Annotated in this window: 111 protein-coding genes, 1 tRNA gene and 1 riboswitch (2 of these 113 cut by a window edge); of the genes, 59 read left to right on the top strand and 53 right to left on the bottom strand. The window is 65.9% G+C overall.

Translation table 11 applies throughout. The features are described from left to right. Positions 1–355: the end of an AraC family transcriptional regulator gene (locus tag I6N89_RS16185; protein WP_207019453.1), read on the top strand. It extends 491 nt beyond the left edge of the window; the window shows 355 of its 846 coding nt (coding positions 492–846); its start codon lies beyond the left edge, outside the window; the stop codon is at positions 353–355. A gap of 64 nt (positions 356–419) precedes the next feature. On the opposite strand, the gene I6N89_RS16180 is transcribed toward I6N89_RS16185, so the two are convergent. Further along, positions 420–1028 carry a LysE family translocator gene (locus I6N89_RS16180; RefSeq protein WP_207019452.1) on the bottom strand — a complete coding sequence of 203 codons (609 nt, stop codon included), beginning with the start codon at positions 1026–1028 and terminating at the stop codon, positions 420–422. Positions 1029–1100: 72 nt separating this feature from the next. Here I6N89_RS16180 and I6N89_RS16175 point away from each other — a divergent pair, with 72 nt between their 5' ends. Next, positions 1101–1553 carry an Lrp/AsnC family transcriptional regulator gene (locus I6N89_RS16175; protein WP_207019451.1) on the top strand — a complete coding sequence of 151 codons (453 nt, stop codon included), beginning with the start codon at positions 1101–1103 and terminating at the stop codon, positions 1551–1553. 132 nt (positions 1554–1685) lie between these two features. On the opposite strand, the gene ilvD is transcribed toward I6N89_RS16175, so the two are convergent. The 3 genes from ilvD to I6N89_RS16160 form a co-directional block, all read right to left on the bottom strand. Beyond that, positions 1686–3515 (bottom strand): dihydroxy-acid dehydratase, encoded by a 1830-nt coding sequence (ilvD, locus tag I6N89_RS16170; protein ID WP_207019450.1) that lies wholly within the window; start codon positions 3513–3515, stop codon positions 1686–1688. Positions 3516–3705: 190 nt separating this feature from the next. Further along, positions 3706–5097, bottom strand: a complete 1392-nt coding sequence (gene rimK / locus I6N89_RS16165) for a 30S ribosomal protein S6--L-glutamate ligase (protein ID WP_207019449.1) — start codon at positions 5095–5097, stop codon at positions 3706–3708. A gap of 115 nt (positions 5098–5212) precedes the next feature. Next, positions 5213–5629, bottom strand: coding sequence for a DUF6636 domain-containing protein (locus I6N89_RS16160; protein ID WP_207019448.1), 417 nt, complete (start codon positions 5627–5629; stop codon positions 5213–5215). A gap of 158 nt (positions 5630–5787) precedes the next feature. On the opposite strand from I6N89_RS16160, the gene I6N89_RS16155 reads away from it, so the two are divergent. Continuing rightward, the gene (locus I6N89_RS16155; RefSeq protein WP_207019447.1) at positions 5788–6276 is read left to right on the top strand and encodes a LysM peptidoglycan-binding domain-containing protein; all 489 of its coding nucleotides are present in this window, start codon (positions 5788–5790) and stop codon (positions 6274–6276) included. 69 nt (positions 6277–6345) lie between these two features. Here the strand turns inward: I6N89_RS16155 and I6N89_RS16150 are convergent, their stop codons facing one another. Next, positions 6346–7305: an L-malyl-CoA/beta-methylmalyl-CoA lyase gene (locus I6N89_RS16150; RefSeq protein WP_207019446.1), complete on the bottom strand. Its 960-nt coding sequence runs from the start codon at positions 7303–7305 to the stop codon at positions 6346–6348. Between the two features lie 259 nt (positions 7306–7564). Here I6N89_RS16150 and dgcN point away from each other — a divergent pair, with 259 nt between their 5' ends. Continuing rightward, complete coding sequence (gene dgcN / locus I6N89_RS16145; RefSeq protein WP_207019445.1) at positions 7565–8566, top strand: N-acetyltransferase DgcN; 1002 nt, start codon at positions 7565–7567, stop codon at positions 8564–8566. 91 nt (positions 8567–8657) lie between these two features. Then, positions 8658–9623 carry an N-acetyl-D-Glu racemase DgcA gene (gene dgcA, locus I6N89_RS16140; protein ID WP_207019444.1) on the top strand — a complete coding sequence of 322 codons (966 nt, stop codon included), beginning with the start codon at positions 8658–8660 and terminating at the stop codon, positions 9621–9623. Positions 9624–9633: 10 nt separating this feature from the next. Here the strand turns inward: dgcA and I6N89_RS16135 are convergent, their stop codons facing one another. Continuing rightward, entirely contained in the window at positions 9634–10641 is a 1008-nt protein-coding gene (locus I6N89_RS16135; RefSeq protein WP_207019443.1) for a DUF5671 domain-containing protein, read from the bottom strand. 218 nt (positions 10642–10859) lie between these two features. Between I6N89_RS16135 and I6N89_RS16130 the strand changes: the two genes are divergently transcribed. Next, positions 10860–11723: a D-amino-acid transaminase gene (locus I6N89_RS16130; RefSeq protein WP_207019442.1), complete on the top strand. Its 864-nt coding sequence runs from the start codon at positions 10860–10862 to the stop codon at positions 11721–11723. A gap of 46 nt (positions 11724–11769) precedes the next feature. Here the strand turns inward: I6N89_RS16130 and I6N89_RS16125 are convergent, their stop codons facing one another. Next, on the bottom strand, positions 11770–12966 hold the full coding sequence (locus I6N89_RS16125) for a TIGR03862 family flavoprotein (protein ID WP_207019441.1): 1197 nt from the start codon (positions 12964–12966) through the stop codon (positions 11770–11772). 76 nt (positions 12967–13042) lie between these two features. Between I6N89_RS16125 and I6N89_RS16120 the strand changes: the two genes are divergently transcribed. Both I6N89_RS16120 and arsB read left to right on the top strand, forming a co-directional pair. Next, on the top strand, positions 13043–13336 hold the full coding sequence (locus tag I6N89_RS16120) for an HNH endonuclease (protein ID WP_076699989.1): 294 nt from the start codon (positions 13043–13045) through the stop codon (positions 13334–13336). A gap of 122 nt (positions 13337–13458) precedes the next feature. Then, on the top strand, positions 13459–14469 hold the full coding sequence (gene arsB / locus I6N89_RS16115) for an ACR3 family arsenite efflux transporter (RefSeq protein WP_207019440.1): 1011 nt from the start codon (positions 13459–13461) through the stop codon (positions 14467–14469). A gap of 9 nt (positions 14470–14478) precedes the next feature. Here arsB and I6N89_RS16110 read toward each other — a convergent pair whose 3' ends face one another. The 3 genes from I6N89_RS16110 to I6N89_RS16100 form a co-directional block, all read right to left on the bottom strand. Beyond that, entirely contained in the window at positions 14479–15738 is a 1260-nt protein-coding gene (locus tag I6N89_RS16110) for a glycosyltransferase family 4 protein (RefSeq protein ID WP_207019439.1), read from the bottom strand. A 272-nt stretch (positions 15739–16010) separates the two neighbouring features. Further along, on the bottom strand, positions 16011–16427 hold the full coding sequence (locus I6N89_RS16105) for a VOC family protein (RefSeq protein WP_207019438.1): 417 nt from the start codon (positions 16425–16427) through the stop codon (positions 16011–16013). Next, complete coding sequence (locus tag I6N89_RS16100) at positions 16424–16963, bottom strand: DNA topology modulation protein FlaR (protein ID WP_207019437.1); 540 nt, start codon at positions 16961–16963, stop codon at positions 16424–16426. The genes I6N89_RS16105 and I6N89_RS16100 overlap by 4 nt, the downstream gene beginning before the upstream one ends. 425 nt (positions 16964–17388) lie before the next feature. Between I6N89_RS16100 and leuS the strand changes: the two genes are divergently transcribed. The 3 genes from leuS to holA are packed head-to-tail and all read left to right on the top strand — an operon-like array spanning position 17389 to position 21558. Then, positions 17389–20061, top strand: a complete 2673-nt coding sequence (gene leuS, locus I6N89_RS16095) for a leucine--tRNA ligase (RefSeq protein ID WP_207019436.1) — start codon at positions 17389–17391, stop codon at positions 20059–20061. Further along, a complete protein-coding gene (gene lptE, locus I6N89_RS16090; protein ID WP_207019435.1) occupies positions 20048–20533 on the top strand; it encodes an LPS assembly lipoprotein LptE in 486 nt (161 codons plus the stop codon). Before leuS ends, lptE begins: the two co-directional genes overlap by 14 nt. Then, positions 20530–21558 (top strand): DNA polymerase III subunit delta, encoded by a 1029-nt coding sequence (gene holA / locus I6N89_RS16085; protein WP_207019434.1) that lies wholly within the window; start codon positions 20530–20532, stop codon positions 21556–21558. The genes lptE and holA overlap by 4 nt, the downstream gene beginning before the upstream one ends. 246 nt (positions 21559–21804) lie before the next feature. Here the strand turns inward: holA and I6N89_RS16080 are convergent, their stop codons facing one another. Then, positions 21805–22995, bottom strand: coding sequence for a hypothetical protein (locus tag I6N89_RS16080; protein ID WP_207019433.1), 1191 nt, complete (start codon positions 22993–22995; stop codon positions 21805–21807). Between the two features lie 112 nt (positions 22996–23107). Between I6N89_RS16080 and ybgC the strand changes: the two genes are divergently transcribed. From ybgC to I6N89_RS16025, 11 genes are all read left to right on the top strand, one after another. Beyond that, positions 23108–23497 carry a tol-pal system-associated acyl-CoA thioesterase gene (ybgC, locus tag I6N89_RS16075; protein WP_207019432.1) on the top strand — a complete coding sequence of 130 codons (390 nt, stop codon included), beginning with the start codon at positions 23108–23110 and terminating at the stop codon, positions 23495–23497. A 150-nt stretch (positions 23498–23647) separates the two neighbouring features. Next, a complete protein-coding gene (gene tolQ / locus I6N89_RS16070; protein ID WP_207019431.1) occupies positions 23648–24343 on the top strand; it encodes a protein TolQ in 696 nt (231 codons plus the stop codon). 3 nt (positions 24344–24346) lie between these two features. After that, the gene (gene tolR, locus I6N89_RS16065) at positions 24347–24829 is read left to right on the top strand and encodes a protein TolR (protein WP_207019430.1); all 483 of its coding nucleotides are present in this window, start codon (positions 24347–24349) and stop codon (positions 24827–24829) included. 10 nt (positions 24830–24839) lie between these two features. Beyond that, positions 24840–26042 carry a cell envelope biogenesis protein TolA gene (locus I6N89_RS16060; RefSeq protein ID WP_207019429.1) on the top strand — a complete coding sequence of 401 codons (1203 nt, stop codon included), beginning with the start codon at positions 24840–24842 and terminating at the stop codon, positions 26040–26042. Positions 26043–26167: 125 nt separating this feature from the next. Further along, the gene (tolB, locus tag I6N89_RS16055; protein ID WP_207019428.1) at positions 26168–27490 is read left to right on the top strand and encodes a Tol-Pal system beta propeller repeat protein TolB; all 1323 of its coding nucleotides are present in this window, start codon (positions 26168–26170) and stop codon (positions 27488–27490) included. 156 nt (positions 27491–27646) lie between these two features. Further along, positions 27647–28168, top strand: a complete 522-nt coding sequence (gene pal, locus I6N89_RS16050) for a peptidoglycan-associated lipoprotein Pal (protein ID WP_207019427.1) — start codon at positions 27647–27649, stop codon at positions 28166–28168. A 5-nt stretch (positions 28169–28173) separates the two neighbouring features. Further along, positions 28174–29004, top strand: a complete 831-nt coding sequence (gene ybgF / locus I6N89_RS16045) for a tol-pal system protein YbgF (RefSeq protein WP_207019426.1) — start codon at positions 28174–28176, stop codon at positions 29002–29004. Further along, positions 29001–30344: a tRNA lysidine(34) synthetase TilS gene (tilS, locus tag I6N89_RS16040; RefSeq protein WP_328805894.1), complete on the top strand. Its 1344-nt coding sequence runs from the start codon at positions 29001–29003 to the stop codon at positions 30342–30344. Before ybgF ends, tilS begins: the two co-directional genes overlap by 4 nt. A gap of 75 nt (positions 30345–30419) precedes the next feature. Continuing rightward, complete coding sequence (gene ftsH / locus I6N89_RS16035; RefSeq protein WP_207019425.1) at positions 30420–32336, top strand: ATP-dependent zinc metalloprotease FtsH; 1917 nt, start codon at positions 30420–30422, stop codon at positions 32334–32336. Next, complete coding sequence (locus tag I6N89_RS16030; protein WP_207019424.1) at positions 32333–33109, top strand: methyltransferase domain-containing protein; 777 nt, start codon at positions 32333–32335, stop codon at positions 33107–33109. The genes ftsH and I6N89_RS16030 overlap by 4 nt, the downstream gene beginning before the upstream one ends. Before the next feature lie 118 nt (positions 33110–33227). Beyond that, a complete protein-coding gene (locus I6N89_RS16025; RefSeq protein WP_207019423.1) occupies positions 33228–33824 on the top strand; it encodes an MOSC domain-containing protein in 597 nt (198 codons plus the stop codon). Here the strand turns inward: I6N89_RS16025 and I6N89_RS16020 are convergent. Genes I6N89_RS16020 through lepB form a run of 5 tightly spaced genes read right to left on the bottom strand, consistent with a single transcriptional unit; the run spans position 33821 to position 37510 of the window. Further along, positions 33821–34150: a DUF1491 family protein gene (locus I6N89_RS16020; protein WP_207019422.1), complete on the bottom strand. Its 330-nt coding sequence runs from the start codon at positions 34148–34150 to the stop codon at positions 33821–33823. The genes I6N89_RS16025 and I6N89_RS16020 overlap by 4 nt on opposite strands. Positions 34151–34154: 4 nt before the next feature. Beyond that, positions 34155–35060, bottom strand: coding sequence for a GTPase Era (era, locus tag I6N89_RS16015; RefSeq protein ID WP_207019421.1), 906 nt, complete (start codon positions 35058–35060; stop codon positions 34155–34157). Continuing rightward, the gene (locus tag I6N89_RS16010; RefSeq protein WP_207019465.1) at positions 35057–35950 is read right to left on the bottom strand and encodes a DMT family transporter; all 894 of its coding nucleotides are present in this window, start codon (positions 35948–35950) and stop codon (positions 35057–35059) included. The genes era and I6N89_RS16010 overlap by 4 nt, the downstream gene beginning before the upstream one ends. A gap of 43 nt (positions 35951–35993) precedes the next feature. Then, positions 35994–36680: a ribonuclease III gene (gene rnc, locus I6N89_RS16005; protein WP_207019420.1), complete on the bottom strand. Its 687-nt coding sequence runs from the start codon at positions 36678–36680 to the stop codon at positions 35994–35996. Next, entirely contained in the window at positions 36677–37510 is an 834-nt protein-coding gene (gene lepB / locus I6N89_RS16000; RefSeq protein ID WP_207019419.1) for a signal peptidase I, read from the bottom strand. Before lepB ends, rnc begins: the two co-directional genes overlap by 4 nt. Positions 37511–37709: 199 nt before the next feature. Here lepB and glpD point away from each other — a divergent pair, with 199 nt between their 5' ends. Both glpD and glpK read left to right on the top strand, forming a co-directional pair. After that, positions 37710–39314 (top strand): glycerol-3-phosphate dehydrogenase, encoded by a 1605-nt coding sequence (gene glpD / locus I6N89_RS15995; RefSeq protein ID WP_328805892.1) that lies wholly within the window; start codon positions 37710–37712, stop codon positions 39312–39314. A 94-nt stretch (positions 39315–39408) separates the two neighbouring features. Beyond that, entirely contained in the window at positions 39409–40893 is a 1485-nt protein-coding gene (gene glpK, locus I6N89_RS15990; protein ID WP_207019417.1) for a glycerol kinase GlpK, read from the top strand. 59 nt (positions 40894–40952) lie between these two features. Here the strand turns inward: glpK and I6N89_RS15985 are convergent, their stop codons facing one another. The 6 genes from I6N89_RS15985 to I6N89_RS15960 form a co-directional block, all read right to left on the bottom strand. Beyond that, positions 40953–41243, bottom strand: coding sequence for a 4a-hydroxytetrahydrobiopterin dehydratase (locus tag I6N89_RS15985; protein ID WP_207019416.1), 291 nt, complete (start codon positions 41241–41243; stop codon positions 40953–40955). Further along, positions 41240–42439, bottom strand: a complete 1200-nt coding sequence (locus tag I6N89_RS15980; protein WP_207019415.1) for a GNAT family N-acetyltransferase — start codon at positions 42437–42439, stop codon at positions 41240–41242. Before I6N89_RS15980 ends, I6N89_RS15985 begins: the two co-directional genes overlap by 4 nt. 49 nt (positions 42440–42488) lie before the next feature. Next, on the bottom strand, positions 42489–43244 hold the full coding sequence (locus tag I6N89_RS15975; protein WP_207019414.1) for a glycerophosphodiester phosphodiesterase family protein: 756 nt from the start codon (positions 43242–43244) through the stop codon (positions 42489–42491). Between the two features lie 3 nt (positions 43245–43247). Next, positions 43248–43709, bottom strand: a complete 462-nt coding sequence (locus I6N89_RS15970) for a RidA family protein (protein ID WP_207019413.1) — start codon at positions 43707–43709, stop codon at positions 43248–43250. A 77-nt stretch (positions 43710–43786) separates the two neighbouring features. Then, positions 43787–45094 carry an HlyD family type I secretion periplasmic adaptor subunit gene (locus I6N89_RS15965; protein ID WP_207019412.1) on the bottom strand — a complete coding sequence of 436 codons (1308 nt, stop codon included), beginning with the start codon at positions 45092–45094 and terminating at the stop codon, positions 43787–43789. Beyond that, positions 45091–46821 carry a type I secretion system permease/ATPase gene (locus tag I6N89_RS15960; protein WP_207019411.1) on the bottom strand — a complete coding sequence of 577 codons (1731 nt, stop codon included), beginning with the start codon at positions 46819–46821 and terminating at the stop codon, positions 45091–45093. Before I6N89_RS15960 ends, I6N89_RS15965 begins: the two co-directional genes overlap by 4 nt. Positions 46822–46992: 171 nt before the next feature. On the opposite strand from I6N89_RS15960, the gene I6N89_RS15955 reads away from it, so the two are divergent. Next, on the top strand, positions 46993–47772 hold the full coding sequence (locus I6N89_RS15955; RefSeq protein ID WP_207019410.1) for a VacJ family lipoprotein: 780 nt from the start codon (positions 46993–46995) through the stop codon (positions 47770–47772). Continuing rightward, positions 47772–48374, top strand: coding sequence for an MlaC/ttg2D family ABC transporter substrate-binding protein (locus I6N89_RS15950; protein ID WP_207019409.1), 603 nt, complete (start codon positions 47772–47774; stop codon positions 48372–48374). The genes I6N89_RS15955 and I6N89_RS15950 overlap by 1 nt, the downstream gene beginning before the upstream one ends. A 52-nt stretch (positions 48375–48426) precedes the next feature. On the opposite strand, the gene I6N89_RS15945 is transcribed toward I6N89_RS15950, so the two are convergent. Next, complete coding sequence (locus tag I6N89_RS15945) at positions 48427–48915, bottom strand: peroxiredoxin (RefSeq protein ID WP_207019408.1); 489 nt, start codon at positions 48913–48915, stop codon at positions 48427–48429. Between the two features lie 88 nt (positions 48916–49003). Here I6N89_RS15945 and I6N89_RS15940 point away from each other — a divergent pair, with 88 nt between their 5' ends. The 3 genes from I6N89_RS15940 (at position 49004) to I6N89_RS15930 (ending at position 51826) form a co-directional block, all read left to right on the top strand. Further along, positions 49004–50212 (top strand): NAD(P)/FAD-dependent oxidoreductase, encoded by a 1209-nt coding sequence (locus I6N89_RS15940; protein ID WP_207019407.1) that lies wholly within the window; start codon positions 49004–49006, stop codon positions 50210–50212. Then, complete coding sequence (gene rsmD, locus I6N89_RS15935; RefSeq protein ID WP_207019406.1) at positions 50209–50766, top strand: 16S rRNA (guanine(966)-N(2))-methyltransferase RsmD; 558 nt, start codon at positions 50209–50211, stop codon at positions 50764–50766. Before I6N89_RS15940 ends, rsmD begins: the two co-directional genes overlap by 4 nt. A 91-nt stretch (positions 50767–50857) precedes the next feature. Beyond that, positions 50858–51826, top strand: coding sequence for an MBL fold metallo-hydrolase (locus tag I6N89_RS15930; RefSeq protein WP_207019405.1), 969 nt, complete (start codon positions 50858–50860; stop codon positions 51824–51826). Between the two features lie 61 nt (positions 51827–51887). Here the strand turns inward: I6N89_RS15930 and map are convergent, their stop codons facing one another. Further along, on the bottom strand, positions 51888–52745 hold the full coding sequence (gene map / locus I6N89_RS15925) for a type I methionyl aminopeptidase (RefSeq protein ID WP_207019404.1): 858 nt from the start codon (positions 52743–52745) through the stop codon (positions 51888–51890). Positions 52746–52899: 154 nt separating this feature from the next. Here map and I6N89_RS15920 point away from each other — a divergent pair, with 154 nt between their 5' ends. Beyond that, positions 52900–53772, top strand: a complete 873-nt coding sequence (locus tag I6N89_RS15920; RefSeq protein WP_207019403.1) for a mechanosensitive ion channel family protein — start codon at positions 52900–52902, stop codon at positions 53770–53772. Positions 53773–53834: 62 nt separating this feature from the next. Here I6N89_RS15920 and sfsA read toward each other — a convergent pair whose 3' ends face one another. Then, a complete protein-coding gene (sfsA, locus tag I6N89_RS15915) occupies positions 53835–54542 on the bottom strand; it encodes a DNA/RNA nuclease SfsA (protein WP_207019402.1) in 708 nt (235 codons plus the stop codon). Positions 54543–54591: 49 nt separating this feature from the next. Here sfsA and I6N89_RS15910 point away from each other — a divergent pair, with 49 nt between their 5' ends. Genes I6N89_RS15910 through I6N89_RS15895 form a run of 4 tightly spaced genes read left to right on the top strand, consistent with a single transcriptional unit; the run spans position 54592 to position 57500 of the window. After that, a complete protein-coding gene (locus tag I6N89_RS15910) occupies positions 54592–55314 on the top strand; it encodes a competence/damage-inducible protein A (protein ID WP_207019401.1) in 723 nt (240 codons plus the stop codon). Continuing rightward, entirely contained in the window at positions 55311–56042 is a 732-nt protein-coding gene (locus I6N89_RS15905; RefSeq protein WP_207019400.1) for a GNAT family N-acetyltransferase, read from the top strand. The genes I6N89_RS15910 and I6N89_RS15905 overlap by 4 nt, the downstream gene beginning before the upstream one ends. Beyond that, the gene (locus I6N89_RS15900; RefSeq protein ID WP_207019399.1) at positions 56039–56608 is read left to right on the top strand and encodes a peroxidase-related enzyme; all 570 of its coding nucleotides are present in this window, start codon (positions 56039–56041) and stop codon (positions 56606–56608) included. Before I6N89_RS15905 ends, I6N89_RS15900 begins: the two co-directional genes overlap by 4 nt. Then, positions 56580–57500 carry an OmpA family protein gene (locus I6N89_RS15895; RefSeq protein ID WP_207019398.1) on the top strand — a complete coding sequence of 307 codons (921 nt, stop codon included), beginning with the start codon at positions 56580–56582 and terminating at the stop codon, positions 57498–57500. Before I6N89_RS15900 ends, I6N89_RS15895 begins: the two co-directional genes overlap by 29 nt. A gap of 36 nt (positions 57501–57536) precedes the next feature. Here I6N89_RS15895 and I6N89_RS15890 read toward each other — a convergent pair whose 3' ends face one another. Continuing rightward, a complete protein-coding gene (locus tag I6N89_RS15890) occupies positions 57537–60035 on the bottom strand; it encodes a cation:proton antiporter (protein WP_207019397.1) in 2499 nt (832 codons plus the stop codon). A gap of 113 nt (positions 60036–60148) precedes the next feature. Next, on the bottom strand, positions 60149–61369 hold the full coding sequence (locus I6N89_RS15885; RefSeq protein ID WP_207019396.1) for a GTP-binding protein: 1221 nt from the start codon (positions 61367–61369) through the stop codon (positions 60149–60151). Positions 61370–61558: 189 nt separating this feature from the next. Here I6N89_RS15885 and I6N89_RS15880 point away from each other — a divergent pair, with 189 nt between their 5' ends. Together I6N89_RS15880 and I6N89_RS15875 are read left to right on the top strand one after the other, a co-directional pair. After that, positions 61559–63286: a tetratricopeptide repeat protein gene (locus I6N89_RS15880; RefSeq protein WP_207019395.1), complete on the top strand. Its 1728-nt coding sequence runs from the start codon at positions 61559–61561 to the stop codon at positions 63284–63286. Then, entirely contained in the window at positions 63273–64148 is an 876-nt protein-coding gene (locus I6N89_RS15875; protein WP_207019394.1) for a 4-(cytidine 5'-diphospho)-2-C-methyl-D-erythritol kinase, read from the top strand. The genes I6N89_RS15880 and I6N89_RS15875 overlap by 14 nt, the downstream gene beginning before the upstream one ends. On the opposite strand, the gene I6N89_RS15870 is transcribed toward I6N89_RS15875, so the two are convergent. Beyond that, a complete protein-coding gene (locus I6N89_RS15870; protein ID WP_207019393.1) occupies positions 64142–65143 on the bottom strand; it encodes a polyprenyl synthetase family protein in 1002 nt (333 codons plus the stop codon). The genes I6N89_RS15875 and I6N89_RS15870 overlap by 7 nt on opposite strands. A 55-nt stretch (positions 65144–65198) precedes the next feature. On the opposite strand from I6N89_RS15870, the gene I6N89_RS15865 reads away from it, so the two are divergent. The 3 genes from I6N89_RS15865 to I6N89_RS15855 all read left to right on the top strand — a co-directional run bounded on the left by I6N89_RS15865 (position 65199) and on the right by I6N89_RS15855 (position 66464). Next, entirely contained in the window at positions 65199–65414 is a 216-nt protein-coding gene (locus I6N89_RS15865; RefSeq protein WP_207019392.1) for a DUF2007 domain-containing protein, read from the top strand. Further along, a complete protein-coding gene (locus I6N89_RS15860) occupies positions 65404–66177 on the top strand; it encodes a tRNA1(Val) (adenine(37)-N6)-methyltransferase (RefSeq protein WP_207019391.1) in 774 nt (257 codons plus the stop codon). The genes I6N89_RS15865 and I6N89_RS15860 overlap by 11 nt, the downstream gene beginning before the upstream one ends. Before the next feature lie 113 nt (positions 66178–66290). Beyond that, a complete protein-coding gene (locus I6N89_RS15855) occupies positions 66291–66464 on the top strand; it encodes a YdcH family protein (RefSeq protein WP_076700226.1) in 174 nt (57 codons plus the stop codon). Between the two features lie 72 nt (positions 66465–66536). On the opposite strand, the gene gcvA is transcribed toward I6N89_RS15855, so the two are convergent. The 4 genes from gcvA to I6N89_RS15835 all read right to left on the bottom strand — a co-directional run bounded on the left by gcvA (position 66537) and on the right by I6N89_RS15835 (position 70878). Continuing rightward, on the bottom strand, positions 66537–67478 hold the full coding sequence (gene gcvA / locus I6N89_RS15850) for a transcriptional regulator GcvA (RefSeq protein ID WP_207019390.1): 942 nt from the start codon (positions 67476–67478) through the stop codon (positions 66537–66539). Positions 67479–67826: 348 nt separating this feature from the next. After that, positions 67827–68549, bottom strand: coding sequence for an acetoacetyl-CoA reductase (phbB, locus tag I6N89_RS15845; RefSeq protein WP_076700232.1), 723 nt, complete (start codon positions 68547–68549; stop codon positions 67827–67829). Positions 68550–68703: 154 nt separating this feature from the next. Next, positions 68704–69879 (bottom strand): acetyl-CoA C-acetyltransferase, encoded by a 1176-nt coding sequence (locus I6N89_RS15840; protein ID WP_207019389.1) that lies wholly within the window; start codon positions 69877–69879, stop codon positions 68704–68706. Positions 69880–70074: 195 nt separating this feature from the next. Continuing rightward, positions 70075–70878: an EAL domain-containing protein gene (locus I6N89_RS15835; RefSeq protein WP_207019388.1), complete on the bottom strand. Its 804-nt coding sequence runs from the start codon at positions 70876–70878 to the stop codon at positions 70075–70077. Positions 70879–71199: 321 nt separating this feature from the next. Here I6N89_RS15835 and rpsD point away from each other — a divergent pair, with 321 nt between their 5' ends. The 3 genes from rpsD to preA all read left to right on the top strand — a co-directional run bounded on the left by rpsD (position 71200) and on the right by preA (position 74725). After that, entirely contained in the window at positions 71200–71820 is a 621-nt protein-coding gene (rpsD, locus tag I6N89_RS15830) for a 30S ribosomal protein S4 (RefSeq protein ID WP_076700244.1), read from the top strand. Positions 71821–71993: 173 nt separating this feature from the next. Further along, complete coding sequence (locus I6N89_RS15825; RefSeq protein ID WP_207019387.1) at positions 71994–73316, top strand: NAD(P)-dependent oxidoreductase; 1323 nt, start codon at positions 71994–71996, stop codon at positions 73314–73316. A 104-nt stretch (positions 73317–73420) separates the two neighbouring features. Continuing rightward, positions 73421–74725: an NAD-dependent dihydropyrimidine dehydrogenase subunit PreA gene (preA, locus tag I6N89_RS15820; protein ID WP_207019386.1), complete on the top strand. Its 1305-nt coding sequence runs from the start codon at positions 73421–73423 to the stop codon at positions 74723–74725. Between the two features lie 54 nt (positions 74726–74779). On the opposite strand, the gene I6N89_RS15815 is transcribed toward preA, so the two are convergent. Both I6N89_RS15815 and I6N89_RS15810 read right to left on the bottom strand, forming a co-directional pair. Beyond that, complete coding sequence (locus tag I6N89_RS15815) at positions 74780–75022, bottom strand: hypothetical protein (protein WP_207019385.1); 243 nt, start codon at positions 75020–75022, stop codon at positions 74780–74782. Between the two features lie 24 nt (positions 75023–75046). Then, positions 75047–75679, bottom strand: a complete 633-nt coding sequence (locus tag I6N89_RS15810) for a TetR family transcriptional regulator C-terminal domain-containing protein (protein ID WP_207019384.1) — start codon at positions 75677–75679, stop codon at positions 75047–75049. 186 nt (positions 75680–75865) lie between these two features. Between I6N89_RS15810 and I6N89_RS15805 the strand changes: the two genes are divergently transcribed. From I6N89_RS15805 to I6N89_RS15770, 8 genes are all read left to right on the top strand, one after another. Next, on the top strand, positions 75866–77116 hold the full coding sequence (locus I6N89_RS15805; RefSeq protein ID WP_207019383.1) for a Zn-dependent hydrolase: 1251 nt from the start codon (positions 75866–75868) through the stop codon (positions 77114–77116). A gap of 123 nt (positions 77117–77239) precedes the next feature. Further along, on the top strand, positions 77240–77521 hold the full coding sequence (locus I6N89_RS15800; RefSeq protein WP_207019382.1) for a GIY-YIG nuclease family protein: 282 nt from the start codon (positions 77240–77242) through the stop codon (positions 77519–77521). A gap of 58 nt (positions 77522–77579) precedes the next feature. Further along, complete coding sequence (gene hydA / locus I6N89_RS15795) at positions 77580–79034, top strand: dihydropyrimidinase (protein ID WP_207019381.1); 1455 nt, start codon at positions 77580–77582, stop codon at positions 79032–79034. A 69-nt stretch (positions 79035–79103) separates the two neighbouring features. Beyond that, on the top strand, positions 79104–79886 hold the full coding sequence (locus I6N89_RS15790) for an ABC transporter ATP-binding protein (protein ID WP_207019380.1): 783 nt from the start codon (positions 79104–79106) through the stop codon (positions 79884–79886). A 249-nt stretch (positions 79887–80135) separates the two neighbouring features. Continuing rightward, entirely contained in the window at positions 80136–80576 is a 441-nt protein-coding gene (locus I6N89_RS15785) for a GNAT family N-acetyltransferase (protein ID WP_207019379.1), read from the top strand. Beyond that, positions 80573–81433 (top strand): ABC transporter permease, encoded by an 861-nt coding sequence (locus I6N89_RS15780; protein ID WP_076700282.1) that lies wholly within the window; start codon positions 80573–80575, stop codon positions 81431–81433. Before I6N89_RS15785 ends, I6N89_RS15780 begins: the two co-directional genes overlap by 4 nt. Beyond that, positions 81433–82275 carry an ABC transporter permease gene (locus I6N89_RS15775; protein ID WP_419247625.1) on the top strand — a complete coding sequence of 281 codons (843 nt, stop codon included), beginning with the start codon at positions 81433–81435 and terminating at the stop codon, positions 82273–82275. Before I6N89_RS15780 ends, I6N89_RS15775 begins: the two co-directional genes overlap by 1 nt. A gap of 51 nt (positions 82276–82326) precedes the next feature. After that, on the top strand, positions 82327–83319 hold the full coding sequence (locus I6N89_RS15770) for an ABC transporter substrate-binding protein (protein ID WP_207019378.1): 993 nt from the start codon (positions 82327–82329) through the stop codon (positions 83317–83319). Positions 83320–83574: 255 nt separating this feature from the next. Here the strand turns inward: I6N89_RS15770 and I6N89_RS15765 are convergent, their stop codons facing one another. Next, positions 83575–83883, bottom strand: coding sequence for a hypothetical protein (locus I6N89_RS15765; RefSeq protein ID WP_207019377.1), 309 nt, complete (start codon positions 83881–83883; stop codon positions 83575–83577). Positions 83884–84038: 155 nt separating this feature from the next. Between I6N89_RS15765 and I6N89_RS15760 the strand changes: the two genes are divergently transcribed. Further along, on the top strand, positions 84039–84770 hold the full coding sequence (locus I6N89_RS15760; protein ID WP_207019376.1) for a Crp/Fnr family transcriptional regulator: 732 nt from the start codon (positions 84039–84041) through the stop codon (positions 84768–84770). A gap of 4 nt (positions 84771–84774) precedes the next feature. On the opposite strand, the gene I6N89_RS15755 is transcribed toward I6N89_RS15760, so the two are convergent. Further along, entirely contained in the window at positions 84775–85797 is a 1023-nt protein-coding gene (locus I6N89_RS15755) for a LacI family DNA-binding transcriptional regulator (protein ID WP_207019375.1), read from the bottom strand. A gap of 136 nt (positions 85798–85933) precedes the next feature. Here I6N89_RS15755 and I6N89_RS15750 point away from each other — a divergent pair. From I6N89_RS15750 to I6N89_RS15725, 6 genes are all read left to right on the top strand, one after another. Further along, positions 85934–86010, top strand: a tRNA-Arg gene (locus tag I6N89_RS15750). A 224-nt stretch (positions 86011–86234) separates the two neighbouring features. Continuing rightward, positions 86235–86642: a hypothetical protein gene (locus tag I6N89_RS25505; RefSeq protein WP_236016670.1), complete on the top strand. Its 408-nt coding sequence runs from the start codon at positions 86235–86237 to the stop codon at positions 86640–86642. A 156-nt stretch (positions 86643–86798) separates the two neighbouring features. Beyond that, positions 86799–87791 carry a TRAP transporter substrate-binding protein DctP gene (dctP, locus tag I6N89_RS15740; protein ID WP_207019374.1) on the top strand — a complete coding sequence of 331 codons (993 nt, stop codon included), beginning with the start codon at positions 86799–86801 and terminating at the stop codon, positions 87789–87791. Between the two features lie 66 nt (positions 87792–87857). Beyond that, a complete protein-coding gene (locus tag I6N89_RS15735) occupies positions 87858–88379 on the top strand; it encodes a TRAP transporter small permease (protein ID WP_207019373.1) in 522 nt (173 codons plus the stop codon). Further along, a complete protein-coding gene (locus I6N89_RS15730) occupies positions 88379–89674 on the top strand; it encodes a TRAP transporter large permease (protein ID WP_207019372.1) in 1296 nt (431 codons plus the stop codon). The genes I6N89_RS15735 and I6N89_RS15730 overlap by 1 nt, the downstream gene beginning before the upstream one ends. 15 nt (positions 89675–89689) lie before the next feature. Further along, complete coding sequence (locus I6N89_RS15725) at positions 89690–90130, top strand: type II 3-dehydroquinate dehydratase (protein WP_207019371.1); 441 nt, start codon at positions 89690–89692, stop codon at positions 90128–90130. 3 nt (positions 90131–90133) lie between these two features. On the opposite strand, the gene I6N89_RS15720 is transcribed toward I6N89_RS15725, so the two are convergent. The 7 genes from I6N89_RS15720 to I6N89_RS15690 form a co-directional block, all read right to left on the bottom strand. Beyond that, positions 90134–90820 (bottom strand): GntR family transcriptional regulator, encoded by a 687-nt coding sequence (locus I6N89_RS15720; protein WP_207019370.1) that lies wholly within the window; start codon positions 90818–90820, stop codon positions 90134–90136. Between the two features lie 639 nt (positions 90821–91459). Beyond that, positions 91460–91816: a hypothetical protein gene (locus I6N89_RS15715; RefSeq protein ID WP_236016669.1), complete on the bottom strand. Its 357-nt coding sequence runs from the start codon at positions 91814–91816 to the stop codon at positions 91460–91462. Positions 91817–91963: 147 nt separating this feature from the next. Further along, entirely contained in the window at positions 91964–93241 is a 1278-nt protein-coding gene (locus I6N89_RS15710) for an agmatinase family protein (protein ID WP_207019368.1), read from the bottom strand. 96 nt (positions 93242–93337) lie between these two features. After that, entirely contained in the window at positions 93338–94147 is an 810-nt protein-coding gene (locus I6N89_RS15705; protein WP_207019367.1) for an ABC transporter ATP-binding protein, read from the bottom strand. Continuing rightward, positions 94144–94956: an ABC transporter permease gene (locus I6N89_RS15700; RefSeq protein ID WP_207019366.1), complete on the bottom strand. Its 813-nt coding sequence runs from the start codon at positions 94954–94956 to the stop codon at positions 94144–94146. Before I6N89_RS15700 ends, I6N89_RS15705 begins: the two co-directional genes overlap by 4 nt. A 61-nt stretch (positions 94957–95017) precedes the next feature. Then, positions 95018–96079: a putative urea ABC transporter substrate-binding protein gene (locus I6N89_RS15695; protein WP_207019365.1), complete on the bottom strand. Its 1062-nt coding sequence runs from the start codon at positions 96077–96079 to the stop codon at positions 95018–95020. Positions 96080–96172: 93 nt separating this feature from the next. Further along, positions 96173–96283, bottom strand: a riboswitch (guanidine-I (ykkC/yxkD leader). Positions 96284–96394: 111 nt separating this feature from the next. Further along, positions 96395–96808 (bottom strand): hypothetical protein, encoded by a 414-nt coding sequence (locus I6N89_RS15690; RefSeq protein ID WP_207019364.1) that lies wholly within the window; start codon positions 96806–96808, stop codon positions 96395–96397. A gap of 216 nt (positions 96809–97024) precedes the next feature. Between I6N89_RS15690 and I6N89_RS15685 the strand changes: the two genes are divergently transcribed. Next, positions 97025–98272, top strand: coding sequence for a lytic murein transglycosylase (locus I6N89_RS15685; protein ID WP_207019363.1), 1248 nt, complete (start codon positions 97025–97027; stop codon positions 98270–98272). A 9-nt stretch (positions 98273–98281) separates the two neighbouring features. On the opposite strand, the gene I6N89_RS15680 is transcribed toward I6N89_RS15685, so the two are convergent. The 6 genes from I6N89_RS15680 to def (I6N89_RS15655) form a co-directional block, all read right to left on the bottom strand. Then, positions 98282–101233, bottom strand: coding sequence for a calcium-binding protein (locus I6N89_RS15680; RefSeq protein ID WP_207019362.1), 2952 nt, complete (start codon positions 101231–101233; stop codon positions 98282–98284). Between the two features lie 158 nt (positions 101234–101391). Continuing rightward, positions 101392–104610, bottom strand: a complete 3219-nt coding sequence (locus tag I6N89_RS15675) for an efflux RND transporter permease subunit (protein ID WP_207019361.1) — start codon at positions 104608–104610, stop codon at positions 101392–101394. After that, complete coding sequence (locus I6N89_RS15670) at positions 104603–105571, bottom strand: efflux RND transporter periplasmic adaptor subunit (RefSeq protein ID WP_207019360.1); 969 nt, start codon at positions 105569–105571, stop codon at positions 104603–104605. Before I6N89_RS15670 ends, I6N89_RS15675 begins: the two co-directional genes overlap by 8 nt. Before the next feature lie 355 nt (positions 105572–105926). Next, on the bottom strand, positions 105927–106421 hold the full coding sequence (gene def / locus I6N89_RS15665) for a peptide deformylase (RefSeq protein WP_207019359.1): 495 nt from the start codon (positions 106419–106421) through the stop codon (positions 105927–105929). Continuing rightward, the gene (gene def, locus I6N89_RS15660) at positions 106418–106915 is read right to left on the bottom strand and encodes a peptide deformylase (RefSeq protein ID WP_207019358.1); all 498 of its coding nucleotides are present in this window, start codon (positions 106913–106915) and stop codon (positions 106418–106420) included. Before def (I6N89_RS15660) ends, def (I6N89_RS15665) begins: the two co-directional genes overlap by 4 nt. 13 nt (positions 106916–106928) lie before the next feature. Then, the gene (gene def / locus I6N89_RS15655; protein ID WP_207019357.1) at positions 106929–107450 is read right to left on the bottom strand and encodes a peptide deformylase; all 522 of its coding nucleotides are present in this window, start codon (positions 107448–107450) and stop codon (positions 106929–106931) included. 106 nt (positions 107451–107556) lie between these two features. Here def (I6N89_RS15655) and I6N89_RS15650 point away from each other — a divergent pair, with 106 nt between their 5' ends. Continuing rightward, on the top strand, positions 107557–108735 hold the full coding sequence (locus tag I6N89_RS15650; protein ID WP_207019356.1) for a MalY/PatB family protein: 1179 nt from the start codon (positions 107557–107559) through the stop codon (positions 108733–108735). 75 nt (positions 108736–108810) lie between these two features. Here I6N89_RS15650 and I6N89_RS15645 read toward each other — a convergent pair whose 3' ends face one another. The 4 genes in view from I6N89_RS15645 to I6N89_RS15630 are tightly spaced (at most 13 nt apart) and all read right to left on the bottom strand, a layout consistent with a single transcriptional unit that may run on beyond the window. After that, positions 108811–109431 (bottom strand): trimeric intracellular cation channel family protein, encoded by a 621-nt coding sequence (locus I6N89_RS15645; protein ID WP_207019355.1) that lies wholly within the window; start codon positions 109429–109431, stop codon positions 108811–108813. A 13-nt stretch (positions 109432–109444) separates the two neighbouring features. Further along, complete coding sequence (gene rnhA / locus I6N89_RS15640) at positions 109445–109909, bottom strand: ribonuclease HI (protein ID WP_076700599.1); 465 nt, start codon at positions 109907–109909, stop codon at positions 109445–109447. Further along, a complete protein-coding gene (locus I6N89_RS15635; protein ID WP_207019354.1) occupies positions 109902–110489 on the bottom strand; it encodes a class I SAM-dependent methyltransferase in 588 nt (195 codons plus the stop codon). The genes rnhA and I6N89_RS15635 overlap by 8 nt, the downstream gene beginning before the upstream one ends. Next, positions 110486–110667, bottom strand: the final stretch of a protein-coding gene (locus tag I6N89_RS15630) for a DUF3429 domain-containing protein (RefSeq protein ID WP_207019353.1). It continues 274 nt past the right edge of the window; only the last 182 of its 456 coding nucleotides appear in the window; its start codon lies beyond the right edge, outside the window; its stop codon occupies positions 110486–110488. The genes I6N89_RS15635 and I6N89_RS15630 overlap by 4 nt, the downstream gene beginning before the upstream one ends.

The following is a 110667-nucleotide window of genomic DNA, read 5'->3' as shown; positions in this document are numbered from 1 at the left end:
GGGGCTGTGGCCGCAGGCGCAGGGCATGGTGGGCGTCTATTACGACGATCCCGGCGCCGTCGCGGAGGCCGAGCTGCGAAGCGCCGCCGGCATCGCCGTGGGCGACGCCTTTGCCATGCCGGAGGATCTGAAAGAGCTGCGGCTGCCGGGCGGACGGCATGCGGTCCTCACTTTCAGGGGCCCGTATTCCGAGCTGCATAGCGCCTATGATTACCTCTACGGCGAGTGGCTGCCGCAATCGGGGCAGGAGGTCGCCGATGCACCGCCGTTCGAACGATATCTGAATTCCCCGGCCGAGGTGGTGCCGTCCGAGCTGATCACCGAGATTTGCGCGCCGCTCGCGCCCGCAGAGTAAGCGCGCGGTGCAGGGTGGGCGATTCCGCCCACCGGCTATCTACTCGCCACTCAAGAGCGCCCGCCTATGGCTGCCCCTGCAAAAGCACCGGCAGCAGCGAAGCGACGAGCAGCGCCGCCATCGTCCAGTTGAAGGCCCGCAGCCGCGCGGGACGGTTCAGCAGCCGCCGCATTTCGCGCCCGAGCACCGTCCATGACGTGGTCGAGATCGCCGACATGGCCACATAAGCGCCCGCGACCCAGAGCACAGCCCCCGGCTCGCGCCCGGCGGCGTAGAGCGTGATCGCCCCCAGCGCCATCGACCAGGCCTTGGGGTTCACCCACTGGAACGCCGCCGCCTGAAGGAAATTCAGCGGTCTTCCCGCAGGCTCGCTTCCCGCTTCGGGCGGCGGTGCGGCATGGGCGATCTTCCAGGCGAGCCAGAGCATGTAGAGCACCGAAATCACCAGCAGCACAATATGCGCCTGTGGCCAGATCTCGAAGATCTGACCGACGCCCAGTCCCATCAGCAGCACCATGGCGGGAAAGCCCAGCCCGATCCCCAGCATATGCGGAATCGTCCGGCGAAAGCCGAAATTGGCGCCCGAGGCGAGCAGCATCAGATTGTTCGGCCCCGGCGTGATCACGGTGACGAGCGCAAAGGCGGAAAGGGCGAGAAGCAGATCGGGTGTCATGACGCAAGGATTGCCCGAAATTGGCGGAGAATGATTGCGAACTGGCGTCCGTTGTCGATAAGCTTGCAATTAATGAGCGACCTGGATGATATTGACCGCAGGATGTTGCGTGTTCTGGCCGGTGACGGGCGGATCAGCAACCTTGCGCTGGCGGAGCGGGTGGGGCTGTCGCCCTCCGCTTGCCTGCGCCGGGTGGCGGCGCTGGAGAAATCCGGGGTGATCGCCGGCTATCGCGCGGTGCTGAGCCCGGAAAAGACCGGGGTGGGCTTCATCGCCTATGTGCTTGTGGGGCTGAACCTGCACACCAAGGGCGCGCAGGAGGCGTTTGAGCGGGCGATCGCGCGGGCGCCTGAGGTGCGCGAGTGCCACAATATCACCGGCAATGTGGAATATCTGCTGCGCGTCGAGGTGGCCGATATCGCCGCCTACAAGCATTTTCACAACGAGGTGCTGGGCACGCTGCCGCAGCTCAACGCCATCACCTCCTATGTGGTGATGGGCTCGCCCAAGGACGAGCGCGCCTGATCGTGGCGCCCGCGCCCCGGATCTGATCCGGGGCCTCATGGGTTTCCGCATCGCCCCAAATTCGCATCGCCCCAAACAAGAGGCCCCGGCGCGGGGGCCGGGGCGGGTCTTGATCGTGTCGGAGGCGGCGGCTCAGATCTGCCGCACGGCGCCCTTGGCGGCGGAGGTGGTCAGCGCCGCATAGGCCTTGAGCGCCTTCGACACCTTGCGCTTGCGCTTCTCGTCCGGCTGCCAGCCCTTGGCATCGCGGGCGGTGCGGCGCTCGGCCAGCACCGCGTCGTCGACGGCGAGGTTGATCTTGCGCGCCGGGATGTCGATCTCGATCAGATCGCCTTCCTCCACCAGACCGATGGCGCCGCCCTCGGCCGCCTCGGGCGAGACGTGGCCGATGGAGAGCCCCGAAGAGCCGCCGGAGAAGCGCCCGTCGGTGACCAGCGCGCAATCCTTGCCGAGCCCTTTCGACTTCAGATAGCTTGTCGGATACAGCATCTCCTGCATGCCAGGCCCGCCGCGCGGCCCCTCATAGCGGATCAGCACCACGTCGCCGGCATGGATCTTGCCGGTCAGAATGGCGCTTACCGCGCTGTCCTGCGATTCAAAGATCCGCGCCGGGCCGGAGAAGACCAGGATCGACTCGTCGACCCCGGCGGTCTTCACGATGCAGCCGTCCTCGGCGATGTTGCCGTAGAGCACCGCCAGACCGCCATCCTTGGAAAACGCATGCTCCGCCTCGCGGATCACACCTTTCTGCCGGTCGAGATCGAGGCTCTCATAGCGGCGGTCCTGGGAAAACGCGGTGGTGGAGCGCACGCCGCCCGGGGCGGCGCGGAAGAAATCATGCACCGATTCGGAGTTGGTGCGCGACACGTCCCAGCGGTCGAGCGCATGCGACATGGTCTCTGCATGCACGGTATGAACGGTGTTGTCGATGAGCCCCGCGCGGTCGAGCTGGCCGAGGATCGCCATGATGCCGCCGGCGCGGTGCACGTCCTCCATATGCACGTCGTCCTTGGCGGGCGCGACCTTGCAGAGCACCGGCACCTGGCGCGACAGCTTGTCGATCTCTTCCATGTCGAAATCGACCTCGCCCTCATTGGCGGCGGCCAGCAGGTGCAGAACCGTGTTGGTCGAACCGCCCATGGCGATGTCGAGCGTCATGGCGTTCTTGAAGGCCTCGAAGGTGGCGATGTTGCGCGGCAGAACGGTCGCGTCGTCCTGCTCGTAGTAGCGCTTGGCCAGATCGACGATCAGATGCCCCGCCTCGACAAAGAGGCGCTGACGGTCGGCATGGGTGGCCAGCGTCGAGCCGTTGCCGGGCAACGACAGGCCCAGCGCCTCGGTCAGGCAGTTCATCGAGTTGGCGGTGAACATGCCCGAGCACGACCCGCAGGTCGGGCAGGCGGCCTCTTCGATGGCCTGCACCTGGGCGTCGGTATACTTGTCGTCGGCGGCGGCGACCATGGCATCGACCAGATCAAGCGCCTTGGTCTCGTCGTCCCATTCGACCTTGCCGGCCTCCATCGGGCCGCCCGAGACAAAGACCACGGGGATGTTGAGCCGCATCGCGGCCATCAGCATGCCGGGGGTGATCTTGTCGCAGTTCGAGATGCAGACCATGGCGTCGGCGCAATGGGCGTTGACCATGTATTCCACCGAGTCGGCGATGATCTCGCGCGAGGGCAGCGAATAGAGCATGCCGTCATGGCCCATGGCGATGCCGTCATCCACCGCGATGGTGTTGAATTCCTTGGCTACGCCGCCGGCCTTCTCGACCTCGCGCGCCACCATCTGACCCAGATCCTTCAGGTGCACATGGCCGGGCACGAACTGGGTAAAGCTGTTCACGATCGCGATGATCGGCTTGTTCCAGTCGCCTTCGGTCATGCCGGTGGCACGCCAGAGGCCACGGGCGCCGGCCATGTTGCGGCCGTGGGTGGTGGTGCGGGAGCGGTAGGCGGGCATGGGATTCCCCCTCGTTTGCGGTATCGGCGTTGTTTAACGCCGCAATGCCGCTGCGGCAAGGGCGCGCGGACCGCAGCGGCGCGCCAGGCCGCAAGGGTACAAGGGCGTATTTTCAAAGAGAAGACGAGTCGGGCGCGGCGCCCCGTCCGTCTTCTCTGTGCAAATACCGCCCGCCGGAGGCCTCCCCGTGTCAGGCGGTGATGCGCTTCGGGCGGGTTCTCGGCGGCTTCGGCGCAACCTTGGCTTCGATATGCTGGATCACCATCGCGGCGATATCCTTGCCGGAGGTCTTTTCGATCCCCTCCAGCCCGGGCGAGGAGTTCACCTCCAGCACCTTCGGCCCGTCCTCGCCGCGCAGCAGGTCGACGCCTGCCACATCGAGCTTCATCGCCCGCGCGGCCCGCACCGCGACCTCGCGCTCGGCCTTCGAGATACGCACCGGTTCCGCCGTGCCGCCCTGATGCAGGTTGGAGCGGAAATCGTCGGGCTTGCCCTTGCGGCGCATGGCGGCGACCACCTTGCCGCCGACCACGAAGCAGCGGATATCCTCGCCCGCCGCCTCCTTGACGAAGCTCTGCACGAGGAAATCCGCCTTCAGCCCCTGAAAGGCCGAGATCACCGACTCGGCGGCCTTCTTGGTCTCCGCCAGCACCACGCCCTTGCCCTGGGTGCTCTCCAGCAGCTTCAGCACCAGCGGCGCGCCGCCCACCAGGCTGATCACATTGCCGGAATCCTTGGGGCTGCGGGCAAAGGCGGTGGTCGGCATGCCGATCCGGTGCCGTGCCAGCACCTGATGCGCGTGCAGCTTGTCGCGCGAGACGGTGATACCCTCCGAGCCCGACAGGCAATAGGTGCCGAGGCTTTCGAACTGCCGCACCACCGCCGTGCCGTAGGAGGTCACCGAGGCGCCGATGCGCGGGATCACCGCGTCGTAATGCGGCAGGCGGCGGCCATCGTAATGCACCTCGCCACCCACCGCGCGGATGTTCATGTAGCAGCGTGAGGTGTCGATCACCTCCATCGTGTGGCCGCGCGCCTCCGCCGCCTCGATCAGCCGGCGGGTCGAGTAATTGCCGGGCTCGCGGCTCAGGATCGCCAGCCGCAGGGCGCGGCGGTGCTGCTTGAGGCGCGGTGCCGCGCGGTAGGCATCGAAGGAAAGCTGCGGCTGCTGGTATTTCAGGCTGGGCGCGACGATCATCTCCTCGTCAAGCGCGGTGCGCCCGAGCAGCATGCGATAGGCCATGCCGCCGCGATCGGTGAGCGTGACCTCGATGGGCCAGCTGCGCTCGCCCATGCTCAGCGTCGTCTCGATGACGAAGCGCAGCTCGGTCTCGCCGTTGGAGGAAGTGACCTCGCGCCGGTCCTTCAGCGGGGCGGAACAGATGATCTCGAGCCCCGGATCCTGCGGATCGGGATGGATGGCAAAGCGCACCATGGGCTTTTCCGCCGGGCCGAAGGGCTCGATGGCAAACGCATGCAGGGCCGAGGTCTTGGCGCCGGTATCGACCTTGGCGCGGATCGCCGGCAGGCCGAGATCGGGGAGGGCCAGCCATTCTTCCCATCCGAGGGTAAACTGGGTCATAGCGTCTCCTTTCGCTGCGCCGGCGCCACTGGCCGGAGCGCCGCTCTAGCGGGTGGATATGACAGGCGCAATACGCGCGCGTGACGCGGTTGCGGTGGGCAGGGCGGTGGCGATGTTACCAAACCTTCAGCACACGCCGGGACAGCAGAAACCCGTGCCCGTCGACGTTCTGGCAGCGCAGCCCGCTGCGTTCCGAGAGGCAGGAGATTCCGCCCCAGTCCGACGAGACCCCATAGGGCGCCACATCGACGCCGGGCGGCGAGGCACCTTTCACCGGCGCGCCGCACTCGAGCCGTACGTCGCCATGTGACAGCAGCTCGTATTTGTGCCCCCAGGGCCCGCTGCACGAGGCCGGGCGCGCCACATTCGGTGCGCCGTTGATCTCGACGATCTCGCAGGAGAGATCCGGCGGTCCCTCGCCGGTGCCGATCCAGCAGCGGACATTGTCCGAAGGCGTCCGGAAGGGCGAGACATCCGCCGCGACGGGCGCGGCGAGGCCCGCAAGGACCAGAAAGGCAATCGGTCTCAACATACCGGGCTCCTGAATGGCCACGTCGTTTCACCGCGTCAGGGTCGGGCAGTGGAACGCGGCGAGTCAAGTGCGGCTTTCCGGACATCCGGCTGGGCGGCGTCTGTGCTACTCTGGTGTGTGAGGGGCGGTGCCGCCCCGTCCTGCCAGGGAGGTGGCCCATGACCGTGACGCTCGACATCCAGCAACCGCAGCCCTTCGATATCGTCGGGCCGACGATCCTCATCTCCGGCAATGCCGCCGCCTTCGAGGGCACGCTGTCGATCACCGTGTCGGAGGGGCATGACGAGGTCACCTCCTTTGCCCAGGTGGGTGCGCTGGGGCTGCGGCAGTTTCAGGCGCAGGTCGAGATCCCGCCGGGCACCGCATTCACGCTCAACCGGCTGTTCCTGACGCTGGCCGACGATACCGGCAACGAGAACGGGCCGAGCGTGACGGTTCCGGTGCTTTACGGGCCGCTGATCCTGCCGGGCTATGCCGGCTGGCAGCCCTATACGGTGCAGCCGGGCGATACGCTGATTTCCATCGCGCAGGCGCAGTATGGCAACGGGGATTTCCAGCCGATCTTTCAGGCCAACCAGAACATCCTCGCCAATCCAAACCTGATCTTTCCCGGGCAGGTGCTGCGCATCCCGCGCGACGACCTCTGAGCGCGAGCATGAAAAAGGCGCGGGCCCGGGGGCGCCGCGCCTGAAACCGTCGGGCGGACGGGATGGGTCTCAATGCCCGGCGATCATCTCGGATTGTTTCACGATCACCTCGGCCTGCTTGATCGAGGCGATATCGACCAGCCGGCCCTTGTAGACCGTGGCGCCCTCACCCTTGGCCTTGGCCTCTTCCATGGCGGCGAGGATCTCGCGCGCCTCGGCCACGGCCGCCTCGGACGGGGTGAAGACCTCGTTGGCGAGCGCCACCTGCTTGGGGTGGATCGCCCATTTGCCGACCATCCCCAGCGTCGCCGAGCGCAGCGCCTGCGCGCGGAAGCCGTCGTCATCGGAGAAATCGCCGAACGGCCCGTCGACCGGCAGCACGCCATGGGTCCGGCAGGCGGCGACGATGGCGGCCTGCGCCCAGTGCCACGGATCGGACCAGTGCTTGGCACCCTCGTGCAGCATGTAGTAATTCTCCTGGGTGCCGCCGATGCCGGTGGTGGCCATGCCCATGGAGGCGGCGAAATCGGCCGCGCCGAGGCTCATGGCCTCAAGGCGCGGGGAGCCGGCGGCAATCTCCTCTACATGCGCAATGCCGGCTGCTGACTCGATGATGACTTCGAATTTGATCGGTTTGGTACGGCCCTTGGCGCGCTCGACGGCGGTGACCAGCGCGTCCACCGCGTAGAGATCGGCGGCGCAGCCGACCTTGGGGATCATGATCTGGTCGAGCCGGTCGCCCGATTTCTCCAGCAGATCCACCACATCCTTGTACCAGTAGGGCGTGTCGAGCCCGTTGATGCGCACCGACAGGGTCTTCTTGCCCCAGTCGATATCGCCGATGGCCTGGATGATGTTCTCGCGTGCGCTATCCTTGTCGGACGGCGCCACGGAGTCTTCGAGATCGAGATTGATCACATCCGCGTCGGAGCCGGCCATCTTCTCGAAGATCGCTGGGCGCGAGCCCGGGCCGAACAGCTGACACCGGTTGGGGCGGGCCGGGGCGGCGGGCTGGATGCGAAAGCTCATGACTCACCTCGTCGAGTAAGGAAATTACATTTTTCTCGCCACACGAGTTATTAAATTGCGGCATGCTGCGCAAGCAGAAACATCCGGCTGCGATGCGGCGCTGCGGCGAAATCTTGAGACGGGTTTGCACGATTCTTCGGCGACACGGCGCGAACGCATGGAAATTCGGCGATATCGCCGGTGAAACGGTGGTTTTCGCGACGTATTTGCGTGTCATGCGAGACAGAATACCGCGACTCCAAACGACAGGGACCCTAGAATGATCGAGACCCCGTATCTGCTCTTCCTCGGAGACGCTCCGGACCCGCTGGCTGCAAAGGTGGCGCAGGGCATCAAGGACTGGCGCCCTGAGAATTGCGTGGGCCAGCTGCGGCTCGAAGGCTGCAAGGCCGATATGAAACTGCCCGACATGACGCTGGCCGAGGCCAAAGCCGCCGGTGCCAAGACGCTGGTGATCGGCGTGGCGAATCGCGGCGGTTTGATCTCGCAGACCTGGAAAAAGGTGCTGGTGGAAGCGCTCGAAGAAGGCTTCGACCTGGCCTCCGGCCTGCATAATCTGCTGCGCGACGAAGAGGATCTGGCCGCGGTCGCCAAGGCGACCGGCCGCACCCTGCACGATGTGCGGATCCCGTCGGTGAAATACCCGATCGCTAATGGCGAGCCCCGCAAGGGCAAGCGCCTGCTGGCGGTGGGCACCGACTGCTCGGTCGGCAAGATGTATACCGCGCTGGCGCTGGATGCGGCGATGCGCGAGAAGGGCATGAAGTCGAGTTTCCGCGCCACCGGCCAGACCGGCATCCTGATCACCGGCGACGGCGTGCCGCTGGATGCGGTGATCGCCGATTTCATGGCGGGTTCCATCGAGTACCTGACGCCCGACAACGATGACGACCACTGGGACATCATCGAGGGTCAGGGCTCGCTCTTCCATGTGAGCTATTCCGGTGTGACCATGGCGCTGGTGCATGGCGGCCAGCCGGACGCGCTGGTGATCTGCCACGAGCCGACCCGCAGCCATATGCGTGGCCTGCCGGGCTATCAGCTTCCGACGATCGAGGCGGTGCGCGATGTCGCGCTGACGCTGGCGCAGGTGGCCAACCCGGCCTGCAAGGTGATCGGTGTCTCGATCAACACCCAGCATATGGGCGACGACGAGGCGGCGGCCTATTGTGCCGAGGTCGAGGCAAAGCTGGGCCTGCCGACGGTCGATCCATTCCGCCATGGCGCCGAGCGTCTGGCCGAGGCGGTTGCCGCTTACTGAGCCCGCTGGCAGGGTTGCGACGATCACGGGCGGCGGCGCTTGCTGTGCCGCCGCTGGTGAGTATTTGCAGAAAGATGAAAGGGCAGGGGCTTTGAGCATCGAAGTGACGCGCGACACGTTCCGGCTGGCGCAGGTTTTTACCATTTCGCGGGGTAGCCGGACCGAGGCGAAGGTGCTGACGGTGAAGGTCACCCGCGACGGGGTGACCGGCTGGGGCGAATGCGTGCCCTATGCGCGCTATGACGAGACGCTGGAGAGTGTCGAGGCGGAGATCGCGGGGTTGCCCGCGGATGTGAGCCGCGCGGCGCTTCAGGAGCTGCTGCCCGCCGGGGCCGCCCGCAACGCGGTGGATTGCGCGCTTTGGGATCTGGAGGCCAAAAAGGCCGGGAAACGCGTCTGGGAACTGGCGGGGCTGCCGCAGCCCGGGCCGGAGATCACCGCCTATACCCTGTCGCTGGACACGCCGGAAAAGATGCGCGCGCAGGCGGAGAAGAACGCCTTTCGCCCGCTGCTGAAGGTCAAGCTGGGCACGCCCGACGACATGCCGCGGCTTGAGGCGGTGCGCGCCGGCGCGCCGGATGCGACCATCATCGTCGATGCCAATGAGGGCTGGACGGCGGAGGTCTATGCCGATCTCGCGCCGCATCTGCTGCGGCTCGGCGTGGCGATGGTGGAGCAGCCGCTGCCCGCCGGCGATGACGATGCGCTGATCGGGATGGAACGCCCGGTGCCGGTCTGTGCCGACGAGAGCTGCCACGACCGCGCCAGCCTGCCGGCGCTCAAGGGCAAGTACGACATCGTCAATATCAAGCTCGACAAGACCGGCGGGCTGACCGAGGCGCTGCTGCTGCTGGAGGCGGCGAAGGCCGAGGGCTACGGCATCTTCGTCGGCTGCATGGTGGGCTCGTCGCTGGCCATGGCGCCGGCGGTGCTGCTGGCGCAGGGCGCCGCCTTCACCGATCTCGACGGGCCGCTGCTGCTGGCCGAGGACCGGCCAGCGCCGCTGCTTTATGATGCGGCGGGCGTGCATCCGTCCGAACCCGCGCTCTGGGGGTGAGCCGCCCGGCTCACTCCGTCTGTTGCCGCATGCAGGCCGTGCTCTCTGTCAGCGTCAGCCCGTATGGCTGGATCGCCGCCGGGAACTCGACCTCGGTGCAGAGTTCGAATGCGGTGTCGCTGATGCGGTGGTACGCGATCCCGGCGGCGAAGCCGGTCAGGCGCTGCGGATTGCGCGCGCAGCTCATCGGATCCAGCGTTTCCGGGAGCGTCTCGTGATCAATCTCCAGACAGAGCAGCACATCCTGCGTCAGCGTGCGCAGATCGGCGATGCGCGAGCGGTCGCGCTGCTCCATCTGGCCGCGCCCCGGCCCGCCCATGATCGGGAAGGCGAGCGCGGCGGAGAGCACCGCGACGGCGACCGGCGCCGCGCCCATGAGCGTGGGCAGCGCGGTTGCGCGCCCGGCCCTGTCCTGGCGGAAATAGGCCAGCACCATCAGGAAGATCAGCGCCACCGTGGCGGATTTCGCCAGGAAGCGCGCGGTGATCTGACCATCGAGGAAGGTGTAGATCAGGTAGAGCGCGTCGCCCATCAGCGTGACCACGGCGATCAGCATTGCCAGCGACGAGAGCCAGCGGCGGATGGCGCCGTGGCCGCGGGCGGAATCGGTCCGCGCCGCCCGCGCGTCGGCGCGGTCGAGCAGCCAGAAGGCCGGGGTGAAGACTATCAGCGCCGCCAGCGACCAGCGCAGGGTGCCGACGGCATAGACCGGCACGCTGTTCCGGTCGGGCAACTGGACATTGATCCAGCCGAAGAGCAGCGTCAGCGCGTTGCCCGCCACCATGCCGAACGCCACGAAGAGCAGCGCGTAGAAGAACGCGTCTTTCGCGGCGGAGGAGCGCAGCGGACGGGGCACCGGGCCGGCCTCGGTCAGTGTGTCTGTCCATCCCGCAAGCGCCTGTGCCGCCTCGGTCTCGGTCCAGCCGGCGGCGAGCAGGCTGTCATGGATGGCCTCGCGGGACTGGCCGCGTGTCAGCGCCTCATGAACGAAGCGGGCAAGATCGGGCGGGACGGACATCGGGGTGACTCCATGTTTGAACGATGTTCATTTGGTATATTGAACGACGTTCATGGTCAATCCGTCTTGCGATATTTTTCCGTCTGTCCTGGCGCGGGCTGCGGAAATGGCTTGAACACCGCCCCGCCGCCCCGCAAACCCTCGGGCAAACATATTCCAGAGCCCGCGCGCGCCGAGCGTGCCCGGGCGTGCTTATATCGAAACGCAAGGAGCCTATCATGACCCGTACCGTCTACGTGAACGGAGAGTATCTGCCCGAGACCGAAGCCAAGGTCTCGATCTTCGACCGCGCCTTCCTGATGGCGGACGGGGTCTATGAGGTGACGAGCGTGCTGGGCGGCAAGCTGATCGATTTCGACGGCCACCTGGCGCGGCTGGAGCGCTCGCTGACCGAGCTCGACATGCCCAAACCCAAGGCGTTCGACGAGCTGCTGGAGATCCACCGCAAGCTGGTGGAGCTGAACGGCATCGACGAGGGCATGGTGTATTTGCAGGTCACCCGCGGCGCGCCGGGCGACCGCGATTTCGCCTTTCCGGATCCCGAGACCTGCGAGGCGACGCTGGTGCTCTTTACCCAGAACAAGCCCGGGCTGGCGGAGAACCCGGTGGCCAAGACCGGCATCAAGGTGATCTCGATCGAGGATATCCGCTGGGGCCGCCGCGACATCAAGACGGTGCAACTGCTCTACCCGTCGATGGGCAAGATGATGGCCAAGAAGGCGGGCTGCGACGATGCCTGGCTGGTCGAGGACGGATTCGTGACCGAGGGCACCTCGAACAACGCCTATATCGTCAAGGACGGCACCATCATCACCCGCAACCTAGGCACCGACATCCTGCACGGGATCACCCGCGCGGCGGTGCTGCGCTTTGCCCGCGAGGCGCAGATGAAGGTGGAGGAGCGGCCCTTTACCATCGCCGAAGCGCAGGGCGCGGACGAGGCGTTTTATACCTCGGCCTCGGCCTTTGTGATGCCGGTGGTGGAGATCGACGGCGAGTCCATCGGAAGCGGCAAGCCGGGCGATGTGGCGACGCGGCTGCGCGAGATCTATCTCGAGGAAAGCCGCAAGGCCGGCGTCTGAGCCGACAGGGGCGGCTCCTCGCCTCTTGCGGGGCGCCTCGCTTCGGTCAGCGCGCTTCCAGACGCTGCGCCGCGTGGCGCCCGGCCCAGAGCCCGGTGGCGAGGCAGGCGGTGAGCAGATAGCCGCCGGTCGGCGCCTCCCAGTCGATCATTTCCCCGGCGCAATAGGTGCCGGGGCGGGCGCGCAGCATCAGCGCTTCGTCGAGCGCCGCGAAGGGCACGCCGCCGGCGGTGGAGATCGCCTCGTCCATCGGGCGCAGCCCGTCATGCGGCACCGCCAGCGCCTTGATCCGCCGGGCCAGAGCCTCCGGCGCATCGGGCAGCGGGCGGGCATATTCCATCAGCAGGGCGCGCGCGGCAGGCGAGAGTTTCAAAACCTTGCGCAGGTGGTTGGACAGGCTCTGCTTGCCGCGCGGGCGCGACAGCCGTGCGGTCAGCTCTTCGGGCGTGAGGTCGGGCGCGAGGTCGATTTCCAAGGCAGCGCCGTCGCGCAGGGCGGGTGACAAGGGGTAGAGCCCGCCGCCCTCCAGCCCGCGCGCCGAGATCACCGCCTCGCCGCGCGAGATCAGGGCGCCGGCGCGGAAGGCCACGTTCTTCAGCGGCGCGCCGAAATGCGGGCGCATATGCTCGGACCAGGTGACGCAGAGCCCGGCATTGGCGGGCCGGAACGGCGCCAGCGCCACGCCCTCCCGCGCGAGGATACCGGCCCAGGCGCCATCCGAGCCCAGCTTTGCCCAGCTTGCGCCGCCGAGCGCCAGCACCGTGACCCCGGCGGTGATGTGGCGCAGCCCGTCGGGCGTATCGAAGCGGCAGGCGCTGCCGTCCCAGCCGGTCCAGCGCCAGCGCGTGTGCCGCTCCAGCCCCATGCCGTCGAGCCGCGCCAGCCAGGCGCGCAGGAGCGGCGAGGCCTTCATGACCTCGGGAAAGACCCGGCCCGTGGAGCCGGTAAAGGTGGTCTGGCCCAGCCCCTCGGCCCAGCCCTGTACCGCCTCGGGGGTGAACGCCGAGAGCATCTGGCGCAGCGCCGCCTCTGCCCCGCCATAGGCGGCAAGGAACGGTCCAAGGGGCTGCGCGCGGGTCAGGTTCAGCCCGGATTTCCCCGCCATCAGGAACTTGCGCCCGAGCGAGGGCTTGGCCTCGGCCAGCAGCACCCGGTGACCCGCCGAGATCAGCGCATCCGCCGCCATCAGCCCCGCCGGGCCGCCGCCGATAACCAGCGCGGGCGTGTCCGGCGATGTCTGCACGTTGCGTTCCCCTTGATCCTCGGCGTCTGAGCCCCAGACTTGTGCCCTGCCGAGACCCGTCGCACAAGAGCCGCCCGTGACCGACCCTGTCTGCCCGCTATGCCTGCGCCCGATCCCGCCCGGGGCGAAACAGAGCCTGCATCACCTGGTGCCCAAGCTGAAGGGCGGCAAGGGCGGGCCCGTCGTGCTGCTGCACCAGATCTGTCACAACGAGATCCACGCCACCTTTACCGAGGCCGAGCTGGCGCGCGAGTACAACACGCCCGAGGCGCTGCGCGCGCATCCCCGAATGCAGCGCTTTCTGGCCTGGGTGGCCAAACGCCCGCCGGGGTTTCATGCCCGCAGCGCTGGCGGCAGGCGGAAACGCTGACGACGAGGGCAAGCCCCGAGCGAACGTGACGCATTGCATCCCAAAGCGGGGCGGGGCTGCACTTTCGACGTTGTCAAAGCGACATGGAGTGTTGCTATTGCCGCTGAAACAGCGGAGGCGACATGGGCATTTTCGAAAAATACCTCTCTGTCTGGATTGCGCTGGCCATCGTCGCGGGCATCGTCATCGGCAACGCCGCGCCGGGCCTGGTCGGCGCGGTGGCGGCAGCGGAGTTCGCCAGCGTCAACCTGGTCGTGGCGGTTCTGATCTGGGCGATGGTCTATCCGATGATGGTAGGCGTCGATCCCGGTTCGCTGCGCGACGTGGTGCGCCAGCCGAGAGGGCTGCTGATCACGCTGGCGGTCAACTGGCTGGTCAAACCCTTTACCATGGCGGCGCTTGCCGTGCTGTTCTTCGAGCATGTCTTTGCGCCCTGGATCGCGCCCGAGGATGCGGCGCAATACACCGCCGGGCTGATCCTTCTGGGCGCGGCGCCCTGCACGGCGATGGTGTTTGTCTGGTCGCAGCTGACGCGGGGCGACGCGAATTATACGCTGTTGCAGGTTTCGGTGAACGATCTGATCATGGTGGTGGCCTTTGCGCCTATCGTGGCGCTGCTGCTGGGGATCACCGATATCTCGGTGCCTTGGGAAACGCTTGTCCTGTCGGTGCTGCTGTTCATCGCGCTGCCGCTGCTGGCCGGCATCGTCACGCGGCGGCGGCTCGGCGATGACGACGCGATCACGGCGTTTCAGGCGCGGGTCAAACCCTATTCCGTGATCGGGCTGATCGCCACGGTCGTCATCCTTTTCGGCCTTCAGGGGCAGGTGATCGTCGCGCAGCCCTTCGTGATCGGGCTCATCGCCGTTCCGATCGTCGTGCAGAGCTATGGCATTTTCGCGCTAGCCTATGCGGCGGCCTTTGCGCTGAAAGTGCCGCATCGCATCGCCGCGCCCTGCGCGCTGATCGGCACGTCGAACTTCTTCGAGCTTGCCGTTGCGGTCGCAATCAGCCTCTTCGGGCTGACATCCGGTGCGGCGCTGGCCACCGTGGTTGGGGTTCTGGTCGAGGTGCCTGTGATGCTGACGCTTGTCGCGTTTGCGAACCGGACGCGCCGCCGCTTTCCCGCCTGATGCCGTCGCTCAGTCGCGCGGCCTGCGCGGGGTGAGCGTTGCAAGCTGTTCGACCCAGGCGATATGGCGCGGCAGGCAGCGGGTTTTCAGATCGTATCTTTCGCGCGCCAGCGCACGGGCGTTGGCGCCCAGCCGCGCCCGCGCTTCGGGGTCGTCGAGCAGTGCGCAGAGCCGCTCCACCAGGGCCGCGTGGTCGAAGAAATCCACCAGCCAGCCGGTCTCGTCCTCGGTCAATGCCTCGCGCACCGGTTCGGTGTCGCTGGCGATGATCGCACATTCGGCGCTCATTGCTTCGAGCAGCGACCAGCTCAGCACGAAGGGATAGGTCAGATAGACATGCACCCGGCTCACCTGCATCATCGACAGGAACCGCTCATAGGGCACGCGACCGAGGAAATGCACCCGCTGCCAGTCGGCCTCCGAGATCTCGTCCACCACCTCGTCGATGAAAATCTGTTTCCAGGTCTTTCCCTTGGGCGGCTTGGCGCCATAGCTGACCTCGTCGCCGCCGATCAGGGTGACCTGCGCGTTCGGCCGCCGGCGCAGGATCTCGGGCAGGGCGCGCATGAAGATGTGATAGCCGCGATAGGGTTCGAGATTGCGGTTGATGAAGGTGATGACCTCGTCGTCGCGCGTCAGCACACGCCCGTCCGTCACCTCCAGCCGCGCCTGCGGATCGGCGCGGACGAGATCGGTGTCGATGCCGTCATGGGCGACGGTGATCCGCTCCCGCCACTCCGGCGGAAACGTCCCGGCCTGAAAAACGGTCGGCGAGATTCCGGCATCCATGATTTCCTCATGCAGCCGGTTGTTGATGTTCTTCATGCGGATGCGTGGCAGATCGGTTTCGGGCGATGGGGTCTGAAACTCCGGATCGAAACCGACGAACGTGTCGGTGGTTAGATGGTAGAGCTCGCAATAGAGCCCCATCGGCGCCTGTGGCCAGACATCCTTGAGAAACAGGCTCTCGCCCCAGCCGTGATGGGCAAGGATCACGTCGGGCGCGTATCCCTGTTTCTTCAGCGCCAGCGCGGCGCGATAGCAGCTGGTGGCGCGCAGCAGCTTGGTTTCGAGATCGGTCAGCCAGGGATGGATTCCGCGCGTGCTCTGGCCCTGGATCTGATAGGGCAGCACGGTGACGCCGTTCCATGTGGTGGCTTTCTTGACCTTGGGGGTCAGCGCCACGACCTCGTGCCCCTTTGCCGCCAGCGCGGGCGCCAGATGCTTGTATTGGCCGGGGAAATTCTGATGGATACAGAGGATCTTCATGATAAACGGGTTCTTGCTGAACGACTGAGTGCCTTTTTTGCATGTCATGCCCGGCGGGCCAATGCCCGTGCCGGCGGGGGTTGGCAATGACGTCGCACGGGTTGCAGAAATGCCCGCAGGGACGGGTTTGCAGAAGGTCGGCCAGAAGGGGCAGCCTTTCGTGGGTCATCTCTCGTGGGGCCGGGCCACCGTTCCGTTGCGGTGTGGCAGGCCAACCCGCCGAGCCGCACCCCCGATCTTCCTAGATGCGCTGAACGGCTGTGTTCCCCGCGTTACCCGTCTCGCCCCGGTTCGTTCGGATCGCTGGAGAACAGCGCGATCTTGTTACCCTGAGGGTCGCGCAGGTAGGCGACATAGAAGTGCGGCCCGTAAGAGGCCCGAAAGCCTGGTTGGCCCTCGTCTGACCCGCCTGCGGACAGCGCGGCGGCATGAAGCTTGCGAACCTGCTGTTGGTTGCGCGCCTCGAAGGCGACCATGCACCCGTTGCCCGCCGAGGCCGGACGCCCGTCGAAGGTTGGCTTGACGTAAAAGTCGGGCGGTGCGGGAGACTGGCCTGGATGCGCGGGCAGCGCGAAACTGAGCCCTTCCGGACCTTCTTTCAGGCCGTAGCCAAGGGCTGGCAGGAATGCGGAATAAAACCGTTTTGCGCGAGCGAGGTCATCCGCGCCGACGGTGACATAGGCGATCATTTTTCCTGGGCCTTTCTCGGCGAGCTATGCGAAATGGCCGTAATCGCCGCTTCTACGTCACGGTGAGATTTGTAGTGCCAGACCTGGAGAGGCGGGGTCGCCCGCAGAGCCGTCTCGATCCTGTTGTGAAAGTGACGGCCCTTTCTGAGACTCCGAAGCGCGAAACCGTATTGCTGGAGCGGCCAGTCCACATTTCCAGGTGGCAGTTCCGGTCGAGCCCGTCCGAGGTTCTTCCAAGGTCTGAGCGCCAATCGCCACGCTCGCACGAGGTTTGGAGGGTCCAGCCAGATCACGCCCTGACATCTCCAAAGCGCATGGTCCAGAAGGCTTGGCCCGCCCTCAAGAACCCAGGCATCTTTTTCGATGACAGCCGACAAGGCGGCCTCGATCTCAGCCGGGCTTTTCTTGATCCAGTTTCGTGTCAGGCGGATCGCCTCATACGAGATCACAGGCAGGTCCGGCCTGGCTTTGGCGAGATGCATGGCAACGTGGCTTTTTCCAGTGCCGTTTGACCCGGTGATGATCACTCGTTTCATGAATGGACTGCGCTGGTTGCTCTCGAGCTGTGTCTAACAGAAACCGCGTCAGGGGCACATGGTATTGCTTGATGCTGGGCGCTTTTGCTTGCCAACCACGGAGATACGCCAACAGTATTCCCCGCGTCTCCGGCTTGGAAGCAATGCCGAAGGCCGCCGCTTTGGTGACGTAGATGCCGAGTTGAGAGGTCCTTCGGATGTGGCTGGGATAAAGCAAGGGATTCGAAGGGCAGAGCGGCATCCCACGGGCCGCCGTTTGGTCTGGCTTTCGTTGCACCTTGGGGACGCCTTCCAACAGGCCAGCCCCCGCGTTCTTCACCGATAGATCGCCTCCTACCCACCCGCCGGACACACTGGCACTGGACGCCACGCGCCCATGCGCCTATCACCCCGCCCCGAGACCCGTCCGTTCCGAGGGAAACCTGATGTCGCGTTACGACCCCGCCGCAATCGAGCCGAAATGGCAGGCCGCCTGGGACAAGGCCCTGACCTTCAAGGCGACCCGCACCGCCGATAAGCCGAAATACTACGTGCTGGAAATGTTCCCCTATCCCTCGGGGCGCATCCATATCGGCCATGTGCGCAACTACACCATGGGCGACGTCATCGCGCGCTATAAAAAGCAGAACGGCTTCAACGTGCTGCATCCGATGGGGTTCGACGCCTTCGGCATGCCCGCCGAAAACGCCGCCATGGCCTCGGGCGGTCACCCCAAGGACTGGACCTATTCCAATATCGACACCATGGTCGAGCAGATGAAGCCGCTGGGCTTCGGGCTCGACTGGTCGCGCATGTTCGCCACCTGCGATCCGGATTACTACGGCCAGCAGCAGGCGCTGTTCCTCGATTTCCTGCATGCCGGGCTGGTCTACCGCAAGAATGCCGTGGTGAACTGGGATCCGGTCGACATGACCGTGCTGGCCAACGAACAGGTCGAGAACGGGCGCGGCTGGCGCTCAGGCGCGCTTGTCGAGCGCAAGGAACTCACCCAGTGGTTCTTCAAAATCTCGGATTTCTCGGGCGAGCTGCTGGATGCGCTCGACGGGCTCGACGACTGGCCCGCCAAGGTCAAGCTGATGCAGGCCAACTGGATCGGCCGCTCGCGCGGGCTGCAATTCGCCTTCTCCACCGTCGATGCGCCGGACGGGTTCGACCGGATCGAGGTCTACACCACCCGCCCAGACACGCTCATGGGCGCGAGCTTTGTCGGCATCTCGCCCGATCATCCGCTGGTGAAACACCTGGAGCGCGACAACGCGGACGTGGCGGAGTTCGTTGCCGAATGCCGCCGCATGGGCACGTCGGAGGAAGAGCTGGAAAAGGCCGAGAAGCGCGGCCTCAACACCGGCATCACCGTGCGCCACCCGTTCGACACGGCGGTCGAGCTGCCGGTCTATATCGCGAACTTCATCCTGATGGATTACGGCACCGGCGCGATTTTCGGCTGCCCGGCGCATGACCAGCGGGATTTGGATTTTGCCCGAAAATACAATCTGCCGGTCCACCAAGTGTTTGGTATTCCAGAGGCTGCCCGTGAACACGACTTGCCAGACGAACTTTTCGAAAAGTCTAGCTGGTATGAAAAGGAGATTCGCGACCCAAATGAGCAGTTTCCGCCGACCTATGAGCTTTACGAGCGGATCGTTTCTACAGCGTTTGTACCCCAAAAGAGCGAAGAAGTCCTCTATCTACGAGGCTTCGCAGGCGAAGAAATCCAAACTGGCGAACGTGCTGTAGAAGCCGCGATTGATTTCTGCGAGGCCAATGGCGTCGGTCACGGCGTCACCAAATACCGCCTGCGCGACTGGGGCCTGTCGCGGCAGCGCTACTGGGGCTGCCCGATCCCGGTTGTGCATTGCGAAAGCTGCGGCGTGGTGCCGGAGAAGAAAGAAAACCTCCCCATCCAGCTCCCCTATGACGAGGGCGGCAAGCCCATCGACTTCTCGGTGCCCGGCAACCCGCTCGACCGGCACCCGAGCTGGCGCGACTGCGCCTGCCCGCAATGCGGCGCACCGGCCAAGCGCGAGACCGACACGATGGACACCTTCGTGGATTCGAGCTGGTATTTCGCCCGCTTCACCGCGCCGGACGCCGAGACGCCCACCGTCATGGAAGAGGCCGAATACTGGATGAATGTCGACCAGTATATCGGCGGCATCGAACACGCGATCCTGCACCTGCTCTATTCGCGCTTCTTCGCACGCGCCATGTACATCACCGGCCACCTGCCGGAGAAATGCAAGGAGCCGTTCAACGCGCTCTTCACCCAGGGCATGGTGACCCACGCGATCTACCAGACCAAGGATGCCAAGGGCCGCCCGGTCTATCACTACCCCGAGGCGGTCGAGCTGCGGGACGGCAAGGGCTATCTGGAGGACGGCACCGAGGTGGAGATCATCCCCTCGGCCAAGATGTCGAAATCCAAGAACAACGTGGTCGACCCGGTGGCGATCATTGGCCAGTACGGCGCCGATACCGCGCGCTGGTTCGTGCTGAGCGACAGCCCGCCCGAGCGCGACGTGGAATGGACCGCCGCCGGCGCCGAGGCCGCCAGCAAGCACCTCGCGCGCGTCTATCGCGCCTGCGCCGAGATCGCCGAGGCCGATGTGCCCGCGACGCAAGAGGACGAGGCGCTGCTGCGCGAGATGCACAAGAGCATCCACGACGTGACGCTGGGCATCGAGAGCTTCGGCTTCAACGCCGCCATCGCCCGGCTCTACGCCTTCACCAATGCGCTCACCAAGTCGCGTGCCGGCACGGCGGTGAAGCGCGAGGCGGCAAAGGTCTTGGCGCAACTCATGTCGCCGATGACACCGCACCTCTCCGAAGAGATCTGGCAGATGCTGGGCGGCGAGGGGCTGATTGCCGATGCGCACTGGCCGGTGGCCGACGAGGCCATGCTCGTCGAGGATACGGTGACCCTGCCGATCCAGGTCAATGGCAAGCGGCGCGGCGAGCTGACCGTGCCCAAGGACATGCCCAAGGAAGAGGTTGAAAAACTGGTGCTGGCGCATGAAGCTGTGGAGCGGACCCTGAACGGGGCCGCACCGAAAAAGCTGATCGTCGTACCGGGCCGGATCGTCAATGTGGTTGCCTGATCGCAGAACCCTGCTTCTCTCGCTCGCAGCCCTCGCCGGCTGCGGCTTCACCCCGGTCTACGGGCCGCAGGGCGGTGGCGGCGCGTTGCTGAACGCGGTGGCGCTGTCCGAGCCCGCCGACCGCTACGACTATGATTTCAACGCCCGCTTCGAAGAGCGGCTGGGCCGTGGGGCCGGGCCCTATGCGCTGGATGTGAGCATTTCCACCGGGGTGACCGGGCTCGGCTCGCTCGCCGACGGGCAGACAACGCGCTACCGGCTGACCGGCCGCGCCGATTACGTGCTGAGCCCCACGGGCAGCGAAGAGGCGCTGATTGCCGGGCGCACCGATGCCTTCACCTCCTACTCCGCCACCGGTTCCACCGCCGCCACCCAGGCCGCCGAGCGCGACGCCAAGCGGCGGCTGATGGTGATTCTCGCCGATCAGGTCATCGACCGGCTGCTGCTCGACGCGGATACGCTGCCGCAATGAAGCTGACGGGCCGCGACGCACAGGCCTTTTTCCGCAAGCCGGATCCGACGCGCGCCGGCGTGCTGCTCTATGGCGAGGACGCGATGCGCGTGGCGCATCGCCGGCAGGAAGTCATCGCCGCGCTGGTCGGCCCCGAGGGCGAGGCCGAGATGCGGCTCACCCGGATCTCCGGCGCCGAGCTGCGCCGCGATCCGGCCATGCTGCTCGACGCGATCAAGGCGCAGGGGTTTTTCCCGGGGCCCCGCGTGGCCTTTGTCGAGGAAGCAGGCGACGGGCTCGCCGATATCGTCTCGCGCGCGCTGGAGGACTGGCGCGAGGGCGATGCGCAGGTGATCGTGACCGCCGGGCAGCTTGCGGCGAGATCGAAGCTGCGCAAGCTCTTCGAGGGGCACCGCAACGCGCTGGCCATCGGCATCTATTCCGACCCTCCGGGCCGCGAGGAGATCGAGGCGGCGCTGAGCAAGGCCGGGCTGGAGCAGATCGACCGCGCCGCCTTCGACGCGCTGGAGGCGCTGGGGAGGGCGCTGGAGCCGGGCGATTTCCGGCAGGTTCTGGAGAAACTGGCGCTCTACAAGCTCGACGATCCGGCACCGCTGACGCCCGAGGAGGTCGCCGCCTGTGCGCCGGCTTCCATCGAGGCCGAGCTCGACGACGTGCTGAATGTGGTGGCCGAGGGCCGCAGCGCCGAGATCGGCCCGCTGGTGCAGCGGCTGGAGGGGCAGGGCGTCACGCCGGTCACGCTGCTGATTATGGCGATGCGGCATTTCCGGGTGCTGTACGCGCTGGCCTCGTCGCCGGGCGGGCCGCAGGCGGGGCTGCAAAAGCTGCGCCCGCCGCTCTTTGGGCCGCGCCGCGACCGCATGCTGCGTCAGGCGCAGGGCTGGTCCGCCGACGGGCTGGAGGCAGCGCTGGGGATGCTCATGGACACCGATCTCTCGATCCGCTCGGCGGGGCAGCGGGCGCCCGCCATGGCGCTGGTCGAGCGCGGTTTCGTTCGGCTGGCCTGGTTGCGCAACCGGCGGTGAGCTTGAAGCGGTAAGATGCGGTCATGAGGAATGGTGGGCAGATTGCCCACCCTACGGATCCCGCCACACCCGCCCCGGACCTGATCCGGGGCCTCACCGGCCGTCTGCTTAGAGCAGTCTCGCGTGAACCACCGTTGCGATTCATCGGCGTTCACGCCAACCCCGCACGTTTGCCTGGGAATGCGACGCGAGCAGTTCCGAGAGTAGGATGGGCAATCCTGCCCGCCGCTCCGGCCGCCCGAGACTTCACTCCACCGGTGTGCCGAACACCGTGATCGCCAGCCCCAGCGCCGCCATTGCCGCGAACCCCGCCGCCATTGCCGGGCGCCCCTGCGCAAAGGCGCCCCGGCCGGCGATGCCTGCCTGTATCGCATAATAGGCGGCAAAGGCGCGCGAGGCATGCGAGATGATCTCGAACACATCGAACCCCCAGGTCAGCGCCAGCCCGAACCCCACCAGCAGCGCATAGGAGAGCCGCTGCGGCAGCCGCCCGCCGGTCAGCTCGGAGATCAGACCGCCGGCGCCGCCGGTATCGGCCACCGCCGCGCTGAACTGTGCCGCCAGCGCCGCCGCCGTCAGCATCAGCGGCAGCACCGGTGCCACCAGCGCCATCAGACCGATGATCGCGGTCTCGCTCAGATCCTCGGTGCCCGGCGCAAAGACATAGGCGATGAGCAACACATAGATCATGTAGATCGCCGTCGAGAGCCCCTGCGCGATCTTCATCGCGCGGATCCGCGTCGGCGGATCGTATTCGGCCCCCAGATAGCGCGCGGTCTCGAACCCCTGAACCGTAACGATGAGGCCGAAGGCAAGCGCCAGCCCGGCCCAGCTGGTCTGTGTCGCGGGGTTGAGCAGCAGCTCTCCGGCCTGCGCCTTGCCGGCAAAGAACCAGATCAGCCCCGCCAGCAGCCCCGCGATGATCGCCAGCTTCAGCCCGACGCTCACCTGCTCCAGCCGCTCCAGCGCCGAAAAGCCCTTTGTCCAGCCGATCACCAGAATGGTCAGCAGCATGGCGCTGGTCAGCAGCCGCGCATGCAGCGCGTCGTTCCAGGGCGTCAGCCGCATGCCGAAGGCGCCGAAGAGATTGAGGTAATAGGCGACCGAGATGAAGTATGCGAAGGCCAGCGCCCAGGAGGCCAGGATCTCCAGCCGCTCTTCGGTCTGCGTCCGGGGCGCCTCTGCCGCGCGGCGGGCGATGTTGAAGCGGATCGTGGCGCCGAACCCGTAGGCCACGAGGCAGAGTGCCGCCATGACCAGCGGCGCCCAGGCGCCATAGGAGGCATCGAGGATCGGTCCCAGCACCAGAAAGCCGCTGCCGATGATCGAGGCCAGCGGCGTGACCGCCGCGCGCCAGAGCGGCGCGCCCGCGAGGCGCGGCCAGAGCAGCAGCGCGCCGGTGGCGAGCGTCGCAGCGAGGATCAGGGCAGTCATCATGGTGCCGAGGCTTAAGCGCTTTCGCCGCCGGCGGAAAGGGCGCCGGTGGCCGGGTTGCATGCCGCTCGCGCGCCGCCTAGGGTCGCGGCGCGAGGCAAGCGGAGCGCGTCCCATGGTGCATGAGTTTCCGGTACAGGTGTATTACGAAGACACCGACATGGCGGGGATCGTCTATCACGCCAATTACCTCAAATTCATCGAACGCGCCCGCTCCGACTGGGTCCGCAGCCTCGGCATCGACCAGAACGCGATGCGCGAGAACGAGGGCGTGGTCTTTGTCCTGCGCCGGATCGAGGCGGATTTCCGCGCCCCGGCGCAGTTCGAGGACACGCTGAGCGTGCAGACCGAGGTGCGCTCGGTCGGCGGCGTGCGGCTGGTGCTGTCGCAGATGGTGCTGCGCGACGGCGAGGTGCTGTTCTCCGCCGAGGTCACGCTGGTGGCGATGCATCTCGACGGTCAGCCCACGCGGTTGCCGGAGCAGCTGCGCCGGCGGGTTCACTGACGCTTTCGGGCGCTGCGCAGGCAAAACCCCGCCCAAGGCGGCGTTCTGCGGCACGATGACGCCAATGTGTTGGCGTTTCCCCTGCAAATGGGATAGATTCGCCGCTAACGAGAGCCTCGATAACAGAGGCCCGAGAGGAAGAGCAGGCTAATGGATCCACAAACCCTTGCGCTCGCGCAGGAGATCGATTTCTCCATGTGGGGGCTCTTTGCGCGCGCCACACTCACCGTCAAGCTGGTCATGCTGTTGCTTGTCCTGGCCTCGGTCTGGGGCTGGGCGATCATTTTCGAAAAGATCGTCAGCTATCGCCGGGCCCGGCGCGAGGCTGCCAAGTTCGACCGCGCCTTCTGGTCCGGCGAGCCGCTGGACGAGCTTTACGATCAGATCGGCACCGATCCCAAGGGCCGGGCGCAGCGCGTCTTTGCTGCCGGCATGACCGAATGGCGGCGCTCGCATCGCGACGATGGCGGGCTGATCGCCGGCGCCCATGCCCGCATCGACCGCTCGATGGACGTGGCGATCCAGAAGGAGAGCGAAGAGCTTCAGCGCGGTCTGCCGGTGCTGGCGACGGTCGGCTCGACCGCGCCTTTCGTCGGGCTCTTCGGCACGGTCTGGGGCATCATGCATGCCTTTATCGAGATCGCCCAGCAGCAGGACACCTCGCTGGTCGTGGTGGCGCCCGGCATCGCCGAGGCGCTCTTTGCCACGGCGCTGGGTCTCGTGGCGGCGATCCCGGCGGTGATCTTCTACAACAAGCTCTCGGCGGACGCTGATCGCGTCATCGCGGGCTACGAGGCCTTTGCCGACGAGTTCTCGACCATCCTGTCGCGCCAGCTAGATTCCTGATCCATGGGCGCCGGGGTTGTAAAATCGGGCGGAGGCGGCGGGGGCCGCAGACGCCGCAGGGGCGGGGCGAGAAGCCAGCCCATGGCCGAGATCAACGTCACGCCGATGGTCGACGTGATGCTGGTGCTGCTGATCATCTTCATGGTGGCGGCGCCGCTGCTCACCGTCGGCGTTCCGGTCGAGCTGCCCAAGACGGCGGCCAGCTCGTTGCCCTCCGAGGCCGAGGAGCCGCTGGCGGTGACGATCACCGCCGAGGGCGTGGTGATGATCCAGACCACCGAAGTGCCGATGGACGAGCTGATCAACCGGCTGCGCGCCATCGCCGTGGAACGCGCCGACGACCGTATCTTCCTGCGCGCTGACGGGGCGGTGCCCTATCAGACCGTGGCGCAGGTGATGGGCGCGCTCAATCGCGGCGGGTTTTCCTCGATCGGGCTCGTGACCGACAGCGGCGGCCCGGCGATGGACGGCGCGGACGGCGGCTGAGGGGGCCTGATTGCGCAAGAGCTTTCTCATATCCGCCGGGGTGCATGCCCTGGTGATCCTGTGGCTGCTGGTCGGAAACGTCTTCCGTCCGGACCCGCCGGAATTCGAGGTCGCCGATGTCTCGGTGATCTCGGAGGCGGAATTCGCCGCGATGACCCGCGCCGCGCAGGCGCCCGAGGTGTCGCCGGAGTCGGACGCGCCGCCTGCGCCGGAGCCCACGGCAGAGCCAGACCCCGCGCCGCAGCCCGAGCCGGAACCGGAACCGCAGCCAGAACCGGCCCCGGCGCCCGCACCCGAGCCACCAGCGCCGGAGCCACAGCCGCAGCCGGAACCTCCGGCGCCCGAGCCCGCACCGGAACCAGCGCCGACCCCGGTACCGGCCCCCGCGCCGGAACCGGAGCCCGTTCCCGAACCGGTGCCTCCGGCGGCGGAGCCCGTGCCGCAGGTCTTTGCGCCGGAAACCGCGCCACGCCCTGTGCCGCGTCCGGCGCCGCGCGTGGCCGCCGAACCGGTCGCGCCGCCCGAGCCCGACGTGACCGAGGCCGAAGAGACCCAGCAGGCCGCGACGCCCGATGCCGAAAGCCCGGATGTCGCGGAGGAAGAGCAGGAGGCCACCGCGCCCGAAGAGACCGCGACCGAGATCGTCACCGAGGCCGAGACACCGGCGGCGGCGCCCCCGGGCTCGGTGCGCCCGCGCACCCGCCCGAGCGATCTCGCCGCGCGCCCCGCACCGGAGCCGGAGGCACCCGAGGAGACGACGCAATCGCAGCCTTCTGAGACCGCGTCGGCCCCCGAGACGCCCGACACGACGGAGGACGCCGTGGCCGATGCCATCGCCCAGGCGCTGGCGGGCGGCGGCAGTGCCGAAGCGCCGTCGGATGCGCCCTCCGGGCCGCCGCTGACCCGTGGCGAGCAGGACGCGCTGCGCGTCGCCGTGCAGCGCTGCTGGCTCGTGGATGTGGGCAGTGAGGCGGCTGGTGTGACCGTGACGATCGGCATGGATATGGAGCCCACCGGTCAGGTCGTGGCCTCCAGTCTGCGGCTGCTCGGGTCCGAAGGTGGCAGCGGCGCTGCGGCGGAGACCGCCTTCCAGGCCGCCCGCCGGGCGATCCTGCGCTGTCAGGGCAATGGCTACGATCTTCCGCAGGAGAAATACCAGCAATGGAAGCAGATTGAGATGACCTTCAACCCCGAGCAGATGAGGCTGCGATGACCCCGCAACCGGCAAGGAACCGCCCATCGCATCCTGGGCAAATCTTTGTCCGGGCCCTGTCCGGGCGCTATCATCGGATCAAAGACGCGACACGCGCAGGCAGGATCGGCAAGGAGAGCTCTGGCATGAAACATATCCTCGCACTGTGTCTGGCGGTGGTGACGGCGCTTGCGCTTGCCGCCCCGGCGCAGGCCCAGAACGGTCCGCTTCGGATCGAGATCACCGAGGGCACGATCGAGCCCATGGCTTATGCGGTGCCCGATTTCGTCGCCGAGACGCCGGGCGCGTCGGAATACGCGCAGCAGATCGCCCGGGTGGTGGCCGACGACCTCACCGGCACCGGGCTCTTTCGCGAGATCCCGCGCGAGGCGCATATCAGCCGCATCACCTCGTTCCAGAGCCCGGTGCAGTTCGCCGACTGGAAAGCGATCAACGCGCTGGTGCTGCTGACCGGCGCAGTGTCCGAAGAGGGTGGACGGGTGACGTTGAAGTTCCGCGTCTGGGACGTGTTCGCCGGCACTGAGCTGGGGCAGGGCATGCAGTTTGCCGCGACCTCCGACGGCTGGCGCCGGCTGGCGCATAAGGTGGCCGATCAGGTCTATTCGCGGCTGACCGGCGAGACCGGCTATTTCGATAGCCGGGTGGTGTTCGTGTCGGAAAGCGGCCCCAAGGACGAGCGTGCCAAGCGTCTGGCGATCATGGATTACGACGGCGCCAATGTGCAGTACCTGACCGACAGTCGCGCCATCGTGCTGGCGCCGCGCTTCTCGCCCAATGGCGACCGGGTGCTCTATACCAGCTACGAGACCGGCGAGCCCCGGGTGCATGTGCTGAACGTGGGCTCGGTGCAGAGCCAGATCCTGCAATCGGGCGGCGGTGTCATGAGCTTTGCGCCGCGCTTTTCGCCGGATGGTAGCCGGGTGGTCTATTCGGTGACCTCCGGGTCGAACACCGATATCTACATGCGCGACATCGCCAGCGGCGCGACCCAGCAGCTGACCTTCACGCCGGCCATCGAGACTGCGCCAAGCTTTTCGCCGGATGGCAGCCGCATCGTCTTTGAAAGCGACCGCTCGGGCACGCAGCAGCTCTATGTGATGCCGAGCGGCGGCGGCGAGGCGACGCGGATCAGCTTCGGTCAGGGCCGTTACGGCACGCCGGTCTGGTCGCCGCGCGGTGATCTCATCGCCTTCACCAAGCAGAACCAGGGCCGGTTCCATATCGGCGTGATGCGCACCGATGGCAGCGAAGAGCGGCTCCTGACCGCCTCGCGGCTGGACGAGGGGCCGACCTGGGCGCCGAACGGGCGGGTGATTATGTTCTCGCGCGAAACCCAGGGCGCGCAGGGCACCTCGTCGCTCTACACGGTGGATGTGGCGGGGCGCAAACTCACCCGCGTGCGCACCCCCGACGGCGCCTCGGATCCGAGCTGGGGGCCGCTGCAATGACACGCGGTGCCCGGAAAAATCTTCGTACGAAGATTTTTCGGCGCCCGAACCCGGGGCAGAGAGATTTTTCGGACGAAAAATCTCTGCCGCTCCGCCGCATTTTCAAGCCCCGCAGCCTATGGTAGCCTGCGGGCAATCTTCGAGCAGGACAGCTTCATGACATATCTCTCCAAGGCCCTGATCATCGCCGCCGCCCTTGGCCTCGCGGCCTGTACCAATGGCGACCGCTTCGGCGGTGAGGCCGGCGCGGGCTACGGCGCCGGTGCCGGTGCCAATGGCGGCATCGTGCCCGGCAGCGCCAACGACCCCGCCTCGCCGGCCTATTTCAGCCAGACCGTTGGCGACCGGGTCTTCTTTGCCGTCGACCAGTCGACGCTCAGCCCCGAGGCACGCGCCACGCTCGACGCGCAGGCGCAATGGCTTATGACCAACAATGATTTCCTCGCGGTGATCGAGGGCCATGCCGACGAGCAGGGCACCCGCGAATACAACATCGCGCTGGGCGCCCGCCGCGCCAATGCGACGATGGAATACCTTATCTCCAAGGGCGTCGCCGCGAACCGCCTGCGTTTTGTCAGCTACGGCAAGGAGCGCCCGGTCGAGATCTGCTCGGAAGAGGCCTGCTACGCCAAGAACCGGCGCGCGGTCACCGTGATCTCGATGGGTCTCGGGAGCTGACGCGCATGCGCCTCGCCGCCCTCGCGCTGAGCCTGAGCCTCGCCGTCGTCAGCAGCGCCGAGGCGCAGAGTACCGAGACGCTGGCCGATATCCGTCAGGATCTTTCGGTCCTGACGACGGAACTGCTGCGGCTCAAGCAGGAGCTCAACACCACCGGCCTGCGCGATGTGCAGGTCAGCGGCGGCACGCTCGACCGGGTCAATACCATCGAGGCCGAGCTTCAGCGCCTCACCGCCCGTACCGAGGAATTGCAGCACCGCATCGACCGGGTGGTCAGCGACGGCAGCAACCGGATCGGCGATCTGAACTTCCGCCTCTGCGAGCTGGAGCCCTCCTGCGACATCGGCACACTGGGCGACACGCCGCTGCTGGGGGGCGAAAGCGCTTCGTCCGCGCCGGCGCCCGCGCCGAGCCCGGCCCCCGAAACGCTGCCCTCGGGCGGCGCGGAACTCGCCATCGGCGAACAGACAGACTACCGGCGGGCGCAGGAGGCGCTCGCCTCCGGTGACTTTCAAGGCGCCGCGAACCAGTTTGCGGCCTTCCGCGAGACCTTTCCCGGCAGTCCGCTAGAGCCTTCGGCGCTGGTCGGCGAGGGCCGCGCCCTGAGCGAGATGGGCAACACCCGCGAAGCCGCGCGCCGTTTTCTCGACGCCTATGCCGGCTATCCCGAAAGCGAGGCCGGCCCCGAGGCTCTGTGGCGCCTGGGCGCCTCGCTGGGGGCGCTCGGCAGCACCGACGAGGCCTGCGTCACGCTGGCCGAGGTTTCGGCGCGTTACCCCGGCAGCGACGCGGTGGCAGAGGCGCAGGCCGAGCGGAGCCGCCTCAACTGCCCGTGACGCCCAGCCTCGACCAGCGTTTCGCCGATGCCATGGGCGCGGCGCTGGGTCCCGATTTTCCAACCGATATCGTGCTCGCCGTCTCGGGCGGCGGCGACAGCATGGCGATGCTGACGTTGGCGCATAACTGGACCCATACCTGGGGTGTGACGCTCTGGGTGGTCACCGTGGATCACGGGCTGCGCCCCGAGGCCGCCAGTGAGGCCGCGCTGGTGCGCCAGACCTGCGCCGAGCTCGGCCATCCGCATGCGGTGCTGCACTGGCGCTGGGACGGGCAGGGCAATCTGATGGATGCGGCGCGGCGCGGGCGGCTCGACATGATCGGGCGCTGGCGCGGCCGCATCGGGCATGTGCTGCTGGCGCATACGCGCGACGACGTGGCCGAGACCTTCCTGATGCGGCTGGCGCGCGGCTCCGGCGTCGATGGGCTTTCCGCCATGGCGCCGATGCGACAGATCCACCAGCCCGAACCGCAGCGCGCGCTTGCGCCGGAAGAGATCGACGGCGCCAGACCGCCCGCGGGCGGCGATCCGCAGAGGTTCGAGATCGTCCGGCCCTGCCTCGACATGGGGCGGGAAGAGCTGCGCCACTACCTGCGTGTGCTCAAGGGCCGCTGGGTGGAGGATCCCAGCAACGAGGATCCGCGCTACGACCGCGCCCGGATCCGCCGGCTGCTGGCAGAGCTTGCGCCCCACGGTCTCGATACAGAGGGGCTGGCGGCTACGGCGGGCCGGATGGCGCGGGCGCGCGATGCGCTGAAGGCGCGCGCGGCAGAGGCCTGGGCGAGCTGCGGGCATCTTGACGTGGCGACAGGCGAGATGGTCCTCGAACGCAGCGGTTTCGAAGCGCTCGACCGCGACACCCAGCTGCGGCTGCTTGCCGCGTCGCTGCAATTCATCGCCTCAGCGGAATACCGCCCGCGCGCCGCGCCGCTCGAGGCGCTGCTCGACCGGCTGCTCTCTGGCGGGGTCGGCACGCTGCTGGGCTGCGAAGCGCGCACCGGGCGCGAGGAGATCCGTTTTTTCCGTGAATATGCCGCCGTTGCCGAGCTGCGCGCGCCGGTGTCGTCACAGGTGCTTTGGGACGGCAAGTGGCGGGTTTTCCATGAGGATCTCGCCGGCTGCGAGATCCGGGCTCTCGGCGAGGAGGGCTGGCGTCAGGCAGGGCAGGCACGCGAGCCCGGCCCGGCCCATGCGGTGGCGCGGGCGCTGCCCGCAATCTGGGACGGCGACAGGCTCGTCGCCTGCGACGCGCTGGGGCTCGGACCGGGGGGGACAACGGCGCTCTGGCCCATGGGGCGGGAAGCATTGGGTTTCCCATCCTTCCTTCTTTCGCATTGAACCGGCGCGCCCGATCCTTATGTTAGGACCATCGCGTCCGGGCCCGGGCGCGCGACGCATGTTTGGAGGCATTCCTTGGGCAACGCACGCAATATCGCCTTCTGGGTGGTCCTGTTCCTTCTGATCCTGGCGCTGTTCAACCTGTTCTCGGGTGGCGGCAGCACATTGCAGAGCCGCGAAATCAGCTATTCCGATTTCGTTCAGGCCGTGGATGACAATAATGTCAGCTCGGTCACGATCGACGGCGAACAGATCCGCTACCGCAGCAGCGACGGCACCGATTTCGTCACGGTCAAACCCGAGGACGCGCAGGTCACCGACATGCTGATCGACAAGGGCGTGATCGTGCGCGCCGATCCGCAGGAGCAATCGGGCTTCCAGGCCTTCCTGCTGAGCCTGCTGCCCTTCCTGCTGCTGATCGGCGTCTGGATCTACTTCATGAACCGGATGCAGGGCGGCGGCAAAGGCGGCGCCATGGGCTTTGGCAAATCCAAGGCCAAGCTGCTGACCGAAAAGCACGGGCGTGTCACTTTCGACGATGTCGCGGGCATCGATGAGGCCAAGGAAGAGCTGGAGGAGATCGTCGAATTCCTCCGCAATCCGCAGAAATTCTCCCGCCTCGGCGGCAAGATCCCCAAGGGTGCGCTGCTGGTGGGCCCTCCGGGCACCGGTAAGACGCTGCTCGCGCGCGCCATCGCGGGCGAGGCCGGCGTGCCCTTCTTCACCATTTCGGGTTCCGACTTCGTGGAAATGTTCGTCGGTGTCGGCGCCAGCCGCGTGCGCGACATGTTCGAGCAGGCCAAGAAAAACGCCCCATGTATCGTCTTCATCGACGAGATCGACGCCGTGGGCCGCAACCGTGGCTCGGGCTATGGCGGCGGCAATGACGAGCGCGAACAGACCCTCAACCAGCTTCTGGTCGAGATGGACGGGTTCGAGGCCAACGAGGGCGTGATCATCGTCGCGGCCACCAACCGCCGCGACGTGCTCGACCCGGCGCTGCTGCGCCCCGGTCGTTTTGACCGTCAGGTCACCGTGCCGAATCCCGATATCAAGGGTCGCGAGAAGATCCTCGGCGTGCATGCCCGCAAGACCCCGCTGGGTCCGGATGTCGATCTGCGCATCATCGCGCGCGGCACCCCCGGTTTCTCGGGCGCGGATCTCGCCAATCTGGTGAACGAAGCAGCGCTGATGGCCGCGCGTGTGGGCCGCCGCTTTGTCACGATGGAAGATTTCGAGAACGCCAAGGACAAGGTCATGATGGGCGCGGAACGCCGCTCCATGGTGCTGACCCCCGAGCAGAAGGAAAAGACTGCCTATCACGAGGCCGGCCACGCCGTGGTAGGGCTGACCCTTCCGCAATGCGACCCGGTCTACAAGGCGACGATCATTCCGCGCGGCGGGGCGCTCGGCATGGTGGTTTCGCTGCCCGAGATCGACCGGCTGAACTGGCACAAGTCCGAGTGCGAGGAAAAGCTCGCCATGACCATGGCCGGCAAGGCCGCCGAGATCATCAAATACGGCGAGCCCAATGTCTCCAACGGCCCGGCGGGCGACATCCAGCAGGCCAGCGCGCTGGCGCGCGCCATGGTGCTGCGCTGGGGCATGTCGGACAAGATCGGCAATATCGACTATTCCGAAGCGCATGAGGGCTATCAGGGCAACACGGCCGGCCTCTCGGTTTCGGCGCATACCAAAGAGCTGATCGAGGACGAGGTGCGCCGCTTCATCCAGGAAGCCTATGAACGCGCCTACCAGATCCTGATCGAGCGTCAGGAAGACTGGGAGCGTCTGGCCAAGGGTCTGCTCGAATACGAGACCCTGACCGGCGAGGAGATCAAGCGGGTGATGCGCGGCGAGCCGCCGCATTCCGGCGACGATGCCGGGACGGAATCCGATGACGACACGCCCAGCGTCACCGCCATTCCCAAGACCAAGCCCAAGGCGAAACCCGCCGGTGAAGGCGGGCTGGAGCCTGAGCCCTCCGCATGAGCGGCACATCGCAGAACGACTGGGACCCCGGACTCTATGGCAGATTCCGGGGTCTTCGTTTGCGCCCCGCCATCGACCTGTTGCGCAGCGTCGGCCCGCTGCCCAAGGGCGAGGTGGTGGATCTGGGCTGCGGCAACGGTGCGGTCGGACCGGCGCTGAAACAGCTCGGGCGCAGGCTGACCGGCGTCGATCTGAGCCCCGCCATGCTGGAGGAGGCGCGCGCGACCGGCGCCTATGACGCGCTTGTCGAGGCGGATGTCGCCACCTGGCGCCCCGAAACGCCGCCGGCGCTGATCTTTTCCAACGCCACGCTGCAATGGCTGCGCGGTCACGAGACGCTGCTGCCGCAGCTCGTCGGGCTGCTGGCGCCGGGCGGCACGCTGGCGGTGCAGGTGCCGCATCAGAACAACGCGCCCTCGCACCGGCTCTGGCTGTCGCTGGCCGAGGAGTTCTTTCCCGGTCGCGTCGACACCGGCAAGCTGCCCGGCGTGCTGCTGCCCGCCGAATATCACCGCATCCTGAGCCCGCTGGGGCAGGTCTCGCTCTGGGAGACCGAATATTACCAGGAGCTGGCGCCCGACGGCACCGGGCATCCGGTCCGGCGCTTTACCGATGCGACCTTCACCCGCCCGATCAAGGCGCCGCTCTCCGCCGAGGAACAGGCGCGGCTGGACGTGGCCTATGAGGACGTGATCAGCAGCGCCTATCCGGTGCAGCCGAACGGGCATGTGCTCTTCCCGTTCCGGCGGATGTTCTTCACCGTCACGCGCTGAGGCGTGGCGCCCGGATTTTCCAGAGATCACCGCAATTTAATCGTTAATGCTCGCGATGCGGGTTGGCGCCGCGCGGCGCTTTGCGCAGAGTTCGCAGAACGATGAGGAGATGCCGCCCATGCCCGCGCTGAAACCCACCGATTTTCACGCCACGATCCGCTGGCTGGGCCGCGTGCCCGAGGCCGGCAAGGGGCTGCGTTCGGAGGCGGTCGAGCGGCTGGAGCTCGGCTTTGAGGGGCCGGTGGGCGAGCGGCATTCGGGCCTCACCCGCGCCTCGTGCAGCCGCGTGCTCAAGCAGCATCCGCGCGGCACCATGATCCGCAACAGCCGGCAGATCTCGATGATGTCGATGGAGGAGATCGCCGCCATCGCCGAACGCGTGGGGCTCGCCACGCTGGAGCCGGAATGGCTAGGCGCCACGGTGGTGGTCGAGGGGCTGCCGGATTTCTCGCATATCCCGCCCTCGTCGCGCTTGCAGGGGCCGGACGGGGTGACGCTGGCGGTGGATATGGAAAACCGCCCCTGCGTGCTGCCCGGGCGCGAGATCGAGCAGGAGCATGCGGGCATCGGGGCGCGGTTCAAGCCGGCGGCGGCGGGACGGCGCGGGGTGGTGGCCTGGGTCGAGCGCCCAGGCGCGCTGCATCTGGGCGACGCGCTGCGCCTGCACATCCCCGATCAGCCGGTCTGGGCACATATCGAGGCGGTGCTGCGTTAGCTCAGCCCGTCCTCGTCGAGCAGATGCCGGCCCTGCCGGTCCTCAACCTCGATCACCCAGAGATCCGGGTCGAAACTGCGCTGTTTCGCAACCGAGGCATCGACCTCGCGCTCGTCACCGGCGGCGAGCTCGGTCCATTTCCGTTCGCCCGACATCAGGTCGAAACCGCGCGTGAAGGCGCGCGCCCTGCCGTCGAGCGTGGCGAGTTTCACCAGCACCGCGCCGGCGGTGTCGTCGCCATGGGCGGTCACATAGGCAGGGATGTTCTGGAACGACAGCCGCGCGAGATAGGCGTCGACCCAGAACCGCGTGGTCAGCCGGGCCATGGGCTCAGTTGCCGTCCTTGAAATCGAGCCCCATCTCGGAATAGCGCTCGGCCTCTTCGAGCCAGTTCTCGCGGACCTTCACCTGTAGGAAGAGATGCACCTTGCGACCGAGGAATTCCTCGATCTCGGTGCGCGCCGCCTGGCTCACCGCCTTGATGGTCTCGCCCTTCTTGCCCAGCACGATGCCCTTGTGGCCGTCGCGGGCGACATAGATCATCTGGTCGATCCGGGCCGAGCCGTCCTTGCGCTCTTCCCAGTTCTCGGTCTCGACGGTGAGCTGATAGGGCAGCTCCTGATGCAGCCGCAGGGTCAGCTTTTCGCGGGTCATCTCGGCGGCGATCATCCGCATGGGCAGATCGGCGATCTGGTCCTCGGGGTAAAGCCAGGGGCCTTCGGGCAGCGCTTCGGCCAGCCATTTGCGCAGCGCCTCGACCCCGTGGCCGCGCTCGGCGGAGATCATGAAGGTCTGGGCAAAGGCGTAGCGGTCGTTGAGCTCCTTGGTCAGCGCCAGCAGCGCCGGGGCCTCGACCCGGTCGATCTTGTTGATCGCCAGCGCCACCTTGCGGCCCTTGGGCAGATCGGCGAGCCCCTCCAGAATGCGCTCCACGCCTTCGGTCACGCCGCGATGCGCCTCGACCAGCAGCACGATGATATCGGCATCCGCCGCCCCCCCCCAGGCCGCCGCCACCATGGCGCGGTCAAGCCGGCGGCGCGGTTTGAAAAGGCCGGGCGTGTCGACAAAGACCAGCTGGCTCTCGCCCTCCATCGCCACGCCGCGAATGCGGGTGCGGGTGGTCTGCACCTTGTGGGTGACGATGCTCACCTTGGCCCCCACCATGCGGTTGGTGAGGGTGGATTTGCCCGCGTTGGGCTCTCCGATAAGGGCGACGAATCCGGCGCGTGTGGTCATGGGCGTTTCCCGCTGCGGTGATCCGAGCGCTTTACCCCATTGCGTCCCTCCGGACCAGAGGGCATGCGCCCGCTGCGGATCAGCGTGTAGATGCCGCTGCAAACGATCAGCGCACCGCCCGCCAGCGTCCAGAGATCCGGGCGCTCGCCGAAGAACAGGAAGGCAAAGAACAGCGCCACCAGCAGTCGCGAATAGCGGAACGGCGCCACCACCGAGACCTCGCCGGTGCGCATGGCCCGCGTCAGCGCGGTATAGGCGGTGACGCCCACCAGCCCGGTCAGCAGCAGCCGAGCCAGCTCGGTGCCAGAGGGCAGGCGCGGCGGGGCGGGGTCGAAGGGCAGCATGGCCAGCCCCGCGACGATGATCACCGCAAAGCCCAGAACGCCGAGCTGATTTGTGGACACGGCGGGCGGGCTGGCGCGGGTGTAGAGATCGCGCATGGCAAAGCCGATCATCCCCGCCACCGCCAGCAGCGCGTCGGCGCGGAACGCCTCGGGCGTGGGGCGCAGGATCATCAGCACGCCCAGAAAGCCCACCGCCATGGCGATCCAGCGCCGCGCGCCCACATGTTCTTGCAGGATGAGGGCCGCGCCCGCCGTCACCACCAGCGGTGCCGCCTGAAGGATCGAGGAGGTGACCGAAAGCGGCGTGTAGGCCAGCGACAGGGCAAAGAACAGCCGTCCGACGATCTCGAACCCGGTGCGGATCAGCAGCGGGCGGTGCAGGATCGCCGGGTGCAGCACCGGCTCGCGCGCGAAAAGCGTCATGCAGACATAGAGACAGGTGCCGGTGAGGCCGAAGATCAGCGTCGCCTCGCCGGGCGGCAGGCCCGGAGCGACGGATTTGAACAGCGCGTCCTCGACGGCAAAGAGCGTCATGGCGACGATCATGAACAGGGCTCCCAGCGCGTTGCTGCCGGAGGCCGCGCTGCGGTCAGTCACCCTTGCCAACCTTGTTGAGCAGCGCCGCCGCCGCCTGTTGCTCGGCCTTGCGCTTTGAGCCGGCGGTGGCCTGCGCGGTCTGACCGCTCTCCAGCCGCGCTTCGATGGTGAAGACCGGGGCGTGATCCGGGCCGGAGCGTTCGGTCTCGACATAGGAGGGCGGCGCCATGCCGCGTGCCTGTGCCCATTCCTGTAGCGAGGTCTTGGCGTCGCGCGCATCGGCCTCGACCTGCGCGACCCGGTCGCCCCAGAGCCGCAGGATCATCTCCTTGGCCGCGTCGAACCCGGCATCGAGATAGACCGCGGCGATCACCGCCTCCATCGCGTCGCCGAGCAGCGCCATCTTGCGCCGCCCGCCCGACATCATCTCGGACCGCCCGAGTTTCAGCGCCGCGCCCAGATCGACCTCGCGCGCCACCTCGGCGCAGGCCTCCTTGCGCACCAGCGCGTTGTAGCGCGGCGCGAGCTGGCCTTCGGAGGCCTTGCGGTCACCGGCCAGCAGCGCCTCGGCCATCACCAGCCCGAGCACCCGGTCGCCGAGGAATTCCAGCCGCTGGTTGTCCTCGCGGCCCGGCGCCGACATAGAGGAATGCGTCAGCGCCCGGCGCAGCAGGTCGGGCCGCTCGAAACGCAGGCCGAGACGCGCCTCGAGCGCTTCTATCTCGGCAGAGCGCTTCATTGCAGCTTGTGGAAGAAACGGTCGGCGCGCCAGGTCCAGAAGAACAGCATGGAACGTCCGGCGGAAGAGAACACCACCCGGTTCGCGCGGCCGATGAGGTTTTCGAAGGGCACGAAGCCGACGCCGCCGGCAGCATTGGGCACGCGGCTGTCGGACGAGTTGTCGCGGTTGTCGCCCATCATGAAATAGTTGCCGGCGGGCACCGTGTAGACGCGGGTATTGTCCGAGCCCTGCATCGCGATGTTCAGAATATCATGGGTCTTGCCGTTCGGCAGCGTCTCGGTCCAGCGCGACTTTTCGCAGACACCGCCGGTGCCCACGGGGCCGTTTTCGCAGCGCGGGCGCAGCTGTTGCGGGCCCTGCGGTTCAGCGATCTCGGTGAAGGTGCCGTTGCGCTCGACCTCGACCGGCTCGTCATTGATGTAGAGCAGCCCGTTCTTCACCTGAATGCGGTCGCCCGGCAGGCCGATCAGCCGCTTGATGAAATCGCGGCCCGTGACCGGGTGGCGAAAGACCACGATATCGCCGCGCTCGGGCTCGGAGCCGAACAGGCGCTCGTTGTCGCCGCCGAGCCAGCCGCAGACATCTTTTGCGTCGATGTCAATGCCGATGGCGGGCAGGCGGATCGAGGGGCAGGAGGCGTAGGAATAGCCGTAGCTCATCTTGTTGACGAAGAGGAAATCGCCGATCAGCAGCGTGTCCTTCATCGAGCCGGAGGGGATCCAGAAAGGCTGGAAGAACAGGGTCCGGAACACGCCCGCGATCAGCAGCGCATAGACCACCGTCTTGACGGTTTCCAGAAACCCGCCCGCCTCTTTCTCTTTCGCCATAAGACTTGCCTTTCGCTCCCTTTGCCCCAGGCTTCATGGGCGGGCGGTCGGAGACTGTCAAGCCAGCCACCGGCCCAGGATGCCGCCTGTCCCGGCATTGTGAGGCCGGTCTATGGTGAGATCCGCCCTGCGCGTTGCGATATGCGGCGGGCTTTGTCATACCTTGGGAAACGCAGAACGGAACCAAAGGACGAGATGCGTGACGGATCAGCACGAGAGTAAGCCAACCGACCTTTTCATCATCGGCGGCGGCATCAACGGCTGCGGCATCGCCCGCGACGCGGCGGGCCGGGGCCTGTCGGTGAGCCTGGCCGAAATGGGGGATCTGGCCTCGGCCACCTCCTCGGCCTCGACGAAACTCTTTCATGGCGGGCTGCGCTATCTGGAGTATTTCGAATTCCGGCTGGTGCATGAGGCGCTGGCCGAGCGCGAGGTATTGCTGCGCGCGATGCCGCATATCAGCTGGCCGATGCGCTTCGTGCTGCCCTATCACCCTTCCATGCGGTTCGAGAGCGAGACGCCGACCTCGAAGCTGCTGACGCTGGTCATGCCCTGGATGAAGGGCCGCCGTCCGGCCTGGCTGATCCGGCTGGGGCTTTTCATGTACGACCATCTGGATTTCGGCCGGCGCAAGCTGCTGCCCGGCACCAGTTCGCTGAGTCTGCGCGGCACGCCCGAGGGCGAACCGCTCGATGACCGGTTCGAGAAGGCCTATGAATATTCCGATTGCTGGGTGCAGGATTCCCGGCTGGTGGTGCTGAACGCCCGCGACGCCGAGGCGCGCGGCGCAAAGATCATGACGCGGACCAAGGCGCTGTCGGCGAAGCGCGAGGGCGATCTCTGGCGGGTCGAGGTGGAGAACACCGAGACCGGCGAGCGCTCGGTGCATTTCGCCCGCATGCTGGTCAATGCCGGCGGGCCCTGGGTGGGCGATGTCATCCAGACCACCGTGCATCTGAACGTGCGCGAGGGCGTGCGGCTGGTGCGCGGCAGCCATATCGTGACGCGTAAGCTCTACGATCACGACAAATGCTATTTCTTCCAAGGCACAGACGGGCGGATCATCTTTGCGATTCCCTATGAGGAGGATTTCACCCTCATCGGCACCACCGATGCCGAGCATCACGACCCCGATGCGCGCCCGGTCTGCACCCCCGAAGAGCAGCAATATCTGATCGACTTCGCCAACCGCTATTTCAAGCGCGATATCAGCGCCGAGGATGTGGTCTGGACCTATTCCGGCGTGCGCCCGCTCTATGACGACGGTGCCTCCAGCGCCACGGCGGCGACCCGCGACTATACGCTGAAGGTCGAGGGCGGCGGCGCGCCGCTGCTCAATGTGTTCGGCGGCAAGATCACCACCTACCGCCGGCTGGCGGAAAGCGCTCTGGGCAAGATCGCCGAGCAGCTCGGCGACGTGCCGGACGCCTGGACGGCGGGTGTGCCGCTGCCCGGCGGCGATTTTCCGGTGAATGGCGGGCCGCGCCTCGTGGTCAGCCTGCGCTCGGCCTATCCGTTCCTCAACGAGCACTGGGCGCGCCGCCTTGTGCGCACCTACGGCAGTGAGACGCGCGCGCTCTTGGGCGATGCGGAGAGTGCCGAGGCGCTGGGGCGCGATTTCGGCGCCACGCTGACCGCCGCCGAGGTCGATTGGCTGATGGACCGCGAATACGCCCGCAGCGCCGAGGATGTGCTCTGGCGGCGCACCAAGCTGGGGCTGCATTTCTCGGAGCCGCAGGTGGCGGCGCTGCAAAGCTACATGCAGGCGCGCGGTGCCGGAAAAACCGTCGACAGCAGCGTCTGAGGCGCGGGAGGCGCCTGTCCGCGCGCCGGTGTGACAAAGCGGGCGGTCCCCCGTGACGCGATCGCGGGGGCGCAGGACCAATGGGAGGACCGCGATGAGCCATATTCTTGCAATCGACCAGGGCACGACGTCCAGCCGGGCGATCCTGTTCGACGAGGCGCTGAAGATTGTCGCGGTCTCGCAGGAGGAGTTTCCGCAGCATTACCCGGAGTCGGGCTGGGTCGAGCACGAGTGTTCGGATCTCTGGACCACCACCGCCGCCACCTGCCGCGGGGTGATGGAAAAGGCCGGCGTGCGGGCGACCGATATCGCCGGGATCGGCATCACCAACCAGCGCGAGACCACGCTGGTCTGGGACCGCAAGACCGGCAAACCGATCCACAACGCCATCGTCTGGCAGGACCGGCGGACCTCGGCCTTCTGCCACGAGCTGAAGGATGCCGGGCACGAGCCCACGGTGACGGAAAAGACCGGGCTGCTGCTCGATCCCTATTTCTCCGCCACCAAGGTGGCTTGGATCCTCGATCATGTGGAGGGCGCCCGCGCCCGCGCCGAGGCCGGCGAGCTGGCCTTTGGCACGGTGGATAGCTGGCTGATCTGGAATCTCACCGAAGGCCACACCCATGTGACCGACGCCACCAACGCGGCGCGGACGATGCTCTACGATATCCGCAAGGGGCGCTGGTCCTCGACCATGTGCGAGATGCTGGGTATCCCGATGTCGATGCTGCCCGAGGTCAAGGATTGCGCCGCCGATTTCGGCATGGCGCGGGCGGATCTCTTCGGCGCCGAGATCCCGATCCTGGGCGTGGCCGGCGACCAGCAGGCGGCGACCATCGGGCAGGCCTGTTTCAGCCCCGGCATGCTGAAATCCACCTACGGCACGGGCTGTTTCGCGCTGCTCAACACCGGCGAGGAGCTGGTGACCTCGCAGAACCGGCTGCTCTCGACCATCGCCTACCAGCTCGACGGCAAGCGCACCTATGCGCTTGAAGGCTCGATCTTCATCGCCGGCGCGGTGGTGCAATGGCTGCGCGACGGGTTGCGCATCATCCGCGATGCCAAGGAGACGCAAGCAATGGCGGAGGCGGCGGACGCGTCACAGGGGCTGGTGCTGGTGCCGGCCTTCACCGGGCTCGGCGCGCCCTACTGGAACGCCGAATGCCGGGGCGCGGTCTTTGGCCTCACGCGCAACAGCGGGCCGCAGGAATTCGCCCGCGCGGCGCTGGAGAGCGTGGGCTATCAGACCCGCGACCTGCTGGAGGCGATGCATGCGGACTGGTCCGGGGCCGGCGAGGCCGCGCTGCGCGTCGATGGCGGTATGAGCGCCAGCGACTGGGCGATGCAGTTCCTTGCCGATATCACCGGCGCGCCGGTGGACCGGCCGCAGGTGCTTGAGACCACGGCGATGGGCGCGGCGTGGTTAGCCGGGCAGCGCGCGGGGATCTATCCCGACATGGCGGGTTTTGCCGAGACCTGGGCGCTGGAACGTCAGTTCGATCCGGCGATGGAGGATGCGGCGCGCGAGGAGAAATACGCCGCCTGGAAACGCGCGGTGGCGGCGGCGCAGGCGTTCTGAACGCCTGCCAGCGTGTCAGGATGGGCAGCGGCTGCCCATCCGCTCGGGGCCACTGCTGCTCAGAGAGAGTCGAACTTGCGAGCCAGCTTGGCGTCGAGCGAAGACAGCCCGTCGACATCGTGGGTCGACAGCACCACATCCACGGTCTTGTAGACATTCGTCCATTCCGGGTGGTGGTTCCATTTTTCGGCCCACATCGCGGCGCGGGTCATCCAGGAAAACGCCTCGGTGAAATCCTCGAAGACATAGCGCTTGTGAATCGCGTCGCGGTCTTCGAGCATCTCCCAGCCGTTCTCAAGCAGCGGGGCGAGAATGGTGGCTCGTGCGGTATCGGAGAGTTTTTCGGTCATTCCTGTTCTTCCCTGTGGTCTTTGCGGAAGGGCCCGTAAGCGGTGAGAATCTCGATATCTTCTCCCACCGCGCGGCGCTCTTCCTCTAGATAGCGCGCCACCGCCTTGGCAAAACCCTGATCGGCCAGCCAGTGCAGGCTGTGGGTCTCGACCGGCAGGTATCCGCGCGCCAGCTTGTGCTCGCCCTGCGCCCCGGCCTCGACCCGTGCCAGCCCATGGCGGATCGCGAAGTCGATGGCCTGATAATAGCAGGCTTCGAAATGCAGGCAGGGGTGATCTTCGACGCAGCCCCAGTAGCGGCCATAAAGCGCCTGGCGTCCGATGAAATTCAGCGCCCCGGCCACGTAATGCCCGTCGCGCTCTGCCATGACCAGCGCGATATCGTCGCGCAGCGTGTCATGGGCAATCTCGAAAAACGCCCGCGTCAGATAGGGAGAGCCCCATTTGCGCGCGCCGGTGTCCTGATAGAAATGCCAGAACGCATCCCAGTGCTCTGGCCGGATCTCGTCGCCGGTCAGCATGCGGATGGAGCCGCCAAAATCGTGGGCGGTGCGGCGTTCCTTGCGGATGTTCTTGCGCTTGCGCGAGCTGAGGCTGGCGAGGAAGGCGTCGAAATCCGCGTAATCGTGGTTTTCCCAGTGAAACTGCTGCGTCACCCGCCGCAAAAGCCCCATGCGCTCGCCGGCAATGGCCTCGGCCTCGGTGCAGAAGGTGACATGCAGCGAGCTGAGCCCGTTCTGTGCGGCGAACTGCGCCGCCCCCTGCACCAGCGCCGACATGCCGGCCACGTCCTGCCCCGGCTTGCTCAGAAAGCGCCTGCCGGTGGCGGGGGTGAAGGGCACGGCGATCTGAAGCTTGGGGTAGTACTCGCCGCCTGCGTTCTCATAGGCATGCGCCCAGGAGTGATCGAAGATGTATTCGCCCTGGCTGTGGCCCTTGGCATAGAGCGGCGCCACGGCGATGATCTCGCCATCGGCCTCGGCGGTCAGATAGCGCGGCTCCCAGCCGGTGCCCGGCCCGACCGATCCCGATGCCTCCAGCGCGTGCAGAAAGCGCCAGGTCGTGAAGGGATCCTGCGGACGCCCGCCATCCGCGACCTCGGGACAGGCGCAGGCATCCCAGTCGCTTTGCGCGATCTGGTCGAGCGACGTCAGGACATTGACGGCGATGGTGGCGCCGGAGCTTTGATCTGTCATGCGTGGGTGTTCCCTGCCTGCCTCTAATCTGGCCTGCATGCGCCGGGGATCAAGCGGCGTAGCCCTCGAATGTGATGTTCTGTGCGACCTTTCGCGCCTGCGCCTCTTCGGCGGGCGTGCGGATCGTCCAGCACAGCACCGGCGTGCCGGCGGCGCGCAGCGCGGTGACGCGCGGATTGTCGAGATCGCGCCAGTGATGGCTGATAAAGCTCGCACCTGTGCGCTCGAAATCCGGGATGCCGCGCAGCCGTTCGCGGGTGGCGGGCGGCAGCGTCGGGTAATCCTCCGCCGTGAAGGCGCAGGTCGTGAGCCCGCGCGGCAGATCGGGCGCCAGCCGGGCCAGCGCCGCCACTGAATGCGGATTGAAGGACATCAGCGCCACCGGCCCGTCATAGCCGCTGAGCGCCGCCACAGCCGCGCGTTCCAGCGCACCCACATCCGGGCCCATGGCGCCGTCCTGATCCTTGAACTCGATGAGCAGCGGCGCCTTGCCCGCCACCAGCGCCAGTACCTCCGCCAGTGTCGGGATGCCGGCCTGACCGTGGCGCAGCGCGATCGTGCCCAGCTCCGCCGCGCTGCGCTGGCGCACGGGGCCGCTTTGGGCGGTCAGGCGCGCCAGGTCGTAATCGTGAAAGACCATCGCCTCGCCATCGGAGGAGAGCTGAAGGTCGATCTCGATGCCGTAGCCCGCCGCCACCGCCGCGCCGATCGCCTCGACGGAGTTCTCGGGCCGGCCTGATGCGGCATCGTGCAGCGCGCGATGGGCGATGGGCCGGTCGAGAAAGGCGGCGGGCAGCGTAGGCATGGCTCAGGCCAGCTCGAAGATCGCGTCGATCTCGACCGCAACGCCCAGCGGCAGCGCGCCAGCCGAAACCGCTGCGCGGGCATGGCGTCCGGCATCGCCCAGCACCGCGACAAAGAGGTCGGAAGCGCCGTTGATCACCTTGGGCTGGTCGGTGAAATCGGGTGTCGAGTTGACGAAGCCGGTCAGCTTCACCACGCGCTTGATCTTGCCCAGATCGCCACCGCAGGCTGCCTTGGCCTGCGCAAGAAGGCTCAGCGCGCAGGCAGCGGCGGCCCTCTGGCCGGTCTCGACATCGAGCTCGGCGCCGATCTTGCCGAGGATCAGCCCGTCCGGCCCCTGGCTGATCTGGCCGGAGATGTAGAGCATATTGCCGCTTTGCACATAGGGCACATAGTTCGCGGCGGGGGCAGGTGCGTCGGGCAGGGTCAGGCCCAGTTCGCTCAGGCGGGCGTCGATATCGGACATGGTTGTCTCCATTGGTTTTCCGGCGCGAAGCTAGCCGCCCCGCGCCGCAATGGAAATAGCCCTCTGACAGAGGCGGCTCAGCTCTCGCGGAACGCCTTGGAGAAGTAATCGGTGAAGGGTTTCACCAGATAGGCCAGCGGTGTGCGGTCGGCGGTGCGCAGGAACGCCTCGACCGGCATGCCGGGGATCAGAGTGGTGTTCTCGGGCAGCTTGGCCATCTCGCCTTCGTTTAGAATGATCTCGGCCCGGTAGTAGCTGACCGAGGTGTTCTCGTCGGTGAAGGCGTCCGCCGAGATCTGGGTGACTGTCCCGAAAAGCTCGGGCGTCATACGCTGATCGAGAGCGGCAAAGCGCAAGGCCACTTCCTGTCCGACATGCGTCTGGTCGATATGGATCGGTTCGACATGAACCGCGATCACCAGAGGCCGGTCCTGCGGCACGAGATACATTACCGGCTCTGCGGCGCGGATCACCGAGCGCGGCGCGAAGACGGTCAGGCCATAGACCACGCCCGAGACCGGCGCGGTGATTTCCATACGCTTCAGCTGCTCTTTCAACGCCTGACGCTGCTCGGCCAGCTCGCGCGAACGGAACTGCATGTCGCGCAACGTGGTGATCGCTTCCTCGCGGCGGGTGGTGTCGAGCTTCAGGATCTCGATCTCGATCTCGGTGATCTGCCCCTCGGCCTGCGCCTTTTGCGCGATGAGTTCGCCGCGCGACCCCGCAAGCCGCGCCCGTTCGCGCTGGAGCGCGAGCACTCGGCTGGCCTGCGCAAGTCCGCGGTCGAGCAGCGATTGCTGGTCCGTCAGTTCCCGGTCGATCAGCGCGAGCTGGTCTTCCAGTGCCGACGTCTGCGCCTCGACCCCTTCGATCTGGTTGCTGATCTGGTCGCTGCGCTTGCCCAGCTGCTCGATCTCGCGCGCGACGGAGTCGCGGCGTGCGAAGAACAGGTTGCGCTGGCCGTCGACAAGCTCGGCGATTTCCGCGTCTGCGCCGGCCAGTTCCAGCAGTTCGTCGGAAAAGATCAGCTCGTCGTCGCCGTCGCGCTCGGCGGTGAGACGAGCCCGGCGCGCCAGAAGCTCGAAATACTGTCCCTCGACGATCTTGAGCTCAGATTGCAGCAGCGTCGGATCGAGCCGGATCAGGATCTGTCCCTTCTCCACCACGTCGCCCTCATCGACGAGAATCTCGGCGACGGTGCCGCCATCGGCATGTTGTACGACTTGGCGGTTCTGATCGACCTGGATCTGACCGCCGGCGATGATCGCGCCGGAGATCTCGGTTGTTGCCGCCCAGGTGCCGAAGCCGCCCACGAGCACCAGAAGCGCGAACAGGCCGTACATCATCGGCTTGCGCAGCGGAAAATCCTTGTCCGTCGTGCTCATCTTACACCTCCCGGCCCGGCGTGCTGGGCGAGCTGTTCGTGATTCTTCACCATACTGCGCAGCACCTCGTCCTTGGGCCCGAAGGCAACGCGCGTGCCGTTTTCCAGCATCAGCAGCATATCGCATTCGCGGATCGCGGCAGGGCGGTGGGCCATGATGATGACCGATCTGCCCTGATCCTTCATCCGGCGGATCGCCTGGTTCACCGCCTCCGATCCCTCGTTGTCGAGATTGGAGTTCGGTTCGTCGAGGACGAGGATCACCGGGTCGCCATACATTGCCCGCGCCAGGCCGATGCGCTGCAACTGCCCGCCCGAAAGCCGGCCGCCAGTGGCGGAGACCCGTGTGTTGTAGCCGTCGGGCAACTTGAGGATCATCTCATGCGCGTCGGCTTTCTTGGCGGCTTCGACAACCTGTTCGGCATCGGGCGCCTCGGAAAGCCGCGCGATGTTCTCGGCGATGGTGCCCTCGAACAGGGCCACGCGCTGTGGCAGGTAGCCGATGTGACGGCCCAGAGCCTGCCCGTATTGCTCGATCGAGGCGCCGTCGAGCCGTATCTTGCCGCCGGCCGGTCGCCAGACGCCGGTCAGTGCCCGCGCAAGCGTCGATTTGCCGGCGCCGGAAGGGCCGATCACGCCGAGCGCGTGACCCGGTTGAAGGGTAAAGCTCACAAGTCGCAAGGCGGCCTGATGCTCGCCCGGCGGCACCACCGTCGCTTGCATCACTTCAAGCTGCGCTTTTGGCTGTGGCAGCGGAAGGCGCTGTTCCTCGGCGGGCACTTCGGTGAGAAGCTGAGCCAGGCTGTCCCAGCCCTTGCGTGCGCGGGTCACCATCGGCCATTGCCCGACGGCCAGCTCGATCGGCGCCAGCGCTCGGCCCATCAGGATCGAGCCGGCGATCATCGCACCCGCCGTCAGCTCGCCCTGAAGGACGAGATAGGCGCCGAGCCCAAGCATCGCCGATTGTAGGAACAAGCGAAAGGTCTTGGTCACCACGGTAAAGGTGCCGACGATATCGGTCGTGCCGATCTGTCCCTTGAGCGAGGAGGCGCGCGCCTTGTGCCAGCGCTGAAAGGCTTCCTCGCGCATGCCGAGCGATTGCACCATCTCGGCCTCGTTGCGGATCTGTTCCGAGGTATGTTCGGCGCGCAGCATGGCGCGGTTCGATTTCAGCGTCGGCTGGCGGCTGAGCAGCTGGTTGAAGCCGGTGATGATGATCAGTGTCACTCCGCCGGCTACGGCGAGATAGCCGAGCCAGGGGTGGAAGACGAAAATGCCGGCGATGAAAAACGGTGTCCAGGGGATATCGAACATCGCCATCAGTACCGGTGAGGACATCAGCCGCTGCACCGATTCGAGATCGCGCAGACCGGTCGCGGCGAGTTCGTCGGGCCGAACCGCCGAGCGGCGCATGACCGCGTCAAAGACCCGCACATCCATTGCGGCCTGAAACCGCGCTGCGACCCGGGCCATGACCCGCCCGCGGGCATAGTCGAGCAACCCCATCATGCCGTAGAGAAACACAACCAGAACCGAGAGCGCTAGCAGCGTCGCCTCCGATCGCGAGCCGAGAACGCGGTCGTAGACCTGAAGCATATAGAGCGGACCCGTCAGCATCAGGAGGTTCACAAAGAAACTGAAGATTGCGACGAACCAGTAGTAGGCGCGGCTTTGCTTGCGCGCGGCCAGAAGTTCCTCGCGGCCGGCCTCGTGGGATGATTGTTGCATGAGCGCGTCGGCTCTCCTGTCGGTAATTCGTATACCTGTATCATGCACAGGCAATGGTTTAATGATCGTTCTGTCATCAAATCGTGACGGTGACGGCGCGGCCCGCAGGGTGGTTGGATCGCGGACCGTCTGCAATTATGAAGCCTTGTATAACAAGAACAGGAATTTCCAATGCCATTTCTCTGTCTGACGGACCGGACGCGGACGATCAGAACCGGTTTATTTCTGGCTGCGGTCCTGCTCGTTTCGGCTTGTGCGGTGCCCGGGCCGGGTGAGGCGCCGGGCGGCATATACGACCCCAATGAGGGCGCGAACCGCAGGGTGCACGCGTTCAACAAGCGGCTCGACGGCGCGCTGTCCGGCGGCGACGGTCCTGGGCTTGCCGCTTCGGTACCCGCGCCGGTGTCCGCAGGTATCGGCAATTTCGCCGATACCGTATCGCTGCCGCAGACCGTGGTGAACCAGATCCTTCAGGCCCGGCTGGGCCGCGCCGCGCGCAACACATTGCGGTTCTCCGTCAACGCCACCATCGGGCTCGCGGGCCTCTTCGATGTGGCCACCGAGATGGGGCTGCCCGAGGATGACAGCGATTTCGGCGAAACCCTCTATGTCTGGGGCCTGCCCGAAGGCGCCTATATCGAGCTGCCGGTGCTGGGTCCGGCGACCGAGCGTGACGCCGTGGGCAAATTCTTCGATCTCTTCACCGATCCGGTCAGCTACCTGGTGGACCGCCCGGATCGCTACTACGCCACCGGCGCACGGGTCGCGGACAAGGCGCTCAAGCGCGCCGAGTACGGCGACAGTATCGACGCGCTTCTTTACGGCAGCGCCGACAGCTATGCGCAGCTGCGCATGATCTATCTTCAGAACCGACGTTTCGAACTGGGAGATGAAACCTCGGGCGGTGAGGACTATATCGACCCCGAAGCACTGGATACGGAGGGTTTCTGATGGCGCAGCAACTGTTTTCGCGGCGCGGCGTTCTGGGCAGCACGGTCGCGGCGGGCCTCATGGCAGCACTGCCCGGCGCCGCGCTGGCGGTTACCGCGGGGCAGGCTCAGGGGCTGGTCGACCAGCTTGTGGGCGAGATCAACCGGGTGATCGACTCCGGTAGGTCGGAAGCGGCGATGATCGGCGATTTCAAACGCATTTTCGAGCAATACGGCGACATGCCCTATATCGCCGCCTATGCGCTCGGCGCCGACGGGCGCAGCGCCAGCACGTCGCAGAAAAAGGCGTTCTCGGCCGCGTTCTCGGGCTATATCTCGCGCAAATACGGCAAGCAGTTCCGCAAGTTCATCGGCGGGCGGCTGGAAGTGAACGGCTCGAAGAAGGTCAAGAACGCCTATCAGGTTTCGACCACCGCCTATCTGCGCGGTCAGGCGCCTTTTGAAGTCACGTTCTTCGTCGGCGAGAAATCGGGTCGGTTCTACAACATGTATATCGAGGGCGTGAACATGCTGCTGACCGAGCGCACCGAGATCGGCGCCATGCTCGATCGGCGGCGCGGCGATCTCGATGCGATGATCGAAGACCTCAAACGCGCCGGCTGAGGCAAAGCGGGCGCCCCGTGAGGCGCCCGCGATGCATCGTCTCAGTGTCGGCTCACATAGCGGCGAGCAGGCCCTCGCCGGCCGATATCTCGCATTCGCCGGGGCTCGATTCAGCGTGGAACAGCGTGACCACACCGTCTTCGACCAGCATCGCATAGCGCTTGGAGCGCGCGATGAGCCCCGCCGGCGGCGCGGTGAAATCCATGCCGATGGCCTTGGTGAACGCGCTTTCCGCATCCGAGAGCATGGTGATCCCGGCCTCGGTGGCGCCGGTCGCCTCGCCCCAGGCCTTCATCACGAAGGGATCGTTGACCGAGACACAGATGATCTCGTCCACGCCCTTTTCTGCAAAGCCGTCCTTGGTCCGGATGAAGCTCGGCACATGCGCCGAGTGGCAGGTGGGGGTGAACGCCCCCGGCACGGCGAAAATCACCACTTTGCGTCCGGCAAGCTTGTCTTCGAGCTTCACCTGTTCGGGGCCTTCGGGGCCCATCTGGCTCAGCGTTGCGCCGGGCAGTGTATCGCCTTTGGAAATGGCCATGGTCGCGCGTCTCCCTAGATTGCGTTTTCCACGCACCGGGATATAGGCTGCGCGCAAACAAGACCAAGGAAAAATAAGGGAGCCAGGGATGGGCGATGTTGTGGCGATCGGTGGTGGGCAGGCCGCCGCTTCGCTGGTGGCGAGGCTGCGGGCAAAAGGCTTTGACGGCGCGATCACGCTGATCGGCGCGGAACCGGTGCCGCCCTATCAGCGCCCGCCGCTCTCCAAGGCCTATCTGCTGGGCGAGATGGAGAAGGAGCGGCTGTTTCTGCGCCCGCCCGCCTTTTACGACGAGCAGAACATCACCCTGATGCTGGGCGAGCCGGCGATTGCCGTGGACACAGAGGCGCGGCATGTCATCGCCGGCGGGCGCGAGCTTTCCTATGACGATCTGGTCTTCTGCACCGGCTCGGCGCCGCGCCGCCTGCCGGCGGCCATCGGCGGCGATCTCGACGGCGTCTTTGCGGTGCGCGGCATCGCCGATGTCGATGCCATGCGCGCGCGCTTTGCCAAGGGCGCCCGCGTGCTGATCGTTGGCGGCGGCTATATCGGGCTGGAGGCGGCGGCGGTCGCCTGCAAGCTGGGGCTCAAGGTCACGCTGGTCGAAATGGCCGACCGCATTCTTCAGCGTGTCGCCGCCCCGGAGACGGCGGACTATTTCCGCGCCCTGCACAGCGCGCGCGGCGTCGAGATCCTCGAAGGGGTCGGGCTCGGCCGTCTGACCGGCAGCGAGGGCCATGTGACCGGCGCCGAGCTGACCGACGGGCGCAGCCTCGCGGTGGATTTCGTCATTGCCGGTGTCGGCATCCTGCCCGAGACCGCGCTGGCCGAAGCCGCCGGCATCGCCATCGAGAACGGCATCCGCACCGATGCGATGGGCCGCACCTCGGCGCCGCGTGTCTGGGCGGCGGGCGATTGCGCCTCGTTTCCGCAGGGCGATGCGCAGCTCCGTCTGGAGAGCGTCGGCAACGCCATCGACATGGCCGAGGCGGTGGCCGACAATATCCTGGGCGCGGGTAAAGCGTATGTGCCCAAGCCCTGGTTCTGGTCCGATCAATACGATGTGAAGCTTCAGATCGCCGGGCTCAACACCGGCTATGACCGCGTGGTGGTGCGCAAGAGCGGGGCGGCGGTATCGCATTGGTATTACGCCGGCGAGACGCTGCTGGCGCTCGACGCGATGAACGACCCGCGCGCCTATATGGTCGGCAAACGGCTGATCGAAGCGGGCAAGTCGCCCGACCCCGATGCGGTGGCCGATCCGGGCACCGAACTGAAAACGCTGCTGACAGCATGAGGATTATTGCCGGAGAGTGGCGCGGACGGGCGCTGACCGCGGTCGGCAAGGGCGATCCCCGCGCGCATCTGCGCCCGACCACCGACCGGGTGCGCGAAAGCCTGTTCAACATGCTGGCGGGCGGGCGGTTCGGCGAGCCTTTCGGCGGCGCGCATGTGCTGGATCTCTTTGCCGGCACCGGGGCGCTGGGGCTGGAGGCGCTGTCGCGTGGGGCGGCGGATTGCGTCTTTGTCGATGACGGGCGCCGGGCGCAGACGCTGCTGCGCGACAATATCCGCCTGCTGGGTTGTGGCGACCGGGCGCGGGTGATCGCGCGCGACGCCACACGCCTGCCGCCGGCGGAAACCGCCTGCGATCTGGTGTTTCTGGACCCGCCCTATGGCAAGGCGCTGGGCGCCGCCGCTCTGGGCGCCGCTCGGACCGGCGGGTGGATCGCGCCGGAGGCGCTGGTGGTCTGGGAAGAAAATGCGCCGCAGCTGGCGCCGGAGGGATTTTCCCTGCTCGACACCCGCCGATATGGCGACACCCATGTGACGGTACTGCGCGCCGACTGAGCCCCCGGCGGTGCCTTGGCACTGGTAATCGGGGGTGTCTCGGGTATCCTATTCACATATGCTCATATTTGCGAATATAGGGAGGCTCCGCATGACACTCTTCAGGCCCTCGCGCCGCGACATCCTTGCCATGGCCGCCAGCGCGCCTGCGCTGACGCTGCCCGCCATGGGCCGCGCCGAGCTGGGCGCGCCGGCAATGGCCAACCCGTCGCATTTCGCCTTCACGCTGGGCGAGGCGAAGCTCACGGTGATTTCCGACGGCTCGCTGCAACTCGCCGCGAACGGGCTGGGGGTGAATGCCGATCCGGAGGAGGTGAAGGCGTTTCTGGAAAGCTATTACCTCTCGATCGAGACCAATTACTCCCACACCAACCATCTGCTGGTGGAGCTGGGCGCGGCGAAGGTTCTGGTCGATGTCGGCTCGGGCAACCGGTTCCTCGACACCGCCGGGCGGCTGATGCGCAATCTCGACGCGGCGGGGGTGGATCCGTCCACCATCACCCATGTGGTGATCACCCATGCGCATCCGGATCACATCTGGGGCATCCGCGACGATTTCGACGAGGCGATTCTGCCGGATGCGGCCTATTTCATCGGTCGGGCCGAGCGCGATTTCTGGATGCAGGACGGGCTGGCAAGCTCGGTCCCGGCGGAGATGCAGCAATTCGTGGTGGGGGCGCAGAATTCCATCGCGGTGGATGGCGCCGAGTGGGAATTGCTCTCGGATGGGCAGGAGGTGGCGCCGGGGATCCGGGTGATCGACACGCCGGGCCATACGCCCGGGCATATGAGCGTGATCGTGGAGTCGGGCGGGCAGCAGCTGCTCGCCACCGGCGATGCGATGAGCCATATCTATACGAATTTCGCCCATCCCGGCTGGTATAACAACTTCGATATGGATGGCGACGTGACGGTGGCGACGCGCAAGCGCTTGCTCGACATGGCGGTGGCCGACCGCATGGCGGTGCTGGGCTATCACTTCCCGTTTCCGGGCCTGGGTCATGTGATGAAGGATGGCGAGGCCTACCGCTTCGTGCCGGCGCTCTGGAAGTGGGACTGAGGCGAGGAGCGACCGCAAGGGCGCGAGGAGCCGCTCCTCCGCCCTGGCGGGCGTCTTCGCGTCAGCTTTCCCAGGTCGGGTGGAATGTGCCCGCCGGCGACAGGGTAAAGATCTCCACCCCGTCCGCGGTCACGCCGACCGAATGTTCGAACTGTGCCGAGAGCGACTTGTCGCGGGTGATCGCCGTCCACTCGTCCTTCAGCACCTTGGTTTCGGGCCGGCCCAGATTCACCATCGGCTCGATGGTGAAGAACATGCCTTCCTCGAGCCGCGGCCCGCTGCCGGCACGACCGTAATGCAGCACGTTTGGCGGCGCGTGGAACACCCGCCCCAGCCCGTGGCCGCAGAAATCGCGCACCACCGACATGCGGTTGCCTTCCACATAGCTCTGGATCGCATGGCCGATATCGCCGAACGTATTGCCCGGCTTCACCGCCTCGATACCGATCATCAGCGCGTCATGGGTGACCTGCATCAGCCGCTGCGCATAGGGTTTCGGCTCGCCCGCCACATACATGCGGCTGGTATCGCCGAACCAGCCATCGACGATCACCGTCACGTCGATATTCAGGATATCGCCGTCGATCAGGCTGTCATCGCTGCGCGCATGGGTGTCGTTCTTCCATTTCGGGATCTTGTTGCCCGGAATGCCGTGGCAGACCACATGGTTCACCGAAATGCAGCTGGCGTGCTGATAGCCCTTGTAGCCGATGGTGGCCGAGGTCGCCCCGGACTCTTCGACCGCACCGCGAATGAACGCCTCCAGCCCGGCGGTGGTCTGGCCGGGATAGACATGCGGCGCCACCTCGTCGAGGATGCGCGCGGCAACGGCGCCGGCCTTGTGCATGCCGGCGAAATCGGCGGTGTCGTGGATGCGGATACCGTCCCGGGTGAGGCGGCCGCCGGTGTCATGTCTCAAGGCTGCGCGCTCCGTTCTGCGTGAATGCTTCCCATTTAATGCGTCTTGCCCGGCAATGCCAGAGGCAGTGTCCAGAGGCTTTCCTGCGACGGAAGCGTTGCCTCTCGCACCCGCAGCAGCACATAAGGCGATATCAGAACGAGAGAGAGGACATATGGAAACGCTGCGCAATCTCCTGGACATGCAAATCTACGACGGGAAATCGGTGTCGGACCTGCTGACGCTTGAATTCCTCGCTCAGCTTCTGGGCAATGTGGTCGCCGCCGTATTGCTGCTGATCGTCGGCTTTTTCCTTGCCGGCTGGGTCAAGCGGCGCATCGTCGCCATTGCCAAACGCAGCGCCAGGCTGGACGAGACGCTGTTTCACTTCCTCGGCAATCTGGCGCGCTACACGGTGCTGCTCTTTACCGCGCTCTTCGTGCTGAACAGTTTCGGCGTGCAGACCACTTCCATCGTTGCCGCCATCGGTGCCGCGGGCCTCGCCATCGGTCTCGCCTTGCAGGGCACGCTGTCGAACCTTGCCGCCGGCGTGATGATCGTGATCTTCCGCCCGATCAAGATGGGCGATTTCATCGAGGTCGCGGGCGAGATGGGCACCGTCAAGGACATCACGCTCAACACGATCGAGCTCGCCTCGCTGGGCAATACCCAGATCATCATTCCCAATTCGCAGGTCTGGGGCAATGTGATCGAGAATTTCTCGGTCTACAAAACCCGCCGCGCGGAATGGAGTTTCGGTGTCGGCTACGGCGCCAATCTGAAACAGGCCGAAGAGGTGATCCGCGACACGATCCTGTCCGATCCGCGCGCCAAGACCGATCCCGAACCGTTCATCCAGGTCACCAATCTGGGCGACAGCTCCGTCGATTTCCTCGTCCGGGTCTGGGTCGACAGCGCCGATTTCTTCCAGTTCCAGGCGGATATGACCCGCAAGGTGAAAGAGGCGCTGGATGCCGCCGGCGTGCCGATCCCGTTCCCGACGCGCACGCTTATGGTCGAGAAGGGCAGCGCCGTCGAAAGCGCGTAAGCCTCCGGACGCGGCGCGGGCGCCCTGCGTCGCGGGGAGTATTTGAAAGAAAGATGAAAGGCTCAGGGGGCGCGGAACGGCAGGGCGCCCCCGAGCGTGATGCCTTCGGGAGAGATCGCGCAACCGAAGGCCAGCACCTCGACGCCCTCATCCGTGGCGGCGGCGAAGGCGCGCGCATAGGCCGGGTCGAGATCGGCGGCCAGCGTCACCTCGGAGCAATCGGTGCGCTGCACCAGATAGAGCATCACCGCGCGGTGCCCGGCGCGCACCATGGCCGAGAGCTCGGCCAGATGTTTCGCACCGCGCGCAGTGACGCTGTCGGGAAATTCCGCCAGACCGGGCTGACGCGACAAGGTCACCGATTTCACCTCGACATAAGCATCTGGCCGGCCCTCGCCCGAGAGCAGGAAGTCGATGCGGCTCTTCTCGCCGTATTTCACCTCGGGGCGCACGGTCGCATAGCTCTCCAGCCCCGGCACCGCCCCCGCCTCCAGCGCCGTGCGCAGCATGCGGTTGGGCACGCCGGTATCGACCCCGGTAAAGGCGCCCGTATCATGCTCGACCAGCCGCCAGGCGTATTTCAGCTTGCGCTTGGGGTCGTCATTGGGCTCGAGCCAGATCTTCAGCCCCGGATCCTTCAGCCCCAGCATGCTGCCGGGGTTGGCCACATGCGCGGTGATCTCGCGCCCGTCCGCCAGCCGCGCATCGGCGAGGAAGCGCTTGTAGCGGCGGAGCAGCGTGGCAGGGATCAGAGGGGTTTGAAAGCGCATGAACGCGGGCCTATACCATTGCGAGAGCCGCGCCAAGGAGAGCCAAGACATGACCAATCCCACCGCCGCGATGATCGTGATCGGCGACGAAATCCTCTCGGGGCGCACCCGCGACTCCAATATGCATCACCTCGCGCGCGCGCTGACCAAGGTGGGGATCGATCTGGGCGAGGTGCGCGTGGTCTCCGACGACCGCGAGGCCATCGTCGGCGCGGTCACTGCGCTCAGCGCGGCCTATACCCATGTCTTCACCTCCGGCGGTATCGGCCCGACCCATGACGATATCACCGCCGATTGCGTCGCCGCCGCCTTTGGCGCCCATATCGACGTGCGCGACGACGCCCGGGCGCTGCTTCAGGCGCATTACGACCGTCAGGGCGTCGAGTTCAACGACGCCCGCAAGCGCATGGCGCGCATCCCCGACGGTGCCACGCTGATCGAGAATCCGGTCTCCATCGCGCCCGGTTTCACCATGAAGAACGTGCATGTCATGGCCGGCGTGCCGGCGGTGTTCGAGGCGATGGTGGCCAGCGTGTTGCCCACACTCACCGGCGGTGCGCCGCTCTTGTCGCAGAACCTGCGGATCGAGCGCGGCGAGGGCGAGATCGCCGGGCCGCTGGCGGAGCTCGCGGGCGAGTTCAGCGATCTCTCCATCGGCTCCTACCCCTATCAGCGCAACGGCGTCTATGGTGCCAATATTGTCATTCGCGGCCAGGACGGCGCGCGGGTCGACGCGGCGATGACCCGGCTTTGCGAAATGTTCCCCGGATGAGCCCCGGCCTGCCCGAGCTCTACGACGTCATCGACGGCACATGGCCCGCCGCGCGCCGCATCGACGCCGGCCCCTGGTGCCTGCGCGAGGGCAATGGCGGCGGCAAGCGCGTCTCTTGCGCCAGCGCCGAACGCGTCTGGACGACGGACGATCTGCCCGCCGCCGAGAAGGCCATGCAGATGCTGGGGCAGGATCCGCTCTTCATGATCCGCGACGGCGAGGATCGGCTCGACGCGGCGCTGGCTGCGGCGGGTTACGACAAAATCGATCCGGTCAATCTCTGGCGCATCCCCGTCAGCGGCCTGACTGATCGCAAACTGCCGCGGGTGACCGCCTTTGCGGTCTGGGAGCCGCTGGCGATCATGCGCGAGATCTGGGAGGAGGCCGGGATCGGCGAGGCCCGCCAGCGTGTGATGGAGCGGGTGAAAGGCCCCAAGACCGGAATCTTCGGGCGCGAATCCGACCACCCGGCGGGCACCGGCTTTTGCGCCATTCATGACGGCATCGCCATGGTGCATGCTTTGGAAATCCGCGCGCCGCATCGCGGCCGGGGGCTCGGCAAGTGGATGATGCGCTGCGCCGGGGTCTGGGCGCAGGAGCAGGGGGCGGAGTGGATGTCGGTGCTCTGCCTTCAGGACAACGCCCCGGCCAACGGTCTCTACGCTTCCCTTGGGTTCACGCTCGTGGGACAGTACCATTACCGTATCAAACCCGAAGGCCTGACATGACCAAGGATCTGCCCACCGCGCTCAACCTGCCCATGGTGGAGCCGTTGCCGCCCGAGACGCAGAAATATTTCGACATCTGCGACGAGAAGCTGGGAATGGTGCCGAACGTGCTCAAGGCGCATGCCTTCGACATCGCCAAGCTGAACGCCTTTACCGGGCTCTATAACGAGCTGATGCTGGCGGAGTCGGGGCTGAGCAAGCTGGAACGCGAGATGATCGCGGTGGTGGTCTCGTCCATCAACAAATGCTTTTACTGCCTGACCGCCCATGGCGCGGCGGTGCGAGCGCTGTCGGGCGATCCGAAGCTCGGCGAGATGCTGGTGATGAACTGGCGCGTGGCCGATCTGCCCTATCGCCAGCGCGCCATGCTGAGCTTTGCAGAGAAGATGACCAAATCCAGCGCCGAGATCGCGGAATACGACCGCGAGGCGCTGCGCGATGCGGGGTTTTCGGATCGTGACATCTGGGACATCGCCAATGTCGCGGCCTTCTTCAATATGACCAACCGGGTGGCCAGCGCCACCGATATGCGGCCGAATGACGAATATCACGCGCAGTCTCGCTAAAGCGTCGCTGCTGTTCTGCCTCGCGGCCCCCGTACAGGCTCTGGAGCTGGCGTTGCCCTCGGGCACGCGGCTGATGGCCGAGACGGTGACCGATCCGGGCAGCTATGCGGTGCCGCTGGGGCCGTGGCGAGAGGAGACCGGCGTGCCGGTTACCCGCGCCGAGGGCCGTATCGCGCGGCAGGCCTGGCGGATCGACGCCTCCGACCTCACCACGTTGCAGATTCTGGCGCCGTTGCGCGCGCAGGTCACGGAGGCCGGGTACGAAATCCTGTTCGACTGCGCCTCGGCGCGCTGCGGTGGGTTCGACTTCCGGTTCGGCACCGAGGTGATGCCGGCGCCCGAGATGTATGTCGACCTGACCTCCTTCCGTTTTCTCGCGGCGCGCGGGCTGGAGGGCGATTACCTGACGCTGCTGGTCAGCCGCTCGAACGCCGCGGGCTATGTGCAGGTCATTCGGGCGGGTGTTGCCTTGCCCGCGGAGGAGATTGTGGCGCCGATTGCGGCGCCCGAGCCGGTCGCAGAGATCGCCGCGCGGCTGGAGAGACAGGGTCATGTGATCCTGCGCGATCTGAGGTTCGAGAGCGGTTCCGCGTCGCTCGGGGGCGGCGCGCTGGCCTCGCTCGACGCGCTGGCGGAATATCTGCGCGACAATCCCGGGCGTCGGGTGCTTCTGGTCGGGCATACTGATGCTGTGGGCTCGCTTGCGGGCAACACCGCGCTGTCACGCCAGCGCGCGGCGGCGGCGGTGGCCTATCTGAACGAGCGTGGCGTGTCCGAGGGGCAGCTTGGCGCCGAAGGGGCGGGGTATCTGGCGCCGGTGGCGAGCAATCTCACGCAGCAGGGCCGCGACGAGAATCGCCGCATCGAGGCGGTGTTGCTGCCGGAGGGCTGAGCCTGGGCGTTCTCTTCTCGGCGCTACCCGGCGGCCTCAGGCCGTCAGGATCGTATCCGGGTCGATGCCGCGTTTCTCTGCGCTGGCTCGGACGGCTGCGCGCAGCCGGTTGCTGCGCTTGAGCAGGCGCCGGAACCGCGCCTCGTCGAGGATAAGCAATGTGCTGGGGGCGATGGCGCGTGCCTCTACCCGGCGCGGCTTGCGCGTCAGGATCGCCATCTGGCCGAACATCTCGCCGCGCCCCAGCCGCCAGACCTGACCGGCATTCTCCAGCTCCACCGCGCCGGTGGCGATGAAACAGACGCTGCGCGGCGGGCTGTCCTTGGCCATGACCACCTCACCGGCATTGGCGTAGCGCGTCGAGAGCGCCTGGGCGAGGCGCCGGATTGCGGCATCGTCCAGCCCGGCGAAGAGCGGGAACTGACGCACCAGCTCGGTACGTTGCAGCGCAAGATCGAGCCTGGGGCGTTCCTCGGCGGCGGCGCGGCGCTCGGCGATCTCCTGCATGAGCGCGGTGTGCAGCTCGTCGCCGATCAGCCCGTCCTCGCGCATGGAGGCGTATTCGCGCTCTTCCAGCCGCAGTGCTGTGCGGCGGATGAAGCGGCGCTCCAGCTCTTCGGCATAGCCGGGATATTGCAGCCGCAGCCCGTCCAGCGCCCGGGACAGCGCCTTCATGCGCTGGGTCAGCAATTCGGTCAGCAGTTCAGAGACCCGGCGGCCGTGGATACGGCGGATGCGGCCATGGATGAACCCGTCGAGATCGCGCAGGATCAGCCGCTGCGACAAAAGCTGCTCGAAACGGTCGGCGGTGAGCCGGGTCAGCGGGCCGGACAGGCCGAAACGGTTGTGCAGCCCGGCGGCGAGCCGGAAGCCGCGCCCATAGGCGACGGTGCGCCGCGCCGCGCGGCGATAGCCGGTGCGCCCGGAGGAATGCGTGGCCTCGATCAGCCGGTCGGCATCCGAGAGCAGCTGTTCGGCCAGCCGGGACGAGACCGAATGGTCGCGCACCCGGGCGATGATCGTGTCGCGCTCGGCGCCCGCCAGCGCGATCAGCCCGAGGGTGATGCGGTCGCGATCGAGGATCTCGGTGGTTTCCTCGGCCTCACGCACCGCCTCGTCGAGCCGGTCGCCAAAGCGCTTGGCCTCGCCGCGCACGATATCGCGGTTGAGCTCGTAATTCGTCGTGGTGCGGGCGACATCCTCGCGCACGGTTTGCAGCGCCACCGCCACCACCTGCCGCGACAGCGCCTGGTCGATGGGCGAGAGCTGGTCGAGCCCCAGCTTGCGGATCACCCAGCGCAGCGTCGTGCCCTGCACGATCAGCGTGAAGAGGGTGAAGCCGGTGGCGAGGATGCCCACCAGCCGCTTGACCTCCAGCGGCACGCGGAAGCTTTCGGTGACCGCCAGCGCCAGCGCCAGGGTGACGGCGCCGCGCAGCCCGCCCCAGAGGATCGCCGCGCGATAGGGGCGCTCGACCGTGGGCGACAGGCGCAGCGCGGTGAGCAGCGGCAGCACGCCGAAGAGGATCGCGGCCCGCGCCACGATGGCCGCAAGTACCACCACGCCGATCAGCACCGCGTCGCTCAGCCGGAACTCTTCGAGCAGCCGGGGGATCAGCAGGGCGGCGAGGATAAAGATCAGCGCCCCGGCCCAATGCGCCAGCAGATCCCAGATCTCGCGCAGGTTGGTCCAGGCCTGCGGCGGCAGGCGCCCGGGCCCGACGAGGTTCAGCGTCAGCCCGGCGGCCACCACCGCGATCACCCCGGAGGCGCCGACGCTCTGCTCGGCGACGATATAGGCGAGGTAGGGCAGCGCGACCGAGATCGAATGCTGCGCCAGCTCGTAGCGCGGGATCAGCCCCATCACCCGGATCGCGGCGCGCGCGATGAGCCAGCCGGTGAGCGCGCCGCCGAGGATCAGCAGCGGAAAGCGGGTGAGCGCGTCCTGCAAGGTCGGGTCCGGCAGGCCCAGCATGACAAAGCCCATGAAGAAGCCGAACAGCGCGATGGCGGCGGCGTCGTTCAGCAGGCTCTCGCCCTCGATGATCCGCGCCAGCCGCCGTGGCGCCGAGAGCGAGCGGAAGATCGAGATTACCGCCGAGGGATCGGTGGTGGAGACGATGGCGCCCACCAGAAGGCAGGCCACCAGCGGCAGGCTCGATGTCCAGGAGAGCGCAAAGCCGACGCTCAGCGTGGCGACCACCACCGCGACCACCGCCAGCACCAGGATCGGCACCCAGTCGTCTAGCATGCGGCGGATCTCCATGCCGAGCGTCGCCTGAAAGAGCAGCGTCGGCAGAAAGACGTAGAGGAACACGTTGGAGCGGATCGGCAGGCCGAGGATCGCCTCGGCCACCGGGTTCAGCGCGTCGGTGAGGGTGGTGCGCAGGAAAAAGATCGCGGCGCCGCCGATCAGCATGCCCAGCACCGCGAGGATCACGCTGTAAGGCAGCCGCAGCCGTGCCGCGAGCGGCTCGGCCAGGCCGATCACAAGGAACAGCGAGGCAATGATGGTGGTGATCAGAACGATGTCCATAACCGCGCAAATAGAGGCAAAACAGGCTTTTGCAAAAGAGGGGTTTTTGCGGCGCGGGCGGGACAGTGGCGGGAAAGCGCCCGGCGGCGGGGGCACCGCCGGGCAGGATGGCGTCAGGCGGCCTCTGCCGCGCGACGCCATGCGGGGAAGGGATCGGGCAGGGTGGCCCAGGCCTCGGGCACGAACCCGCTGCCCTCCGGCACCAGCGCCGCATCCAGCGCGGCGGTGATCGCCGTGCGGTCAAAGCCCGCGCCGATGAACACCAGTTCCTGCCGGCGGTCGCCGAAAGGCTCCTGCCAGTGCTGTTCCAGATAGGCCACGGCCTGCGGATGCTGCGGGCGGCGCGCCTCGGGCACGGTGGCCCACCATTGCCCCAGCGGGCGGACGCTCGACAGCGCGCCCGCCAGCGAGAACTCCGCCAGCCAGTCGGGCCGTGTGGCGACCCAGAAATGCCCCTTGGCACGGATCACGCCGGGCAGGGGGCCGTTCAGCACCTTGTGGATCTTCTCCGGCTCGAAGGGCCGCCGCGCCCGGTAGACGAAGGACGACACGCCGTATTCCTCGGTTTCCGGTATGTGATCGGCAAACCCGTATAGTTCCTTGGCCCAGAGCGGGTGCTCATGCGCGGTTTCGAAATCGAACAGCCCGGTGTCGAAGATCCGCTCCTGCGGCACGCGGCCGAAATCGGTCTCGACAATTTGCGCGTCGGGATTGAGCGCGGTCACGATCAGCCGCGCCGCGTTCAGCCGGTCGAGCCCGGCATCGGCGATCTTGTTGAGCACCACCACATCGGCGAATTCGATCTGGTCGACCAGCAGATCGACCAGCGTGCGGTTGTCGGCCTCGCCCAGGCTTTCGCCCCGGTCCGCGAGGAAATCGTGGCTGGAATAGTTCTCCAGCAGGTTCACCGTGTCGACCACGGTCACCATCGTGTCGAGCCGCGCCACATCCGAGAGGCTACGGCCCCATTCGTCGCGGAACTCGAAGGTGGCGGCCACCGGCAGCGGCTCGGAGATGCCGGTGGATTCGATCAGCAGGTAGTCGAAACGCTTTTCCGCGGCGAGGCGCCGGACCTCGGTCAACAGATCGTCGCGCAGGGTGCAGCAGATGCAGCCATTGGACATCTCGACCAGCTTTTCCTCGGTCTGGCTGAGATCGGCGCCGCCCTCGCGCACGAGATCGGCGTCGATATTCACCTCGGACATGTCGTTGACGATGACCGCCACCCGGCGGCCCTCGCGGTTGTTCAGCACCTCGTTCAGCAGCGTGGTCTTTCCGGCGCCGAGGAATCCGGACAGCACGGTGACCGGCAGGCGGGTATCTTTGTCGGGCATGTCACCTCCAATATGTAATGTTATAACGTACCAATACTGTGTAAGGCGCGGGCTGGGCAAGCCCGAATGTCGGGCAGGACGGAGCGGCGCGCAGAAACCTGCCGCGCTGACCGAGGCGTGATCCGCCGCCGCATTGCGCGGGCAGGCCGGGCAAGATAGGCTTTGCCGATGATAACAGGAGGCTACGGCATGGCAGGCACGGCGTTGGGAAGGCTTCGGAGCGCGGGGATCGCACTGGCGCTCGCGGCGGGTCTGGCAGGGCCTGCGGCGGCGAACAGTCTTTCGGGCGGCTATCTCGCCGCACGGCAGGCGAGCTTCCTCGGCGATTTCAAGGCGGCGGCGGAGTATTACGGTCGCGCCATCGCCTTCGATCCGGGCAATCCCGAGCTGATGGAGCGCGCCACGGTCGCCAATCTCTCGCTGGGCGATATCGATCTTGCGGTCGAACTGGCCGACCGGCTTACGGAACAGGGGATCCAGAGCCAGATCGGCCATATGGCGCAGGTCGCCGATCTCGCGCAGCGAGAGGACTATGAAGCGCTGCTGAAGCGGATCGACGACAAGAAGGCTATCGGGCCGCTGGTTGACGGTCTGGCAGGTGCCTGGGCCGAGCTTGGGCGCGGCGACATGAGCGCGGCGCTGGTCGCCTTCGACAAGGTCGGCGAGGAAAAGGGCTTTGCCGCCTTCGCTGCCTATCACAAGGCGATGGCGCTTGCCTCTGTCGGCGATTTCGAGGGCGCCGAGACGATCTTTGCCGGGCGCCAGGCGGGCAGCATGCAGCTCACGCGGCGGGCGATCATGGCGCGCTCGGAGATCCTCAGCCAGCTTGACCGGCAGGAACAGGCGGTCTCGATGATCGAAGAGGGCTTTCCGCAGCCCCGCGATCCCGGCCTTGAGGAGATGCGTCAGGCGCTCGACGATGGCGAACGCCTGCCCTTCACCTATGTGACCTCGGCCAAGGACGGCATCGCCGAGGTGTTCTATACGCTGGCCGGCGCTCTGGCCAACGAGGCCAACGACGATTTCACCCTGCTTTATTCCCGCATCGCCGAGTATCTGCGCCCCGATCATGCGGGCGCGATCCTGCTCTCGGCCAGCCTGCTGGAAAGCCTCGGGCAGTACGATCTGGCGGTGGCCACCTACAAGCGCGTGCCGCGCGACGACCCGTCCTACCATGCTGCCGAGCTGGGCCGCGCCGAGGCGCTGCGTTCGGCCGACAAGGTGGATGCGGCGGTCGAGGTGCTCGAACAGCTGGCCGACACCCACGGCGATCAGGCCACGGTGCAGTCGGCGCTGGGCGACATGATGCGGCAGCTAGAACGCTATGACGAGGCGGTTGCCGCCTATGACGCGGCGCTGGAGAGCTTCGACGGCGCGCATCCGTCGCAGTGGTTCCTTTACTATGCGCGCGGCATCTCCAAGGAGCGGCTGAAGAACTGGGACGGCGCCGAGGCCGATTTCCGCGAGGCGCTGGAACTCAACCCGGATCAGCCGCAGGTGCTGAACTATCTCGGTTATTCGCTGGTCGAGCATCACGAAAAGCTCGACGAGGCGCTGAAAATGATCGAACGCGCGGTCTCGGCGCAGCCGCAGAGCGGCTATATCGTCGATAGCCTGGGCTGGGCGCTCTACCGGCTGGGCCGCTACGAGGAGGCGGTCGTGCATATGGAGCGTGCCGCCGAGCTGATGCCGGTGGACCCTGTGGTCAACGACCATTTGGGCGATGTCTACTGGGCTGTGGGCCGCGATCTGGAGGCGGAATTCCAGTGGAAGCGGGCTTTGAGCTTTGTCGACTGGGGCGATGCCTCTGACGAGATCGACCCCGAGCGCATCCGGCACAAGCTGCGCGTCGGGCTTGACCAGGTGCTTGCCGAGGAAGGCGCGCCGCCGCTAAAGGTGGCCAATGGCGCCGATTGAGGTTTTTGCTCCGGCAAAGATCAACCTGACACTGCATGTCACCGGACGCCGGGCCGATGGCTATCACCTGCTGGATTCGCTGGTCTGCTTCGCCTCCATCGGCGACCGGCTGGTGCTGAGCGCGGGGGACGCGCTGTCGCTCGAGGTGACCGGCCCGGAAGGGGCGGGCCTGCCTGCGGGGCCGGACAATCTCGCCCTGCGTGCCGCCGCCTGCGTGGCCGGCGAGGCGGGCGCGGCGATGGTGCTGGAAAAGGCCCTGCCGGTAGCCTCCGGGATCGGCGGCGGCTCGGCGGATGCGGCGGCGGCGATGCGCGGGATGCTGCACCTGCGGGGCCGCGCGCCCGGTGCAACCGAGGCAGAGGCGGCGCTGCGGCTCGGTGCGGATGTGCCTATGTGCCTCGCGTGTCACCCGCTGCGGGCGCGCGGCATTGGTGAGCGGCTGGAGCCGGTGACGCTGCCGCAACTGCACGCGGTGCTGGCCAATCCGCGCCGTCCGGTGGCGACGCCCGACATCTTCCGTGCGCTGGAGCGCCGCGACAACCCGCCGATGCCCAACCCGCTGCCGGATCTCTCCGAGCCGGAGGCGCTGTTGAGCTTCCTTGCGGAAATGCGCAACGATCTGGAGGCGCCGGCGCGGGCGGTGGAGCCGGCGATCACGGAGGTGCTGGGCGCGCTCTCGGCGCTGCCGGGCTGCGCTCTGGCGCGGATGTCGGGATCGGGCGCCACCTGTTTCGGGCTGTTCCCGGGGCAGGCCGCCGCCGCAAGCGCCGCAGCCGCGCTGCGGCGGGCGCATCCGGACTGGTGGGTTGCGGATTGCGTGCTGGGCGATGCCTCGGACGCGGCCCGCCCGCGGGCTCAGTAGAGCCGCGCCACCACGAAATCCGCCAGTTCGATCAGCAGGTCGCGCAGCTCGCTCTCGGGCAGCACCGCCAGGGACTGCTTGGCCTTTTCCGACCAGCCGAGCGCGTCGTCGCGGGTGGCTTCCAGCGCGCCGTGGCGGTCGAGCAGCGCCAGCGCGTGCTCCAGATCGCCCTCCTGCTGGTCGCCCTTTTCGATGACCCGCATCCAGAAGGCGCGCTCTTCCTCATCGGCGGCGGCCACCGCCTTGATCACCGGCAGGGTCAGCTTGCGCTCGCGGAAATCGTCGCCGACATTCTTGCCGGTGGCGGCGCTGTCGCCCTGGTAATCGAGCAGGTCGTCGGCGATCTGGAAGGCGATCCCGAGCGCGTCGCCATAGGTGAAGAGCGCCTGCACATGCGCCTCCTCGACGCCGGCGATCACCCCGCCGACCTCGGTCGCGGCAGAGAACAGCGCCGCCGTCTTGCCGCGCACCACTTGCAGATAGATGTCTTCGCCGGTGCGCAGATCCTGCGCGGCGGTGAGCTGGAGCACCTCGCCCTCGGCAATGGTGGCGGCGGCGTTCGACAGGATGTCGAGCACCCGCAGATTGCCGGGCTCGACCATCAGCTGGAAGGCGCGCGCAAAGAGGTAATCGCCCACCAGCACGCTGGATTTGTTGTCCCAGAGCAGGTTGGCCGTGGGCCGCCCGCGCCGCTGGCTGCTTTCGTCGACCACATCGTCATGCAGCAGCGTCGCGGTGTGGATGAACTCCACCGTCGCCGCCAGATGCACATGGAAGGGGCCGTCATAGCCGCACATCCGCGCCGAGGCGAGCGTCAGCAGCGGGCGCAGGCGCTTGCCGCCGGCCTCCACCAGATGCGCGGTGACCTCCGGAATGCGCGGCGCGTGTTTCGACGCCATGCGCTCGCGGATCAGCGCATTGACGCTGGCCATATCTTCGGAAAGCAGCGCGGCAAGCCGGTCATGCGGCTTTTGGTTCGGCGTATCCAGGCCCATCAAACCCTCGGCATAAGGCTCGACAAGGCGGCAGCCCTGTCCTTACATCCCCAGTATGGAAGAGCTTTTACGCACCACCGACATCACGCTGATCCCGCTGGTCAAAACCCTCCTCGACGAGGAGGGTATAGACAGCTTCGAGCTGGACGTAAATATGAGCGTTCTCGAAGGCAGTCTGGGCATTCTGCCGCGCCGTCTCATGGTGCGGACGGACGAGATCGACGACGCCCGCCGCATCCTGCGCATGAACGGGGTGAAGTTTGAAGGCTGATCCCTTTGCCGAGGCGGCGCTGACGCGCAATGCGTTTCTCGGCGGGCGGGTGCAGCTCTGGCAGCCGCTCGAGGGCTATCGCGCGGGCATCGACCCGGTGCTGCTGGCGGCAACCGTGCCGGCGCGGGCGGGCCAGAGCGTGCTGGAGCTGGGCTGCGGCGCGGCGCCGGCGCTCTGTTGTCTGGGGGTGCGGGTGGCGGGGCTGGTGCTCACCGGGCTGGAGATCCAGCCGGCCTATGCGGCGCTGGCCCGCCGGAACCTCGCCGAGAACGCTTTGACCGGCACGGTGATCGAGGGCGATATCGCCGACCCGCCCGCCGCGCTGAAGGCGCAGCGCTTCGATCATGTCATCGCCAACCCGCCCTATTTCGAGGCTGCCAGCCGCAGCGCCGCGCCCGATGCCGGGCGCGAGACGGCGCTGGCCGGCCCGGTACCGCTTGCCGCCTGGGTGGCGCTTGCGGCCAAACGTCTCGCTCCGCGCGGCACCGCGACCTTCATCCAGCGCGCCGAGCGCCTGCCGGAGCTGATCTCTGCCATGCAGGCGGGGCTGGGATCGCTGGAGCTCTGGCCGCTGGCGCCGCGCGAGGGCCGGGCGCCTCGGCTGATTCTCGCCCGCGGGCGCAAGGGTGGCCGGGCGGCTTTTCGCCTGCATGCGCCGATACTTCTGCATGCGGGGACGGCCCATCTTGAAGATGGCGAGGACTATACCGACGTCATTCGTGCGGTGCTGCGGGAGGGCGATGCGCTCAATTTCCCGCCGTGACCGTCCAGTGCATGACGCATGGTAAGGGAATGTTGATGTCGTTTGCACCTGCGGCGTGACTTGAATCGCCGGATGTGCTGCACTGGTGGCTCAACCCAGCAAAGGAGGAAAGTATGAGCTTGAGTTCGCATCTTCAGGAACTGAAGAAGAAGCACGAGAACCTCTCGACCGCTGTGGAAGATCTGCAACGCAGTCCCAGCGCTGACGGCCTGCATGTCGCCACGCTCAAGAAGCAGAAATTGCGCCTCAAGGAAGAGATCACCCGGCTGAGCGAACAGCCGCACTGATCCGCTACTCCTCACGACCCGGGTCCGGTGGCGCATGAGGCCGCCGGCCCCTCGGAACCATCCAGCAAGAGACTAAGCCAGATCCGCGACCTGAATGACCTGCTTTGACGGCAGGGTTTCTGTGTGCGTCCGAATCTCGCTGACCAGCCAGTTGCGATAGGCAACGATGCGGGCATCGTCCTCTTTGCCCGCAGCGCAAACAAAGCGATACCGCGCCGGCGTGCCGAGCGCGGTATCGTACGGTGCGACCAGCGTGCCGGCGCTCAGCGCATGCGCCGCCAGCGACGAGCGCGTGAGGATCACGCCGGCGCCGGCAAGGGCGGCGTCGATGGCATGATCCGCCTGGCTGAACCGGGTGGGGGCGATGGCGGGCCGCTCGATGCCGCAGGCCCGGAACCACGCCGCCCAGTCCGGGCGGGGCGAGATGAAATCCGTGCTCTCCTCGGCGAGAAGCGGCGCGTGCAGCAGGCTTTCCGGCGTGGGAAAGCGCGCGGCCAGCGCCGGGGTCATCATCGGCGAGAGCCATTCCTCCATCAGATCCATCGACCAGAGCGACGGCTCGGATTCGATGCGGTAGCGGATCGCCACGTCGACCTCGTCGCGCTCGAAATCCATCATCCGGAAATTCGCCGAAAAGCGCAGCTCGATCTCGGGGTGACACTGCGCGAATTCGAACAGCCGGGGCGACAGCCATTTCGCGGTGAAGGCGGGGCCGGCGGTGACCGTCAGCACCGGCCTGTCCTGCCGCCGCCGCGCCGCGCGCCAGGCCTCTTCGAGCCGCAGGAAGGCATCGGCGCAGCCCGGCGCCAGCGCGCGCCCGGCGGCGGTCAGCTCGACCGCACGGTTCAGTCGGCGGAACAGCGGCGCGCCGAGATGCTCCTCCAGATTGCGGATCTGGAAGGAGAGCGCCGCCGGGGTGACGTTGAGCTCGCGCGCGGCCTCGGCAAAGGACATGTGGCGGGCGGCGGCGTCAAAGGCGCGCAATGCGGTGAGGGGCGGCAGCCTGTCGGGCATGGTGGGTTAAGTTTTTCTTGTGTGATGGCCGAAATAGTCTCGTTTGTGCGCATCGTGACAGAGATTTACCCTGGGGTCAGTTCAAAATTTCTGAGTCAGGAGGCTGCCATGATCGAGACCCATCGCGATCAGCGCCACCGCGATGCCTTTCGCGCGGCGCATCTGGCCCGAGGCGAAATGTTCACTGCGATCTTCCGGATGCTGCGTCCGCGCCGTCACTGACCGAAGGCTCCCCGGCCCTGCGGTCTGGCGCGACTGCGCAGCAAAACGCCCCCGAACCATATGGCTCCGGGGGCGTTTTTTTGTCGCGTGGCCCCGGCGGATCACCGCCCGGGTCGGATCCGACGATCAGACGAAGAACTGGCCGCCATTGGCCGAGATTGTCGAGCCGTTGAGGAAGGCCGCCTCATCGGCGGCCAGGAACACCACGCAGCGCGCGATTTCCTCGGGCTCGCCCAGACGACCGGTGGGGATCTGCGCGATGATCGACTCGCGGACCTTCTCCGGCACGGCCATGACCATCTCGGTGCCGATATAGCCCGGGCAGATGGCGTTGGCGGTGATGCCGTAGCGCGCGCCTTCCTGCGCCAGCGATTTCACGATGCCCAGATCGCCGGCCTTGGTCGCGGCATAGTTCACCTGCGCGAACTGGCCTTTCTGGCCGTTGATCGAGGAGATCACGATGACACGGCCGAACTTGCGCTCGCGCATGCCGGGCCAGATCGGGTGCACGGTGTTGAAGACGCCGGTGAGGTTTGTGTCGATCACCTCTTTCCACTGCTCCGGGGTCATCTTGTGGAACGGCGCGTCACGGGTGATGCCGGCATTGGCGACCACCACGTCGATCGGGCCGAGATCGGCCTCGACCTGCGCGATACCGGCCTTGGAGGCCTCGTAATCCGCCGCGTTCCATTTGTAGGTCTTGATGCCCGTGGCCTCGGTGAAGGCCGCCGCCTTCTCGTCATTGCCGGCATAGGTTGCGGCCACGTCGTAGCCTTGTGCCTTCAGCGCTTTGGAGATCGCTTCGCCGATGCCCCGCGTGCCGCCTGTGACCAGTGCAACTCTCGCCATGATATCCTCCAGTCTGGCTTGAACTCTCAGGTAAGGTTGTTACCGAAAGAAGTTTAGATGCGCAACAATGTTGCGTGAAGATTTTAAGACGACAAAAAGGCCGTCAAATGAAAAGGGGCGCCCGTGGCGCCCCTCTCCAGAAGGCTTACACGGCTCACGGACGCTCCACGCAGATGGCGACGCCCATGCCGCCGCCGATGCAGAGTGTGGCAAGGCCTTTCTTGGCGTCGCGGCGCTGCATTTCGAAGAGCAGGGTGTTCAGCACCCGGCAGCCCGACGCGCCGATCGGGTGACCGATGGCGATGGCGCCGCCGTTCACGTTCACGATGGACGGATCCCATCCCATGTCCTTGTTCACCGCGCAGGCCTGTGCGGCAAAAGCTTCGTTGGCTTCCACGAGGTCGAGATCGTCGACGCTCCAGCCAGCCTTTTCCAGCGCCTTGCGCGACGCGTAGATCGGGCCAACGCCCATGATCGACGGGTCGAGCCCGGCGGTGGCGTAGGAGGCGATGCGTGCCAGCGGGGTGATGCCGCGCTTTTCGGCATTGTCGGCGGACATCAGCAGCACGCCGGCGGCGCCGTCATTGATGCCCGAGGCGTTGGCCGCGGTCACCGTGCCGTCCTTGGTGAAGGCCGGGCGCAGCTTCTGCATGTTCTCGATAGTGGCGCCGTGACGGATGTATTCGTCCTTGTCGACGACGGTCTCGCCCTTGCGGGTCTTGATGGTGAAGGGAATCACCTCGTCGTCGAACTTTCCGGCGTTCTGCGCGGCCTCGGCCTTGTTCTGCGAGGCGAGCGCGAACTCGTCCTGCATTTCGCGGCTGATCTGCCATTTCTCGGCGACGTTCTCGGCGGTCTGGCCCATGTGATACCCGTTGAACGCGTCCCAGAGCCCGTCCTTGATCATCGTGTCGATGTATTTCACATCGCCCATCTTGTGGGCCACGCGCAGGTTCTGCGCATGCGGGGCCATCGACATATTTTCCTGGCCGCCGGCGCAGACGATGTCGGCATCGCCGAGCTGGATGTGCTGTGCCGCCAGCGCGACCGTGCGCAGGCCGGAGCCGCAGACCTGGTTGATGCCCCAGGCGGCGCTTTCCTGCGGCAGGCCGGCATTGATATGTGCCTGACGGGCCGGGTTCTGGCCCTGGGCGGCGGTCAGCACCTGCCCGAGGATGGTTTCCGAAACCTCACCCTTTTCGATGCCGGCGCGCGCGACCAGCGCTTCGAGCACGGCGGCCCCCAGATCGTGCGCCGGGGTATTGGCGAACGAGCCCCCGAAACTGCCGACGGCGGTACGGGCCGCGGATGCGATGACGACATTGGTCATGGATAACTCCTCCAAGCAGAGCGTGACTCAGGAGGCCCGGCCATCCGGCAAGACCTCCCGTTTTGATCTTGCGCTTTGTTCATAGCGTGCCGCTGCGGCATGGGACAGTGCCTGTCTGCTGAAATCGCGGGCTGATAGCGCAAATGCTAGCGCAAAAATTTCGCAGGCAGGGGAGGTTGGGGCAGATTGGCGGTGTCAGGCGCTGGCGCTGTGGTCCGACGCGGGCCGCCAGGCTGGTGTGACGGTGGGGGCCCCGAAGTAAAATCCCTGAAGGCAGTCGATCCCGATCTCGGTCAGGTACTGTGCGTCCTCCGCCCCTTCGACCGATTCGGCGACGGTAAACATGTCGAACTGTTCGGCGATGGCGGCGATGGCGCGGGTCAGTACCTGATTGTCGGGGTCGCGGGCGATGCCGTGGATGAACTGGCCGTCGATCTTGAGAATGTCGAAGTTGAAGTCCTTGAAGTGGCGCAGCGCAGTATAGCCTGCGCCGAAATCGTCCATCGCAAAGGCGATGCCCCGGCTTTGCAGGCGGAACATAAAGCTCGTGACGAGCTCGGGCACCAGCATGGCGGAGGATTCGGTGATTTCGAGAATCAACCGCTCGCCGATGGTCGGATCCGACGATAGCCCATGTTCGAGCACCTGCATCCAGTCGTGATACCCAATGGAACGCGCCGACATGTTGATCGCCAGGCGCAGCCCAGGCTCGCTCGTGAGCTCGGCCAGCCCCTTTTCCAGCGCGATGCAGTCGAGCAGGCGGCCATATTCGGTTTCCTCAACGAGGCGGATGAACTCCTCTGCCGGAACGATGCGCCCGGTTTCGTCGAGCACGCGGATCAGCCCCTCGTGATAGGCGGCGATATCGGGCTGCTGGGCCCGCACCACGGGCTGGAAGGCCAGCAGCACCTGCCCGTGCCGGATCGCCGCGCGCACCGTATCCAGCATGCCACTGTCACGCTTGGCGAGTGCCAGATCCAATGCGTTTTGTGCCTGCATGCCGCAGCCGCCCCTATCGTCGTGCCGTGCCGGGCCGCCATGGCCCCGGTGCGCGCCACTCTGCCCTGCCGGGCTTAATCGCAGGTAAATGATCGCATTTGCAGCGGATTCCGGCGTTGGCGCGGGGCGTGTTGACTCCTCCGCCAAAGCGCCTATAAGCGCGCTTTCATTGGTGTTGGTGGCCCCCGCGAGGGGATGCCCTGTCGCTCCGGCCAAATCCGGGGAGAGGACAACGCCCTTCGAAACTGCGATTGCGGCCCGGAAAACGGAACCCGGTTTTCGGACCAAGCCGCAAGGCACTTATTGTGAAGGAGATCAGCCGTGACCAAACGCACGTCTGCCAAGTACAAAATCGACCGCCGGATGGGCGAGAACATCTGGGGCCGTCCGAAATCCCCCGTCAACCGCCGCGAATACGGCCCGGGCCAGCACGGCCAGCGCCGCAAGGGCAAGCTGTCGGACTTCGGTCTTCAGCTGCGCGCCAAGCAAAAGCTCAAGGGCCATTACGGCGATCTGACCGAAAAACAGTTCCGCCGCATTTTTGCCGAAGCCGAGCGGATCCGCGGCGACACCGGTGAGCTGCTCATCGGCCTGCTCGAGCGCCGCCTGGACGCGGTCGTCTACCGCGCCAAGTTCGTGCCCACGATCTTTGCCGCCCGTCAGTTCGTGAACCACGGCCACGTGCTGGTGAACGGCAAGCGCGTCAACATCCCCTCCTACCGTGTGAAAGAGGGCGACGTGATCGAGGTCCGCGAGAAATCCAAGCAGCTCGCCTCCGTTCTGGAAGCGTCCCAGCTGCCCGAGCGCGACGTTCCCGATTACCTTGAGGTCGATCACTCCAAGATGGTCGCCACCTTCGTGCGCACCCCGGGTCTGGCCGATGTGCCTTACGCGGTTCAGATGGAACCGAACCTCGTCATCGAATTCTACGCGCAGAACTGATCCGGTTCCGCGCTTCCCTTCGGAAAGGGCCGCATCTTCGGATGCGGCCTTTTTCTTTGCCCGAATTTTGGGCGCCGCATCGTGTCGGGCCCGCGTTTCGATATTTTACCGATTGATAAAAAATTTGACCTGTGGAACGCTTTTCCCAAAGCAAAGGCAGCGGGAGGCGACCGATGGACGCAAAGGCACTGGCTCCGGGCATTCGGCCCGGGCGGTTGGACAAGGCTCTGATCGAGGCGGGGTTCGCGGATCTGCACCCGCGGCTTGACGATCACGAGGCGCTGGTGGCGGCGGATCGCTGCTATTTCTGCCATGACGCGCCCTGCACGACGGCCTGTCCCACCGAGATCGACATCCCGCTCTTTATCCGGCAGATCGCCACCGGCACGCCGGAGGCGGCGGCAAAGACGATCCTGTCGCAGAACATCCTCGGCGGCATGTGCGCCCGGGTCTGCCCGACGGAGACGCTCTGCGAAGAGGTCTGCGTGCGCGAGACCGCCGAGGGCAAGCCGGTCGAGATCGGGCGGTTGCAGCGCTATGCCACCGATACGCTGATGGCCGAGGGCGTGCATCCCTTCGAGCGCGACGCGCCGACCGGCAAGCGCATCGCCGTGGTGGGCGCGGGGCCGGCGGGGCTCTCCTGCGCTCATCGGCTGGCGATGATGGGCCACGATGTGGTGCTGATGGATGCGCGGGCGAAGCCGGGCGGGCTCAACGAATACGGCATTGCGGCGTATAAGAGTACCGAAGGCTTTGCCGCGCGCGAGGTCGACTGGCTGATGCAGATCGGCGGCATCGAGTTGAAAAGCGGTGTGGCGCTTGGGCGCGATGTCACGCTTGAGGCGCTTCAGGCGGAGTATGACGCGGTGTTCCTGGGCATGGGGCTTGGCGGGGTGAACGCGCTGGGTGTCGCGGGCGACGACAAGCAGGGTGTCGATGACGCGGTGGATTTCATCGCGGAGCTGCGCCAGGCCTCGGATCTGGCGGCGCTGCCGGTCGGGCGCGACGTTGTGGTGATCGGCGGCGGCATGACGGCGGTGGATGCCGCGGTGCAGGCGAAATTGCTGGGCGCGCTGAACGTCACAATCGTCTACCGCCGCTCGCGCGAGCGCATGGCGGCCTCGGTCTACGAGCAGGAACTGGCGGCGGCCAAGGGCGTGCGGATCATTTGTAGCGCTTCCCCGGTGGCGGTGCATGGTAACGGTACGGTGCGCGAGATCGAGTTCGAGTTCACCGGCGACGATCTGACGCCCACGGGCGAGCTTTTCCGCCTGCCCGCCGATCAGGTGTTCCGCGCCATCGGGCAGACGCTGACGGGCGACGGGCTGCCAGAGCTCGACGGGCGCAAGATCGCGGTCGACGGCACGGGCCGGACCTCGCTGCCGGGCGTCTGGGCGGGCGGCGACTGCGCGTCGGGCGGTGACGATCTGACTGTGACGGCGGTGGCCGAGGGCCGCGATGCCGCCGAGGACATTCACGCGAGCCTGATGGGCTAGGCTCACCCGTCCCGGACGTGATCCGGGACCTCGCGGCAAGACAGGAAGAGAGGCCCCGGATCAGGTCCGGGGCGCGTATCCAGCTAACCCGGAGGAGGCTTTCCATGGCCGATCTGACGAGCGATTTCATCGGGATCAAATCCCCCAACCCGTTCTGGCTGGCCTCGGCGCCGCCGACCGACAAGGAATACAATGTCCGGCGCGCCTATGAGGCGGGCTGGGGCGGCGTGGTCTGGAAGACCCTGGGCGAGGAAGGCCCGCCGGTGGTCAATGTGAACGGTCCGCGCTACGGCGCGATCTGGGGCGCTGACCGGCGCTTGCTGGGGCTCAACAATATCGAGCTGATAACCGACCGCCCGCTCGAGGTGAACCTGCGGGAGATGAAGGCGGTGAAGCGCGATTATCCCGACCGCGCGCTGATCGCCTCGATCATGGTGCCCTGCACCGAGGACGCCTGGAAGGCGATCCTGCCGCTGGTCGAAGAAACCGGCGCCGACGGAGTCGAGCTGAATTTCGGTTGCCCGCACGGGATGAGTGAGCGTGGCATGGGATCGGCGGTGGGGCAGGTGCCCGAATATATCGAGATGGTGACCCGCTGGGTGAAGCAATACACGCGCATGCCCTGCATCGTGAAGCTGACGCCGAATATCACCGATATCCGCAAGCCCGCCATGGCGGCGCATGCGGGCGGGGCGGATGCGGTGTCGCTGATCAATACGATCAACTCGATCACCTCGGTGGATCTGGATCTTTTTGCGCCGGAGCCGACAATCGACGGCAAGGGCGCGCATGGCGGCTATTGCGGCCCGGCGGTCAAGCCTATCGCATTGAACATGGTGTCGGAAATCGCCCGCTCGCCCGAGATGCGCGGCCTGCCGATCTCGGGCATCGGTGGGGTAACGACCTGGAAGGACGCTGCGGAGTTCATGGCGCTGGGCGCCGGCAATGTGCAGGTCTGTACCGCCGCCATGACCTATGGGTTCAAGGTGGTGCAGGAAATGATTTCCGGCCTGTCGCAATATCTCGACGAGAAGGAGATCGCGCTGTCGGATCTGATCGGCCGCGCGGTGCCCAATGTCAGCGACTGGCAGCATCTGAACCTGAATTATATCAGCAAGGCCAGGATCGACGAGGATCTCTGCATCAAATGCGGTCGCTGCTATGCCGCCTGCGAGGACACCTCGCACCAGGCCATCGCCATGTCCGAAGACCGCGTGTTTTCGGTCAAGGACGATGAATGCGTGGCCTGCAATCTCTGCGTCAATGTCTGCCCTATCGAGGATTGCATCACCATGGAGCGCATGGCGCCGGGTATGACCGACCCGCGCACCGGCAAGGTTGTGGAGGCGGAGCCCGCCGACTGGACGATGCATCCCAACAACCCGATGCGCCTGAACGCAGCGGAATAAGATTTTTCGTACGAAAAATCTCTGCCCAGGAAAATTCGTACGAATTTTCCTGGGCTAGCAATGGATGCGCAGGGAGCCGGCATTGCAGATGACGATATACTGATCGCCGCATTCGATCATGTGAAAGCCGCGCGATCTGACTTCCCATATAAAGGCCTCATAGCCGATCTCTCGATGCACATCGCGTTTCCGGCGCCGGACGATGCCGCCATTGCGCGCGGCCTTTGCCGAAAAGAGCTGGGTCTTCCAGGCCGGATTTACGAATGCGGGCGCCTGTAGGGACGGATCGAATTTCATCCGCCGAGACTGGCGCGATTCCGGTTAAAAGTTGGTTGATTGCGGTGCCAGAAGCTTGCGGAACATCGTTTCCACATGCGTGTTCGCGGCCGCCCAGCCCTGCGCCTCGTCGGGCACCAGCACGCGCACCTGCGCATCGAAATCGGCGTAATGCTGGGTCATGGCCCAGATCGACAGGATCAGCTGCGCCGGATCGGCGTGCGCCAGACGGCCCGCCGCGATCCAGCTCTGTATCAGCGCGCATTTCTCATCAAAGAGCGGTTTCAGATCGCTTTCGAGATGTGGCAGCATCCGTGGTGCGCCCTGGATAATCTCATTCGCGAACAGCCGGCTTTCGCGCGGGAACAGCCGGCTCATTTCCATCTTGCGGCGGATATAGTTCAGGATCTCCTCCAGAGGCTCGCCGTCGTCGCTGATCTCGGCCAGCGGCGCCAGCCATTCCTCCATCAGCGCATTCAGAAGCGCAACATGGATCGCCTCCTTGCCGTCGAAATAGTAGATGAGATTGGGCTTGGACATGCCCGCTGCATCGGCGATCTGATCCAGCGTCGCGCCGCGATAGCCGTGCTGCGAAAACACCTCCAGCGCCGCCTCCATGATCCGCTTGCGGTTGCGCAACTGGATGCGGCTGGGTTTCTTTGCGCTGCCGTCTGCCATGTCCATTCCCGTCCTGCCCTTTTATTGGGCATGCCCGCCCGTCCCCTGCGCATCTACCGGCTTGTGCGCGTCAGTCAATTCTTGACTCGTTGAGAGGCGGTTGCAATCGTGCCTTTACCAAATGGTAAAAAACATGCGCGGGCCCGTGAGGTCTGTGCAAAAGACAAGCGGCAGAGGGGAAGCGAGATGGCGGCAGCGGGTGAAAATCTCCGGATCGACGGCGACCGGTTGTGGGACAGCCTGATGGAGATGGCGAAGATCGGCCCGGGCGTTGCGGGCGGCAACAACCGTCAGACGTTGACCGATTCCGATGCCGAAGGCCGCGCGCTGTTCAAAGCGTGGTGCGACGATGCCGGGCTCAGCATGGGCGTCGATCAGATGGGCACCATGTTCATGATGCGCGAGGGCACCGACCCCGACGCGCTGCCGGTCTATGTGGGCTCGCATCTCGACACGCAGCCCACGGGCGGCAATTATGACGGTGTGTTGGGGGTGCTTGGAGCGCTGGAAGCGGTGCGCTCGATGAACGATCTCGGGATCAAGACCAAACACCCGATCTGTGTGGTCAACTGGACCAATGAGGAGGGCGCGCGCTTCGCCCCCGCGATGATGGCCTCGGGCGTTTTTGCCGGCCAGTTCACCATGGATTACGCCTATGGCCGCACCGATCTTGAGGGCAAGCGGTTCGGCGACGAGCTGGAGCGCATCGGCTGGAAGGGCGACGAAGAGGTCGGCGCCCGCAAGATGCACGCCTATTACGAGCTGCATATCGAACAGGGCCCGATCCTTGAGGCGGAGCAGAAGGATATCGGAGTCGTCACCCATTGCCAGGGGCTGTGGTGGTTGGAATTCACCCTGACCGGCAAGGAGGCGCATACCGGCTCCACCCCCATGGCGATGCGGGTCAATGCCGGGCTCGCCATGGCGCGGATTCTGGAGATGGTGCAGGAGGTGGCGATGGCCGCGCAGCCCGGCGCCGTCGGCGGCGTCGGCCAGATGCAGTTTTCGCCCAATTCGCGCAACGTGCTGCCGGGCACGGTGGTCTTCACCGTCGATATCCGCTCGCCCGATCAGGCCAAGCTCGACGGCATGCGGGCCGAGATCGAGAAACGCGCCGCCACGATCTGCGACGAGATCGGTGTCGGCTGCGCGGTCGAGGCGGTGGGCCATTTCGATCCGGTGACCTTTGCGCCCGAGCTGGTGGGCAATGTGCGCAAGGCCGCCGAAGAGCTGGGCTATTCCCACATGAATCTGATTTCCGGTGCCGGCCACGATGCCTGTTGGGCTGCCAAGGTGGCGCCCGCGACCATGGTCATGTGCCCCTGCGTCGGCGGGCTGTCGCATAACGAGGCCGAGGAGATTTCTAAGGACTGGGCCACGGCGGGTGCCGAGGTGCTGTTCCGTGCCGTGCTGGAGACGGCGGAGATCGTGGAGTGATCAGCCACTTGCGATCACCCGCCCCGGACCTGATCCGGGGCCTCGTGACACACCAGGAGGCCCCGGCGCGGAGGCCGGGGCGGGGTTCACGAGCCGTTAACCCTGTCTCGCTCAACTGCGGCCATGGCGCACTACGTCTATATCATGGCCTCGCGTCCGGGCGGTGCGCTTTATATCGGGCGCAGCGGCGATCTGCGGGCACGAGCCGAGGCGCATCGCGCGGGGCTGTCAGCGCATACTGCCAAATACAAGATCCGCAGGCTGGTCTGGTTCGAGCAGCACGAGGATTTCGAAACGTCGCTCAAACGCGAACGGCAGTTGAAGCGCTGGCGGCGGGCGTGGAAGGATGCGCTTATCACAAGGGCCAACCCGAATTGGCACGATCTGACACACACCATCCTCTGAACTCCGGCGGCGAGGCCCCGGATCAAGTCCGGGGCGGGTGTTGCAAGGGAGAGAACCAATGACCAAAGTCATCAAGGGCGGCACCATCGTCACCGCCGATCTGACCTACGAGGCGGACGTGCTCGTCGACGGCGGCAAGATCGTCGAGATCGGCCCTGACCTCAAAGGCGACGAGGTGCTCGACGCCAGCGGCTGCTATGTCATGCCCGGCGGGATCGACCCGCATACCCATCTGGAAATGCCCTTCATGGGCACCTACAGCTCGGACGATTTCGAGAGCGGCACCCGCGCCGCGCTGGCCGGCGGCACCACCATGGTGGTGGATTTCGCGCTGCCCTCGCCCGATCAGGGCCTGCTCGACGCGCTCCAGATGTGGGACAACAAATCCACCCGCGCCCATTGCGATTACTCCTTCCATATGGCGATCACCTCCTGGTCGGAGCAGATCTTCAACGAGATGGAAACCGTGGTGAAAGAGCGCGGCATCACCACCTTCAAGCATTTCATGGCCTATAAGGGCGCGCTGATGGTGAACGATGACGAGCTCTATGCCAGCTTTCAGCGCTGCGCCGAGTTGGGCGCCATCCCGCTTGTGCATGCCGAGAACGGCGACGTGGTGGCCGAGCTCTCCGCCAAGCTGCTGGCGGCGGGCAACAATGGCCCCGAGGGCCACGCCTATTCCCGCCCGCCGCAGGTCGAGGGCGAGGCCACCAACCGCGCCATCATGATCGCCGATATGGCCGGCGTGCCGCTCTATGTGGTGCATGTGAGCTGCGAGGACAGCCACGAGGCCATCCGCCGCGCCCGCATGATGGGCAAGCGTGTCTGGGGCGAGCCGCTGATCCAGCACCTGACGCTCGATGAGAGCGAGTATTTCAACAAGGACTGGGATCATGCCGCCCGCCGGGTGATGTCGCCGCCCTTCCGCAACAAGATGCATCAGGACAGCCTGTGGAACGGGCTGGCCTCCGGCTCGCTCTCCTGCGTGGCGACCGACCATTGTGCCTTTACCACCGATCAGAAACGCTATGGGGTCGGCGATTTCACCAAGATCCCCAACGGCACCGGCGGGCTCGAAGACCGGATCCCGATGCTCTGGACCTATGGCGTCGGCACCGGGCGGCTGACGCCCAACGAATTCGTCGCCGTCACCTCGACCAATATCGCCAAGATCCTCAACTGCTACCCGACAAAGGGCGCGATCCTCGTCGGCGCGGATGCGGATATCGTGGTGCTCGACCCGGAGAAATCCAAGACCATCAGCGCCGCCAGCCAGCAATCGGCCATCGACTACAATGTGTTCGAGGGCAAGGAGGTGAAGGGCCTGCCGCGCTTCGTGCTGACCCGGGGCCGCGTCGCGGTGATGGATGGCGAGATGAAGCCCGAGGAAGGACATGGCAAATTCGTCAAGCGCACGCCCTCGGGCGCCGTCAACAAGGCGCTGTCCTCGTGGAAGGAACTGACCGCGCCGCGCCCGGTCGAGCGCTCTGGCATTCCGGCGAGCGGGGTGTAATCCTTTGCCTCGCATGACAATCGGCAAGGCGCCCGCCGTTGCACGGGCGCCGAGGGAGACACTGCGATCATGACCGAAGGCGCCATCATCGACGCGCGCGATGTCAGCCTGACCTTCCAGACCAATGACGGCCCGGTACACGCGCTGCGCGACGTGACCCTGTCGGTGGAAAAGGGCGATTTCGTCTCCTTCATCGGTCCCTCCGGCTGCGGCAAGACCACCTTTCTGCGGGTCATGGCCGATCTCGAACAGCCGACCTCCGGCGCGGTTCTGGTCAATGGCGTCAGCCCCGAGGAGGCCCGCAAGGCGCGCGCTTATGGATACGTGTTCCAGGCTGCGGGGCTCTACCCCTGGCGCACCATCGGCGGCAATATCCGCCTGCCGCTGGAGATCATGGGCTATGACAGGCCGGTGCAGGCGAAGCGGGTAAAAGAGGTGCTGGAGCTCGTCGATCTGGCCGGGTTCGAAAAGAAATACCCCTGGCAGCTCTCGGGCGGCATGCAACAGCGTGCCTCCATCGCCCGGGCGCTGGCCTTCGACGCCGATATCCTGCTGATGGACGAACCCTTCGGCGCGCTCGACGAGATCGTGCGCGATCACCTCAACGAGCAGCTTCTGGCGCTCTGGGCGCGCACGCAGAAGACCATCTGCTTCGTCACCCATTCGATCCCCGAGGCGGTCTATCTCTCGACCAAGATTGTGGTCATGTCGCCGCGCCCGGGCCGGATCACCGATGTGATCGAAAGCCCGCTGCCGAAAGAGCGCCCGCTGGACATCCGCGACACGCCGGAATTTCTCGAAATCGCCCACCGCGTGCGCGAGGGGCTGCGGGCGGGGCATGCCTATGACTGAGCGCGCTGCCCCCCTTGCTGCGGTCCGGAGAGCCTCAGACGCCCTCCGCCCTCCGGTGCCGCCCCGCATTGCGTGTCGGGCTGCGGGCGCCCCCTTCACCTTTCACGGTCATCGGCTCTCCAGCCTGTACCGTGCCGCTATCGGACCGGGATATCCTTTCATCTTTCTTAAAATACTCAAAAATCCGCACATCCTGGCCAGTGCTGCGTTGGAGTATTTGGAGAAAGATGAAAGCTGGGGGGCGTTCTCATGACTATGGCGGTGCTGACCCCGAGACGGGCGGGGCCGGAGGATGTGCCGGGCATCGCCGCTGTGCTCAACCGCTGGATCGACGAGACGCCCTGGTATCCGCGAGCGCATGCGCCGGAGGTGCTGGAGGGGTTCATCGGCGAGGCGCTGCCGGACCGGGAGATCTGGGTGCTGGGCGATCCGATCGAGGGCTATCTGTCGCTCGACCCCGAAACGGGCTGCGTTGGGGCGCTCTACTGTGCGCGTACGGACGCGGGCTGCGGCAAGGCGCTGATGGACGAGGCCAAGCGCGGGCGCGATTTCCTCTGGCTGCACACCAATGCGCCGAACCTGCGGGCGCAGAAATTCTATCGTCGCGAGGGATTCCGGCAGGTCGGCGGCGAGATCGCGCCGGAGCCGCCGGAGACCGTGCCCGAGCTGCGCATGGAGTGGCACCGATGAGACATGTGCTTCCCGTGCTAACCGTGGTCGCGGTGATCGTGGCGATCTGGTACGCAGCCGCGATCTGGCTCAACGCGCAATGGGCGCTCGACACCGCGGCGCGGCAGGATCGCACGCTTGGTGCCGCCGAACTGGTGCTCGACACCTGGAGCCAGGAGAAACCCAAGCTGCCGGCGCCGCATCAGGTGGTGACGGAGCTCTGGCAGACCACCGTGGAGAAGAACGTCACCTCCAAGCGCAGCCTTGTCTACCACGCCTGGGTGACCCTCTCGGCGACTCTGCTGGGCTTTGGCATGGGCACGGCGCTGGGCTTCGCGCTGGCGGTGGGGATCGTCTATATCCGCGTCATGGATATGAGCGTGATGCCCTGGGTGATCGCCAGCCAGACCATCCCCATCCTCGCCATCGCGCCGATGATCATTGTGGTGCTGAACGCCATGGGCCTGTCGGGCCTGCTGCCCAAGGCGATGATCTCGATGTATCTGAGCTTTTTCCCCGTAGTGGTCGGCATGGTGAAGGGGCTGCGTTCGCCGTCGCGGATGATGCGCGACCAGATGCGCACCTGGAACGCCACCCGGGGGCAGGAATTCCTGCGGCTGCGTCTGCCGATGTCGATGCCCTATCTCTTTGCCTCGCTGAAGATCGCCATGGCGGCAAGCCTCGTGGGGGCCATCGTCGGCGAGCTGCCGACCGGTGCCGTGGCGGGCCTGGGGGCGCGGCTGCTGGCGGGCAGCTATTACGGCCAGACCATCCAGATCTGGTCGGCGCTGTTCATGGCCGCCGCCGTGGCTGCCGCCGCTGTCGGGCTGATCGGCATCGTGCAGCGCGCCACGCTGAAACGCATGGGGATGGGCTGATGTGGATCCTGCTTGGCATCCTCGCCTGGGCCGGAGGATCGGCGCTGAACGTGTGGCTGGCGCGGCAGGCGCCGGGCCGGACAGCCGCGCTGGCGGTGCCGCTGATCTTTGGCGTCACGCTGATTTTCGTCTGGGAGGCGGCGGTGCGCGGCTTTGGCATCTCGCCGGTGCTGCTGCCGGCGCCCTCGGCCATCGCGGCACGCATGGCCGGCTCCACCGGGGTGCTCTGGGAGGATTTCGTGCAGACGGTGATCAAGGGCGCGCTCAGCGGCTATGTGATCGGCTGTCTTGCGGCCTTCGGCACCGCCATTGTGGTCGACCGGTTCGATTTCCTGCGCCGGGGCCTGCTGCCGGTGGGCAATTTCGTCGCCGCCCTGCCGATCATCGGCATCGCACCGATCCTGGTGATGTGGTTCGGCTTCGACTGGCAGTCGAAGGCGGCGGTGGTGGTCGTTATGGTGTTCTTCCCGATGCTGGTGAACACCGTCGAGGGGCTGCGCGACACGTCCGCGATGCAGCGCGACCTTATGCGCACCTATGCCGCCGGCTACTGGACCACGCTCTTGAAGCTGCGCCTGCCGGCAGCGATGCCCTTCATCTTCAACGGGCTGAAGCTTGCCACCACTCTGGCGCTGATCGGTGCCATCGTTGCCGAATTTTTCGGCTCGCCGATCCGTGGCATGGGGTTCCGGATTTCCACCAGCGTCGGGCTGCTTGCGCTCGATCTGGTCTGGGCTGAAATCGTGGTGGCGGCGGTTGCGGGATCGGCCTTTTATGGCGGTGTCGCGCTTCTGGAGAAGGCGGTGACCTTCTGGCACCCGTCACAGCGCGGGCAGGGCTGACATCAGAACGCATTCAACAGGACCAACGACAAGATCAACACGGAGGTAACAATGAACACCCTTACCAAACTGAGCATCGCCGCCGCGCTGAGCCTGGCCGCCGGCACGGCGCAGGCGGCGGACGAGATGACGCTGCAACTGAAATGGGTCACCCAGGCGCAGTTCGCCGGTTATTACGTGGCCAAGGACAAGGGCTTTTACGACGAGGCCGATCTCGACGTGACGATCAAGCCGGGCGGGCCGGATATCGCGCCGGTACAGGTGCTGCTGGGCGGCGGCGCCGATGTCATGGTCGACTGGCTGCCCTCGGCGCTGGCCGCGCGCGAGAACGGCGCTCCCATCGTCAATATCGCCCAGCCGTTCAAATCCTCGGGCCTCATGCTGACCTGCCTCAAGGAGCATGGCATCGAGACTCCCGCCGATTTCCCCGGCCACACGCTCGGCACCTGGTTCTTCGGCAACGAGCTGCCGCTCTATTCCTGGATGTCCAAGCTCGGCTATGCCACCGACGGCTCCGAGGGCGGGGTGACGATCCAGAAGATCAACTTCAACGTCGATCCGCTGCTGCAAAAGCAGGTCGAATGCGCCACCACCATGACTTATAACGAATACTGGCAGGTGATCGACGCGGGCCTGACACCGGACGATCTGGTGGTGTTCAAATACGAGGACGAGGGCATCTCGACCCTCGAAGACGGGCTCTACACCACCGAGGCGAATCTCGACGATCCGGAAATGGTCGACAAGCTGACCCGCTTTGTCGCGGCTTCCATGAAGGGCTGGAAATACGCCGAGGAGAACCCGGACGAGGCCGCCGAGATCGTGCTTGAGAACGACGCCACCGGCGCGCAGACCGAGAAGCACCAGAAGCGCATGATGGGCGAGATCGCCAAGCTCACCGCCGGTTCGAACGGCGCGCTGGACCCGGCGGATTTCCAGCGTACCGTCGATGTGCTGCTGTCGGCGGGTGCCGATCCGGTGATCACCGAAGATCCGGGCGAGGCCGCCTGGACCCACGCCATCACCGACGAAGCGCTGGAGTGATCCGGGCGTGCTGGCGCATGAAGAGCGGGTGCGCTGCCCGCTCTTTTCCGGTCACCTCGCGTGAGGCGGAGCGGTTGACGAACAAAAAGGGGTGGCCACGTGGCCACCCCTTATCTTTATGAAAAGGCTATAAAAATTTCTTTTTTGGTCGGAGATTGGGGACGCGCCGCGCCGACCTGACACTCTTTACTTCGCGGACGGTGCGACTCGTAGCGGTGCGATGTTACAGCGGCGTGACGATTTCATGAAACGCGGTTAGCAGCCGGCAATCCGGAGCATCGCCAGAAGGTCCGCTGTCCTGAACGGGCGGTGCAGCACGGCAAAGCCCGAGGCTTCGCCGTGGTCTTCGGCTTCGATTCCCATCAGGACGATGCGCGCCTGTCGGTCGCTTAGCGTCCTGCCGAGGTCGGATGTCTGTGCCTCTTCCGGTGTCATTGCCACAATCGCCATCTCGACCTGGGGCAGTCCGCTGAGTGCGGCCAGTGCCGCGTCGTGGTCCTGCACGCATTCGATGCGCGCGCCGGGGTAGGTTTCACCCAGGGTCGTGGCGATGTCGTCCGCCACGAAGGGCTCTGTGACAAATATCAAGAAGGAAGGGCGCGGTGTTGCGCAGTCTTTAGGTGTCATATCGCTCTGCCATGGAAAGAAGTGGCGAGCGTGGAACATTCCGCGCGCATCCGCATTTAACTGTGACGTATCAACAGTAAGGATTTCACCGGATGCACAGAATTTCCTGTCAGACCTGCCCGATGCAGAAATGCGCGTTGTTCACACCGCATTCCGAGGAGCAAAAGGATTTTCTGGAAGGTTTCAAATCCGGTGAGCTCTCGGTCGAGCCGGGAACACAGATCCTGCTGGAGGGCTCAAGCGCGCCGCAGATCTATACGGTTCTGGAGGGCATGGGCTTGCGCGACAAAACGCTGGAAAACGGTCGCAGGCAGGTGCTCAATTTCGTGCTGCCGGGTGATTTCCTCGGGCTTCAGGCCAGCGTTATGGGCGAGATGATGCACTCGATCGAGGCGGTGACGGAGATGCGGCTCTGCGTCTTCCGTCGCGAGGATCTGTGGACGCTGTTCCGCACCCAGCCGGCGCTGGCTTATGATGTGACCTGGATCGCTGCGGCCGAGGAGCATTTCCTTGGCGAGACCGTGGCCACGCTCGGCCAGCGCGACGGCACCGAACGTGTCGCCTGGGCCTTGCTGAAGCTCTATCAGCGGTTGCGCGGGCTGGGGCTGGAGAAGGCCGGCCAGGTGCCGCTGCCCTTCCGCCAGCAGGACATGGCGGATGCGCTTGGCCTGTCGCTGGTCCATACCAACAAGACGCTGAGCCGGCTGCGCTCCGATGGCATGGCCGACTGGTCGGAGGGCAAGCTGCGGGTGCCCGACATCCACGCGCTGGCAGAGCTGGCGGTGACGGACCCCGAGGCGCTGCCCCGGCGCCCGTTCCTCTAGCGCGCTACCGGCGGAGCGTGTCCCCGTAGGCGATTTTCGGTGTCAGCTCGATGATCTTGTCGAATTCCGCACCAGGGTTTTCGACCCGCGTCGCAATGATCTCGGCGGCCTTGCGCCCGATCTCCTCGCGGCAGGCATCCATCGTCGCCAGCTTGCGCGGCAGCCCCTGAAGCAGCTCGACACCGTTGAACCCGGCCAGCCCGATCTCGGCCGGGATGTCGCGACCCTCGTCGAGCAGGTAGAGCAATCCGCCTGCACCGATCATGTCGTTGGAATAGTACAGGAAATCAAGCTCGGGTTCGCGTTCCAGAATGGTCTGGGTCATCTCGCGCCCCTTGGCCAGCGCCGAGCCGCCGGAATAGAATTCCTGGTCCAACACCTCGACGCCGCTCTTGGCGAGCGCCTCGGTGAAACCTTCGAAGCGTTTGCGCGCACGGTGATCGAGCGGCATCTTGGTGCCGAGAAAGCCGATCTTCTGATACCCGGCGCGCAGGATCGCCTTGGCCATCTCGCGACCGGCGCGGCGATGCGAGATGCCGACGGCGGTGTCGATGGGTTTGCCGTCGGTATCCATGATCTCGACCACCGGGATACCGCTGGCCTTGAGCATTGCCTTGGAGGCCTCGGTATGCTCGATCCCGGCGATGATCACGCCGGAGGGCCGCCAGGACAACATCTCGTAGAGAACGCGCTCTTCCTTCTCGGGCTCGTAGTCGGTGACACCCACCACCGGTTGCAGCTCTGTATCCTCAAGCACAGCCGAGATCCCGGCCATGACCTCGGGAAAGACCATGTTGCGCATCGAGGGGATGATCACCGCCACGAGGTTGACCCGCTGGCTGGCCAGCGCGCCGGCGATCTTGTTGGGCACATAACCCAGTGTCTTAGCGGCTTCGAGAACCTTGGCGCGCGTGGCCTCCGACACATCGCCCCGGTTTCGTAGCACCCGACTGACCGTCATTTCGGAAACGCCGGAAGCTTCGGAAACATCTCTCAGGGTCAACGGGCGGGGATCGTCGTCTGCCACGGGCGGGCCTCCTCAACGCTTTAAATATCTGCAATGTTAGCGGTTATTCCGCCGCGCACAAGACGCGTGTCGCGCTTGCCGAAAATTCGCGCAAGCAGATGACAAAGCGGGCATGAGCGGCTAAGGGAGGGGCAGCGGTCCCGTGGCTCAACTGGATAGAGCAGCCCCCTCCTAAGGGGCAGGTTGCAGGTTCGAATCCTGCCGGGATCGCCAAAATTACCTGAAAAACATGACTTATTTGTAGGGTGGGGTGTAGAAGCGCTTAGAAAGCCCCGCGCGTTGTCACGCCGAACTCGCCTGAAAAGGGTGAAATCTCTTACAAAACCTGTACAATATTAGCACGTCCGTGCGCCTTTCGGGGTGGTTCAATGAGCTGGCGGGTGGCGAATGCGTGTGCCGAGCGGAAGTTTGGGAGCGCCACGCGCAAGCAGATCAGAATGTTCCTGGCCGACAAGGCGAGCGACGATGGTTCGGGCATCTGGTGTTCGAAGTGGACGATCCAACGGCACACCGAGCTGGGTGAAAGCACGGTCAAGCGGACGATCCGGGAGTTCCTGAAGGGGGGCGTCCTGGTCGATACCGGCGCGCGCGGATGTAAGAACGGAGTCACGGCGGAGGCGCTCGACATGCTCGGCTTCAACGCTCCGCAGGTGTCTCCCAACCACTTCGACGTCCTCGCCGCGCGGTTCGACCTGCCGGCGGACCGGCTGGAGCGGATGCGGGCGGTGAACATCCTCTGCGACTCAGACGGGCAAGGAGAGGAGTTCTTCCAGCTCTATTCCCAGCCCTTCGCCGGTCAGCTCTTCTTCGAGATCATCGAAAGCGGGGCCGGGTACAGCGGGTAGATGGCGCCGAACGCGCCGTTCCGGATCGCCGCGATGAAGCGGGTCCAAAGGTCCAAGGGGATACCGAAATCAGAAAACGTAGGATATTAATAAAAATATACTATAGAAACGTCGAAGAACTCTGCTATAGGCGGAGACTATCAAGGGAGGAAAACAATGACCCATATCACCCGGCGCACCGCGCTTGCGGCCGCCCTGGCGGCGGCGACCATTCTCGGACTACCGTCCGCCATCTTTGCCCAGGACAAGCCGACGCTGAGGCTCAGCTCTGTCGTTTCCGATAACGACATCCGCGCCGAGGCATTTGCAGAGATCGCCGAGGCGGTTTCCGACACCTTCGACATGCAGGTCTTCAACGGCGCGACGCTGGTGTCTCAGGGCTCCGAGATGACCTCGATCCAGCGCGGCAACCTCGAGATGGGCCTGATCGCACCGCAGACCATCGCAGAGCAGATACCCGAATGGTCCATCGTGACCTCGGCCTATCTTTTCAGCGACGCTGAGCACCTGAAGGCCACCTTCGACAGCGATGTCGGCCAGCAGCTCAAGGATATGGTGGCCGAGGCCGGGATTCATGTCCTGGCGCCTGTGTATTTCGGCACGCGGCAGGTCAACCTCGCCCCGGAAACCGAGGTCATGAAGCCCGAGGACCTGGACGGCATCACCCTGCGGATGCCCGGTGGAGAGGCCTGGCAGTTCCTTGGCGAGGCGATCGGCGCGAACCCGACGCCGCTGGCCTACGCCGAGGTCTACACCGCGCTTCAGACCGGCGCGATCGACGGGCAGGACAACCCGCTGCCCAACGACTACAACATGAAGTTCTACGAAGTGACGAGCCAGATCGTGCTGACAAGCCACCTTGTCGGCTTCGACCTCCTGGCGATCAGCGAAGAGCTTTGGAACGGCTTCACCCCCGAGCAGCAGGACACCCTTCAGGCGGCGGTGGACACGGCCATTGCCAAGTCCACCCAGCGTCACCTCGACCGCGAAGCCGAACTGGTGCAATTCTTCAAGGACGAGGGGCTGAAGGTCTACGAACCCGACCGGATCGCCTTCCGCGACTACGCGCAGAAGAAATACCTCGAGTCCGATTTCGCGAACAGCTGGCCCGAAGGCATGATCGACGCGATCAACGCGCTGTCCAAGTGATCGCCTGAACCGAAGACCCCGACGGACACGGCGTGCCCGTGTCCGTCCTCTGACCGGAAGGCGCAGATGACCATCCCATCCCGGGCGATCCGCACGGCAAGGGCCCTGGCCGAGGCCGTGCCCGCCATTCTTCTCGCTGCCATGTTCGCTTGTTTCATCATTCAGGTCTTTATGCGCTACGTGATGGACAGCCCGGTCGGCTGGACCGTCGAGGTCTGTGTCATCGCGTGGCTGTGGATCCTTCTCTGGGGACAGTCTGTCTCTGCCCGCGAAGAGGACGAGATCCGCTTCGACATCCTCTACAGCAGCGTAAGGCCCGAGACCCGGCGCAAGTTCCGGATCGTCTTCTCGGTTCTGCTGGTCGCGATCTACGCGATCTCGTTGCCCGCCCTCTGGGACTACGTGACATTCATGAAAATCCAGAAGACCACCTACCTGGATATCCGGTTCAACTGGCTCTATTCGATCGCGCTGATCTTCTCGGTCGCCTCGATCCTGCGCTACCTCTGGATCCTCTACACGGCGGCCCGGGGCGACAAGGCGCCGTCGTCCCGCAAGGATGCCTCCTCGCGCGGGGACATGTCCTGATGAGCTGGGAATTCGGTGTCACTGTTGCGGCCATCGTGCTGACCGCCCTGATCGGCCTGCCGATCGGGCACGCGATGCTCGCCTCGTCGATCTTCTACCTGCTGCTTCAGGGGCAGGATCTTTCCATCGCCTTCGAACAGATGCTGACTGGGCTCTATGGCTCCTACGTGTTGCTGGCGATCCCGCTGTTCATCTTCGCGGCCGACCTGATGAACGTGGGCAGCCTCTCGGATCGGCTGCTTGATTTCTGCCGCGCGCTGGTCGGGCGCTTCCGCGGCGGGCTGGGGCACGTCAACGTCGTCTCCTCGCTCATCTTCTCGGGCATGTCGGGGTCGGCCATCGCGGACGCGGTCGGCATGGGGCGGATCATTATCAACCTGATGACCAAGGACGGAAAATATCCGGGCGCCTATGCCGGCGCGATCACGGCGGCCTCGGCGATCATCGGGCCGATCATCCCGCCGTCGATCCCCATGGTGCTTTTCGCGCTCGTCTCGGACACCTCCATCGGCTTCCTTTTCCTCGCCGGCGTCATGCCGGGCCTGATCCTGGGCGTGCTGCTGATGGTAACAAACGCCTGGCAGGCCCGGGTCCACAACTATCCCGTGGATGAGCCGGTCCCGCTGCGCGAGCTCCCCCGCATCACCCTGCGCGCGGTCCCGGCGCTGCTGATGCCGGTCATCCTGCTGGTCGGTATCTATGGCGGCATCACCACGCCGACCGAGGCCGCGGCGCTGGCGGCGCTCTACGCCTTCCTGATGTCGACGGTCTGGTACCGCTCCGTCAGCCTGAAGGACGCCTACGCGACCGTCCGCTCCTCGGCCAGGTCGACCGCCTCGGTCGGCTTCCTGATCGCAGGGGCGCTGGCCTTCAACTATGTCGTGACGATCGAGCAGGTGCCGAACGTGATCCGCGGGGCGCTGGCGGGCATGGAACTTTCGGCCGTCGGCTTCCTGCTGATGATCAACGCCCTGCTCCTCCTCCTCGGCTGCTTGCTTGAGGCGAATGCGATCCTCCTGGTCATCGTGCCGATCCTGCTGCCGACCGCCGTCGCCCTCGGGATAGACCCGGTGCATTTCGGCGTGATCGTCGTCGTCAACACGATGATCGGCCTTGCGACGCCGCCTTATGGCCTGCTGCTCTTCGTCGTGACCTCGATCACGCGTGCCCCGATCCGCGATACGATCCGGCACCTGCTGCCGTTCCTCGCGCTGATGATCGTGGGCCTCGCCATCATCACTTTCCTGCCCGACCTCGTTCTCTGGCTTCCCCGCCTCTACGGGTACAAGGGCTAACTTCCGGAGTCTTCCATGACCGACACCATCCTAGTCATCAACGGTCCCAATCTCGACATGCTGGGCACCCGCCAGCCCGAGGTCTACGGGCACGACACGCTTGCCGATGTCGAGGCGCTCTGCCATCGCACGGCCGAGGAGGAAGGGGTCGGGATCGACTTTCGCCAGAGCGACAGCGAGGCCGAGATCATGGGCTGGATCAAGAAGGGCCGCGGGACGACCGCGGGGCTGCTGCTGAACCCGGCGGGTTTCACCTCGACCTCGATCGCGATCCTCGACGCGCTGCTGATCTACGACCGGCCGATCATCGAAGTGCATATTTCGCCGCTGTTCCGCCGCGACGAATTCCGTCACCTCAGCTATCCGTCCAAGGCGGCTTCGGCCAAGATCGAGGGCTTCGGAATCCGCGGCTACGAGTTCGCCATCCGCAAGCTCACGGAATGGGCGCGGAGCTGACCTTCAGTCGAAGCGCCCGGTTGCCAGCACATGTTCCACACCGGTCGCGATGTGGCGGGCCAGAAGTTCAATGGCCCCTTCCGCGTCGCGCGCGATGACGAGTTTGCACAGGCGTGCGTGATCGTCCACCACGCCCTGTCCACGGAAATCCAGCGCCAGCATGTGGTATCGGGCGAAGCGGTCGAAGATCGACGCGTAGGTCCGGAGCAGGACGGGCTGGCCGCAGGCCGCGATGGTGGCGTTGTGGAAACCCCAGTCGCATGAGACCCAGCGGTCCACTTCGCCGGCCGGCTTCGTCATTTGCTCGCGCTCCACGACCGAAAGCTTGTAGTGAGCGGCGACCACGGCGGCCTCCCAATCCAGGTCGCCCCTGTCCATCGATGCCCGCAGCGCATGGCTTTCCAACAACCCGCGCAGCGCCGCGAGCTCGCGCAGTTCTGCGGCGCTGACATCGCTCACGCGAAACCCGCGCTGGCCTTCGGCGGTGACCAGCTCCTCAACCGCCAGACGATTGAGGAGTTCGCGCAGCGTGGTAACGCTGGCGCCGTAGACCTGCTTCATCCGGTCAAGTTTGAGCTTCTCGCCAGGTTGAAGCCGACCGTTGACGATGTGAGAGCGGATGCGTCTGTACGCGATCTCGCCGACCGTGTCGCCGGCCCGTTCATCTGTTTCGAAGCGTGAATATTCCATCGGGTTTGCTTACATCGGAGTCCGGTCGAAAGCTACGCGCGAAATCTCCTCTTACAATGCCGGACCCGTTGGTGTGATTGAGGGGGCCGCTCCAGGGCAGAGTCGTGTCGGTGGCAAAGTCCTGAGGGCCGTATTCTTGGCACGGTTCGGCGGCCAACCCTGCCGCGCGAGGCGCCAGCGGGGCTTGCCGTACCAAGCGTCACGCATCACCAGAGGCGCAGGTTTCGTCGACTGCAATCGCAGGGCAAAGGTGCGCCAAGCTGTCCAACGGCCCGGGCTCGGGTGTTATTTCCAGTCATAGCCGAACGACAAAGAGATCCGCTGCACCTCTTTCACAAGGCGTGGCGAAGGCGCTGCATCGACGCCTTCGCCCGAATGGCCGATGTGAGTGCGGATGTATGGCCCAGAGATGCTCCGTAGCCAGCAGCCGATCCGGTCTAATTGGTCCGAAACGGACCCCTACATCTTTGCGCGCGCTACGTGTCCAGAGGTAGAGGAGCGCAGCTCCGATGCTGAGGGCCGCCACGATGCCGCCGACCGTCGGCAGGATCGATGATCCGGAGTGCAGGTGCGGCGCAGAGGCTGTATGGGCCAGTGCGGGGCCGGCGATCAAGGATGCGATTACGGGCGTGAGAATTTTCATGCTTCGATGTCTTTCTTCTTGTGGGACAGGAAGTCGCGCAGATCCAGCGTCGCTTTCTCGTCCATGGATACGTAGATCAGGCTCATATTGGTGCGTTCCCGGACCATTTCGCCCGGGAACGGCAGGTAGCTCAGCTCGCGCGAGCCGAAGGACGGCGAGGCGGTGCCCACCTGCCAGTCGGTGGTAAGCTCGACGTCGACCAGTTTCAGAGCCTTCTCCCCGCCCTTGCCAGGGCGTTCGAAAGGCACACCGGCCAGTCTCAGGTAGGTCGTCTTGTCCTTGGCCTGGACAAAGCCGTCGATGAATTGCGCCGCCAGCACCTGAAGGTCTGCCGCGTCATCGTGGTGATGCATGTGGCTGTGCAGGTGGTCCGCGTCGTGCGGGTGGTTGTGGTCATGCGGGTGGTGATGCCGACCATGTCCGTGATGGTGGTGACCGTGCGGTTGGTGGGGATGATCATGCGGCATGGTGTGCGCCTTTCATGCTTGCGGCGGGGCGGATCATTCGCCCACCTTGTGCGGTGCGGGATTGGACCAGCGCTTGCCCTCGAATTCACCGTGCGGCAGCGAAACCGGCTTGTCGATGTGCCGCTTGTGGGCGCCGAGCTTGCCATGCGCCACCATGGAGCCCAGAACGTCCACGATCACCCGTGTGCCCATCAGGGCCGTGATGTCCGAGGTGTCGTAAGGTGGCGAAACCTCGACAAGCTCCAGCCCGCAGATCCCTTCGGCGGCGACGCCCGAGGCCAGGGCCAGCGCCTCTCTCGGCAGGAAACCGCCCGGCTCGGGCCAGCCGGTGCCCGGCACGAAACCGCAGTCGATACTGTCGATGTCGAAGGACATATAGACCATGTCCACGCCATCCCAGGCCATTTCGAGCGCCATCTCGATGGTCTTGTCCACCCCCATCTTCTCCATGTCGCCCATGGTGATGATGTTGGTCTCGCGTTCGCGGGCGACCTTCACTGCCTCGCGAGGAACCTGCCAGCCCCCGATGCCGATCTGCACGAGGTTCTTGGCTGGCACGTTTGGCAGGTTGGTCGAATGGAACCACGGCGTGGTGTGCATCCGTTCATCCAGATCTTTTTCCTGAATGTCGGCATGACGGTCGAAGTGGACGATGCCGATCTTTTTCGACGTGCATTCCGCGATGCCGCGCACGCAAGGGAAGCCGATCGAGTGGTCGCCACCGATCATGATCGGCAGCGAGCCCGAGGAGAACACATGGCTCACCCCACGCGAGATCTGGTCGAAGGACTTCTCGATATTCGCCGGGATGGTAAAGACGTCGCCCGCATCGCAGAGGGTCATCTGCTCGCGTAGGTCGATGCCCATCTCGTAGTTATAGGGCGTATAGAGCGCCGATATCTTGCGCACCCCCTGTGGGCCAAAACGCGTGCCGGGGCGGTAGGTGGTGCCGCCGTCAAAGGGAATGCCCAGGACTGTGGCGTCGTAGTTCGCCACTTCCAGAACGTCCTCGGTATAGGGCGCTTTCAGGAAGGTGTTGATGCCCGCGTAATGCGGCAGCTCGCCACGCGCAAAGGTCGGGATCGACTTGTCTTCGATCGTGTCGGCGCCTGTCAGCCCCATGCGCAACGCCCAGGCACGTTCCTCGGCCCAGCGGCCCTCGGGTAGCTCGGATTCCTTGCGCATGGCCTTCCAGCCCGCAAGCTTGGTCAGATCCGGGTGATGCTGGCGCCGATCACGCGTGGCATGACGGACGCGCTGGCTGCGCGGATCGCGGGCTATCGCTTCGGCGCGTTGAATGTCAGAGAACATTTCTGTCTCCCAATCAATTACCCCTATGGGGCATGCAGGTTCCGGGCCTTGGCTGTCCCACGCGCGGGGCCCGGCGGCGCGCGTGGGTGTCTTGTGTCAGGCTGGCTCGGTTTGTCGCGCGTGGGCGTTCTGCGCTGCCAGCGTCGGGAACCGGTCGAGAATGCGTTGGTGTGGCAGCCCCTGATCCCGCGCGTCGAAGTCGTAGGTGATGGTGGCGCCGTAGAGGCCGGGATCCTGCGGGTCCCATCGCGGCTTGTCGAAGACCAGCACGCGGTCGCCGAGCTTGAATGCTTCTTCCAGATCATGGCTGACCATGAAGACGGTCATTTTCGTCTCGGCGCGCAGCTCGGTCAGGAAGGCATGCATCTGCAACCGCGTTCCCGGATCGAGCGCGCCAAAGGGTTCGTCAAGCAGCAGTACGCGCGGCTTGGCCGTCAGCGCCTGGCCGATGGCGAGGCGTTGCTGCATCCCGCCGGACAGGCTTGCCGGGTATTGTCCTGCGACGTGGTTCAGACCGATGCGAGCAAGCATGGCGTCCGCCCGGTCCCGTGCGTCACGCTTGGCTGCGCCGAACATCCATCCGCAGGCCGTGTTAAAGCCCTCGGCGACGACGATATTCTCTCGCACCGTCAGGTGCGGAAAAACGCTGTATTTCTGGAAGACCACGCCCCGTTCCCGCCCGGGTTCGCGCGCGACCGCGCCGCCGTCCACGGTGATCATGCCCCGAACGGGCCGTTCATCCGCCAGCAGCAGCCGAAGGAACGTGGATTTGCCACAGCCCGAAGCACCGACGATCGAGACGAATTCGCCTTCGGCTACGTCAAGGTTTACCCGCTCGATGATAGAACGGCCACCATAGGCCTGCCATATGTCGCGGACCTGTACGAAGCGCTCCGAGTTGCTCATAGCCCGGCCTCCATCCAAGGAAATGCCTTGCGCGACAACTGTTTGAGCAGCCAGTCCAGCATGAAGGCCAGCAGGGTGATCCAGATCACGTAAGTCAGAATCACATCCATCGCGAGATACCGCCGCACGAGGAAAATCCGGTAGCCAAGTCCCACCTCGGCGGCCACGGCCTCTGCGGCGATGAGAAACAGCCACGCCGAGCCCAAAGACAGACGCATATTGGAAATCAGCCGTGGCAGCACCTGCGGTAACGCCACGCGAACCGCGATCACCCAGGACGAGGCGCCCAGCGTCTGCGCCTTCACCAGCTGCTCATGTGGGATGTCCAGAACCCGCTGCGCCAGGTCGCGCGTCATGAAGGGGGTGATACCTATGACGATCAGCACGATTTTCGACGTTTCGCCCAGGCCAAAAACAATGAACAGGATTGGAAGCAGAGCCAGCGGCGGGACCATCGACAGCACTGCAACAAAGCCTGACAGGGCTGAGCGGACCAGTGGCAGCAATCCGATGAGCATGCCGATCACCAGACTCAGCGCTGCCGAGACGCCCACCCCGCCCAGCAGGCGCCCCAGCGACGCCCAGGTGTCCTGCCAGAGCAGGATCTCGCCGGAGCGCCGGTCCCCTTCGGTGAACAGCCGCGTGGCGGTCTCTTGGATGGTGCTCAGCGCGGGCAGCAGCTTATCCGCCGGGTTCGCCGCCAGCCGGACCTCGGATCCGATGGCATAGGCGATTAGAACTGCCACGAAGGGCGCCGCCGCGATCAACAGCGCCATTGGCCGTGAAGGAATGCGGTTAATCAATCGCATGGGAAGGCCTTTCGGTTGGCGCGCCCGTTCCCGGGCGCGCACGGTCCTGAAGAAGTGCCGATTAGAGGTCGCCGTCCGCTGCCATTTGCATGTAGGTGGCGTCGAAGCGGAGCATCACGTTTTGCTCGGACCCGGTGACGGTCCCGTCTGGATAGGCCACGCCGATGAAATCGGCCGAGGGAGCTCCTTCGCCCAGGATGCCCTTGTCGAACAGGAACTCGGCGATTTCCGTCATTGTCGCGGGCAGATCGGGCGATGAGGCCTGCGCAACCGCTGCGGCCGGATCGTAGAACATCTCGGTCGCGTTCAGCTGCGCCTTGTATCCGTCGAGGTCGGTGCCCGACGCTTCGGCCATGGCGGTAAGCACCTCTTCATCACCCTCGGCCATCAATCCCATTACCTCGTACCACGCGCCCGTGACGGCCTTGCCGAAGTCCGGGTTGGCCTCCAGCGTCTCGGTGTTGACCACCATCAGGTCGAGGATCTCGCCCGGGATCTTGGAACTGTCGAAAAGCACCGTGGCATCGGGATTGGACGCTGTGATCTCGGCCACCAGCGGGTTCCAGGTGACGACCGTGGATACCTCGTCGGTCGAGAAGGCCGCGATCATGTCTGCGTCCGAGGTATTCACCACACCGTCGAGGTCACGCTCGGCCAGATTCACCGTGTCCAGTGCCCGCGCCAGCAAGTAATGCGATACGGACAGTTCCACCAGGTTCACCTTTGTTCCCTCTAGGTCGGACAGGGTCATGTCGCCCTTGGCGATCACCGCGTCGTTGCCGTTGGAATAGTCGCCGATGATCAGAGCGGTGGTGTCTACGCCGCTGCCCGACGGGATTGACAGAGTGTCCATGTTGGTGGCGGAGACGCCATCAAAGGCACCAGCCGTGTACTGGTTGATCGATTCCACATAATCGTTGATCTGTACGATATCGACGGTGATGCCGTATTTCTCGGCCCATTTGTCCATGATGCCGCTGTCTTCAAGGTAGCCCCAGGGCATCCAGCCGACATAGATCGACCATGCGAGTTTGAAATCGGTCTTTTGTTGCGCCTGGGCCGGTGGGCCTCCCAGCAGACCAAGGAATAGTGCGGTGGCGATCAGAAATTTGGCTTTGGTCATTGTTTTTCCCCATCGGTGCGTCCCGCTCTTGAGAAGTCGGTCACGCCCCGCTGGCGGAACAAGGAGCTGGCGCGGGTCGGACCTGCGCAGTATGCCTCCCGGGATTTTGCCCCGCCGTGTGCCCCGCGGGAATTGGCCCGCCGAGTGGCATTTCTTGGACCGAACCTGCCAGGAAGAGACAGTGGAACCCTAAACGCCCTGCCTTCTCATGCGACGACGGCGCAGCGCCATCGCACAAGTCACTCTGTGATCCTGCCGGCGGAAATCTATGAAATGTGCAATTTTTGTGCGAGAAATTGCCGAATTTGCTGAGCCTCAGGGCGGTAAATTCGGGCGAGACCATTCAATCGCGGCTTCTTGCAAACCGGCTCTGCGGTCGAGGAGGTCCAACTGCCGTGCTTTCTGGAGAGTCGGAACGCTCTGAACTCTGCGGCCGACACCAACCATCGTACAAACATCGAACGCGGTGCCGACGTGGCGATTCTGCTTCGCTGCAACGGGTGCGCTTGGCAGCGGCTGTCTTGTTGTCGCCGTAAGAAACGCGGCTCTGCGTGCCGCCTGAGATCGGGGCGCGGCAATCGGGAAGAACCGGATCCGATACCATGTCCGAAACACGGTCGAGGCCAGAATGAACGGTACGTACATCTTCGGAAAAAGAGGCTCATGGCACGGACCCTCGATCGGTGGATCGTCGAAAGTCACACCCGCATAGGTGTTCAGTCCCGGCATGGGCGCCTCGGTGGTCGGGCGACGGGGCTCGCCGGTTATCCCTCTGGTACACGCTCGGGTTTCCGCGCCTTTCGCGTCATGGCGGGCGGTGGCTGCGGCGGGGACAAAGGCTAGGGCGCCCGGTTCGCCGGGTGTCGCCGATCGCCCAGAGCCCGCTTGCCGTGCCGCACGGGACGCGACACAGTGGTCGCAACCAATAAGAACGGAGGCGATCCGATGCAGGTGACACGACGATTCTCGATGATGGGGGGCGCCGCACTGGCGCTGCTGGCAGGCTGTGGCTCCGGTGGCCCGGTCGCGGTGCCGGCCGGGGGGCTGCCGCCCGATCTGCGGCCGCAACCCAACCCGGGATACGATGCCTGGGTGGCGGCGTTCCGGAGCCGGGCGCAGGCGCGCGGCATCGATGCGGCGACGCTCGACAGGGCGTTTCGCGGCGCGGGTTTCCTGCCCGGCGTGGTCGAACGCGACCGCAGCCAGACCGAATTCACCCGTACGCTGGAGGATTATTTCGCCATCGCCGCCTCCGAGAAGAAGGTCGCGCAGGGCCGGGCGGAGCTGCGCCGGAATGCGGGGCTGCTGGGTGAGATTGAGGCGCGTCACGGCGTACCGCCAGAGGTGGTAACGGCTGTCTGGGGGATGGAGAGCAATTACGGCAGCAGGCGCGGCGACATCCCGGTCGTTTCGGCGGTCTCGACGCTGGCCTATGACGGGCGGCGGGGCGAGTTCTTCGAATCGCAGCTCATGGCGGCGCTGCGCATCCTGCAACGTGGCGACACCACCGCCCCGCGCCTCACCGGAAGCTGGGCCGGGGCGATGGGGCACACGCAGTTCATTCCCACCACCTATCAGGAATACGCGGTGGATTTCCGCGGCGACGGGCGGCGCGATATCTGGTCCGAAGATCCCACCGACGGGCTGGCCTCGACGGCGAATTACCTTTCGCGCAGCGGTTGGCGGCGGGGCGAACCCTGGGGGTTGGAGGTGCGGCTGCCGGACGGGTTCGACCCCGGGCTCACCGGGCGAGGCACGCGCCGGGCGGGGGCTGACTGGGCGGCGCTGGGCGTGCGACCGGCGGGCGGCGGATCGCTTCCGGGCGGCAGCGGCTCGATCCTTGCACCTTCGGGTATCGGCGGGCCGGCTTTCCTGGTCTTCCGGAATTTCAACGTGATCCTGCGCTACAACAACGCCGAGAAATACGGGCTGGGCGTCGGGCATCTGTCCGATCGCATCGCCGGGGCGGGGCCGCTGCGCGGCAGTTTCCCGCCGGATCGCTACGGTTTCACCATCGACGACCGCAAGGAGCTGCAATCGCTGCTGACGCGGGCGGGCTTCGATACCGGCGGTGCCGACGGTGTGTTCGGCAGTAAAACCGAGGCCGCCATTCAGGGCTATCAGGCGCGGGCGGGCCTGCCGGTCACCGGCACGCCTTCGCGCGATCTTCTGCTGCGGCTGCGGCGCGGCTGAGCCGGGCGTTCAGCCGAAGGCGTAGGGATCGGCATCGGCGGTGTCATAGACATCGCCGGGCTGGCCATCGCCAATGAGATCTGGGTGATCGTCGTTTGCCGGAGGCTCCTGCGTCAGCGCGGCTTCGGCGAGCGCGTCGTATTCCGTGCTGCCGTCGTCGGTCCAGACCGTCTCGCCCTGCGTGATGCTCACATTCGTGATCTCGCCCTGAAGCGGGGTCAGGTCGGGATTGTTAGACTGGCCCAGCAGGTTCGTTTCCCGGTCGAGATCGGCCGGAACGACGCCATCGCCTTCGGCGACCTGCACACCGTCCTTGTCGATATACATAAAGCCGGTTTCGTCCACGCCGACCGTCCAGGTCGCGGTTTCTCCATCCGCCAGCGCATCCTCGGCAACGATATAGGAGGTCGTGCCGCCCTGGACGATCTCGAAATAGACCGCCTGGCTCGGGCCGAGCTGGCCGAAGGAGAGGCTGTTGTCGCTGCCGCCGCCGAATTCGAAAACGCGCTGGCTGCCGCCGGCGCCGATATTGTCGAAGCGAACCGTCGCCTCGAACTCGAAAGCGCCGTCAATCTGCGGCAGGTCGCTGACGACCGTTGGGGGATCGACCGGGCCCACAGGATCTGTGGGGTCGGTCGGGTCTGTTGGGTCGGTCGGATCCACGGGATCTGTCGTATCCGCCGGGCTCGTGGTGCCGTCGTCGTGCCAGACGGTGTCGCCTTGGGTGATGCTGACATTCGAGACCTCGCCCTGAAGCGGGGTCAGCTCGGGGTTGCCGGATTCGCCCAGAAGATTGCTGTCGCGCTCGACATCGGCAGGCACCACGCCGTCGCCTTCGGCGACCTGCTCACCGTCCTTGTCGATATACATGAAGCCGGTTTCGTCCACGCCGACCGTCCAGGTCGCGGTTTCACCATCGACCAGGACATCCTCGGCGACGATATAGGAGGTCGTACCGCCCTGAACGATCTCGAAATAGACCGCCTGGCTCGGGCCGAGCTGGCCGAAGGAGAGGCTGCTGTCGCTGCCGGCGAATTCAAAGACCCGCTGGCTGCCGCCGGCGCCGATATTGTCAAAGCGGACGGTCGCCTCGAACTCGAAGGCGCCGTCGATCTGCGGCAGGTCGGTGCCAGAGGTGGGATCGGTCGGGCCGGTCGGATCGACAGGATCGGTGGGGTCCGTCGGGTCCACCGGGTCGATCGGATCCACGGGATCCGTCGGATCGGCCGGGCTCGTCGTCCCGTCATCGTGCCACACGGTCTCGCCCTGGGCTATGCTGACATCCGTGATCTCGCCCTGAAGCGGGGTCAGCTCGGGATTGCCGGACTGGCCGAGCAGGGCGGAGTCGCGGTCGACATCGGCGGGGACGACGCCGTCACCTTCGGCGACCTGCACGCCGTCCTTGTCGATATACATGAAGCCGGTCTCGTCCACGCCGACTGTCCAGGTGGCCGTCTCGCCCTCCACAAGCGCATCTTCGGCGACGATCAGAGAGGTGGTGCCGTCCTGCACGATCTCGAACAGCACAGCCGTGCTGGGGCCGAGCTGGCCGAAAGAGATGCTGGTGCCGTTGCCGGCGAACTCAAAGACCCGTTGGCTGCCGCCGGCGCCGATATCGTCGAAGCGCACGGTGGCCTCGAATTCGAAAGCGCCGTCGATCTGAGGCAGATCCGTACCGGACACGGGGTCGGTCGGGTCAGTGGGATCGGTCGGGTCCACAGGGTCCACAGGGTCTGTCGGATCGGTGGGATCGACCGGATCGGTGGGCGTGCCGGCCAGTGGAATGCCGATGGCGGCGAGTTGCTCGGGGCTCTGAACATCCGCCACGCTGACGCCGGTCAGGGTGATCGCCTCGCCCCAGGGAAAGCTCAGCACCGCATCGCCGGAGCCGTCGCCCACGGTGTCGGTGACGGTGACATGATCGGTGTCCACCGGGTTGCCGTCCCAGTCGGTGAGCTCGGAGACGTCGAGCATGTCGTGGCCGGTATAGCTGCCATCGGCCTCCAGCGTCGGCACCTCGAACCCGTCCACCGTGTCGAGCCCGCCGAGATCGGCCAGCGCGATGGTGTCGTCGCCGGCGCCCAGCAGGATATTGTTCACGGCATCGTATTGCAGCGTATAGGTGCCGTCGGTCACGGTGCCGGTCTGCGGATTGCCCGAGCGCATGTCGATGCGCAGCCCGTCGGTGACGGCGGAGAGGTCGAGCAGGTCGCCATTGACCTCGTCGACATCCTCGGCATCCACGGTGTCGTTGCCGAAGCCGTTCTCGATATGGAACGTGTCGTCGCCATAGCCGCCCCAGAGATAATCGTCGCCGGCGCCGCCATAGAGCGCATCGTTGTTGTAAGAGCCGCGCATCCAGTCATTGCCGTCACCGCCGATCAGCGTGTCGTCGCCCTCATTGCCTTCGAGGTGATCGTCGCCATCGCCGCCGCTGACGTAGTCGTCTCCGTATTCGCCATAGATCGAGTCGTTGCCCGCGCCGCCGGTCAGGCTGTCGCCGTCCTCGTTGCCATAGACCACATCGTCGCCGTCGCCGCCCTCTACCGTGTCGGCGCCGTAGCCCGCAAAGACCGAGTCGTCGCCCGTGCCGCCGCGAATGTCGTCGTCGCCGGCATCGCCGAGCAGGCGGTCGTCACCGCCCAGCCCGTCGAGCGTGTCGTCGCCGTCGCCGCCGTCGAGCGTGTCGTCGCCCTCGCCGCCGCTCAGCACTTCGAAGTAGCTGTAGTGTGTCGGGCCGCTCAGATAGGCATCCGCGCCGCCATTGACCGAACTGTCGCCGACGACAAAGTTTGAGCTGCCGTCGAAGATGGTCAGAAAGGCCGCATCCTCATCGAAGCTCACCTGGAAATGTGCCGGAAGTTCGGAGAAATCGAGGGTGTGCCCCTCGGAGGACTCGCTGAGCCCGCTCCAGAAACCGGGGTCGTTCCAGTTGGATGAAGTCACCAGATAGGTTGTCATAGAGCTGCCAATCGTGTCTGTGGCGGCCTCTTATGAGGAGGTCGTCTGCCCGAATATCGTCGTTCTCCGCCTGTAAACGCAGGATGTGAAGGCGAATTCTTGACGATATTAAGGCAATTTGACCGAATCCCGGCGCCAGTCGGCGGCGCCGGGCCCGTTCAGGTCTTGAAGATCCGGTAGATCGCGGGAATCACCAGCACCGTCAGCGCGGTCGAGCTGAGCAGCCCGAAGAGCAGAGAGATCGCCAGCCCCTGAAAGATCGGGTCCGCCAGGATCACTGCCGCGCCGATCATCGCCGCGATGGCGGTGAGCAGGATCGGCTTGAACCGCGTGGCGCCGGCCTCGATCAGCACATCCACCGTGACCTTGCCCTCCGGGTCGGCGTGGCGGATGAAATCCACCAGCAGGATCGAGTTGCGCACGATGATGCCGGCCAGCGCGATGAAGCCGATCATCGACGTGGCCGAGAAGGGCGCGCCGAACAGCCAGTGCCCCAGCATGATGCCGAGGAAGGTCAGCGGCACCGGCGTCAGGATCACCAGCGGCAGGCGGAAGCTGCCGAACTGCGCCACCACCAGGATATAAATCCCCAGCAGCGCCACGCCGAAGGCCGCGCCCATGTCGCGGAAGGTGACCCAGGTCACCTCCCATTCGCCATCCCAGAGCAGGGTGACATGTTCGGTGCTCTCCGGCTGACCGTGCAGCGAGATCTCGGGCTTCGTGCCCTCCTCCCAATCCATCGCGTCGAGCCGGTCGGCCACCGCGAGCATGCCGTAGAGCGGGGCTTCGAAATCGCCGGCCAGTTCGCCCTGCACCATGATCACGTCATAGCCGTTGCGGCGGTAGATCGGATAGGAGGCGCGCTCTGCCTCGATCTCCACCACATCGCCGAGCTCGACCACGCCGCGCCCGCCGGGCAGGGCGTTGGCCGGCACCGGCGTCGAGAGCGCCTCGCTGTCCAGCACGCGCTGCGCCTTGTCGCGGGCGATGACGATGGGGATCGGCCGGCGACCCTCGCCGCGATGCGAATAGCCCACGGTGACACTGCCGTTGAGCAGTTGCAGCGTTTGCAGCGCGTCGGCCTCCTGCACCTGGAAGAAATCCAGCTCCGACGGATTCAGAACGGCGCGCAGGCGCGGCGGGCGGATGCCGTAATTGTCGTCTACATCGACCACATAGGGCACCTCGTCAAAGGCCGCGCGGATCTTTTCCGCAGCCTGGCGCCGGGTCTCGGCATCGGGGCCGTAGACCTCGGCCAGCAGGGTCGAGATCACCGGCGGGCCGGGAGGCGGCTCGACCACTTTCAGCACCGTGCCCTCGGGCAGGTCGAGCGCGGCCAGCATGCCGCGCAATTCCAGCGCGATCTCGTGGCTGGCGCGGTCGCGCTCGGCCTTGGGCAGCAGGTTGAGCTGCACATCGCCCATCTCCGGCCCCTGACGCAGGTAGTAATGTCGTACCAGCCCGTTGAAGTTGAAGGCCGAGGCCGCGCCCGCATGGGTCTGGGCCGAGACGACCTCGGGCAGCTCCATGGCGATGCGGGCGGCCTGCTGCGCCACCGCGTCGGTCGCCTCGACCGATGAGCCTTCGGGCAGGTCGACCATGACCGAGAGCTCGGACTTGTTGTCGAAGGGCAGCAGCTTGACCGTCACATCCTTGGTATAGAGCGCGGCGAGCGAGCCGAAGCTGAGCACGATCACCACCAGCAGAAAGATCCACGACACCGATTTGCGCGCCATGATCGGGCGGGCGAAGCGGGCGTAGAAGCGGCCCATCGGGCTGAACTGCTTGTGCGCTGCGCCCTCGCCATGGCCGGACAAGGGCGCCTTGCCGGCTACCTTGAGCATCAGCCACGGCGTGATGATCACCGCGACAAAGAAGGAAAAGATCATCGCGGCCGAGGCGTTTGCCGGGATCGGCGACATATAGGGGCCCATGAGCCCGCTCACAAAGAGCATGGGCAGCAGCGCCACCACCACGGTCAGCGTCGCGACGATGGTCGGGTTGCCGACCTCGGCCACCGCCTCGATCGCCGCCGTGGCGCGGGATTTGCCCGGGTGCATGGCCCAGTGCCGGGCGATGTTCTCGATCACCACGATGGCGTCGTCCACGAGGATCCCGATGGAGAAGATCAGCGCGAAGAGCGACACGCGGTTCAGCGTGTAGCCCATGAAATTCGCCGCAAAGAGCGTGAGCAGGATGGTGACGGGGATGACGATGGCGACCACCACCGCCTCGCGCCAGCCGATGGTGACCAGCACCAGCGCCACGATGGAGAGCGTGGCCAGCCCGAGGTGAAAGAGCAGCTCGTTGGCCTTTTCGTCGGCGGTTTCGCCGTAATCGCGGGTCACCTCCACATGCACGGAAGCGGGGATGATGCTGCCCTCCATCTCCTCGACCTGATGCAGGATGCTCTCCGCCACCACCACGGCGTTCGACCCCGCGCGCTTGGCCACGGCCAGCGACACGGCGGGCATGCGGCGGATCTCGCCATCCTCGCGGGTGAGCGTCGCCACATGCTGCTCATCAAGATCGCCGACCAGCGCCACATCGGCGACATCGCGGACATAGATCGTGCGCCCGTCGCGCGCGGTCAGCTCCAGATTGCCGATCTCTTCCGGCGTGGTGAGGGTCTTGCCGATCACCAGCCCGACCTGCTGGCCGCCCTCGCGCAGCGTGCCGGCGGGGGAAGCGGTGTTGGCGCCCTCGATTTTGCCGGCAAGCTGTTGCAGCGTCACGCCGTAAAGCGCCAGTCGCTCCGGGTCGGGCGCGACGCGCAGCGCCTCCTCGGTGGCGCCGATCACATAGGTCAGACCCACATCCGGCGTGCGCGCCAGCCGCACCTCGACCTCGCGGGCGATGCGGGTGAGATCGGTGGCGGTGACCGTGTCCTCTCCGGGCTGCGGCGAAAAGGTCAGCGTGACGATGGCCACATCGTTGATGCCGCGGCCCACCACCAGCGGCTCGGGAATGCCCACGGGGATGCGGTCGAGATTGGCCATGATCTTGTCGCGCACCCGCAGGATGGCGGTATCGGCGCTGACCCCGACCTCGAAGCGCGCGGTGACCATGGCCTGATCGTCGCGGGTGTCGGAATAGACATGCTCGACCTGGTCGATGCCCTTGACGATGGTCTCCAGCGGTTCGGTGATCAGCTTCACCGCGTCCTCGGCGCGCAGCCCTGCGGCCTGCACATGGATATCGACCAGCGGCACCGAGATCTGCGGCTCTTCCTCGCGCGGCAGCGAGACCAGCGCGATCATCCCCACCGCCAGCGAAGCGAGCAGGAAGAGCGGCGTCAGCGGCGAACGGATGAAGGCGCGGGTCAGCCGCCCGGCAAGCCCGAGCGCGCCTTCGGGGGTGTCGTCCTGCTCACTCATCGCGCGTCACCACGCTATCACCGGCGCGCAGCCCGGTGAGGATCTCGCGGAACGGCCTGCCGTCCTTCTCGACGGTCTCGCCGGGCACAACGACACGCGCGAGCGTGCCGTCCGGGGTTTCGACGGTCACGAAATCGAGCCCGCCGGCGCGGGTCAGCGCCTGCTCGGGCACCAGCAGCGCCTCGCGCGTGCCGACCGGCAGCCGCACTGGCACACGCCGCCCGACAAAGCGCGCGTCGAGCCCCTCGACCTCCACATCCGCCTGCAAGCGCCCGCCCTGGATCAGCGGGTAGAGCTTGACCAGCCGCCCGGTGCGCGTGCCGTCGGCGCCGGTGATGACGATCTCGTCGCCCTCGGCAAGATCGCCGGCATGGCGCTCGGGCACGCTGAGCCGCAGGAAGGTGCCGCCGCCGCCGATCTCGGCCACGCTCTCGCCCATGGTCACCACCGAACCGCGCGACAGCGGCACCGAGAGCACGATGCCCGCGGCCGGCGCCAGCACCGCGCCCTCGGAGATCTGTTGCTCGACCACCAGCCTTTGCGCCTGAAGGTTGGAGATGTTCGATGTGATCACATCCACATTGGTCTGCAATTGCTCATGGGTCTGCGTCGTGATCACGCCGCGCTCGAGCAGCGCGTTGCCCCGGGTCAGCTCCGATTGCGCCGTGGTGAGCTGGGCGCGCGCCGCTTCGAGCTGGGCGTCGAGCGAGTCGATCTGGAATTGCAGCTTGTCATCCTCGATCCGGGCGAGCTGCTGGCCGGCCTCGACGCGGTCGCCTTCGGTGACCGTCAGTTCCTCGATGGTGCCGCCGATGCGCGCTCGGGCGGGGATCTGCACGCGGGATTCGATCTGCCCGAAGACGGATTTCCACATGGTGACGGGTTGCGGGGAGATCTCAAGCGTCTCGGCGGAGAGGGCCGAGGCGAAGAGCGTGGCGCAAAGAACGATCAGGGCGCGCATCGGAACCTCTTCTGTTCGGCGGGCGGGAAGGCCCGCGACTCAATTCGGCATTCATATGTATAATTTGGAATATGTAAAGCCGGAACGGATGGTGCGAGTATTCCGGATTCGGAGTGTGTGGGGAAGGGGCGGGTGTGTGGTGGGCAGGTTGCCCACTCTACGCGTGCCAAACCGGAACAAGCCGCGCCATCGCCAGCCCGTGGGGACGGGCCGGCGATGGCGCGCCTCTCGGCGTTTGCTTGCAAACGCCTGCCGGCAACACATCGCTTAGCGATGTGTGAGAGGCGGCCTTCGGCCTTGTCCCGCGCCCGCGCAACGCTCCACCTTAGGATGGGCAATCTGCCCACCACCCCCCTTACCGCGCCTTTTTCGCCCGGCGCAGCAGCATGTCGCGCTTGGTCTTGCTCAGGTGATCGAAATACATACGCCCGTTCAGGTGGTCGATCTGATGCTGCACCGAGGTCGCCCAGAGCCCGACGAAATCGCGCTCTTCGATCTCGCCCTCGGCATTCATGAATCGCACCGTCACCGCGCGCGGGCGCTCGATCCTGGCCCAGACGCCTGGCAGGTTGGGGCTGGCCTCGTCATGGGCGCGCAGTTTGATCGAGGCGTGCAGGATCTCGGGATTGGCCATGCGCACCGCCTGGCCGCGCTCCTCGGAGGCATCGACCACAGCCAGCCGCAGCATCACGCCGATCTGCGGCGCGCCCATGCCGACGCCGGGCATCGCCTCCATCGTGTCGATCATGTCCTGCCAGACCGCGCGCACCTCGTCGGTGATCGCCTCGACCGGCGCGGCAGGGCTGCGCAGGCGCTTGTCGGGCCAGGGCAGGCAGGGGCGCACGCTCATCGCTGCGCCTCGTAATCGCGCATCAGCCGCGCCGCCGCCTCCGGGTCGAGCCGGTCGAAATGCACCAGCCCGTCGAGATGGTCGTATTCATGCTGCGAGATCACCGCCTCGGCGCCTTCGAAGACCCGCTCCTGCGCGGCGCCCGTCAGGTCGGTGAAGCCCATCCGCACGCGCGTCGCGCGGGCGACCCGTGCGGTGACGCCGGGGATCGAGAGACAACCTTCGTCGCCGGCTTCGGTCTCGCCCGACACCTCGAGAATATGCGGGTTGATCAGTGCGAGCGGCGTCATGTCTCCGTCCTTCCAGCCCGCATCCATGACAAAGACCCGGCTCAGCACCCCGACCTGCGGCGCCGCCAGCCCGCGCCCGGGGGCGGCATACATGGTCTCGAACATGTCGGTGATCAGATCGCCGAGCGAGGCCGGGTCGGCGACCTCGGCACAGGGCTGTTTCAGCCGGGGATCGGGCCAGAGCAGGATGTCGCGCAGGGCCATCAGACGGCCACCTTCATGCGCGGGCGCGCTCGCGCTTCAGCTTGACCATCTTGCGGGTGATCATCTGACGCTTGAGCGGTTTGAGATAGTCGATGAAGAGCTTGCCATCGAGGTGGTCGATCTCGTGCTGCACGCAGGTCGCCCAGAGCCCGTCGAATGTCTCGGTATGCAGCTTTCCGTCACGGTCGAGCCATTCCACATCGACAACCTTCGGGCGCTCGACCTCGGCATATTGATCGGGGATCGACAGGCAGCCCTCTTCGTAGACATTGCGCTCGTCCGAGCTGGCCAGCACGCGCGGGTTGAACATCACCAGCGGGCGCGGATCCTCGCCATTGTCGGGTTTGGCGCAGTCCAGCACGATGAGCCGCGACAGCACGCCGATCTGCGGCGCCGCGAGCCCGATGCCGGGCGCCTCGTACATGGTTTCCAGCATGTCGTCGGCCAGCACGCGCAGATCGTCCGACAGATCGGGGACGGGATCGCAGAGCTTTTTCAGCCGGGGATCGGGGTGGATGAGAATGGGCCGCTTCATGCGCATCATCTAGGCATATGCGCCGCTTTGCGCAAGCAGGTGGGGGTTGCGCTCGCCGCCCGGCGCGCTAGCGTTCGCGCGCAAACAGTTGAGAGGACGCGCCCCCATGACCAGCCGCTTCGACGAGGTGATCGACCGCATCGGCACCCATTCCGCAAAATGGGACAAGATGGAGTCGCTGTTCGGCGTCTCGCCGGATGGCGGGTTGCCGATGTGGGTGGCCGATATGGATTTCCGCCCGCCCGCCTGCGTGCAGGAGGCGCTGCAAAAGATGCTCGATCACGGCGTCTATGGCTATTTCGGCGATGATGTCGCCTATCTCGACGCGATCGGCTGGTGGATGAAGGAACGCCACGGCTGGGAGGTCGACCCGGCCTCGGTCTTCACCACCCACGGGCTGGTGAACGGCACCGGGCTCTGCATCGACGCCTATACCGCGCCGGGCGACGGGGTGGTGCTGTTTACGCCGGTCTATCATGCCTTTCACCGGGTCATCCGCTCGGCGGGGCGCGAGGTGGTCGAATGCCCGCTGGTGCTGCGCGACGGACGTTACGAGATGGATTTCGACGCCTATGACGCGATGATGACCGGCAAGGAGCGTCTGGTCGTCCTCTGCTCGCCGCACAACCCCGGTGGCCGGGTCTGGAGCCGGGCCGAGCTCAAGGGCGTGGCCGAGTTCGCCAAGCGGCACGACCTCATTCTGGTCTCGGACGAGATCCACCACGATCTGGTGATGCCCGGGCAGAAACACCTGCCCATGGCGCTGGCGGATGACGGCGTGAGCGAGCGTCTGGTGATGATGACCGCCAGCACCAAGACCTTCAATATCGCGGGCGCCCATACCGGCAATGTCATCATCGCCGACCCGGATCTGCGCGCGCGCTTTGCCGAGCGCATGGGGGGGCTGGGGATCTCGCCCAATTCCTTCGGCCTGCACATGGCGACGGCGGCCTATTCGCCCGAAGGCGCCGCCTGGGTCGACGAGCTGACCGCCTATCTCGACGGCAACCGGCGGGTTTTCGACGAGATGGTAAACGCGATCCCGGGGCTGCGCTCCATGCCGCTGGAGGCGACCTATCTCGCCTGGGTGGATTTCGCCGGCACCGGCATGAGCGCCGAGGAGTTCACGGCACGGGTCGAGACGGAGGCGCGGATCGCGGCGAACCAGGGTCCGGCCTTCGGGCAGGGCGGCGAGAGCTTCCTGCGCTTCAACTTCGCGACGCCGCGGGCGCGGGTCGAGGAGGCGGGCGCACGGCTGCAAAAGGCCTTTGCCGATCTTCAGTGAGGGGCGGTTTGCGTTGCCGGGCGCGCGCTGCGCGCCGGTGAGTATTTGCCGGAAAGATGAAAGCGCCCGCGCCGGTTATTGCCGGGGCGGGCGGCTCTTGTAGACGGGCAGGTGCCAGCCGAAAGCGATGGTGCCGCCGCGCAGCACGAAGGTGAGGATGGCGCCGATCAGCGCCGCCGGGCCGGGCTCCATCCCCGAGCCATGGGCGGCGAGCAGGGCGCCGGCGCCGCCGAGCGCGCAGGTGGCGTAGGGCTCGCCCTGTTTCAGCAATAGCGGCACCTCATTGGCCACCACGTCGCGCATCAGCCCGCCCATGCAGCCGGTCATCACCCCCATGACCAGCACCACCGGCGCGCCGGCGCCGTCGCGCAGGGCGATGCCGGCCCCGGCGGCGACTGCCACGGAAAGCGCCGCGGCGTCGAGCCAGAGCAGCGCGCGGTAGCGGCTTTCCAAGAGATGCGCGGTGAAGAAGACCAGGGTGGCCGCGCCGCAGGCCACCGCCAGATAGGCCGGGTCGGCGATCCACAGGATCTCGCGACCCAGCAGCAGGTCGCGCAGCGTGCCGCCGCCGAGCGCGGTAAGGCAGGCGAGAAAGGCAAAGCCGACGATATCGAGCTGCGCGCGGCTGGCCACCAGCGCGCCGGTCAGGGCGAATATCAGGACGGAGGCGTAATCGAGCAGGTCGAGCGGGGTCATGGCGCCCCCCGCGTCACTTTCCGTTGCCCGGCTTGAAGGGCGCCATGCCGGCGCGGGCCAGCTCGTCGGCGCGTTCGTTCTCCGGGTGGCCGGCATGGCCCTTGACCCATTCCCAGGTCACCGAATGGCGTTTCTGCGCCTCGTCGAGCCGCTGCCAGAGCTCGGCATTCTTCACCGGTTTCTTGGCGGCCGTCTTCCAGCCGTTGCGCTTCCAGCCGTGGATCCAGCCGGTGACGCCGTTCTTCACATAGGCGCTGTCGGTGATCACGGTGATGGTCGAGGGGCGCGACAGCGATTCCAGCGCGTTGATCGCCGCCAGAAGCTCCATCCGGTTGTTGGTGGTCTCGGCCTCGCCGCCCTTGAGCTCGCGCTCCTTGACGATGCTGTCGCCATCCATGGCGCGCAGCAGGGCGCCCCAGCCACCGGGGCCGGGATTTCCGGAGCAGGCTCCGTCGGTATAGGCATAAAGCTCAGGCATAGGCGGTGACGCTTATCCAGTCCGAGGCGGTGCCGTCAAGCCCGGTTCCGGAGCCGCGCGTCACCTGCGTGACGGTGAGCCCGGCAGCGGCGAGCAGAGCGCGCAGCTCGGCCTCGGTGTAATAGGTGTAGAACCGTCCGAGTCGGTCGCGTTTCTCGCCCGTGCCTTCCTTGAGCGTGAGCCCGAGCAGCCCGCCGGGTTTCAGCGCCTGGGCGATGGCGGCGAGGTGGCGGGGCATGTCGGCGCGGGGCGCGTGCAGCAGGCTGAAGCTGGCCCAGATGCCGTCATAGGTGGTCTCTGCCGTCAGATCGTCGAAACTGCCCTGCCGTGCCGACACGCCGGGGCGGGCGGCGGCGAGGCGGACCATCTCGGCGGAGGCGTCGAGCGCCTCGACGGTGCAGCCCTGCGCCGCCATATGCGCCGCGTCGAGCCCCGGGCCGCAGCCGAAATCCAGCACATGCGCGGCCTCGGGCAGGGCGGCGGCGAAGGCGCGGAGCGTCGGATAGGGCTCTTGCCGGGCCATATCGGCGTAATCGGCGGCGCGGGTCTCGTAGACGCGCAGGGTCTCGTCGTCGCTCACCGGAACACCCCCACGAGCAGGCAGGCGATGACCGCCAGCGTCATCGGCAGGCGCAGCCGCATCCACCAGCCGGGGGCCAGCCCCCAGCGCCAGAACTGCCAGTCGAGCGCCAGCAGGCCGAGATAGCCGAAGATCAGGTTCATCGCCGCCGAGACCGGTCCGCCGCCGGCCATGAAGA

This window comes from Salipiger abyssi (assembly GCF_017311415.1).
GTDB classification, from domain to species: Bacteria; Pseudomonadota; Alphaproteobacteria; order Rhodobacterales; family Rhodobacteraceae; genus Salipiger; species Salipiger abyssi_A.
This window is presented reverse-complemented; position numbering and strand designations above follow the sequence as displayed.

Bases quoted from the DNA above. Each gene is read 5' to 3' on its own strand.
- I6N89_RS16180 (WP_207019452.1), bottom strand. From the start codon at position 1,028: ATGACACCCGATCTGCTTCTCGCCCTTTCCGCCTTTGCGCTCGTCACC.
- I6N89_RS16175 (WP_207019451.1), top strand. From the start codon at position 1,101: ATGAGCGACCTGGATGATATTGACCGCAGGATGTTGCGTGTTCTGGCC.
- ilvD (WP_207019450.1), bottom strand. From the start codon at position 3,515: ATGCCCGCCTACCGCTCCCGCACCACCACCCACGGCCGCAACATGGCC.
- rimK (WP_207019449.1), bottom strand. From the start codon at position 5,097: ATGACCCAGTTTACCCTCGGATGGGAAGAATGGCTGGCCCTCCCCGAT.
- I6N89_RS16160 (WP_207019448.1), bottom strand. From the start codon at position 5,629: ATGTTGAGACCGATTGCCTTTCTGGTCCTTGCGGGCCTCGCCGCGCCC.
- I6N89_RS16155 (WP_207019447.1), top strand. From the start codon at position 5,788: ATGACCGTGACGCTCGACATCCAGCAACCGCAGCCCTTCGATATCGTC.
- I6N89_RS16150 (WP_207019446.1), bottom strand. From the start codon at position 7,305: ATGAGCTTTCGCATCCAGCCCGCCGCCCCGGCCCGCCCCAACCGGTGT.
- dgcN (WP_207019445.1), top strand. From the start codon at position 7,565: ATGATCGAGACCCCGTATCTGCTCTTCCTCGGAGACGCTCCGGACCCG.
- I6N89_RS16135 (WP_207019443.1), bottom strand. From the start codon at position 10,641: ATGTCCGTCCCGCCCGATCTTGCCCGCTTCGTTCATGAGGCGCTGACA.
- I6N89_RS16130 (WP_207019442.1), top strand. From the start codon at position 10,860: ATGACCCGTACCGTCTACGTGAACGGAGAGTATCTGCCCGAGACCGAA.
- arsB (WP_207019440.1), top strand. From the start codon at position 13,459: ATGGGCATTTTCGAAAAATACCTCTCTGTCTGGATTGCGCTGGCCATC.
- I6N89_RS16110 (WP_207019439.1), bottom strand. From the start codon at position 15,738: ATGAAGATCCTCTGTATCCATCAGAATTTCCCCGGCCAATACAAGCAT.
- I6N89_RS16105 (WP_207019438.1), bottom strand. From the start codon at position 16,427: ATGATCGCCTATGTCACCGTCGGCGCGGATGACCTCGCTCGCGCAAAA.
- I6N89_RS16100 (WP_207019437.1), bottom strand. From the start codon at position 16,963: ATGAAACGAGTGATCATCACCGGGTCAAACGGCACTGGAAAAAGCCAC.
- leuS (WP_207019436.1), top strand. From the start codon at position 17,389: ATGTCGCGTTACGACCCCGCCGCAATCGAGCCGAAATGGCAGGCCGCC.
- lptE (WP_207019435.1), top strand. From the start codon at position 20,048: ATGTGGTTGCCTGATCGCAGAACCCTGCTTCTCTCGCTCGCAGCCCTC.
- holA (WP_207019434.1), top strand. From the start codon at position 20,530: ATGAAGCTGACGGGCCGCGACGCACAGGCCTTTTTCCGCAAGCCGGAT.
- I6N89_RS16080 (WP_207019433.1), bottom strand. From the start codon at position 22,995: ATGATGACTGCCCTGATCCTCGCTGCGACGCTCGCCACCGGCGCGCTG.
- ybgC (WP_207019432.1), top strand. From the start codon at position 23,108: ATGGTGCATGAGTTTCCGGTACAGGTGTATTACGAAGACACCGACATG.
- tolQ (WP_207019431.1), top strand. From the start codon at position 23,648: ATGGATCCACAAACCCTTGCGCTCGCGCAGGAGATCGATTTCTCCATG.
- tolR (WP_207019430.1), top strand. From the start codon at position 24,347: ATGGGCGCCGGGGTTGTAAAATCGGGCGGAGGCGGCGGGGGCCGCAGA.
- tolB (WP_207019428.1), top strand. From the start codon at position 26,168: ATGAAACATATCCTCGCACTGTGTCTGGCGGTGGTGACGGCGCTTGCG.
- pal (WP_207019427.1), top strand. From the start codon at position 27,647: ATGACATATCTCTCCAAGGCCCTGATCATCGCCGCCGCCCTTGGCCTC.
- ybgF (WP_207019426.1), top strand. From the start codon at position 28,174: ATGCGCCTCGCCGCCCTCGCGCTGAGCCTGAGCCTCGCCGTCGTCAGC.
- I6N89_RS16030 (WP_207019424.1), top strand. From the start codon at position 32,333: ATGAGCGGCACATCGCAGAACGACTGGGACCCCGGACTCTATGGCAGA.
- I6N89_RS16025 (WP_207019423.1), top strand. From the start codon at position 33,228: ATGCCCGCGCTGAAACCCACCGATTTTCACGCCACGATCCGCTGGCTG.
- I6N89_RS16020 (WP_207019422.1), bottom strand. From the start codon at position 34,150: ATGGCCCGGCTGACCACGCGGTTCTGGGTCGACGCCTATCTCGCGCGG.
- era (WP_207019421.1), bottom strand. From the start codon at position 35,060: ATGACCACACGCGCCGGATTCGTCGCCCTTATCGGAGAGCCCAACGCG.
- I6N89_RS16010 (WP_207019465.1), bottom strand. From the start codon at position 35,950: ATGATCGTCGCCATGACGCTCTTTGCCGTCGAGGACGCGCTGTTCAAA.
- rnc (WP_207019420.1), bottom strand. From the start codon at position 36,680: ATGAAGCGCTCTGCCGAGATAGAAGCGCTCGAGGCGCGTCTCGGCCTG.
- lepB (WP_207019419.1), bottom strand. From the start codon at position 37,510: ATGGCGAAAGAGAAAGAGGCGGGCGGGTTTCTGGAAACCGTCAAGACG.
- glpK (WP_207019417.1), top strand. From the start codon at position 39,409: ATGAGCCATATTCTTGCAATCGACCAGGGCACGACGTCCAGCCGGGCG.
- I6N89_RS15985 (WP_207019416.1), bottom strand. From the start codon at position 41,243: ATGACCGAAAAACTCTCCGATACCGCACGAGCCACCATTCTCGCCCCG.
- I6N89_RS15980 (WP_207019415.1), bottom strand. From the start codon at position 42,439: ATGACAGATCAAAGCTCCGGCGCCACCATCGCCGTCAATGTCCTGACG.
- I6N89_RS15975 (WP_207019414.1), bottom strand. From the start codon at position 43,244: ATGCCTACGCTGCCCGCCGCCTTTCTCGACCGGCCCATCGCCCATCGC.
- I6N89_RS15970 (WP_207019413.1), bottom strand. From the start codon at position 43,709: ATGTCCGATATCGACGCCCGCCTGAGCGAACTGGGCCTGACCCTGCCC.
- I6N89_RS15965 (WP_207019412.1), bottom strand. From the start codon at position 45,094: ATGAGCACGACGGACAAGGATTTTCCGCTGCGCAAGCCGATGATGTAC.
- I6N89_RS15960 (WP_207019411.1), bottom strand. From the start codon at position 46,821: ATGCAACAATCATCCCACGAGGCCGGCCGCGAGGAACTTCTGGCCGCG.
- I6N89_RS15955 (WP_207019410.1), top strand. From the start codon at position 46,993: ATGCCATTTCTCTGTCTGACGGACCGGACGCGGACGATCAGAACCGGT.
- I6N89_RS15950 (WP_207019409.1), top strand. From the start codon at position 47,772: ATGGCGCAGCAACTGTTTTCGCGGCGCGGCGTTCTGGGCAGCACGGTC.
- I6N89_RS15945 (WP_207019408.1), bottom strand. From the start codon at position 48,915: ATGGCCATTTCCAAAGGCGATACACTGCCCGGCGCAACGCTGAGCCAG.
- I6N89_RS15940 (WP_207019407.1), top strand. From the start codon at position 49,004: ATGGGCGATGTTGTGGCGATCGGTGGTGGGCAGGCCGCCGCTTCGCTG.
- rsmD (WP_207019406.1), top strand. From the start codon at position 50,209: ATGAGGATTATTGCCGGAGAGTGGCGCGGACGGGCGCTGACCGCGGTC.
- I6N89_RS15930 (WP_207019405.1), top strand. From the start codon at position 50,858: ATGACACTCTTCAGGCCCTCGCGCCGCGACATCCTTGCCATGGCCGCC.
- I6N89_RS15920 (WP_207019403.1), top strand. From the start codon at position 52,900: ATGGAAACGCTGCGCAATCTCCTGGACATGCAAATCTACGACGGGAAA.
- sfsA (WP_207019402.1), bottom strand. From the start codon at position 54,542: ATGCGCTTTCAAACCCCTCTGATCCCTGCCACGCTGCTCCGCCGCTAC.
- I6N89_RS15910 (WP_207019401.1), top strand. From the start codon at position 54,592: ATGACCAATCCCACCGCCGCGATGATCGTGATCGGCGACGAAATCCTC.
- I6N89_RS15905 (WP_207019400.1), top strand. From the start codon at position 55,311: ATGAGCCCCGGCCTGCCCGAGCTCTACGACGTCATCGACGGCACATGG.
- I6N89_RS15900 (WP_207019399.1), top strand. From the start codon at position 56,039: ATGACCAAGGATCTGCCCACCGCGCTCAACCTGCCCATGGTGGAGCCG.
- I6N89_RS15895 (WP_207019398.1), top strand. From the start codon at position 56,580: ATGACGAATATCACGCGCAGTCTCGCTAAAGCGTCGCTGCTGTTCTGC.
- I6N89_RS15890 (WP_207019397.1), bottom strand. From the start codon at position 60,035: ATGGACATCGTTCTGATCACCACCATCATTGCCTCGCTGTTCCTTGTG.
- I6N89_RS15885 (WP_207019396.1), bottom strand. From the start codon at position 61,369: ATGCCCGACAAAGATACCCGCCTGCCGGTCACCGTGCTGTCCGGATTC.
- I6N89_RS15880 (WP_207019395.1), top strand. From the start codon at position 61,559: ATGGCAGGCACGGCGTTGGGAAGGCTTCGGAGCGCGGGGATCGCACTG.
- I6N89_RS15875 (WP_207019394.1), top strand. From the start codon at position 63,273: ATGGCGCCGATTGAGGTTTTTGCTCCGGCAAAGATCAACCTGACACTG.
- I6N89_RS15870 (WP_207019393.1), bottom strand. From the start codon at position 65,143: ATGGGCCTGGATACGCCGAACCAAAAGCCGCATGACCGGCTTGCCGCG.
- I6N89_RS15865 (WP_207019392.1), top strand. From the start codon at position 65,199: ATGGAAGAGCTTTTACGCACCACCGACATCACGCTGATCCCGCTGGTC.
- I6N89_RS15855 (WP_076700226.1), top strand. From the start codon at position 66,291: ATGAGCTTGAGTTCGCATCTTCAGGAACTGAAGAAGAAGCACGAGAAC.
- gcvA (WP_207019390.1), bottom strand. From the start codon at position 67,478: ATGCCCGACAGGCTGCCGCCCCTCACCGCATTGCGCGCCTTTGACGCC.
- phbB (WP_076700232.1), bottom strand. From the start codon at position 68,549: ATGGCGAGAGTTGCACTGGTCACAGGCGGCACGCGGGGCATCGGCGAA.
- I6N89_RS15840 (WP_207019389.1), bottom strand. From the start codon at position 69,879: ATGACCAATGTCGTCATCGCATCCGCGGCCCGTACCGCCGTCGGCAGT.
- I6N89_RS15835 (WP_207019388.1), bottom strand. From the start codon at position 70,878: ATGCAGGCACAAAACGCATTGGATCTGGCACTCGCCAAGCGTGACAGT.
- I6N89_RS15825 (WP_207019387.1), top strand. From the start codon at position 71,994: ATGGACGCAAAGGCACTGGCTCCGGGCATTCGGCCCGGGCGGTTGGAC.
- preA (WP_207019386.1), top strand. From the start codon at position 73,421: ATGGCCGATCTGACGAGCGATTTCATCGGGATCAAATCCCCCAACCCG.
- I6N89_RS15815 (WP_207019385.1), bottom strand. From the start codon at position 75,022: ATGAAATTCGATCCGTCCCTACAGGCGCCCGCATTCGTAAATCCGGCC.
- I6N89_RS15810 (WP_207019384.1), bottom strand. From the start codon at position 75,679: ATGGCAGACGGCAGCGCAAAGAAACCCAGCCGCATCCAGTTGCGCAAC.
- I6N89_RS15805 (WP_207019383.1), top strand. From the start codon at position 75,866: ATGGCGGCAGCGGGTGAAAATCTCCGGATCGACGGCGACCGGTTGTGG.
- I6N89_RS15800 (WP_207019382.1), top strand. From the start codon at position 77,240: ATGGCGCACTACGTCTATATCATGGCCTCGCGTCCGGGCGGTGCGCTT.
- hydA (WP_207019381.1), top strand. From the start codon at position 77,580: ATGACCAAAGTCATCAAGGGCGGCACCATCGTCACCGCCGATCTGACC.
- I6N89_RS15790 (WP_207019380.1), top strand. From the start codon at position 79,104: ATGACCGAAGGCGCCATCATCGACGCGCGCGATGTCAGCCTGACCTTC.
- I6N89_RS15785 (WP_207019379.1), top strand. From the start codon at position 80,136: ATGACTATGGCGGTGCTGACCCCGAGACGGGCGGGGCCGGAGGATGTG.
- I6N89_RS15780 (WP_076700282.1), top strand. From the start codon at position 80,573: ATGAGACATGTGCTTCCCGTGCTAACCGTGGTCGCGGTGATCGTGGCG.
- I6N89_RS15775 (WP_419247625.1), top strand. From the start codon at position 81,433: ATGTGGATCCTGCTTGGCATCCTCGCCTGGGCCGGAGGATCGGCGCTG.
- I6N89_RS15770 (WP_207019378.1), top strand. From the start codon at position 82,327: ATGAACACCCTTACCAAACTGAGCATCGCCGCCGCGCTGAGCCTGGCC.
- I6N89_RS15760 (WP_207019376.1), top strand. From the start codon at position 84,039: ATGCACAGAATTTCCTGTCAGACCTGCCCGATGCAGAAATGCGCGTTG.
- I6N89_RS25505 (WP_236016670.1), top strand. From the start codon at position 86,235: ATGTTCCTGGCCGACAAGGCGAGCGACGATGGTTCGGGCATCTGGTGT.
- dctP (WP_207019374.1), top strand. From the start codon at position 86,799: ATGACCCATATCACCCGGCGCACCGCGCTTGCGGCCGCCCTGGCGGCG.
- I6N89_RS15735 (WP_207019373.1), top strand. From the start codon at position 87,858: ATGACCATCCCATCCCGGGCGATCCGCACGGCAAGGGCCCTGGCCGAG.
- I6N89_RS15730 (WP_207019372.1), top strand. From the start codon at position 88,379: ATGAGCTGGGAATTCGGTGTCACTGTTGCGGCCATCGTGCTGACCGCC.
- I6N89_RS15725 (WP_207019371.1), top strand. From the start codon at position 89,690: ATGACCGACACCATCCTAGTCATCAACGGTCCCAATCTCGACATGCTG.
- I6N89_RS15720 (WP_207019370.1), bottom strand. From the start codon at position 90,820: ATGGAATATTCACGCTTCGAAACAGATGAACGGGCCGGCGACACGGTC.
- I6N89_RS15715 (WP_236016669.1), bottom strand. From the start codon at position 91,816: ATGCATCACCACGATGACGCGGCAGACCTTCAGGTGCTGGCGGCGCAA.
- I6N89_RS15710 (WP_207019368.1), bottom strand. From the start codon at position 93,241: ATGTTCTCTGACATTCAACGCGCCGAAGCGATAGCCCGCGATCCGCGC.
- I6N89_RS15705 (WP_207019367.1), bottom strand. From the start codon at position 94,147: ATGAGCAACTCGGAGCGCTTCGTACAGGTCCGCGACATATGGCAGGCC.
- I6N89_RS15700 (WP_207019366.1), bottom strand. From the start codon at position 94,956: ATGCGATTGATTAACCGCATTCCTTCACGGCCAATGGCGCTGTTGATC.
- I6N89_RS15695 (WP_207019365.1), bottom strand. From the start codon at position 96,079: ATGACCAAAGCCAAATTTCTGATCGCCACCGCACTATTCCTTGGTCTG.
- I6N89_RS15690 (WP_207019364.1), bottom strand. From the start codon at position 96,808: ATGCCGGGACTGAACACCTATGCGGGTGTGACTTTCGACGATCCACCG.
- I6N89_RS15685 (WP_207019363.1), top strand. From the start codon at position 97,025: ATGCAGGTGACACGACGATTCTCGATGATGGGGGGCGCCGCACTGGCG.
- I6N89_RS15680 (WP_207019362.1), bottom strand. From the start codon at position 101,233: ATGACAACCTATCTGGTGACTTCATCCAACTGGAACGACCCCGGTTTC.
- I6N89_RS15675 (WP_207019361.1), bottom strand. From the start codon at position 104,610: ATGAGTGAGCAGGACGACACCCCCGAAGGCGCGCTCGGGCTTGCCGGG.
- I6N89_RS15670 (WP_207019360.1), bottom strand. From the start codon at position 105,571: ATGCGCGCCCTGATCGTTCTTTGCGCCACGCTCTTCGCCTCGGCCCTC.
- def (WP_207019359.1), bottom strand. From the start codon at position 106,421: ATGAGCGTGCGCCCCTGCCTGCCCTGGCCCGACAAGCGCCTGCGCAGC.
- def (WP_207019358.1), bottom strand. From the start codon at position 106,915: ATGGCCCTGCGCGACATCCTGCTCTGGCCCGATCCCCGGCTGAAACAG.
- def (WP_207019357.1), bottom strand. From the start codon at position 107,450: ATGAAGCGGCCCATTCTCATCCACCCCGATCCCCGGCTGAAAAAGCTC.
- I6N89_RS15650 (WP_207019356.1), top strand. From the start codon at position 107,557: ATGACCAGCCGCTTCGACGAGGTGATCGACCGCATCGGCACCCATTCC.
- I6N89_RS15645 (WP_207019355.1), bottom strand. From the start codon at position 109,431: ATGACCCCGCTCGACCTGCTCGATTACGCCTCCGTCCTGATATTCGCC.
- rnhA (WP_076700599.1), bottom strand. From the start codon at position 109,909: ATGCCTGAGCTTTATGCCTATACCGACGGAGCCTGCTCCGGAAATCCC.